This window comes from Streptomyces sp. NPDC030143, from assembly GCF_055573695.1.
In genome coordinates this window covers 112,248-227,590 of record NZ_JBVIAY010000008.1, presented here as the reverse complement: position 1 = coordinate 227,590, position 115,343 = coordinate 112,248, and the positions used below count along the sequence as shown (strand labels likewise).

Genomic DNA, 115,343 nt, shown 5'->3' with positions numbered 1-115,343 from the left:
GGGTCACGGCGCCGTTGCCGCTGCTGCCGGGCATGGTCGGGGCGTCTCCCTCGTCACGACGTGAAAGTGGCGTGCCCGCACGCGCTGCTCGCGCAGCCGCTCGTACGTCTCGCTCGTACCTATCTACGAGCACGCCACCTTACGCGTTCGAATCGGGGGAATCCTTACCCGAATCTCCTCGCCGCGCACCCGGTCACGGCCCTCATTCGACCGTGTGCTCGTCGGCGACCGACAGCGCCGCGTCCAGTGCCGCGAGGCCCTCCTTCAGCTCGGCCTCGCTCGCGTTGCACGGCGGTACGAAGTGGGTGCGGTTCATGTTCACGAACGGCCACACCCCGGCCCTCTTCGCGGCGGCGGCGAAGGCGGCCATCGGCGCGTTCGCCTCACCGGCCGCGTTGTACGGCACCAGCGGCTCGCGCGTCTCCCGGTTCCTGACCAGCTCGAGCGCCCAGAACATGCCGACGCCGCGCACCTCGCCGACGCTCGGGTGGCGCTCGGCCAGCTCCCGCAGCCCCGGGCCCACGACGGAGGCACCGAGACGCGCCGCGTTCTCGACGACGCCCTCCTGCGCCATGACGTCGATGGTCGCGACGGCGGCGGCGCAGGCCAGCGGGTGCCCGGAGTAGGTCAGACCACCGGGGTAGGGCCGCTTGCCGAACGTCTCCGCGACGGCGCCGGAGATCGCGACACCGCCGAGCGGTACGTATCCGCTGTTCACGCCCTTGGCGAAGGTCATCAGGTCGGGCGTGACGTCGAACAGGTCGGCCGCGAACCACTCACCGGTGCGCCCGAACCCGGCCATGACCTCGTCCAGGACGAAGACGATCCCGTACCTGTCGCAGATCTCGCGGACGCCGGCGAGGTAGCCGGGCGGCGGGACCATGATCCCGGCGGTCCCCGGAACCGTCTCCAGGATGATCGCGGCGATCGTCGACGGCCCCTCGAAGGAGATGGTCGTCTCCAGGTGCTCCAGGGCCCGCGCGCACTCCTGCTCCTCGGTCTCGGCGTAGAAGCGGGAGCGGTAGAGGAAGGGCGCCCAGAAGTGCACGACCCCGGCGGCCGCGGAGTCGGAGGCCCAGCGGCGCGGGTCGCCGGTGATGTTCACGGCCTGCTGGGTGCCGCCGTGGTAGGAGCGGTACGCCGAGAGCACCTTGGCCCGGCCGGTGTGCAGCCGCGCCATGCGCACCGCGTGCTCGACCGCGTCGGCCCCGCCGTTGGTGAAGAAGATCTTGTCCAGGTCGCCGGGGGTGCGCTCGGCGATCAGCCGGGCCGCCTCCGAACGGGCCTCGACGGCGAAGGCGGGCGCGAAGGTGGTCAGGCGTGCGGCCTGCTCCTGGATCGCGGCGACGACCTTCGGGTGCTGGTAGCCGATGTTGGTGTAGACGAGACCGCTGGTGAGGTCGAGGTAGCGCCTGCCGTCGTAGTCCCAGAAGTACGACCCCTCCGCGCCGGCCACGGCGAGCGGGTCGATGAGTTCCTGCGCGGACCAGGAGTGGAAGACGTGCGCGCGGTCCGTGGCCTTCACGGCGGCGCCGGCCTGGGGGTCGGTCTGAGGGGTCATGCGGGTGAGCGTAAATGTCCGCGATACGGAAGCGGTATCGGCGTCCTGTCTGCGGACGCGGGCTTTCCGCGACAGGTTGTCGGGCGTCGGGGAGAGCGCCCACGTGGTTGACAGCACTCTGTCGAGATGACAGGATTCTGTCGTAAGGGTTTCGGTGGACCGGAGGAGGAGTCATGAGCGGCAGGACCGTCCATCTCGGGGTGTACGACACGCTCGCGGACTGGGAGACCGGGCACACGACGGCGTACCTCGCCCGGGCCGGGTACGCGATCCGGACCGTCGGGGCGTCGACGCGCGAGGTCCGGTCGGTCGGCGGGCTGACCGTCCGCCCCGACCTGGCCTTGGACGACGTGCGGCCCGAGGACAGCTCGCTGCTGATCCTGCCGGGGGCCGACCAGTGGGACACGGGCGAGGAACTGGCGCCCTTCGCGCGCAAGGCACGGGAGTTCCTGGCGGCCGGAGTGCCCGTCGCGGCCATCTGCGGCGCCACCGCCGGCCTCGCCCGCGAGGGCCTGCTGGACGAGCGCGCACACACCGGCGCGGTCTCCTTCTACCTGGCCGCGACGGGGTACGGCGGCGGTGAGCGGTACGTGGAGGCCGACGCCGTCACCGACGGCAACCTGGTCACCGCCGGGCCCACCGAACCGGTCGCCTTCGCCCGGGAGGTCTTCCGGCTCCTCGGCGTGTACGAGGGGGAGGTGCTGGACGCCTGGTACCGGCTGTTCCACGACTCCGACCCGCAGGCCTACGCCGTCCTGGAGAAGGCGGCGGCCGAATGAGCCGGGAGCGGCAGGACCTGTTCAGCCGCGGCGCGCTCGGCGTGTTCCGGCTCAACGGGCAGTTCCTCGCGGTCGCCGAGGAGCTGGCCCGGCCGGCCGGGCTCACCGCGGCCTGGTGGCAGGTGCTGGGCGCGGTGCTGCGCGAGCCGCTGCCGGTCGCCGGGATCGCCCGGGCCATGGGCATCACCCGGCAGAGCGTGCAGCGGATCGCCGACCTGCTGGTGGACCGGGGCCTCGCCGAGTACCGGCCCAACCCCGCCCACCGGAGGGCCAAGCTCCTCGCGCCCACCGAGGAGGGGCGGACCGCGATCGCCCGCATCGACCCCGGTCACGCGGCCTTCGCGGACCGCCTGGCGCAGGCGTACGGCGAGGCGGAACTGGCGCAGGCGGTGGCCACGCTGGAACGGCTGTCGAAGGTCCTGGACACGCTGGACACCTCGGCCCTCCCGTCCGCACCGGGACCCTCCGCCGCGGACGGGCCGCACACCGCGACCCTCCCGTCCTAGCCGGGCGCCTCCGCCGCGGACGGCCGGGCACCTCGACCCTCCCGTCCTAGCCGAGCGCCTCCGCCGTGGACGGCCGGGCACCTCGGCTCTGCCGTCCTGGCCGGCGCCTCCGCCGCGGACGGCTGGACACCTCGGCCCTCCCGTCCTAGCCGAGCGCCTCCGCCGTGGACGGCCGGGCACCTCGGCCCTCCCGTCCTAGCCGAGCGCCTCCGCCGCGGACGGCTGGACACCTCGACCCTCCCGTCCTAGCCGGGCGCCTCCGCCGCGGACGGCCGGGCACTTCGGCTCTGCCGTCCTGGGCCGGGGCCTCCGCCGCGGACGGGCCCGGCACCTCGGCCGGCCAGGCCTGTCGCGCCTGGCCGGGCGCCTCGGTCCCCGTGCCCGGGTCGGGTGCCTCCGTCATGGGCGAGCCGGGCGCCTCCGTGCTCCGTCCCCAGCACGCATCGCCGGCCCTCAGTCCGCGCCGGGGGCCTCCACCGAGCCGGGGCCTCCGTCGTGGGCGAGCCCGGATCCGTCGTTCAGGGCGGCCCCGCCCGCGCCGGCCGGGCCGAGCCGCGGCACTCCCCGGCGGACGCGCCGGCGGCCTCCGTTACGGAACCGTAGACACCGCGCCGCCCAGCTCCGCGAACGCCGGGCTTATCCTCGCCCCGTTCACATGTGTGGGGGGAAGGTGGGGCGGCCATGGAGACGCTGGGCCCGGGGGATCCGCAGAGGATCGGCGCCTACCGCCTGCTGGCGCGGCTGGGCGCGGGCGGCATGGGGCAGGTCTACCTCGCCCGCTCGGACCGCGGGCGGACCGTCGCCGTCAAGCTGGTCCGCGAGGAGCTGGCCGCGCGGGAGGAGTTCCGGGCCCGGTTCCGGCAGGAGGTGCGCAGCGCGCAGCGGGTCGGCGGGTACTGGACCGCACCCGTGCTGGACGCGGACACCGAGGCCGCCGTGCCCTGGGTCGCCACCGGCTATGTCGCCGGGCCCAGCCTCCAGCAGGTCGTCGGCGAGGACTACGGCCCGCTGCCCGAACGCTCGGTGCGCATCCTCGCCGCCGGTCTCGCGCACGCCCTCGCCAACATCCACGCGGCCGGCATCGTCCACCGCGACCTCAAGCCGTCCAACGTGATGCTCACCATCGAGGGGCCGCGGGTCATCGACTTCGGCGTCGCGCGGGCGCTGGAGACGGTGGCCGACGGCGACCTCACCCGGACCGGCTCGGTGATCGGCTCGCCCGGCTTCATGGCGCCGGAGCAGGTGCGGGGCGGCACCGTCACGCCCGCCAGCGACATCTTCTGCCTCGGCTCGGTCCTCGCCTACGCCGCCACCGGCACCCTCCCCTTCGGCGGCACCGACGGCGGCCTGCACGCCCTGATGTTCCGCATCGCCGAGGAGGAGCCCGACCTCGCGGGCGTGCCCGAGGGCATCGCCGACCTGGTCCGCGCCTGTCTGCGCAAGGACCCGGCCGCCCGGCCCTCGCCCGCCTGGATCCTGGAGCGGACGGGCGCCCAGGACACCGTCTCCGACGGCCACTCCCGCGACCCCTGGCTGCCGGGCGCCCTGGTGGCGCAGCTGGGACGGCACGCCGTACGGCTGCTGGACACCGAGGACCCCGAGGCGTCCCCGGAACACGGCGGCCGCCAGGGCGACGGGGCGCGCGACGGCCGGCTCCCGACGCTGGTCGCGGGCCCCGGCGGCATCCCGCCCCAGCCGGCGCCCGCCCGCGCCGCCACCGTCCCCGCACCACCGGAGCACCCGGCCTACGGCGGCCCCCAGCAGCACCCGCAGCCCGCCTACGGCTACCCGCCGCCGCCCGATCCCCGGCAGGGCGCCGCCCCGCAGCACCCGTACGCCGACGCCCCGGCCGCGCCGCTGCCGCCGTACCCCCCGTACGGTGCCGGCGCCGGCCCGGGGGAGCCCGGGGCGCCGCGCCGCAGCGGCCGTACCACCGGGCTGCTCGTCGCGGTCGCCGCGGTCGTCGCGCTGGCCGCGGGCGGCTCGGTGTACGCGGTGATGAACGGCGGCGACGACGACACCGCCACCCCCCGCCCCACCCCGACCGCGGACACCGCGACCGGCACCTCCGCCCCGGCGACGCCCACCCCGAGCCCCGCCGCCTCGTCGGGGGCGCCGTCCCCGACCCCGTCGGCCGGTCCGATCCCGCAGGCGTACCTCGGCGCCTGGAGCACCACGATCGACAACACGAGCGGCACCGACACGCGCCGGCTGACCCTGACCCAGGGCGAGGTGGGCGACCCGGTCCTCACCCTCGTGGCCGACGGGGAGTCCTACCACTGCGAGTTCAGCGCCGACCTCGTCCGACCGCCGACCGCGGAGGGGCCGTTGGCCCTCGGACCCTCCACGGTCACGGCCGGCCGACCCCTCTCCTCCTGCACCCCGGGCGCCGCCACCGAGGTCACCCTGCTGTCCGACGGCAGACTGCAACGCGTCAACCCCGCCACCGGCGAGAAGCTCACCTACACCAGGCGGTGACGGCGGACTCCGGCCCGCGCGTCCGGGTCGTCCCCGCGCACAGACGTACGGTGACCCCACGATCCGGCCTGCGGGAGTGGGGTGGGGCGGGGCTCACAGGGCATCCACCGCGACGACTGCACGGGCCCCGAGGTCCACGGCCTCACCGCGGCCGCGGTGCCCGCCGCACCTCACCTCGGCTCGGGCGGCCGCTGCCGGGGCATGTTCGGGCGGGCCGAGGCGCCCGGCGGCAGGGAGAACCGCCCGCCGGAGGAGCCGGCCTCCCCGCGCCCCCCGCCGGCGGCGCCAGCCCCCTGGATCCCCATCGGCGCGGACCCGGTCCGGAACTCCACCATCCAGTCCGCCGTCTCCACCCGCACCAGCTCCGTCACGTCCTCGGAGAACCGCCGCAGCACCCCCAGGCAGCGCTCCGTCGCCTCGCTCGCCGTGCCCTCCGCCGGACCCAGCACCTCGCGCACGCTCTCCGACGCCCAGTCGAACTGGAGCACCTGCAACCGCCGCTGCACCGCCTGCGCGGTCGCCACGTCCCTTATCCAGCCGGACGTCACGCCGAAGAACCGGTCCACCGCCACACACGCCACCGCCAGCAGCAGCGCCAGGTACCCCCAGGGAGCGACCTCGCCGCCCACCACACCGGTCAGGTCCAGCAACGGCAGCGAGGCACCGACCGCCGCCCCCGCCGCCGCGCCGGCGCGCAGCACCCGGGCACTGCGCCGCTTCCACACCCGATCGGCGAGGTACCAGGCGGCCGTCTCCAGTGCCCCGCGCTCCACCCACCGGTACAGCTCGTGCAGCCGTTCCGCGGGCTCGCCCCAGTCGCCGAGCGGAAACGCCCGCCCGGTCAGGTCGCCCGGCCGCAGCCCGGCCGCGCCCTCGCCCCGCCCGTCCTGAGGCGGACCCTCGGGCTGCATCTCCGGCTGCTGACCCACCCGGCACTCCCTACTGATCCCGGCCGAACCGATGCCGGCGCCTGATGTTGTTGCTGGTGCTGATGCGCCGGACCTTTCCTACCTCCCAATGGGTGGCGAAGAGGCGGGTTTCGTCTCTTTTACGCCTGGAAGTGGGCCTTGATCAGGTATAGGCGGCGGTCGAGACTCACTCGAAAGAGTGCTGGAGCGACACCCGCACAGACCACGTAGGCTCGTGCCGAGCGGGAAAATCCCGTACCGACGTCAGGCCGTGAGGCCCGGAAGAGGAGCTGATCGTGATTCCCGGTGGTGGCCAGCCCAACATGCAGCAGCTGCTCCAGCAGGCCCAGAAGATGCAGCAGGACCTGGCCCGTGCCCAGGAGGAGCTGGCGAACACGGAGGTCGACGGGCAGGCGGGCGGTGGCCTGGTGAAGGCGACCGTGACCGGCTCCGGCGAGCTGCGCGCGCTGGCGATCGACCCCAAGGCGGTGGACCCGGAGGACACCGAGACCCTCGCCGACCTGATCGTCGCCGCCGTCCAGGCGGCCAACGAGAACGCGCAGACCCTCCAGCAGCAGAAGCTCGGCCCGCTCGCCCAGGGCCTCGGCGGCGGCAGCGGCATCCCCGGGCTGCCTTTCTAGGACGCACCCCGGCCCACTACCGTACGTACCAAGGAACCCAGGAAGGACGGCAGTCCGTTGTACGAAGGCGTGGTCCAGGACCTCATCGACGAGCTGGGGCGGCTGCCCGGCGTCGGTCCCAAGAGCGCGCAGCGGATCGCCTTCCACATCCTGCAGGCCGAACCGACGGACGTACGGCGTCTCGCGCAGGCCCTGATGGAGGTCAAGGCGAAGGTCCGCTTCTGCGCGACCTGCGGGAACGTGGCGCAGGAGGAGAACTGCGGCATCTGCCGCGACCCCCGCCGCGACCCCTCGGTCATCTGTGTCGTGGAGGAGCCGAAGGACGTCGTCGCGATCGAGCGCACCCGCGAGTTCCGCGGCCGTTACCACGTTCTCGGCGGCGCCATCAGCCCCATCGAGGGCGTCGGCCCCGACGATCTGCGGATCCGGGAACTCCTCGCGCGGTTGGCCGACGGGACCGTCACGGAGCTGATCCTGGCCACGGACCCGAATCTGGAAGGCGAGGCCACGGCGACGTACCTCGCCCGCATGATCAAGCCCATGGGCCTGAAGGTCACCCGCCTGGCCAGCGGCCTCCCGGTGGGTGGCGACCTGGAATACGCGGACGAGGTCACGCTCGGCCGCGCCTTCGAGGGGAGACGACTCCTAGATGTCTGACGCCACGCTGCACGCCGGCGACCGCAACCCCGACGACTTCGCGGTCCAGATCGCGGATCAGATCGAGAGCTTCCTGGTCGCCGTCGCCGAGGTCGCCAAGGGCGACGAGCCGGACTCGGCCGTGCCCTTCCTCCTGCTGGAGGTCTCCCAGCTGCTGCTGGCCGGCGGTCGTCTCGGCGCCCACGAGGACATCGTCCCCGACGAGCGCTACGAGCCCGACACGGGCCCGGACGCGGACGTCGACGAACTCCGCGAGAACCTCGCCCGCCTCCTCGACCCGGTGGACGTCTACTCGGAGGTCTTCGACCCCTACGAGCCGCGCAAGGCCCCGGTGCCGGCCCGTATCTCCGACGACCTCACCGACGTGATCACGGATCTGCGCCACGGCATGGCCCACTACCGGGCCGGCCGCGTCAGCGAGGCCCTGTGGTGGTGGCAGTTCTCCTACTTCTCCAACTGGGGCTCCACGGCCTCGGCGACCCTGCGGGCCCTGCACTCGGTCCTCGCCCACGTCCGCCTCGACCAGCCCCTCGAAGAACTCGACGGCCTCGACACCGACCAGGGCATGGGCGACGACACCCTGGAGTTCGAGGCGGGCCGTGTGATGGCCGAGGAGATCGGGGACGCGCTCGGGCTCCGCCCGGCCCAGAAGTAGCGCGGACGCGGACCGCGACGCACACGGCGCGGGCCCCGCAGCAGCGGTCACACGATCCGCCGGTCACGTGGGAGCGGCAACACCCCATCCAGCCGCGTCACCAACCGCGCCCGGAGCGGTCGCGCGAGCCCGTTGTCCGGAGCGGTGATGCGAGCCCGACCCGCCTTGCGACGGTGATGCGAGCCCGCCCCCGCGCCTTACGACGGTCACGCCCCCCCGCCCGCTGGGAACGGCCATGCGGCCCGGCCTGCCCGGGAGCCCTCACGCTCCCCACAGGCCTCTCGCCATCGCCGAACCCCGCCCGCCACTTCGTGCAGCTGCCGGCCGCGTCCCCGAGCCGCCCGCCGCGTCGGTGGCGCCCGCGCCCCCCGGGGCGTGCCGGGCCGGGCGTGCCGGGCCGGGACGCGGCGGACCTCGCACGTGATCGGCAGCTCGGGGCCGGGGCCGGGGTGGCCGTCACGGGGCAGGCGCCCACCACCGCACGGGCCCGCACGAGAATTGGAAGGGCCTTGGGCGTGCGCTGTACGACGGCTGCACGGGCCCTAACCGGCCGCACGCGAGTCTTGAGTCATCCCAACAGGCACCAGCCGCACAGGAGTTGCGATGACCCGCAAGACCCGCGTCCGCGCCGCCCTCGTCACCGCCACCGCCCTCGTCGCCGCCGCGGCGGTGACCGCCGGGGTCAGTGCGGCCGGTACCGAGAAGAACTCCCAGACCGCCAGGAAGCAGGTCACGTCCCTCTTCGACACGTGGAACGCGGCGCTGCAGACCGGGGACCCGCAGAAGGTCGCGGACCTGTACGCCCATGACGCCGTGCTGCTGCCGACCGTCTCCAACGAGGTCCGCAGCGACCGTGCGGGCATCGTCGACTACTTCGAGCACTTCCTGCAGAACAAGCCGGTGGGCAAGAAGGTCGAGACGATCGTCGAGGTGCTCGACAAGGACTCCGCGATAGACACCGGCGTCTACGAGTTCACGCTCACCGACCACGCCACCGGCGAGAAGCGCGTCGTCGAGGCCCGCTACACCTACGTCTACGAGAAGCAGGGCGACGCCTGGAAGATCGTCAACCACCACTCGTCGGCCATGCCGGAGGGCTGAGCCCCGAGGGCCTCAGCCGCCGCCCCGGTGTGCCGGCCGCAGGGCGATCCGCACGCACAGCCCGCCTCCGGGGGCGTCCGCCAGCGTCACGGTCCCGCCGTCGTCCGTCACCAGCTGTTTGACGACGGCGAGGCCGAGACCGGAACCGGAGCGCCCGGTGAGCCCCTGGCCGCGCCAGAAGCGGTCGAAGGCGCGGGACTTCTCCGGGTCGGACATGCCCGGACCCTCGTCGAGGACCTCCAGCAGCACCCGGCTGCCGCGGGACTCGAGCCGGACGGTGATCGTCCCCCCGTCCGGTGACACCTCCAGGGCGTTCGAGAGCACGTTGTCCAGCACCTGGTCCAGATGACCGGGGCCGGCCAACACGAGCGGCCGGCCGTCGACACCACTCCCCCTGAGCGCGATGGTGACTCCGCGCTCGTCGGCGGCCGGCCTCCACACCGACAGGCGCTCGGCGACGATGTCCCGCAGGGACAGCGGCTCCGCCGCCGACACCTTCGCCTCGGCCCGGGCCAGCACCAGCAGCCCGTTGACCAGCCGGCTCATCCGCACCACCTCGGCGGTCGCCTGCTCCACGTCCTCCCGGACGAAGTCGTCGTCCACGCCGTCCGCGATGTTGTCCAGCGACAGCCGCAGCGCGGTGAGCGGCGTGCGCAGCTGGTGGGAGGCGTCCGCGACGAAGATGCGCTGGGAGGCGATCAGCGTGTCGAGACGCTCGCCCGCCTGGTTCAGGGTGAGGGCCAGCGTCTGCGTCTCCTGGGGGCCGGTGACGGGCGCGCGGGCCGTCAGGTCGCCGTCGCTGAGCTTGCTCGCCATGTCGTTGAGCTGGCGCAGCGGGGCGGTGAGCCGCCGGGCCACCGCCGCGCCGATCACCGCGGCCACACCGAGCACGGCCACCGCGAGGCCCGCCCGGAAGCCCCAGATCGTCCACAGCCGCCGGGTGAGACCGGAGGTGGAGTACACGATCCGCACGGCGCCCACGACCTCGCCGCCGGTGCGGGCGGGGACGGTGATGACCAGCTCGCGGCCCCAGATGAAGTCCGAGCCCCAGTCGATCGTCGAACCCCTGCCCTTGAGGGCCCTGGTCAGGGCGGCGTCCGACCGCGGACGCGGCAGGTCGGTCGCGCACTGCTCGGTGGCCGTGACCTCCACCACGTCCTCGGTCTCCCGCGCGTACGCCTTGGCCATCTGCTCCAGGGCCTGGCAGGACGCGGTGTCGCCGTTGCCGAGCAGCAGCGCCATCGTGGTCGCCTCGCGCTCGATGGACACCTCGGTGTCGCCGCGCAGCTGTGCGGTGAGCGTGAACGCCACCGGCACGGTGAACAGTCCGATCGCGACGGCGACCAGCACCACGTAGCTGCGGATGAGCTGGCGGATCACGACGTGCCGCCGCCCGCGCCGCCCACGATCTCCAGGCGGAAGCCCACCCCGCGCACCGCCTCGATGGTGATGACCCCGGCGAACTTGCGCCGCAGCGCCGCCACGTGCACGTCCAGCGTCTTGGTCGGCCCGAACCAGTTGGCGTCCCAGACGGCCTCCATGATCTGCTCGCGCGACATCAGGGCGCCCGGCTCCTCGGTGAGGAACGCCAGCAGGTCGTACTCCTTCGGCGCGAGGCCGACCTCCTCGCCGTCGACGTGCACCCGGGCTGCCTTGCGGTCGATCGTCAGGCGGGCGCCGTACCGGTCGGGGCCGCCGGCGCCGCTCTCCCCGGAGGTGCGGGGCTGGGCGCGGCGCATCACGGCTCGTATGCGGGCGATGACCTCGCGGACGCCGAACGGCTTGGACACGTAGTCGTCGGCGCCCAGCTCCAGGCCCACCACCCGGTCGGTCTCGTCGCTGCGGGCGCTGATCACGATGATCGGGACGTCGCCGCGCTCGCGCAGGGCGCGGCAGACGTCGAGGCCGTCGGTGTCGGGCAGACCGAGGTCGAGGAGAACGACCTCGTAGGGGCCCGGGTGGGCGAGCGCGGCGGCGCCCGTGGTGACCCAGTCGACCTCGAAGCCGTAGCGCTGCAGGCCGCGCCGCAGCGACTGGGCGACCGGTTCGTCGTCTTCCACGAGGAGTACGTGCACAGCCGCACAATAGTGCTTGAAATTTAGATCACAGCTTTCACTCCGGCGGGAGTGGGCAGGGGGTGCTGGAACGGGTGACCCGGACATCTCACGATGCGATACCGCAGGGGCGGATCATGGGCGCTCGTTAGACTGAGCCGACCCGCAGTACGAGGGCGTATGTGCGGAAAGAGACAAACTGAGCGAGGAGCGCACGTGGGCCTTGTCGTGCAGAAGTACGGAGGCTCCTCCGTAGCCGATGCCGAAGGCATCAAGCGCGTCGCCAAGCGGATCGTGGAAGCGAAGAAGAACGGCCACCAGGTGGTGGCCGTCGTTTCCGCGATGGGCGACACGACGGACGAGCTGATCGATCTCGCCGAGCAGGTTTCCCCCATTCCTGCCGGGCGCGAGCTCGACATGCTGCTGACCGCCGGAGAGCGGATCTCCATGGCCCTGCTGGCCATGGCGATCAAGAACCTGGGCCACCGCGCCCAGTCGTTCACCGGCAGCCAGGCAGGTGTCATCACCGACTCGGTCCACAACAAAGCCCGGATCATCGACGTGACGCCGGGCCGGATCCGTGACTCGCTCGACGAGGGCAACATCGCCATCGTCGCCGGGTTCCAGGGCGTCAGCCAGGACACCAAGGACATCACCACGCTGGGCCGCGGCGGCTCCGACACGACCGCCGTCGCCCTGGCCGCCGCGCTCGACGCCGAGGTGTGCGAGATCTACACCGACGTCGACGGCGTGTTCACCGCCGACCCGCGCGTGGTCAAGAAGGCGAAGAAGATCGACTGGATCTCCTTCGAGGACATGCTGGAGCTCGCGGCCTCCGGCTCCAAGGTGCTGCTCCACCGCTGTGTGGAGTACGCCCGCCGCTACAACATCCCGATCCACGTCCGCTCGTCCTTCAGCGGTCTGCAGGGCACGTGGGTCAGCAGCGAGCCGATTCAGCGAGGGGACAAGCAGGTGGAGCAGGCCATCATCTCCGGTGTCGCGCACGACACCTCCGAGGCCAAGATCACGGTCGTCGGCGTGCCGGACAAGCCGGGCGAGGCAGCCGCGATCTTCCGCACGGTCTCCGACGCCGAGATCAACATCGACATGATCGTGCAGAACGTGTCCGCCGCGTCCACCGGTCTGACGGACATCTCCTTCACGCTGCCCAAGGCCGAGGGCCGCAAGGCCATCGACGCCCTGGAGAAGAACAAGGGCGGCATCGGCTTCGACTCGCTGCGCTACGACGACCAGATCGGCAAGATCTCCCTGGTCGGCGCCGGCATGAAGACCAACCCGGGCGTCACGGCCGACTTCTTCAAGGCCCTGTCCGACGCGGGCGTGAACATCGAGCTGATCTCGACCTCCGAGATCCGCATCTCGGTCGTCACCCGCGCCGACGACGTGCCGGAGGCCGTGCGCGCCGTGCACAGCGCCTTCGGACTCGACTCCGACAGCGACGAGGCCGTCGTCTACGGGGGCACCGGGCGATGACCCACCGACCGACGCTCGCGGTCGTGGGGGCGACCGGGGCCGTCGGCACGGTACTGCTCCGGATCCTGTCCCAGCGCGCGGACATCTGGGGCGAGATCCGTCTCCTCGCCTCGCCGCGTTCGGCCGGCCGCAAGCTGACCGTGCGCGGCGAGGAGGTCGAGGTACTGGCCCTGTCGGAGGAGGCCTTCGACGGGGTCGACATCGCGCTGTTCGACGTGCCGGACGAGATCGCCGCGCGATGGGTGCCGGTCGCGGCCGCCCGGGGCGCGGTCGTCGTCGACGACTCCGACGCCTTCCGGACGGACCCGGACGTGCCGCTGGTCGTCCCCGAGGTCAATCCGCACACCGTGCGGATGCGTCCGCGCGGGATCGTCGCCAGCCCCACCTGCACGACCCTGTCCATGATCGTCGCGCTGGGCGCGCTGCACGCCGAGTTCGGGCTGCGCGAGCTGGTGGTGTCGACGTACCAGGCCGTCAGCGGGGCGGGCCGGGCCGGGGTGCAGACGCTGCGGCAGCAGATGTCGCTGGTCGCCGGGACGGAGCTGGGGACCGGCCCCGGTGACGTACGGCGGGCCGTCGGCGACCGCACCGGGCCGTTCCCGGAGCCGGTCGCGCTGAACGTCGTGCCCTGGGCCGGGTCGCTGCGCGAGGACGGCTGGTCGTCGGAGGAGATGAAGGTGCGGGACGAGACCCGCAGGATCCTCGGGCTGCCGAAGCTGCCGGTCGCGGTGACCTGCGTCCAGGTGCCGGTGGTCACCGTGCACTCCCTGACCGTCCACGCCCGCTTCCAGGACGAGGTCACGGTCGGCAAGGCCCGGGAGATCCTCGCCACCGCCCCCGGGGTCGTGCTGTGCGACGACCCGGCCGCCGGGGAGTTCCCCACGCCCGCCGACGTCGTGGGCACCGATCCGACCTGGGTGGGACGGGTGCGCCGGGCGCTCGACGACCCCACCGCGCTCGAGCTCTTCGTGTGCGGGGACAACCTGCGCAAGGGCGCCGCCCTGAACACCGCCCAGATCGCGGAACTGGTGGCGGCGGAGTTCGGGTGAGCGGACGGGCCGGCCGGAGGATTCCCGGCCGGAACCCGGCGGGCGAGCAGGATCTGTGGAAAAGATGTGAGCCGGTCGACGGTCCGATCCACTTGTATCGGACACCTTTGACATTCGAAGATGATCCGAAGATTCCTCCCCGCTCTCCGCAACCGCGTGAGAGCGGGGAGCGTCTTTGCGGTCACCCTTCGGGGCGCGCAGCGTGTGGAGATCCCGGCGCACAGGGGACGCCGTGGTCCGGGCGTGGGGACGCCCGTTCATATGGGCTATAGGGGAAGAGCGGGACACATGAGGGCATGTGAGGCGCCGTCTGTGCTGCTGTCGGCCGGCATGGGACGGGCGTCCGGGGCAGCGGTGGACGCGCGTGTTTCGACGTGCGACGCAAAACGCGGCGGCGGCACGTACAACCCCGACGGGGGGAAGCGTGTCCAACTGGTGTGGCAGAGGTACTCGACTTCCCGGCGGCGACCCGCGCGACGGCCCTGCGGCCGCCCCGCGCCGGCCTCCGACCCCGCATGCCCGGTGTGCCCGGCGGCATGCCGGTGATCGCGCCCATGCCCGCAGCGCGGCCCACCCGCATCCCCAGCCAGCGTGACACCGCCGACACCGCCGAGCACGCGGAGGAGGCCGGGGCGGCGGGCACCACCGTCGACCACCTCACCGAGACCTACCGCACGCACTACCGCTCACTGCTCGGCCTCGCCGCCCTCCTCCTCGACGACACCGCCTCCTGCGAGGACGTCGTCCAGGAGGCCTTCATCCGCGTCCACTCCGCGCGCAAGCGCGTCCGCGACCCGGAGAAGACCCTCGCCTACCTCCGCCAGACGGTCGTCAACCTCTCCCGCTCCGCTCTGCGCCGCCGCATACTCGGCCTGAAGCTGCTGACCAAGCCGATGCCGGACATGGCCAGCGCGGAGGAGGGCGCCTACGACCAGCTCGAGCGCGACTCCCTCATCAAGGCGATGAAGGGCCTCCAGCGCCGCCAGCGCGAGGTGCTCGTGCTGCGCTACTTCGCCGATATGACCGAGGCCCAGGTCGCCGAGACCCTCGGCATCTCCCTCGGCTCGGTCAAGGCGTACGGCTCGCGCGGCATCGCCGCGCTGCGCGTCGCCATGGAGGCGCCGGCGTGAGGGGGAAGAGTGGAGCGGAGGACGCCCGGGCGGACGAGCGGCACGAGCCGTCCGCCCCCCGCGGCCCGGCGCCCGAGCCGGCGGGTCCGCCGCACAAGCAAGAGCCGAAGCCATCGCACGCTGGGAACGGAACCGTGAACCACCACCTCGACGACCAGGGCCCGGACGGGCTCGACTCGGACGAGCTGGCACTGCGCCGGATGCTCCACCAGGCCGTCCGGGAGGTGGAGCCGCGCGAGGGGGCGCTGGACCACCTCCGACGGGCCGTGCCCGCCCGGCGGGCCCGCAAGCGCCAGGCCGCCGTCGGCCTGGCGGCCGCGGCGCTCTTCGTCGGCACCGCCGTCCCGGCGCTGCTGCACGTCTCCCGGTCCGGCGCATCCGAGGCCAACCCCGCCATGGCCGGCCAGGCCTCACAGGCACAGGGCGGCGCCGGTGAGGGCAAGCAGCCCGACGGCGGCTCCTCCGGCAAGGTCGGCGGCTCCTCCGGCCAGAGCGGTGAGCAGGGCGAGGACGCCGACAAGGGCACCGGCCCGGGCACGGAGACCGGCAGCACGACCGGCGCCTCCGCCGGCGCCACCCCCCCTCCGTCCGCGGCGAGCGCATCCGCCTGTACGGCGTCCCAGCTCGGCGAGTCCACCGCGAACGTGGAGGTCGCCGACGCGGGCGCAGTCGTCTACGGCACCTTCCGGGTCGTCAACGTCTCCTCCGAGGACTGCACGGTCGGCGGGGGCGTGTCCGTCTCGCCCACCGCCCAGGGCGCCGCAGACCCCTCGAAGATCACGGTCGTGGAGCACACCGCGGGCGACGCGGCGGCCGGTCTGCCCGACCCCTCCCTCTACGTCTCCCAGCTGACCCTCGCCCCCGGCTCGGCGTACGACGTGAAGTTCGCCTGGGTGCCCTCCGAGACCTGCCCCACCACGGGCGGCGACAACGGAGGCGGCGAGACCGGCGGCGGCACGGCCTCCCCGAGCCCCTCGCCGAGCGAGCAGACCGGCACGACGGGCGGCACGACCACGGGCACGGACGGCGCCTCCACCCAGCTGTTCACCGAGGACGGCACGGCCGACGGCAGCGTCGTCGTGACCTACACCGCCGACGGCGGCTCGCCCTCCGTGTCGGCGACGGTGTCCGACGCGTGCGCGGGCACCATCTACCGCACGGGCGTGCTGGCGTCCTCCTGAGCGGCGCCGTCCGGCGCGGAGGAGGTGGACCCGGGGTCGTCTCCCTCGGAGTCCGGTGCGCCATCGGTGGCCGGTGTGCCGGTGGTCCTCGGTGCGCTTTCGGTGGCCGGTGTGCCGGTGTGCGTCGGTGCGCTTCCGGTGGCCGGTTCGCCGTCGGTCGGGGTGAGGCCGAGGGCGGCGTCGCGGACGAACTCCACCTCCCGGCGCAGCAGCCGGAACCACATGAACACCACGAACCCGGCGAAGACGAACCACTCGCCGGTGTAGCCGAGGTTCTGGAACGCCTTCAGGTCCAGCCCCGTGTCGGCCGGCGCGCTCGCGAGCACCGCCGTCATCCCCGAGTCGGCGGTGTCCAGCGTGACCCAGGCGTCGTACAGGTCGTAGGGGACCAGGTTCACCAGTGAGGCCGCGCTGATCGCGGCCGTCTGCCCGGCCGGCAGGCCGCCGCGCCCGCTCACCCCGTTGTCCCCGGGCGTCTCCGACGCCTGGAGCGCGCCGGTCACCGTGACCTCGCCGGACGGCGGTGCCGGGGCCTTCGCCGGGTCGGCGGCGCCGGGCAGCCAGCCGCGCACGACGGGCAGCGCCCTGCCGCCGTCGGTGCGCAGCAGGGTCAGGACGTAGAAGCCCCGCCTGCCGTCGAGCGTGCGGTCCGGGACCAGCAACTGCTCGCCGTACCGCCCCGACGCGGTGGCCCGCCGGCCGGACGTCGCCTTGTCCACCGGCAGCAGTTCGGCCAGCGGCCGCACCGGCTCCGTCCGGCCCCGCGAGGCCTGCTGCTGGGCGCTGCGGTGGTCGTCCACGCGCGCCTCGAACCGGCTCAGCTGCCAGGACCCCATGAAGACGCAGAAGGGGATGGCCAGCAGCACGAAGACGTTGATCCCCCACCATCGGGGCGTCAGCAGGAACCGGTACACGCCCACAACGGTACGGGGCGGGGCCCGGCGGCCGGCCCTCGGGGGTCGGCCGCCGGCCGTTCCGGGCAACGGGCGCGCCGCCGCGCGGGGCAGGCGAAAAGCAAGGAAATGGGAACCGGACCGGAAAGGGCTTGCCCGAAGTTGTCCACAGGCTGGGGGCCGTGGCAGCGAAGTGTCCGCCGGTGCGGGCACTATGGGGCCATGACTGAGAGCAACGGGTCCGCCGCGGCGGAGCGGACCGAGGAAATGCCGGACTGGGAGAAGCGCTTCCGGGCGCCCCGGGTGTCGCTGCCCGACTGGGCCGAGGACGCGCCGGACCGCTCCCTGTTCGTGTCCAACGCGACGGGGACGTACGAGCTGTACGCCTGGGACCGGTCCACCGGTGAGCAGCGCCAGGTGACGAACCGGGCGAACGGCACGACGGACGGCGTGCTCTCCCCGGACGGCGCCTGGATCTGGTGGTTCGACGACAAGGACGGCGACGAGTTCGGCGTCTGGCGCCGTCAGCCCTTCGAGGGCGGCGAGGACGAGCTGGCCACCCCGGGCCTGGACCCCTCCTACCCCGCCGGCCTGGCCCTCGGCCGCGACGGGCGTACGGCGGTGGTGGGCCGTTCCACGGACGAGGACGGCACGACCATCCACGTCGCCCGTGTGGGCGAGCCCCCCTACGAGCTGTACCGCCACCGCGAGTCGGCGGGCGTCGGCGACCTCTCCCACGACGGCCGGCTCATCGCCATCGAGCACACCGAGCACGGCGACGCGATGCACTCCGCGCTGCGCGTCCTGCGCCCCGACGGCACGAAGGTCGCCGAGCTGGACGACACCAGGGGCGGCACCGAGGAGCTCGGTCTGGAGGTGCTGGGCTTCGCGCCGGTCGACGGCGACACCCGGCTGCTCATCGGGCACCAGCGCCGCGGCCGCTGGGAACCCCTGGTGTGGGACGTGGTGACGGGCACGCAGACCGACCTGGCGCTGGACCTGCCGGGCGACGTCAGCGCCGAGTGGTACCCCGACGGCTCCGGTCTCCTGGTCGCCCACAGCTTCGAGGCCCGCAGCGAGCTGTTCCGCTACGACCTGACGAGCCGCGAGATGGTGAAGGTGCCGACCCCGCCGGGCACGGTCTCCGGCGCGACGGCCCGCCCCGACGGCAGCGTGGAGTACCTGTGGTCGTCAGCGGCCCGGCCGCCTGCGGTCCGCTCGACGACCGGCGGGGTGGTCCTGGACCCGCCCGGCATGAAGTCCCCGGGCTCGGTCCCGGTGGAGGACGTGTGGGTGGAGGGCCCCGGCGGCCGCATCCACGCGCTGGTGCAGAAGCCGGCGGGCGCCACCGGCCCCCTGCCCACGGTCTTCGACATCCACGGCGGCCCCACCTGGCACGACAGCGACTCCTTCGCCGCGGGACCGGCCGCGTGGGTCGACCACGGCTACGCGGTGATCCGGGTGAACTACCGCGGCTCCACCGGCTACGGCCGCGCGTGGACCGACGCCCTCAAGCACCGGGTGGGACTGATCGAGCTGGAGGACATCGAGGCGGTCCGCGCGTGGGCGGTCGACTCCGGCCTCGCCGACCCCGCCCGGCTGATCCTCACCGGCGGCTCCTGGGGCGGCTACCTCACCCTGCTCGGCCTCGGCACCCAGCCCGAGGCGTGGGCGGTGGGCATCGCGGCGGTGCCGGTCGCCGACTACGTCACGGCCTACCACGACGAGATGGAGGCCCTGAAGGCGATGGACCGCACCCTCCTCGGCGGCACCCCCGAGGAGGTCCCGGACCGCTTCGAGGCGTCGTCCCCGCTGACCTACGTCGACCGGGTCAGGGCCCCGGTGTACATCTCGGCCGGCGTCAACGACCCGCGCTGCCCCATCCGCCAGGTCGAGAACTACGTCAAGCGCCTCGAGGCCCGGGGCGCGGTCCACGAGGTGTACCGCTACGACGCGGGCCACGGCTCACTGGTGGTGGACGAGCGGATCAAGCAGGTGCGGCTGGAACTGGAGTTCGCGGAGCGGCACCTGGGATAGCCCGCGGGCGGGGGTTCGTCGGGGTGGGCCTGCGTACGAGGGTGGGCGTTCGTCGGGGGTGGGCCTGCGTACGGCGGCGGGCGTTCGTAGGGGGGTGGGGGCTACGCCCCCGGCCCTCCCCTCCGTCTCCGTCCCAGCAGTTCCGCCAGGCCCCTTCGGGTCGCCGCCAGCACCACCCGGTCCTCGTTGCGCAGGACGTAGCCGTCGGGCAGGTTCCAGACCAGCGCGGAGCCGGGTGCGTCGTCCGCCGGCGCGTCCGTGTCCAGGGCCAGCACCCGCCAGTACCCGGCCCGGAAGGCCTCGCCGACCGTCCTTCCGGCCAGCTGCGGATGCCCGCCCACCTCCAGCGCGGCGAACAGCAGCACCCGCCGCTCGACCGGTATCGCCCCCAGGATCTGACGGCCCATCATCGCCCCGGCGAAGGAGGGCGCCGCCAGATGCGTCACGCTGCGGCTGCGGGTGAGCGCCTGGGGGTGCGCGGCCCGCAGGGTGCGGTAGACGGCGGTCGCGAAGTCGTCGTCGTACAGCCGCAGCACGACGCGCAGGTCGGGGCGGAGCGAGCGGGCGTAGAGGGCGGCCTCGAGGTTCGTGGTGTCGGAGCTGGTCACCGCGAGCAGCGTGTGCGCGCGGTGGATCTTGGCGGCCTCCAGGACACCCTCCTGGGTGACGTCGCCGAGCACCACCGGCACCCGCAGCCGCCGCGCAACCGCGATCCCGCGCGCCTCCGGCCCGGCCTCGACGCACACCACGGGGATGTTCAGCTCGCGCAGCCGGGTCAGCACCCGCGTGCCGATCTTGCCCAGCCCGAGCAGCACGACGTGTCCGCCCAGCCCGCGCGGAGGCCTGCGCAGGGACCCGGCGCCCCGGAAGGTGCCGAGCGCCTCCAGCACGGCCGCCAGCAGCACCGGCAGCAACAGCAACCCGATCAGACCGGAGAGGAGTTGCAGGACCTGACGTTCGGTGGACGCGCCGACCGCCGGATCGTTGATGGCGAACAGGTCGAGCAGCGTCAGGTACACCGCGCCGAGCGGATGGATCCCGGTCGCCAGCCACAGCGCCACCGCCAGCGCGACCACGCACCCCACCAGACCGGCCAGCGACCACCGCAGCCGCCGCGAGAACAGCGACGCGAAGGGCGCGACGACCCCGACACCCCGCCCCGCCGGCAGCCCGGGCCCCGCCGCGTAGGACACCTGCTCCAGGACCACCCGGCCCCGCCCGGCCGCGGCCTCCACCGTCGCCGCGTCGGGCAGCAGCCGCGGCCCCTGCTCGCCGCTGGTCTCGGAACCGTCCGCGAACGCCGGGTCGTTGCCCGGCGCGGACAGCAGGGCGAGCGTGGCCAGGCCCGGATCGGCGCTCCGGCCGGGGCCGGGCGGCGGCCGCTCCACCGCGTGCAGCAGCAGCCCGTCCGTCTGGACGACCTTGCTGGTGCCGGCGACGGCGGTCGCGGCGAGCGCGGGCGCGGCGGTGTCGGCGTCGGAGAGCACGGTCGTGGAGGCGTCCCCCGTCGTGAGCGAGCCGTCCCCGACGGCCAACGCGGCCGCCTGGTCGAGCAGTTCCTCGATGTGCTGGCCCAACCGCCGGTTGTACAGCCTCAGGACGAGCCGCAGACGCGGGTTGAGGCGGCGGGCGGTGAGGGCGGCGCGGATGTTCGTCTCGTCGTCGTCGTACACCAGCGCCAGTGCGGCCGCCCGCTCCACCCCGGCCTCGGCGAGCACCGCCTCGGTCGGTTCGGCGGCCTCCAACACCCGTCCGCCTGCGCCCTGTTCACCGCCGACCTGGGGCGTGCCGCCGCCGCCCGCGGCCCGGCTGACGGCCGCGCTCACCACCCGGTCGAGCAGCGCCGCCGACACGGCGCGGGCCCGCCCGACGACCGGCGGTCGTACCGTACGCTCGGCCGGCGGGACGACGAGGGTGACCTGCTCCTCGTACACCCCGCGCAGTTCGGCGGCCAGCCGGTGCGCGAGTCCGTCGTCGCCGCAGACGACCATGTGCGCGCCGGCGTCGCCCGGCGGCGGACCCTGATTCGGAACGCTCCCCACGAGGGAGAAGACTGCCTCAGTGAGACGGGTGGTTCCAGCGCCGCGGTGAACGCGGGCCGCCGTGCGGCCGTACGAGAGGGGAGGGAGAGGGAGACCATGGACTCTGGAGGTGCCCCGCCCGTGGCCATCACCGAAGCGGCCCCGTCCGGGGAGGGCGCACAGGGCGGACGGGAACAGGGCGGTCCGGAGCGGTGTGGCCCGGAACAGGGCGGACCGGAGCAAGGCGGTCCGGAGCAGGACGGGCCGAAGACGGGCGGATTGACGCCGGGTGGTCCGGAGGAGGACGCGCGGGGCCGGGAACCCCGCCGTCTCACCTCACCCCTCGCCCTGACCCTCGTCCTGACCCTCATGGTGCTGTCGCAGGGACCGCTGCGGCGGGCGCTGTCGGCGCCGGTGATGGAGAGCTGGACGACGGTGTTCGTGGCGGTGGTCGTGCAGGCGTTGCCGTTCCTCGTCCTGGGCGTCCTGCTGTCGGCGGCGATCGCGGTCTACGTCCCCGCGTCCTTCTTCGCCCGCGCGCTGCCGGCCCGCCCCGCGCTGGCCGTCCCGGTGGCGGGGGTGGCGGGGGCGGTGCTGCCGGGCTGCGAGTGCGCCTCGGTGCCGGTGGCGGGTGCGCTGGTCCGGCGGGGCGTCACCCCCGCCGCCGCCCTCGCCTTCCTGCTGTCGGCCCCGGCGATCAACCCGATCGTGCTGACGGCGACGGCGGTCGCCTTCCCGGGAGAGCCCGGGATGGTGGTGGCCCGTTTCGCCGCCGGCCTGGTCGTGGCGTGCGCGATGGGCTGGCTGTGGCACCGGCTGGGCCGCACGGACTGGCTTCGCCCGCCCGCCCACGCCCCGCACGAGGGGCTCGGCCGGGGCGCGGCGTTCTGGGACTCCGTGCGGCACGACGTGATGCACGCGGGCGGCTTCCTGGTGGTGGGCGCGATGGCGGCGGCGACGCTGAAGGCCGTCATCCCGCAGAGCTGGCTGCGTACCGCCGCCGACAACCCGGTGGTCGCGGTCCTGGCGCTCGCGGTCCTCGCCGTGGTGCTGTCCATCTGTTCCGAGGCGGACGCGTTCGTCGCGGCCTCGCTCACCCAGTTCTCGCTGACGGCCCGGCTCACCTTCCTGGTGGTCGGTCCGATGATCGACCTGAAGCTGTTCGCGATGCAGGCGGGCACCTTCGGCCGCGCCTTCGCGCTGCGCTTCGCCCCCGCGACCTTCGTCCTCGCCGTGACGGTGTCGGTCCTGACCGGGGCGGTGCTCCTGTGAACCGCCAGGCGCAGGCGGCGGTCCTGTTCCTGCTCGGCGCGACCCTCCTGCACGCCGGCGCCACCGACCTCTACCTGCGGTACGTCAAGGCGGGCCTCCAGCCGCTGCTGCTCGCGGCGGGTGCGGTGCTGGTCCTGACGGCGGCGGCGACGGCCTGGTACGGACGCGGTACGGCGCGGCCGGTGGCGCACGCCCACCGCGAACCCCGCATCTCCTGGCTGCTGCTCCTGCCCCTGCTGGCCCTGATCCTCGTCGCCCCGCCGGCCCTCGGCTCCTACAGCGCGACCCGTACCGGCACGGCCCTGCAGGAGCCGCCCGGCTACCCGCAGCTGCCGGCCGCCGACCCGCTGCGGCTGGCCGTGGCCGACTACGCGGGCCGCGCGGCCTACGACCACGGCCGCACCCTCGCCGGCCGCCGCGTCGAACTCACCGGCTTCCTCGCCCTGGACGGCGACGGCACCCCCTACCTGGTCCGCATGACCCTCAGCTGCTGCGCGGCCGACGCCCTGCCGGTCAAGGTCGGCCTGACCGGCCGTATCCCCCCGGTCCTCCAGCCGGACACCTGGCTGCGCATCACCGGCACCTACACCCCCCACCGCACCACCGACCCGGTCAACGGCGGCCCGATCCCGTTCCTCGAGGTGGCCACGGTGACGCCGGTGGAGGAGCCGCGGGATCCCTATGACGAGACGGGCGGCTTCTGACGCGCAGGCAGCGGTCTGACTGCCCATGAGGTCGACTCTGAGCACCGAACGGTGCCCGGCCCGGTCGGGGTACCCTCGTCGAGTGCGCTATTTCATCCAGTACCCCGCCGGCACCGGCAAACTCGTCGCCGATGCCGTCTCGAATTTCGTCGATGATTTCAGCGTGCGCTACCAGGACGACAGCGCCATGCTGTTCGACTCGACGTCGGGCACTCAGCGGATCTCCCAGCTCCCCTTCGCCAAGAACGCCTTCGTGGTTCTCGCCGACGCCCCGCGCAAGGATGTCGACCAGAGCGCACTGCAGCTGGCCAGGGGACTGAACAGAAACGACTTCTCCGCGTTTCCGGGGCGCACCGACGGATTTCGCATCATGGCGCATATCGACGGTGAACTCTCCTCGGTCGCGCCGGGAGTCCGCAGCGGGCTGGAGCGGGCGGTGTCCGCCGGTACGGGCGGCTGGGTGGAGGCGCGCGGTTCCTGCCAGGAGTTCTGGCTCATCGGGCGGCTCGACATGCGCGACCTGATGTTCTGCGCGCGGCTCCCCAAGCAGAAGCGGGCGAAAAAGGCGCGGGGTGCCATCTCCCACGAATTGTCGTCGATGCTGGTCCTGGCCGCAGGCCCCGAGGACCGGGACGTATTCCTGGATCCTTTCGGCGGCAGCGGTTCGTTCGCGGTGGCCCGTGCGGAGATGCCGGCCCGGGAAATCATCTACTCCGACCTCGACCTCGCCACCCACCGCAAGGAATTTCCGGACGAGCTGACCGGGGACAAGCGGGTGCGGCTGCTGTCCGAGGACGCCCTGAAACTCCCCTCGGTCCCGGACGGATCCGTCGACACGGTCGTGACGGACCCGCCCTGGGGCGAATACGAGGAACTCCCGATCCCGTATCCGGAATTCACGCGGGCGGTATCGGCGTCGCTGGCCCGGGTCCTCACGCCGGCGACCGGACGCTTCGTGCTGCTGTGCGCCCGCCGAGGCGCCGACGACTACCGGCAGAGCCTTCAGGACGCGGGCTTCACCCTGGACGCGACGCACGACATCCTGGTGAACGGTCACCCGGCCACGGTCCTCGTCGGCAGCCGCAGCGGGACGGACGGCCCTGGCCCCGCTCCTTCCGCGGCGACGAAGGCAGACGCCCCCGACGCCGTGCGGCCCCGGCGACGCTCCCACGACCCGGAGAAGCCGTTGTTGCAGGGCATGAGCACCTACCGACGCTCCCTCGGCCGCTTCTCCCGCTGAGCCGCCCCCGACCAGGTCAGGCCCCGCCCTCCTCCCCGCCCGTGTTCCGGATCATCCGCTGGAGCACCCTCAGGGCGACGACGTAGTCGGCGTCGTCGACACCCTCGTGGATGCGCTCCCGGAGGGGCCGGGCGTGGGTCTTCAGATGGGCGCGGGCCTCTTCCCCGGCCGCAGTGATCCAGAGCCGCCCCTCCCCGTCCCGGGTGAGCCGGCCGTGCTCCAGCAGCCCCTGGGCCGCGGCTTCGAGATCGTCCTCGGGCCGGAGGTACGTCCGCATCGCCCGCCGCAGCTCGGGGACGGTCAGGCCCTGCCCGTCGGCCGACAGGTCGTTCGTCGACAGATGGCGCAGGATCCAGTACTGCGGCTGCGTGAACCCGAGTTCGGCCAGCCGTGTCCGGGTGAACGCGATGAGCGCCCGGTTGGCCACCCCGGTCCAGTAGGCGGCGGGCTGGGCGGCGAGTTCGGCGTCGGAGATCTGCTCGGTCGTCATGGGGCGACCGTAGAACCTGGAGTTCGGTTGAGGTAAAGGGCGGCGACCTGGCTCCACGCGGAGAAGTCCGGGAAGCGGGGGAGGGGGAGGGAGAAGCGCGGGAGCCGACCGCCCGGGTCCGCGCGGCGGCGGTCGCGGGCGGTCGGGTCCGCGCGGTGGTGGTACCGGGGGCGGCCGGGTCCGCGTGACCGCGGTTCCGGGCGGTCGGCGCGCGACGCGACGCGTCGCCCCACCGCGAGGACGCGGCGCGCCGGCGGGGCTCAGAGCCGGTCGAGCTTCACGTCCCGACCGGCTCAAGTCCCGACCGGCTCAAGTCCCGGCCGGCTCAGAGCCGGTCGGCGATGGCTCGCAGTTGCTTCACCTCGAGGGACTGGCCCTTGACGATCTCGCCGGCCATCTTCCTGGCGTCGGCGTTCTCGCCGTTCTTCTGCTCGTCCCGGGCCATGCTGATCGCGCCGTTGTGGTGCTCGATCATCATCTCGGCGAAGGCCTTGTCGAAGGCGGTGCCCTTCATGGCCTTGAGCTCCTCCATGTCCGCCTCGGACATCATGCCGTCACCGCCGTCACCGCCGTTTTCGCCGTGGCCTCCGTGGTCCATGCCGGGCATGGACGAGGAGGGCGCCGCGGTCGGCTGCTTCCAGGACGTCAGCCAGCCCTTCATGGTCGTGATCTCGGGGTCCTGGGCCTTCTCGATCTTTCCCGCGATGTCCTTGATCTCCGCGTCGGAGGCGCGGCCGTCGGCCAGGCGGGCCATCTCCAGGGCCTGCTCGTGGTGGGGGATCATCATCTGCGCGAACATCACGTCCGCGTCGTTGAAGCCGGCGGCGCTGCTTCCGGCGGTCCCGCTCGCGGCGGTCGCCGGGGCGGAAGCCGAGCCGCCGTGGTTCGTACCGCCGTGACCCTCACCGCCACCACCGCAGGCGGCGAGGAGCAGGGCACCCCCGGTGAGGGCGACCACGGCGGCGGTACGGCGAGTGGGGACGAAGGCGCGCGAGGTGCGCGTGCGGACAGTCATGGTTCAGTGACCTCGTGTCGGTTCTGCTGATGCTCGGACTGGGCCTGTTTCGGCGTACGCGAAGCACACGGGACCGCGCGGGTGCGCGCCCGTGTGTGCGGATCGGCCTACAGCCGCAGCACCGACAACCGGGTGAGGTCTGGCCCGGGAGGTGGGGGTTCGGGGCGCCCCACGACGACGCCCCGGTTGAGAAGGGCCGCCGCACGTTCCGGCCGGCGGGACAGTGCCGACCTCAGCAGCGCGGCGAGCGCCCACGCCCCGAACAGGACCGCGACGCAGAGGGAGGCCATGTCCATCGGCAGGCCGGGCTCGTGCGTGGACGACCCGTCCGCCGGGTGCGCCGGCACGGAGCCGGACAGGCCGTGGGGCTCGGCGGGAGCATCCGTGTGCGCGACCGAGGCGTGGTGCGCCGGGCTCGCGGCCGCGTCGGACGCGTGGTCGGGGTGCCCCATGCTGTGCATGACGAAGACACCGAGCGCGAGCACGACGACGAGCAGCAGGTGCCCGAGGGCGCCTCCCGCGCGTACGTACCCGCTGACTCGCATCCTGCAGACCGTACCGAACGTCCGCGCTAGGTGAATATACCCCCGCTGGGTATAGCCATAGCAGGCGGTGAACTGCCAGCGGGCTGGCTGTCTGCTCGATGGTCAACCTTGCGCCGGCCTGTTAGCCGACGAGGACGGTGAGCTGTTCGGTGTTGTCGGTGCGCAGCTCATCCTCCAGTGCCTCCAAGAGGATGCGTACGCTGCGTGGGGCCCTGAAGATACTCACCGAACGCGGGGCCGCTGACGCCGACACGGACGAGCCCGGCGGACATTCGCATCCGAGTGCGGTGACGATCTTGCTGCCGCACTGGTCGTAGCGCTCTACTTCCACTGGCCTCGCCCTCACGCGGCGCCGGAGTCGACCCGGTAGACGATCTTCCCGTCGAACTCGGCGAACCCGAGTGACTTGTAAAAGGCCCGTGCGCCCGGGTTGTCGCTGTCGGTCATCCATTCCACGCGGCTGCACCCGGGGCGCGTCGCGGCGATGGCACGGAGTTCGTCCATGAGGCGGGCACCGATGCCCTGCCGTCGGAGCGTGCCACGGACGTACAGCTCCTTGAGGAACAGGGAGTGCGAGGAGCCGGCGGCCGGCCAGAGGAACGAGTAGGCGGCGAGCCCGACGAGGTCCCCGGTCTCGTCCACGACGAGCAGCGCGGACGCCAACGGCGGCGAGCCGAACAGCGCCTCCTCGGCCTGGGCTTGGCGCTCCTCCAGCGGCTGGATACTGATATCGGTCGCGCCGTAGAACCGCTCGATCTCCTCGATGAGCTCGGCCACGGCCGGGACGTCCCGCTTCTCCGCAGGGCGAATCGTCACGGTCATCAGCGCCTCCTGTCGTTCCTCGGTAGCTTCGGTCGCTGCTGCACTCGTTCGTTCCAACTCGTGATCACCGTGGTGGTACGGCACAAGCGTCTACGGTGACGAGGCGGCCTGCGCGTAGGGGTTCCAGCCGTGCTGCCGCAGGGAGCCCTGGTGCTGCCGTGCAGCAGCTTCGGATGCGACAGTGCTTCGTCGAGGGAGTGGTCGAGCCCGAGCCAGGTGACACCTCCTCGACGGACCGCAGGGTGTCCACGGCCTCGATGGAGCCGTCGGACTCGATCACGACGCTGGTCGGCGAGGCCAAGCCGAGCGTCTCCGCGGAGTCGCGCACGCCAGAGCTGGGGGAATCTCATCCACAGCCCTACTCGGGCGCGCTCGCGTCGGCGTGGTGCGGCGGGTCGTCGTGGGTCGCGTGCGGCAGGCCGAAGTCGAGCGCGGCCGGTTCGAACGTCGACAGGTGGTCGTGAACCTGCACGTGGTCGTGGGCCTGGCCCACGACGGCGAGCAGCCTCGCGAAGAGGTGGGGCGCGACCGCAGCAGTTCGATGCCGCGCACGGCGGAGGGACGAGCGAATGGGCCACATCAACGGCTCGGTAGACCCATGTGACCCTGGCATGCGTGAGCGTCTCACGGCTGGCCTGACTGCCCCGCGCTCGCCGGTCGCCGAACTCGATCAGAATGACGCCGCCAGCGCGTTCGTTCCGCGTTTGACGATTCCGTGCCACGGGGTTGGACTGGATGTATCCGCGCTGCCGCAGAACTCCGCTTGAGGGAGAGCAGCGATGACAACCATGGAAGCCTTCGATCTTCTGCAGCCGCACAAGATCGCCGAGGAGACCTTCGTCATCCCGTGGGCCCTGGATGCTCCGCCGGTCGGCCACTTCCCCATGAACTCGATGGTGATCAGGGGAGCCGAGCCGGTGCTCGTGGACACCGGGGCACCGGCGGTGCGGTCGCAGTGGCTGGAGGCTGCGTGGTCCGTGGTGGATCCGTTGGATGTGCGGTGGATCTTCCTCACCCACGACGACCGCGATCACGCCGGAAACCTCCTGGCGGTTCTCGCTGCATGCCCGAACGCGACACTGCTGACGACCTGGTTCTCGCTCGGGCGCATGGCCGAGGAGTGGGAGACGCCGATCAGCCGGTGCCGCTTCATGATCGACGGCGATACGGTGGATGTGGGTGACCGAACACTGGTCGCCAAACGGCCGCCGGTGTTCGACAACCCCACAACCCGCGCTCTCTTCGACCCGAAGACCAGTGTCCTGTGGGCGGTGGACACCTTCGCGACGAACGTTCCTACTCCCATGCCCGACATCGCCGGCCTGTCTGCGGAGGAGTTTCGCGACGGGCAGTTCTTCGGCGGGCGCCTGGTCTCGCCCTGGGTCGCGTTGCTGGATGGCCAGAAGTTCCGGACAGTGGTGGACGACTTCCAGCGGCTGGACGCGGAGGTCATCGCCGGCTGCCACTCGCCGGTGCTTCGCCGGCCACGGATCACGGAGGCGTACGACTTTCTCCGCCAGCTTCCTGAGATTCCCCCATGGCCGGACTTCACGCAGGCCGACCTCGACCAGTGGATGGCGACCGCCGAGGGTTCGGTCCCACCGGAACAGCCGCGGCCGTCGGCCACGTGACGGGTGTTCCCGCGCCGTCGTCGAGCCGCCACCCGCCCACAAGAGATCTCCCGACTCGTCGGTCACGCCGGTACCGCGGCGACCGAGGAGGTCTACCGGAAGCAGGTCTACCGGAAGCAGCTCTGGCCCGCCCTCCAGACCGGCGCGGTGGTCATGGACGGGATCTTCGTTTCGCCACGCAGGAAGCGGCGGCCGTTAACTCGCGGAAAGCGATAGCACGCAGAAGACACGCAGAGAGAAAACAGGTGAGGCACCTAGACGAGTCATTCCGAATGCTGACGGGGTGTCCGGGAACGCAGACAGGGCGTCCAAGATCGTTCTGTGACGAATGAGCTGGACGCCCTGCTGACCGCACTGTACGTGAAGATCGATGACGAGATCGGAGGCACCCGATGGCTGGGCAGACCACCCCAGTTGACGGACTCCGAACTGGTCTGCCTCGCCGTCGCGCAGGCGCTGCTGGGGTACACGTCCGAGTCCCGCTGGCTGCGGTTCGTCCACTCCCGGCTGGGAGCGATGTTCCCGTACGTACCGAAGCAGCCGGGCTGGAACAAGCGTCTTCGGGCCGCGTTGCCGCTGGTCAAGCGCGTCATACGCATGGTGGCGGCAGAACGGACTTCTGGTTCGACAACCACTGGATCGTCGACTCCACGCCGGTGGAGTGCGGCCGCTCGCGTCCGACGGTGAAGCGGTCGGACATGGCCGGCTGGGCCGGATACGGGTACTGCGCCTCGCACTCACGGTTCTTCTGGGGCCTGCGCCTGTTCCTGGTCTGCACCCCGACCGGGATGCCCATCCTGTGGGCGCTGGCGAACCCGAAGATCGACGAGCGGGAAGTGCTGTCGGCGATGCTGGACCGCGAACCGCACCTGGCCACGGACCGGCCGAGCCTGCTGGTCATCGCGGACAAGGGCTTCGCCTCCAAGGAGTTCGAGGCCGATCTGGCCTTCCGGGGCGCGGAGCTGCTGCGGCCGTCGTTCAAGCGCGAGAAGAAACGCAAGGGCGAGAACCTCCTCAAGTCGGTGCGGCAGCTGATCGAGTCGGTCAACGACACCCTCAAAGGCCAGCTCGACCTGGAACAGCACGGCGGGCGGACCTTCGAAGGCGTCGCCGTTCGCGTCGCTCAACGCATCCTCGCGATGGCCGCCGCGATCTGGCACAACCACAAGACCCGCCAGCCGATCACGCGATCACTGATCGCCTACGACTACTGATCATTCGGAATGACTCGTCTAGGAACGTTCCTAGGTGCCTCACCTGCTGTTTCGGCTGTCGGGGTGGCGGGATTTGAACCCACGACCTCTTCGTCCCGAATGAGGTTCGGGCGCTGATCTTGTCTGGGAGGCTGGCGTTTTACAAGGTCAAGTGGTGGGCGTGGATCGTTCCGGCGTGGTCTCGCGGGCGTTCGGGGAGCGGATTGGCTCCCAAACGGCTCCCAGGGGGACTTCGGTGGGCGGCGGCGGTGCCATGTCGGCCGCCGCACGGCCGTACTCGGCCAGTCCTTCCGGACTACGCGCATCCGATCACGCCACTGATTCATGAGCTCGGAACAACACATCCGGGTGCCTGGCGGTGGATCCTCAACGTCCTGTACCTGAGACCGGAGCGGGCCGGTCACACCTTCTTGACGACGATCGTGTCCGGGACCAGCTTCTCCAGGTCGTCGACGTCCGAGGTGAAGACGGTGACCTGTCCCTTCTGCTGTCGCGCGATGACGGCGAGCACGGCGTCGATCGCGTACTTGTGGCCGTGCAACTTGGCGTCGGCCAGCAGCCGGCGTGCCTGGCGGGCCTCGTCCTTCCCGATATCGACGACCTGGAGCCGGGACAGTACCCAGTCCCAGCGCTGTTCGGTCGTTCTGCCGTCGTACGCCTCGACCAGTGTCATTGGGGATGTCACCACCTCGGCTTCCCCTCGTGCCGCGAGGTCGAGCCAGGCGATCATCTTCCGATCGCCGCGTACCGCGAGGGACAGAGCTTCGCAGTCCAGTACGAAGACACGGAGCGGCTGCTGTCGGTGCTCACCGGTTCGCTTCTTCACGCAGCCTCTCCGGCGTTGTGCTTTCCGGTGCTTCGACGCCGCTCGTGTTCGGTGTCGAGTTCCTCCAGCTCGTCGAGCGCTGCCGCATGCTCGTCATCAGTGACGGGGCCGTGTTCTTCCTGCAGCCAGTCGACTAGTTCGAGGAGTCGGTCCCGGTCGCGCTTGAAGCGCAGCGCGTCGGCGACATACGCCGACAGGCCCCGCTCTGCCGCGTCCGCGCGGATCTCGTCCAGGAGATCCTCGGGGATCGTCACGGTCACCTTCTTCGTCGCCATACAAGAGACCATACTCCCGGTATCCCACTCCTTACCAATGGGTCACGTGATCGACGCTCGGCGATCAGGCGGCCGAGGCGGGGCGTGGGCTGCCGTGGAAGACCTGGGTGGTGTGCCAGGAGCGGTAGATCGCCGCAATGGGGTGGGCGCCCGGTTGGGGTCCGATGAGCGGGCGGCCGGCGAGCACTATGACGTGCTCGCGGGCGGCGGGACTGTGTCCGACGAAGCGCTGCGAGACCAGGATGCGGTGACTGTCACCGATGCCGAGGACGCCTTTGTCGAAGAGCTTGTGGTGCAGCGAGCACAGGCACAGTCCGTTGTTGATGTCGTCAGGACCGTCGAACGCCCACCAGCGCACGTGCGCGGCCTCCAGTCCAACCGGCACCGTGCCGATCCTGCCGTCGTAGCCGCAGAAGGCGCACTGGTACTCGTAGGCCGTCAGGACCAGCTCTCGCATCCGTGGGTCCCGCTGCCTCCGCACGACCGAAAGCCGTTCGGTCTGAGTCGGCTCCAGCTCCAGGCCGACGGCTTCGCACAGTTCGCCGTGGAGCGAGGGCGGGAAGTGCAGGTCGAGGAGGACCCGTGCCATCCGGCCGAGTAGCGACGGCTCTCGCCGCAGCGCCGCCCGTAGCTCCGGCGCCAGCCGCCCCGTGGCCCCGGTGGCCCGCAGCTCCCGCACGCCGCTGCCGGGGCTGACCGGTCCGTGGTCGGTGCGCACTTCCCACACGCCGTCGCTCACCAGATGGTGGAACGGGTAGGCGGGCGTCGTCCTGTTGGGCGGTCCGTACTCGGTCAGCAGGCGCTGCAGATCCTCCTCCACCGCGCTGTACCGCAGTTCACCGTCGGCATCCTGCTGGAACCGGCCGAGCGCGTACAGGAACAACAGTGGCTTGTGCGGAGCGCGGCTCCCACTTCTGCTCCACTGCCTCAGTTTTGCGGTGCGCTCCAGCCAGTCCATGACCGGCGATCGTAGTCGTGCCTCGTCGAACAGCGATCTGCGCATGTGTGAAGGGGCGAGGTTGTGGGGGACATCCTGAGTAATGACCGGCCATGAGCCGTGGGTCCTAAGGTTCCTTGAGACGGAGCTTCCTGCTGTCAATCGCCGTCGCCCTGCGGCATCGGCCTTGGGCCGTCGGCGCCGTGGCGACGTTGCCCGATGCGAGAGCGCGGGAACGTCACACTCCACGACGCTGGCCGAAAACAGTGTCAGTGGTTGGCCACCTCAGTAGCCCACACGATGAGCCGACCAGGAGACGCGTTTCACATGATCTACGTGCGGTGTCAGCCGTCGATCGGGTCGGCTCTGCACTAGGGAACGATTGTCGAACTGCTCCTTCAGCTGGCCCGGGATCAGGAGGTCAAGCAGCCCGGCGTCGTCCGTCGGCTGCTGAGCTTCACCGGTCAGGGCGTTGTCCGCTCTGCTCCTGAGGTGCTGTTCGCGATCGTGCCCGGCCTGGGCGCCCTGTTACCTTGGCCAAGGAAGTGGCGGATGCGTCCCTCGTTTCTGGATCGATGCCGTTCGACAGCCTGCTGCCTTTCCAGCAGGGAGCAGCTGCACAGATCATGGACGCTCTGCTGGATCTCGCTCGGCAGGGTCCGCCCACCGTCGTGCCGCCTCCAGCGCGACCAAGCCCGTGGCCTCCAGGGTGGTGGCCGGCATGACCAGCACGTCGTGCTCGGTGAAGGCTTTCCATAGCTGTGGACGGTAGAACGAGCCGTCCGCTCCGAATGGCCGACGTGACGGGGGTACCGCCGCCGACGACCTGGTAGGTGGGGCAGGAGGTCATCGCCTCGAAGATCCGGCCCACGCTCCGGGAGAGCTTGCCCTCGGTGCCGCTGTACAACTCCTCGGTCAAGCTTGGAGTCGCTGCCGCCGGCGTAGGAGAAGGACGACTTGGCCTTGCGAGGGAAGACGAGGCTTGCGCCGGTCGCCGCCGAGCTTGGCCAGCGCCGGGCAGCCGATCACGGTCACATCGTCGGGCGCCGCGGTGCGCGGGTGTAGTCCCCGCCGAGATCGCTCTCGTCCAGGAGCCGCTTGGCCAGTGCGGTCTTCGCGCGGCGGGTCGGCCCGATGCTCGTCTCACCCGAGCAGCGCCGGCACATGGCACAGCAGGCCCGGTCATTGGGACGCCCGGATGCCGCCGACCGCCTCACTGACGTGCTGCTGGATGTCGCCACCAGTTAAGAGCGCGTCTCGGTCCCCGAGTGTGGGGCTCCGAACGCAGGCACCCCTCGCGTCGCAGTGCAGAGTTGACAGCAGGCTGCTCGGCACCGCGCAGTCGACTCTGCGCCACCCATGGTCTTCACGACTCAGAAGGTGCTCGTCGCCCGCCGGCCGGGCGACGAGCAGTGGAGCCAGCTGCTGACCTTCACCGCGGGCGGGCGCAGCAGCACCGTCAAGCAGACGGCCGTCCGTACCGGGACGGTCGTGGTCTCCGGTAGCCCCGGCCTTGTTGCCTCGCACGTCTGGCAGACGAACCGAGTCGGCCGGGGAGCGGGCGCCGGTTCCGCCGGCGCGCTGCGTGGAGGTCCTCTGGCAGCACTTCGAAGACCAGGGCTGGGAGCGGCTCGCTGCTGGCGATAAGTGGGAGGAACACGGCCTGGTCTTCTCGGCGGCTGTCGGTAAGCCGCTCGACGCGACCAACCTCCGGCGCGCCTTCCGCCAGGCCCTCAAGGATGCCGAAGGGATCAGTGCCGACGAGTGGACGCCGAGGGAGCTCCGCCACAGCTTCGTGTCCCTGCTGTCCGACCGGGCGTCCCGCTGGAGGAGATCTCCCGTTTCGTCGGTCACTCCGGCACGGCCGTGACCGAGGAGGTCTACCGGAAGCAGATTCGGCCCGTGATCCAGACCGGTGCCGTGGTCATGGACGGCATCTTCAAGCGGGATCCGGAGCGCTAGTCACGCAGATAGACACGCACAACGAGTCAGGGTCACCTCCGAAATTTCGGAAGTGACCCTGACCTCGTATTTCCCTGTCGGGGTGGCGGGATTTGAACCCACGACCTCTTCGTCCCGAACGAAGCGCGCTGCCAAGCTGCGCTACACCCCGATGTCGCTGCTTGTCCTGCTTGTCGCGGCGACGTCGTTTACTTTAGCCCACGGGTGGCCCCAGACGAAATCCGGTTCTGGTGCGGTGCCGGGTCGGGTTCGGGCGGGCGTGGTCGAGGACGACCAGGAGGACCGCCAGGGCGTAGAAGGAGAGGCCCAGGAGGAGGGCGTTGGCCAGGGTGTGCTTGTAACCGTGGGCCGCGGCGTCCAGGAACGGGTAGAGGGAGCGGCCCGGTGTGCCGGGTTCGATCAGTTCGGCGCGGGTCAGGACGAACGCCAGGTAGGCCAGCGGGTACAGCATCCACGGCGCGGCGCGGCGCAGCCGCAGGCGGCCGGGGGCGGTCAGCAGCAGCCAGTCCAGGACGGCGGCCGCCGGGGTCACCGTGTGGAGCAGGTGGTGGGCCACCGCGTGCCAGACCGTGGGGGCCTCGGTCGTGCCCGTCACGGAGAAGGGGGGTGACGCGTCCGCCAGGAGCAGGTGGTACACCAGGCCGCTGATCATGACGTAGAGCAGCGCCGCGCCGGTGAGGGCGGCGGGGAGGGGGCGGCGGGCCGTCCAGGCGCGGCGGGCCGACACCAGGGTGACCAGGGCGAGCAGGATGCTGCTCTGGACCGCGAAGTGACTCAGGACCGGTGCGGGGCTGCCGAGCAGTACCGCGAGCGCCACGCCCGCCGCCGCCGTGAGGGCGATCAGCAGGCGCAGGACGGCGACCAGGGGGCGTCGTACCGGTGCCACCACCGCCGAGGCGGGGACGGAGGAGGGCAGAAGCGCGTGGGTGCGCGGGATCGCCGGCAGGTCCGGGATGTCCCTGGGTATCGGGGCGGTCATGCCCTCACGCTAGGAAGGGCGGGCAGAAGGGGCGATTCGGGTGGGCCGTGCGGGTGACACGGCGCGGCGGGTCGGACACCACCCCGGCCTCGCGGCACCGGAACTCGCCCCGACCTCGCCCGCTTCGCGCCCGCCGCGCCCTACTCCTTTGCCGTCAGTGTCAGCAGGGTCGCCTCCGGGGGGCAGGCGAACCGTACCGGTGTGTAACGGCTCGTCCCGCATCCGGCCGATACGTGGAGGTAGGCCGTACGCCCCTCGGCCGTGTGCGTCGAGAGGCCCTTCACGCGGTCGGTGTCCAGGTCGCAGTTGGTGACGAGGGCGCCGTAGAAGGGGATGCAGAGCTGTCCGCCGTGGGTGTGACCGGCGAGGATCAGGGGGTAGTCGTCCGCGGTGAAAGCGTCCAGGCTTCGCAGGTACGGCGCGTGCACCACACCCATCGAGAAGTCGGCCGCGGCCGAGGGGCCGCCGGAGACCTGCGCGTAGCGGTCCCGCTTGATGTGCGGGTCGTCCAGACCCGTCAGCTCCACCGAGACGCCCTCGACCTTGAGCGTGCCCCGGGTGTTCGTGAGGTTGAGCCAACCCGCGCCGTCGAAGCCGTCACGCAGGTCCTCCCACGGGTTGTGGACGACGCCGACCGCGGGCGCGTTGCCGTTCAGACCGTGCCTGCCCTGGGTCCTCTCCAGCAGGTAACGGGCGGGGTTGCGCAGCGTGGGGCCGTAGTAGTCGTTGGAGCCGAAGACGTACGCGCCGGGGAACTCCATCAGCGGGCCGAGTGCGTCGAGGACCTCCGGGACGCCCTCCGGGTCGGAGAGGTTGTCGCCGGTGTTGATCACGAAGTCGGGGCGCAGGCCGGCCAGCGAGCGCAGCCAGCGCTGCTTCTTGCGCTGACCGCCGACCATGTGGATGTCGGAGACCTGCAACACGCGCAGGGGGCGCATGCCGGCGGGGAGGACGGGGACCGTCACCCGCCGCAGGCGGAAGGAGCGGGCTTCGAAGCCCGCCGAGTACAGCAGTCCGGCGGCGCCAACCGCCGCGATTCCAAGGGGAACTCCGTATCGCGCGCGCATGCGTCCATCGTGTCAGACCCAGAGCCCTGTAAATGAACGGGCGGGGGACGGACGGCACCTGCGACAATCACACGCATGACCACGCTCAAGTCGAAGCTGCACGCAGACCTCAACGCCGCGATCAGGGAGCGCGACGAGCTCCGCTCCTCGACGCTCCGGCTGACGCTCACCGCGATCACCAAGGAGGAGGTCGCGGGCAAGGAGAAGCGCGAGCTCTCCGACGACGAGGTGCAGAAGGTGATCACCCGTGAGGCGAAGAAGCGGCGCGAGGCGGCCGACGCCTTCGCGCAGGGTGGTCGCGCCGAGCAGGCCGAGCGGGAGAAGGCGGAGGGCGAGGTGCTCGCCGCGTACCTGCCCAAGCAGCTCAGCGACGAGGAGCTGAACGACATCGTCGCGCAGGCCGTCCAGGAGGCGAAGGCGGCCGGTGCCGAGGGGCCCCGGGCGATGGGCGCCGTCATGAAGATCGTGAACCCGAAGGTGGCCGGTCAGGCGGAGGGCGGACGCGTCGCCGCGGCGGTGAAGAAGCTCCTCGCCGGCTGACGATCCCGGCGACCCCTGCCCCTGCCCCGGCCCTGGCCCCGGCCTCGACCCCACCTCGGCGCCAGGCCTGACCTCGGCCCCGGCAGCGCTCGACCCTGTCCCGGGCGGGGCCCGACCCGTCGCCAGGTCCGCCCCCGCCCCGGGCAAGGCCCGGCACCGACCGCGGCGCCAGGTCCGAGGCCGGCCCCGGCGAGCCCCGGCCGGGCCCACCTCAGGGCCAGACGACACCGACGACACCGGCGCCCCCGGCTTGCCCAAGGCGCCACCGGCACCGCCCCCGCGGTACCACCGGCCCACAGCGGGACAGCGGTACGACCAGCCACAGCAGACGGCCCCTGCCGTCCCGTACGAGTCCTTCCGTACGGGACGGCAGGGGCCGTCCGCTGTCGTCGCCGTGCCCGCGGTCCTCAGTCCCGCCCGCCGGTGCCGTTCCTTCCGCCGTTGCTCTGGCCCTGGAAGAGGTTTTCCGGGAGCGTGAAGGAGGGCGTCGGGGAGGTTCCGCCGCCGGTGGTGCTGCCGCCGTTGCTCGTCGTGCCGATCAGACCGCCGAGGAAGCCGCCGTCGCCGTTGCCGTCGTCGTTCCCCCGGCCTCGGCCGCGTCCGCGGTCGTTGTCGTCGTCGTTCTCCTCACCGCCGCCCTGGGGGCCCTTGGGGATGTCGACGATGGTGAATTGCGGTGCTTCCTTGCCCTCGAGGGCGCCGGTCATGGCGTCCTTCCAGATCGGGCCCGGGGTGTCACCGCCGTAGACGAGCGAGTGGTACTGGCCGCCGATGTAGATGTTGGTCATCTTGACCTTCTGGGTGGCGCTACCGACCCAGACGGCGCCCGAGAGGTTCGGCGTGTAGCCGACGAACCAGGCGTTCTTGCGCTCGTCGGTGGTACCGGTCTTGCCGGCGTTGTCGCGGTCCTTCAGACCGGCCGACTTACCCGTACCGGAGTCGATCACACCGCTGAGCAGCGTGTTGATGCTGTCGGCGGTCTTCTCGCTCATGGCGCGCGAGCACGTCGACTTCGGCACCTCCAGCGACTTCTTGGTGCCGTCCACGGTCTGGTTGATCGACTCGATCGCGATCGGTGTGCAGTACATCCCGCGGCTGGCGAAGGCGGCGTACGCGGTGGCCATCGTCAGCGGCGAGAGGCCGGTGGAGCCGAGCGTCATCGACGACGGCACCTCGGGGACCTTGGTCCCGTTGCCCTGGACCACGCCGAGGGCGTCGGTCATCTTCACCACCGGGCACATGCCGATGTCGCCGAGCATCTGCACGAAGTAGGTGTTGACCGACTTGGCCATGGCGGTCCGCAGATCGTAGGGCCCAACCTCGGACTCGGTCTCGTTCTCGAGCTTCTCGTTCCGCGTGTTGACCCAGGGCTTGCCGCTGCACGTCTGGACCCGGTCCGGGTACGGCATCTGGTACGGCGCCGGGTAGGTCTGCGTCGCCGGACGGCCCTGTTCCAGCGCGGCCGCCGCCACGAACGGCTTGAACGTCGAACCGGTCGGGAAGCCGAAGTTCGAGCCGCCCATCGAGGCGTCGACCGAGTAGTTGTACTCGGTCTCGTTCTTGCCGTAGCCGTAGGGCTTCGACTGGCCCATGCCGAGGATCTTGCCGGTGCCGGGCTCGACGAGGGTGACGGCCGCGGCGACCTTGTCCGACTGGTAGACGTGTTCCTTCAGCGAGGACCGCACGGACTCCTGGGCCTGCGGCTGGAGCGTGGTCCGGATCGTCAGACCGCCCTGGTTCCAGATCTTGGCCCGCTCCTCCTTCGTCTTGCCGAAGACCGGGTCGCTCTTGAAGACGCGCTCGACGTACTTGCAGAAGAAGCCGGCGCCCTGGACGGCGGTGATGCAGCCGTTCTTCGGCTTGGTGATCTTCAGGCCCAGCGGGGCCTTCTGCGCCTGGGCGGCCTCCGCCGGGGAGATGTCGCCGACCTCGGCCATCCGCTGGAGCACTACGTTGCGGCGCCGAGTGGCCTCCTGCGCGTCGTTGACCGGGTCGTAGCGGCTCGGCGACTGGACGATGCCGGCCAGCAGGGCCGCCTCGGGGAGGGTCAGGTCCTTGGCGTGCTTGGAGAAGTACCGCTGGGAGGCGGCCTCGACGCCGTAGGCCTGCTGACCGAAGAAGGTGATGTTCAGGTAGTTCTCGAGGATCTTCTTCTTGCCCAGTTCCTCCTCGACCTGGATCGCGTACTTCAGTTCGCGGATCTTGCGGCCGATGGTCTGCTGGATGGCCTGGGCGACCTTCGTCGGGTCGTCGCCGGCCTCCTCGACGAAGACGTTCTTCACGTACTGCTGCGTGAGCGTCGAGGCGCCCTCGGCCACCCCGCCGCTCTGCGCGTTCTTGTTCAGCGCGCGCAGGACGCCCTTGAGGTCGACCGCGCCGTGCTCGTAGAAGCGCGAGTCCTCGATCGCGACGATCGCCTTCTGCATGTACGGCGAGACGTTCCTGAGGTCCACGACCGTGCGGTCACGGGAGTAGACCGTCGCGATCTGACCGCCCTCGGCGTCGAGGATGGTGGTGCGCTGACTCAGCGGAGGAGTCTTGAGGTTGGCGGGGAGCTCGTCGAAGCTCTCCACGGAACCCTTGGCCGCGAGACCGAGCGCGCCGAACGCGGGCAGCGCGATACCGGCCAGCACGGCTCCCGCGAGCACACTGACACCGAGGAACTTGGCGGCCTCCTGCGTTGGCGACAGACCACCGCCCGAGCGCTTCTTTGGCATGAGGGCAGCCTACGTTCTCATTCGCCGGACACGCGTATAGGCCTTGGCCTAAGCTGCTCTCAACTGTCACAGCAGCAGGGCTACGTATCAATACGTCCGGCGACCCCGAATCGTTCCGGAGGTTCCCCGACTTTTTCCCCGGGGGCGTGTCCGAAATCGCCTTCTGTGTCACGCGGCGTCCGTTGCGACCTAACAGAACTGTCCCTTTTTGCTGGGAATAGTCGCGCATGTCGCAGGCTCACTCCCCCGGGTGATCTGCCGCTTACCCATAGTCCGTTCGGGCCATTCAAGATTGGGCCCGAAGGGGGTGTTGCGCTGTGCCCACCTTCCGTAACGTCCTCAACTGGCGGCGGTGAATATGCCGCTGCCGCCGTGGGGGAGCCTCGATTCGGGAGAGGACGGCGCCGGTATGGGCTGGGTAACCGACTGGAGTGCGCAGGCCGCCTGCCGCACTACCGATCCGGATGAACTGTTCGTTCAAGGAGCAGCACAGAACAGGGCCAAGGCGGTGTGCACCGGGTGCCCGGTGCGGACCGAGTGCCTGGCGGACGCGCTCGACAACCGTGTCGAGTTCGGCGTCTGGGGAGGCATGACGGAGCGCGAGCGCCGCGCACTGCTGCGCAGGCGACCGACCGTCACCTCGTGGCGCCGGCTGCTGGAGACGGCGCGATCGGAGTACGAGCGCGGAGCGGGCATCGTGCCGCTCGACGACGACCAGGTGTACGAGAACTACGCGGCGGTGAGCTGAGGGGGTCCGTCCCCTCAGGCGTCCACCGCCTCGGGCAGCTCCGGCCGGTTGGCCGCGAGCCGGTTCCCGATGTCCCGCAGCCCCGCGAGGTCGTGCACATCGCCGGGCAGCGCGGCCACTTCGGCCACCGCCACCTCGGGGTGGCGGGCCGTGAAGCGGTCACGCGTGCGCTGCTCGCGGGAGAGCAGATGCATGCGTTCCGCGTGCAGCCTCAGCAGGCCGGCGGTGAGGTCGTCCACGGTCCGGTCCGGGTGGGTGGGGGAGTCGGGCGCGGACTCGGGTGACGCCGGGACGGATGCTGAACTTCCGTACGTGTCGGGAGAGTTACGAAGACCAGCTTTCCCGCCGTCCTGATCCACAATGCGGGGTTCTCCAAGATTTTCCCCGGCCGACGCGGCGGCCGCGGGGTCCGCTGAGACACCGGACGGGTCGGGCGAAGGGTCGGCGAGTTCCAGGTTCTCCGCGGCCGCGAGTGCCCGCTCGGCGGACAGCTGGGCGGCTCCGCTGCCGTGAACCCGGTTCAGGACCAGACCCGCCAGGGGCATGTCCTCGGCGGCCAGCCGCTCCACGAAGTACGCGGCCTCCCGCAGCGCGTCCCGCTCGGGGGCCGCCACCACCAGGAAGGCCGTCCCGGGCGCCTGGAGCAGCCGGTACGTCGCGTCCGCGCGGGTGCGGAAACCGCCGAACATCGAGTCCATCGCGGCCACGAACGTCTGCACGTCCTTCAGCAGCTGGCCGCCCAGCAGCTTGCCGAGCACCCCGGTCATCATCGACATGCCGACGTTGAGGAACTTCATGCCCGCGCGGCCGCCGACCTTGGCGGGCGCCAGCAGGACGCGGATCAGCTTGCCGTCGAGGAACGACCCGAGCCGCTTGGGCGCGTCCAGGAAGTCCAGCGCCGACCGCGACGGCGGTGTGTCCACGACGATGAGGTCCCACTCACCCTTGGCACGCAGCTGGCCCAGCTTCTCCATCGCCATGTACTCCTGCGTGCCCGCGAAGCCCGCCGAGAGCGACTGGTAGAAGGGGTTGCCCAGGATCGCGGCGGCCCGCTCGGGGTCCGCGTGCGCCTCGACGATCTCGTCGAAGGTGCGCTTCATGTCGAGCATCATCGCGTGCAGCTCGCCGTCCCCCTCGACGCCCTTCACCCGGCGCGGGGTGTTGTCGAGCGAGTCGATGCCCATGGACTGCGCGAGCCGGCGCGCCGGGTCGATGGTGAGGACGACCACCTTGCGGCCGCGCTCGGCCGCCCTGAGGCCCAGCGCCGCCGCGGTCGTCGTCTTGCCGACCCCGCCCGAGCCGCAGCACACCACGATGCGGGTCTTCGGGTCGTCGAGCAGGGGATCGACGTCCAGCACGCGCGCGGGGGAGAGGCGACGGGCGCCCTCCTGGGCGTGGGCCCGGGAGCTCTCCCCGGCCTGAGCGTGGTCCGCGCTCATGACATCCCCTGCTTCCGCAGCTCGGTGGCGAGTTCGTACAGGCCCGCGAGGTCCATGCCCTCGGCGAGCAGTGGCAGTTCGTGCGACGGCAGGCCCAGCTCGGCGAGGACCGCACGCTGCTCGTGCTCCAGCGCGTACCGCTCGGCGTACTCCTCGGCCTCCGCCAACAGGGGGTCCACCAACCGCTCGGCGTGCCCCCCGCGCCGCGCCCCGCCGAGTCCCGCGGCGGACAACGACCGGGCGACGGAGGAACGCGTCGCCGTCCGCGCGAGTTCCAGGTCCCCGGCGTCCAGCACCTCGGGGCGCACCATGTTGACGACGACCCGTCCCACCGGCAGGCGGGCCGCGCGCAGTTCCGCGATGCCGTCCGCGGTCTCCTGGACCGGCATCTCCTCCAGCAGCGTCACCAGGTGCACGGCCGTCTCCGACGACTTCAGCACCCGCATCACCGCCTGCGCCTGATTGTGTATCGGGCCGATCTTGGCGAGGCCGGCCACCTCGTCGTTGACGTTGAGGAAGCGGGTGACGCGGCCCGTGGGCGGGGCGTCCATGACGACGTAGTCGTAGACGAACCGCCCGCCCCGGTCCTTTCTGCGCACCGCCTCGCACGCCTTGCCCGTCAGGAGGACGTCCCTCAGGCCCGGCGCGACCGTGGTGGCGAAGTCGATGGCGCCGAGCTTCTTCAGGGCCCGCCCGGCGCTGCCCAGCTTGTAGAACATCTGGAGGTAGTCCAGAAGGGCCAGTTCGGGATCGATGGCGAGGGCGTACACCTCCCCGCCCCCGGGAGCGACGGCGATCTTCCGCTCCTCATAGGGGAGCGCCTCCGTCTCGAAGAGCTGGGCGATGCCCTGTCGGCCCTCGACCTCGACGAGAAGCGTCCGCTTCCCCTCGGTCGCGAGAGCCAACGCGAGTGCGGCGGCGACCGTGGTCTTTCCGGTCCCGCCCTTGCCGCTGACGACCTGGAGCCTGCTCACGTATTCGAGCGTAACCAGTCGGCGCCCGAGCCAATCGGGAGGCTGTGGATAAGGGGGCGGGAATCGTCCACCCGGCCTGTGGACGGGGGCCGTGCCCGGCAGCGGATACAGTCGGCTCCATGACCAAGTGGGAATACGCAACCGTGCCGCTGCTCGTCCACGCCACGAAGCAGATTCTGGACACCTGGGGCGAGGACGGCTGGGAGCTCGTCCAGGTCGTGCCCGGGCCGAACAACCCCGAGCAGCTCGTCGCCTACCTGAAGAGGGCCAAGGCGTGAGCGCGGTCGAGGCGAGGCTCGCCGAGCTGGGCCTGACCCTGCCGGCGGTCGTGCCGCCGCTCGCGGCCTACCAGCCGGCCGTGCAGTCGGGCCCGTACGTGTACACGGCCGGTCAGCTGCCCATGGTGGACGGCAAGCTGCCGGTCACCGGCAAGGTCGGCGCCGAGGTCACCGCGGAGGAGGCCAAGGAGCTGGCCCGCATCTGCGCGCTGAACGCCCTGGCCGCCGTGAAGTCCGTCGCGGGCGACCTGGACCGCGTCGCGCGCGTGGTGAAGGTCGTCGGCTTCGTCGCCTCGGCATCCGACTTCACCGGACAGCCCGCCGTCCTCAACGGCGCGAGCGAACTCCTGGGCGAGGTCCTCGGCGACAAGGGCGTCCACGCCCGCAGCGCGGTCGGCGTCGCGGTCCTGCCGCTGGACGCGCCGGTCGAGGTGGAGATCCAGGTGGAGCTGGCGGCGCCGTAGCACCGGTCCGCGGCGACGCCCGGGCGGCCCTGAGACCCTCGGGGCCACCGGCCCGCGACGCCCGGACCTCGGCCCGCTGGGGGCCGCCCTTGAACCGGTGGCTGTCGTCCTGCGGCCCTCGGACTGCGGGGCCAGGGCTGTGCGGGCTTCGGAGACTGCGGGTTCACGCCGTCCCGGGCTTCGGCCGTCCCGGGCCTCGGCCATGCGGGCTTCGGCCCTTCCGGGCCTCGGCCGTGCCGACCTCGGTCCCCGGGCCACGGTCCTGCACCCCTCGCCGCGCCCCCGGGGCCGTCCCCCGCGCACCAGCCCCTGTCGAACATTCGCGCACCACGGGATAGCCTCCGGCCATGGCGAATGGGCAGTGGTTTCCCCCCGACTGGCCGGACCGTATCCGCGCGCTGGCGGACGGCACCCTCACCCCGGTCGCCCCGAAACGCGCGGCCACCGTCATGCTGCTGAGGGACGCCGAGGGCGGGCCCGTCGTCCACATGGTGCGCAGACGCGCCTCCATGGCCTTCGCCGCGGGTGCCTACGCCTATCCCGGAGGGGGCGTCGACCCGCGTGACGACGACCGTCAGGTGCGCTGGGCGGGCCCCACGCGCGCGTGGTGGGCCAACCGGCTCGGCGTCGACGAGACGGCGGCACAGGCCGTCGTCTGCGCGGCCGTGCGGGAGACGTACGAGGAGGCAGGCGTCCTGCTCGCCGGGCCCACCCCCGACTCGGTCGTCGGCGACACCACCGGCGCCGACTGGGAGGCCGACCGAGCCGCCCTGGTCGCCCGGGAGACGTCCTTCGCGGAGTTCCTCGACCGCCGGGGCCTGGTGCTGCGCTCCGACCTGCTGGGCGCCTGGACGCGCTGGATCACCCCCGAGTTCGAGCCCCGCCGCTACGACACCTGGTTCTTCGTGGCCGCGCTCCCGGAAGGCCAGCGCACCCGCAACGCCTCCACGGAGGCCGACCACACCGTCTGGATCCGTCCGGCGCAGGCCGCTGACTCCTACGACCGGGGCGAGCTGCTGATGATGCCGCCCACCATCGCGACCCTGCGTCAGCTCGTCCCGTACGCCACGGCCGCCGAGGCGCTCGGCGCGGCTCCCGGCCGGGACCTGGCCCCCGTCCTGGCGCAGGCGCGCCTGGAGGACGGCGAGGTCGTGCTCTCCTGGCCGGGGCACGACGAGTTCACCAAGCACATCCCCACAGGTGGAGCCCCCGCATGACGGACGCAAGCACCCTTCCCGGCCAGCCGCGGGGCGGTGTCCTCTCCGGCCCCGCCACCGTGCGCGCGGTCAACGTCCTCGCGCCCAACGCCTCCGCGATGACGCTGGACGGCACGAACACCTGGATCGTCGCCGAGCCGGATTCCGACCTGGCGGTGGTGATCGACCCGGGCCCGCTCGACGACGGCCACCTGCGGACGGTCCTCGACACGGCCGGACAGGCCGGCCGGCGCATCGCCCTGACCCTGCTCACCCACGGCCACCCCGACCACGCCGAGGGCGCCGCCCGCTTCGCCGAGCTGACCGGCACCAAGGTGCGGGCGCTGGACCCGGCGCTGCGCCTGGGCGACGAGGGCCTGGGGGCCGGCGACGTCATCACCGTCGGCGGGCTGGAGCTGAGAGTCGTGCCGACGCCCGGCCACACCGCCGACTCCCTGTGCTTCCATCTCCCGGCCGACCGGGCCGTCCTGACCGGCGACACGATCCTCGGCCGCGGCACGACCGTCGTGGCGCATCCCGACGGCCGGCTCGGCGACTATCTGGACTCACTGCGCCGCCTGAGGTCCCTCACGGTCGACGACGGCGTCCACACGGTCCTGCCGGGCCACGGACCCGTCCTGGAGGACGCCCAGGGCGCCGTCGAGTTCTACCTCGCCCACCGCGCCCACCGCCTCGCCCAGGTCGAGACGGCCGTCGAGGACGGCCACCGCACCCCCGCCGAGGTCGTCGCCCACGTGTACGCCGACGTCGACCGCTCCCTGTGGCCGGCGGCGGAGCTGTCGGTCCGCGCGCAACTGGAGTACCTGGAGGAGCACGGGCTCATCCCGGGGCCGTCCGACCTGCTCTAGAAGTCTGATGGAGACTTCCAGCCGACCTCGGTCAATCGATCCCGGGCGGCCGGGGTGCCTTCACGCCGTGCACGCGCGCGTACTCGGCCGCGAGCCACGGACCGAGGCCGTCGACGTACGACCGCAGGACGTCGTCCCCGCCGCCGGGGGCGCCCGGCCCGCCGGCCGGGTCGTAGCCGCGCACGGCGGCCGCCCGGAGCTCCTCCGCGCGCGCGGGGTAGTACGCGGCGAAGGCCTCGGCCATCTCGTGCAGGTCGCTCGTCCAGCCGTTCCAGCGGGGCATGACGAGGGTGAACGCCGTGCGGACGAGATGCCGGGACATGAAGCGCACCAGGGACCGCCGGGCCGCCGTGGAGTCGCCGGCCGCGGCGATGCGGAGCCGCCATCGGGGGAGGAGCAGTGCGAGGTCGCCGTTGGTCTCGCGGGCGAGCATCGAGTCGGGGCGGTAGCGGGGCAGGTGCGCGGCGAGATCCTCGCCGATCAGCGGTGTGCACAGACAGGCGACGAACCAGCCCAGGTCGTGGGTCTCCAGGTCGCTCAGCAGCCGCGAGCGGGCGAACAGCAGCGCCCCGCCGCCGTCGATCTCCCCGAACTCCTCGTCGAGGGCCGCGACCAGGGCGCGGGCGGCCTCCCGGTCGGCGTCGGTGGGCTCCTCGCGCAGGGCCAGCAGCAGATCCAGGTCGCTGCGTCCCACGCGCGCGGTGCCGCGCGGAATCGACCCGTAGAGGTAGGCGCTGTCCAGCCGCGCCCCGAAGGCCTCCGTCACCCGCTCCCGCGCCGCCGCGACCACGGGCCGGAAAGCGGGCGGCACCCGCGCGAGGGAGCCCTCGCGGACGATGTGCCCGTCGGCGTCGAGCCCGGGACGGGGCGTGGGGCGGGCCGTGGGGCGGCTGGTGGGCTCACCGGTCATGAGCGGCCCTCCGGCCTCCGCGCGGCGGGACGACAGCGGGGACAGCGATGACATGCGGCGGTACGGCAGGGGGGACGAGACGCGGCGGTACGGGCGGCGGGGACGACAGGCGGGCCCGCCTCTCGAGAGACGGACCGGCCGCCGTGCGGTCGGCGTCAGCGCGAGCGCTTCGCCAGCCGCTCCACGTCGAGCAGGATGACCGCGCGGGCCTCCAATCGGAGCCAGCCGCGCTGCGCGAAGTCCGCCAGCGCCTTGTTCACGGTCTCGCGCGAGGCGCCGACCAGCTGGGCCAGCTCCTCCTGCGTGAGGTCGTGGACGACGTGGATGCCCTCCTCGGACTGCACGCCGAAGCGGCGGGAGAGGTCCAGCAGGGCACGGGCGACGCGGCCGGGGACGTCGGAGAAGACCAGGTCGGACATGGCGTCGTTGGTCTTGCGCAGGCGCCGGGCGACGGCGCGCAGCAGCGCGGTGGCCACCTCGGGCCGGGCGTTCAGCCAGGGCTGGAGGTCGCCGTGGCCCAGGCCCAGCAGCTTGACCTCGGTCAGCGCGGTGGCGGTGGCCGTCCGCGGGCCCGGGTCGAAGAGTGACAGCTCGCCGATGAGCTCACCGGGGCCCACCACGGCCAGCATGTTCTCGCGGCCGTCGGGGGAGGTGCGGTGAAGCTTCACCTTGCCCTCGGTGACGACGTAGAGCCGGTCTCCGGGGTCGCCCTCGTGGAACAAGGAGTCGCCGCGTGCGAGCGTCACCTCGCTCATGGAGGCGCGCAGCTCCGCGGCCTGCTCGTCGTCGAGAGCCGCGAAGAGCGGGTTGCGCCGCAGAACGTCGTCCACGAGTTCTCTCCTTGTCGACCTGCTCAGGGGGGTCTTATCCCCCGTCTGCCAGGGGACCGTGTTCCCCATTTTGCCGGACGGTCCAAACAGTGTGATCTGTCACAAGGATGCCGCACAGGTGTCCCGAGGTAAGCGGCAGGGGTCCAATTGGGCGCCGATCTTCCGGGTCCGGGGCGGATGTCGGTGGCGGGCTTTAGGCTGGCCGGGTGTCCAAATCGCCGGTGAGAGCACAGGCCAAGGGGGCTGCGCGAGTGGTGGTACGTCGCGATTCCGCTGTGGGCGAACAGGGCTCAGGTGCGAGTGAGAGGCCGACGAGAACGGCGAAGAAGACGCCCGTGAAGAAGACGTCGAAGAAGACACCGGAGAAGAAGGCCCCGTCAGCGGCCGCCGACGCCCCTGGCACGGCGCCGGCGAGGAAGACGGCCGGCTCCGCGCCCGCGAAGAAGACGGCCGGCTCCGCGCCCGCGAGGAAGACGGCCGGCTCCGCGCCCGCGAGGAAGACGGCCGCCGCCGTCCGCAAGCCGGAGTCCCGTGCCGGGCTGGTCCGCCGTGCCCGCCGGATCAACCGCGAGCTGGCCGAGGTGTACCCGTACGCCCATCCCGAGCTCGACTTCGAGAACCCCTTCCAGCTGCTGGTCGCGACCGTGCTGTCCGCGCAGACCACCGACCTGCGGGTGAACCAGACGACCCCGGCTCTCTTCGCGAAGTACCCCACCCCCGAGGACCTGGCCGCGGCCGATCCGGAGGAGGTGGAGGAGATCCTCCGGCCGACCGGCTTCTTCCGGGCGAAGACGAAGTCCGTCATAGGGCTGTCCAAGGCCCTGGCGGAGCAGTTCGACGGTGAGGTCCCCGGTCGCCTGGAGGACCTGGTGAAGCTGCCCGGCGTCGGCCGCAAGACCGCCTTCGTGGTGCTGGGCAACGCGTTCGGCCGGCCGGGCCTGACCGTGGACACGCACTTCCAGCGGCTGGTGCGGCGCTGGCAGTGGACCGAGGAGACCGACCCCGACCGGATCGAGGCCGCGGTCGCGGCCCTCTTCCCCAAGGGCGAGTGGACGATGCTCTCGCACCACGTGATCTTCCACGGCCGCCGCATCTGCCACGCCCGCAAGCCCGCCTGCGGCGCCTGCCCCATCGCCCCGCTCTGCCCGGCCTACGGCGAGGGTGAGACCGATCCCGAGAAGGCGAAGAAACTGCTGAAGTACGAGAAGGGCGGCTTCCCCGGCCAGCGCCTGAATCCGCCGCAGGCCTACCTGGACGCCGGCGGCAGGCCGGCCCCGCCGCTGGGGGCCGGATGACGGGACGGGCTGCGGGTCCGGTCCCCGGACCCTCCTCGGAACGATCTACCGCACCCCAGCCGTTGAACCCGACGGAACGGGGGACGGATCGGGGGGTGCTGCGCCGATGACACGGGCGAGTGACACACAGGGCGGTTCTGTGGTGCTCAGCCAGGAGGGCCTGCCCGCCTGGCTGGACCCGGTCGTGCACGCCGTGGAGACGGTGGAACCGCTCCAGCTGAGCCGTTTCCTGCCGCCGGAGGACGGCGCGGGGCGCCAGTCGGCCGTACTGATCCTCTTCGGCGAGGGTCGGCGCGGACCCGAGCTGCTGCTGATGGAGCGGGCGAGCTCCCTGCGCTCCCACGCAGGACAGCCCTCCTTCCCGGGCGGCGCGCTCGACCCGGAGGACGGCGACCCGCACGGCGACGGGCCGCTGAGAGCCGCCCTGCGCGAGGCCGAGGAGGAGACCGGCCTCGATCCGGCGGGCGTCCAGCTCTTCGGGGTGCTGCCCAAGCTGTACATCCCGGTCAGCGGCTTCGTCGTGACGCCCGTGCTGGGCTGGTGGCGCGAGCCCAGCCCGGTCGGCGTGGTCGACCCCAACGAGACCGCCCGTGTCTTCACGGTCCCCGTGGCGGATCTCACGGACCCCGCGCACCGTGCGACCGCCGTCCACCCCAGCGGTCACCGCGGTCCGGCCTTCCTGGTCGAATCCGCCCTCGTGTGGGGCTTCACCGCCGGGGTCATCGACCGCCTCCTGCACCACTCCGGCTGGGAGCGCCCCTGGGACCCGAAGAAGCAGGTCCCGCTCGACTGGCGGTCATGACAGGGTGTCCCCCGTGCTGTGTCTGTCCGGGGCGCGGCCCCCGGAGCCCCGGCCGGCCTGCCCGGCCGGGAAAGAAAGAGGCGAGGCCTGAAACGGTGAACGTGCTGGACATCCTGTTGCTGCTCGCGGCCGTCTGGTTCGCGGTCGTCGGCTACCGCCAGGGCTTCGTCGTCGGCATCCTGTCGGTGATCGGGTTCCTGGGCGGCGGCCTCGTCGCCGTGTACCTGCTGCCCGTGCTCTGGGACTGGCTCACCGACAACTCCGAGGTGAGCACGACCGCCGCCGTCGTCGCGGTCGTCATCGTGATCGTCTGCGCCTCCGTCGGCCAGGCCCTGACCACCCACCTCGGCAACAAGCTGCGCCGGTACATCACCTGGTCCCCGGCCCGCGCGCTGGACGCGACGGGCGGCGCCCTGGTCAACGTCGTCGCGATGCTGCTGGTCGCCTGGCTGATCGGCTCGGCCCTCGCCGGGACCACCCTGCCCACGCTGGGCAAGGAGGTCCGCAACTCGCAGGTGCTGCAAGGGGTGTCCCGGGCGCTGCCCGCCCAGGCCGACACGTGGTTCGCGGACTTCTCCTCCGTCCTCGCGCAGAACGGCTTCCCGCAGGTCTTCAGCCCCTTCGCCAACGAGCCGATCACCGACGTCAGACCGCCCGACCCGGCGCTGGCCGACAGCGCCGTCGCGGTCCGCGCGCAGCGTTCCATCGTCAAGGTGATGGGCACCGCGGAGAGCTGCGGCAAGGTCCTGGAGGGCACCGGTTTCGTCTTCGGCGAGCGTCGCGTCATGACCAACGCGCACGTCGTGGGCGGCGTCGACGAACCCACCGTCCAGATAGGCGGTGAGGGCCGCAAGTACGACGCCACCGTCGTGCTGTACGACTGGAAGCGCGACATCGCCGTCCTCGACGTGCCCGACCTCGACGCGCCCGTGCTGCAGTTCACCGACGGTGACGCGGCCAGCGGTGACAACGCGATCGTCGCCGGGTTCCCGGAGAACGGCGCGTACGACGTGCGGGCGGCGCGGGTGCGCGGGCGCATCACGGCCAACGGCCCGGACATCTACCACCGCGGCACGGTACGGCGCGATGTGTACTCGCTGTACGCGACCGTCCGCCAGGGCAACTCCGGCGGTCCGCTGCTCACGCCCGACGGCAGGGTCTACGGCGTGGTGTTCGCGAAGTCCCTGGACGACGCCGACACCGGGTACGCGCTCACCGCGGACGAGATCCAGCAGGACATCACCGCGGGGCGCACCGCGAACCAGCAGGTGGACAGCGACAACTGCGCGCTGTGAGCCGCGGTGGGAGTGGGAGGACGGGGCGTCAGCCGCGCGGGTGGCGCAGCCGTACCGAGACCCAGCGGGCCCGGCGGCGCAGGATGCGCGGAATGCCCACGCGGAGGTCGCCGCCCGGTTGCGGGGAGGCACCCTCTCGGTGGGGGCTCAGACCGGCGGCCGAGCGGCGGGTGCGTGCTGCGTCACTGTAGTCGTGCGTCCAGCCCATACCCCGACGTCTGCCCGGGCCCCAAGGTCCATAACCGCGCTCAGGGCCGCCAATTGGCCTATGCGCGGGGCAAGTGGCCGTTCGTAGGACAGACGTTCACGTTCGGATACCGGGCGCGATGCTCTGGTCACCGATCGGGTTCGGGGTCCTTCAGCCAATTGACCAGTTCTGTCGAGAAAGCGACCGGATCCTCCTCGTGGGGGAAGTGTCCGAGCCCGTCGAACAGCCGCCACCGGTACGGCGCCTCCACGTACTCACCGGAGCCGGCCGCGCTGCGCGTGCGCATCACCGGATCGAGGGAACCGTGCAGGTGCAGTGTGGGCACGCGCACGGGCCGCTTCATCCGCCGGTAGAACTGCACGCCGTCCGGCCGGGCCAGCGACCGCACCAGCCACCGGTACGGCTCGACCGAGCAGTGCGCGGTGGAGGGGATGCACATGGCGCGCCGGTACGTCTCCAGCGAGTCGTCCTCCGGCAGCCGCGGTCCGGACCACTCCTGGATCAGCCGGCCCACCAGCGCCCCGTCGTCCGCGGTCAGCTGGCGTTCGGGGATCCAGGGCCGCTGGAAGCCCCAGATGTGGGATCCGGCGGCGCTCTGCCGGACGTCGGTGAGCATCGCCGAGCGCCAGCGCCGGGGGTGCGGCATCGACGCGACCGCGAGCCGGCGCACGAGCTTGGGGCGCATCACGGCCGCCGTCCAGGCCAGATAGCCGCCCAGGTCATGGCCGACCAGCGCGGCGTCCGGCTCGCCGAGGGAGCGGATCACGCCGGTGATGTCGAGGGCGAGGTTGGCCGGGTCGTAGCCGCGGGGGGTGCGGTCGCTGCCGCCGACGCCGCGCAGGTCCATCGCGACGGCCCGGAATCCCGCGTCGGCCAGCGCGGTCATCTGGTGGCGCCAGGTCCACCAGAACTGCGGGAAGCCGTGCACGAGCATGACCAGGGGGCCGTCGCCCGCCTCGGCGATGTGGAAGCGGGCGCCGTTGGCGGCGACCTCCCGGTGGGTCACCTTCGTGTCGCCGACGACGTCCGGGCGTACGACCGAGGCGGGTTGCGCCGATGGGGTGGCGGGGTCCGTCATGAGGACGAGCGTGCCACAGCCTCGATGGCCTCCGGTGTCCGGTCCTGTGCGAGTTCCGGCCGCGGGTGCGGCTTGGCCTTCTGCAGGACGCCCGCCGACTCCTTCACCGAGGCGGCGACCTTCTGCGGCCCCTTGCCCTTCTTCGCCTTCTTCGCGAAGACGACGCCGATCAGCACCAGGACGAGCGCGACGAGGACGTTCGCCGCGAACGACAGCAGGAAGCAGATCGCGAGGTTCCACCCGCTCCAGGTGCGGATGCCGTACGCCAGGGCGAAGTTCAGCATCGGCAGCGAGAAGATGAGGACCGCGCCGGCCAGCGAGAAGGCGCCGCCGCTGGTGGCGCCGCGCTTGACGTCCTGCTTGAGCTGCGCCTTCGCCAGCGCGATCTCGTCGTGCACCAGCGCCGACATCTCGGTCGTCGCCGAGGCGAACAACTGACCGATGCTGCGTTCGGCGCCGACCGGGCTGCCGTCGGGTGCGCTCATCGCGGTCTCCCTCGTCTTGTACGGTTCCGCCGTCTTCTGCCTGACTGCGTACGGTCCCGTCTTTTGTACCGTCCCGTCAGATCATGCCGGACGGTCGTCCTCGTCGCCTGCCCCGCCCGTCACTTCGGCAAGCCCGCTGCGCTCGGCGTCCCTCTCCTCGGCGAGCCGACGCGCGGTCCTGCGGTGTTCCGCGGCCCTGGCCTCGTGGAGTGCCGCCATGCGCAGGTGGTACGCCGGGTCGTGCTGCTCGTAGACGTCGGGGATGCCGTCGAGGTCGTCGTCGCGCTCCTCGTCCTCGTAGAGCCGGCGGTACTCGGCGTTGCGCAGCTTCAGAAGTACGGTCGCGACCACGGCCGCGATCAGCGATCCGACGAGGACGGCGGCCTTCACCTCGCCGGTCAGGGCCGCGTCGCCCTCGAAGGCCAGCTCGCCGATCAGCAGCGAGACGGTGAAGCCGATGCCGGCCAGTGAGGCGACGGCGAAGACGTCCGCCCAGGCCAGGCCTTCGCCGAGGGAGGCCCGGGTGAAGCGGACCGTCAGCCAGGTGCCGCAGAAGATGCCGACCGTCTTGCCCACGACGAGTCCGAGGACGACCCCGAGCGTCTCCGGCTGGGTGAAGACGTCCCCGAGGGCCCGGCCGGAGACCGTCACCCCCGCGCTGAACAGGGCGAACAGGGGCACGGCGAGGCCTGCCGACAGGGGCCGGACGAGGTGTTCGATGTGTTCGCCGGGGGAGTGCTTCTCGTCGTCGCGGGTGGTGCAGCGCAGCATCAGGCCCATGGCGACGCCCGCGATGGTGGCGTGGACGCCGCTGTTGTACATCAGCGCCCAGACGACGAGCGCGAGCGGGACGTACACGTACCAGCCGCGGACGCCCTTGCGCAGCAGCAGCCAGAAGACCGCGAGCCCGAGGACGGCGCCGCCGAACGCGGCGAAGTCGATCGTCTCGGTGAAGAAGACGGCGATGATCAGGATCGCGAACAGGTCGTCCACGACGGCGAGGGTGAGCAGGAAGGCGCGCAGGGCGCTCGGCAATGAGGTGCCGATGACGGCGAGCACGGCGAGCGCGAAGGCGATGTCGGTGGCGGTGGGCACGGCCCAGCCGGCCGGGGAGCCGCCGCCGACGACGTTGGTGAGGGTGTAGACGAGCGCGGGGACGGCCATGCCGCACAGCGCCGCGACGACCGGCAGCACGGCCGCTCTGGGGTCGCGCAGATCACCGGCGACCAGCTCGCGCTTGAGTTCGATGCCGGCGACGAAGAAGAAGACGGCGAGAAGACCGTCGGCGGCCCAGTGGGCGACGGACAGATCCAGGCCGAGCGCCTCGGGACCGAAGTGGAAGTGGCTGACGCTCTCGTAACCGGCGCGCAGCGCCGGTACGTTCGCCCAGACCAGCGCGGTGACGGCGGCGACGAGCAGCAGCACACCGCCGACGGTCTCGGTGCGCAGCGCGTCCGCCACATAGGTCCGCTCGGGCAGGGAGAGGCGTCCGAGGGCCTTGCCGGGGGTGGGGGTGCGGGGCGCGGTCACGGGGAGACCTCCGGTCGGGGGGGCAGGACGGAGCAGTTGCCGACCAGACTTCCCGGCGCACCTCGTGTACAGCTGACTTTATTTAGCTTACCTAAGGGCGCGGGGAGGGATCCACTGATCTCCACCGCCGGCGCGGATCCACTGGTACCCGCCATGACACGGTCCTCGGATCCCCACCTCGGCGCGGATCCACTGACCCCTGCGCGGGGGCGAGCCACTGGCCCCAGCGCAGGTGCCGGCCACTGCTTTCCACCGTAGGTGCGCGAAGGGCACCCGGCGCGCTGGTCGCCGGGTGCCCCTTCGTGCCGTTCTCAGTCCTGTCGCCCTCGGTCTCGTCCTCCCGCTCTCGCCCTCAGTCCTCGCTGGGCGCGGCCGGGAGCTTGGCCTGGATGAGGTCCATGACCGTGGAGTCCGTGAGCGTGGTGACGTCTCCGAGCTGGCGGTTCTCGGCCACGTCGCGCAGCAGACGGCGCATGATCTTGCCGGAGCGCGTCTTCGGCAGCTCGGCCACCGGCAGGATCCGCTGGGGCTTGGCGATGGGGCCGAGGGTGGCGCCGACGTGGTTGCGGAGCTCGACGACCAGGTCCTCGGTCTCGGCGGCGGTACCGCGCAGGATCACGAAGGCGACGATGGCCTGGCCGGTCGTCTCGTCCGCCGCGCCGACCACGGCCGCCTCGGCGACGGACGGGTGGGAGACGAGCGCGGACTCGACCTCGGTGGTGGAGATGTTGTGGCCCGAGACGAGCATGACGTCGTCGACCCGGCCCAGCAGCCAGACGTCGCCGTCGTCGTCCTTCTTCGCGCCGTCGCCGGCGAAGTACCTGCCCTCGAAACGGGACCAGTAGGTGTCGATGAACCGCTGGTCGTCGCCCCAGATGGTGCGCAGCATCGACGGCCACGGCTCGGTGAGGACCAGGTAGCCGCCACCGCCGTTCGGGACCTCGTTCGCCTCGTCGTCGACGACGGTGGCGGAGATGCCGGGCAGCGGGGTCTGGGCGGAGCCCGGCTTGGTCTGCGTCACGCCCGGCAGCGGCGAGATCATCATCGCGCCGGTCTCGGTCTGCCACCAGGTGTCCACGACCGGCGTGCGGTCGGCGCCGATGTGCTTGCGGTACCAGATCCACGCCTCGGGGTTGATCGGTTCGCCGACCGAGCCCAGGATGCGCAGGCTGGACAGGTCGAACTTGGCGGGGATGTCGTCGCCCCACTTCATGAACGTGCGGATCGCGGTCGGCGCCGTGTAGAGGATCGTGACGCCGTACTTCTGCACGATCTCCCAGAACCGCCCCTGGTGCGGGGTGTCCGGAGTGCCCTCGTACATGACTTGGGTGGCGCCGTTGGCGAGCGGCCCGTAGACGATGTACGAGTGCCCGGTGACCCAGCCGACGTCGGCGGTGCACCAGTACACGTCCGTCTCGGGCTTGAGGTCGAAGACGGCGTGGTGGGTGTAGGCGGTCTGGGTGAGGTAGCCGCCGGAGGTGTGCAGGATGCCCTTCGGCTTCCCCGTGGTGCCCGAGGTGTAGAGGATGAACAGCGGGTGCTCGGCCCCGAACGCCTGCGGGGTGTGCTCGGCGCTCTGCCGCTCGACGAGGTCGTGCCACCACACGTCCCGGCCCTCGGTGAAGGCGACCTCCTGGCCGGTGCGGCGCACCACCAGGACGTGCTCGACGGTGCCGGCCTTCGCGACGGCCTCGTCGACGGCCGGCTTCAGCGCGGAGGGCTTGCCGCGCCGGTAGCCGCCGTCGGCGGTGATGACCACCTTCGCGTCGGCGTCCTGGATGCGGGTGGCGAGCGCGTCTGCGGAGAAGCCGCCGAAGACCACCGAGTGCGCGGCGCCGACACGGGCGCAGGCGAGCATCGCGATCGCCGTCTCGGGAATCATCGGCATGTAGACGGCGACCCGGTCGCCCGCCTGGACGCCCAGCTCCAGCAGGGCGTTGGCGGCCTTGGAGACCTCGTCCTTGAGCTGGGCGTAGGTGAGGGCACGGCTGTCGCCGGGCTCGCCCTCGAAGTGGATGGCGACGCGGTCGCCGTGCCCGGCCTCCACATGCCGGTCCACGCAGTTGTAGGCGACGTTGAGTTCGCCGTCCTCGAACCACTTCGCGAACGGCGGGTTCGACCAGTCCAGCGTCTTCGTCGGCTCCTTGGACCAGGTCAGCCGACGGGCCTGCTCGGCCCAGAAGCCGAGCCTGTCAGCCTTGGCCTGCTCGTACGCCTCCGCCGTGACATTGGCGTTCGCGGCCAGGTCGGCGGGCGGCGCGAACCTGCGTTCCTCGCGCAGCAGGTTGGAGAGGGAAGGATTCTCGCTCACTGTCCCATCTCCTCCCGCAGCAGGTTGGCCAGGCTCTCGTTGCTCACGACATCTCCCTCTCGAAGGGTGTCCGTTGTGTCCCAGGCCACAGCTCATCAGACCCGGGGGCCCGGTGACAAGGGCCGCCGGGCAATTGGTGTAGACCTTTGGACGGGGTGGACGGTTCGCGGGCGTGTCGGCGCCCGCCCCCGCCGACCTGGGTCATCGGTAGCCACGGATGGGGGGCGGGGGGAGTTCAATGCGGGGGCGGGAGAGGGGTGAGGGGAGGGTGGCGAGAGGGAGCTGGGGGCGGTGGGCGCCGGGAACCCGGAAGGCGGGGTGCCGGACGACGGGGGAGAGAGGGCTGCGGGCGGTGGGCGTCGGGCGCCGGGAACCCGGAAGGCGGGGTGCCGGTGCCGGTGCCGGTGCGGGGCGGGGTGGCGGATGGTGGCTCCGGGCTGTGCGGCCATGCCCTCGGCGCGCGGCCCCACCCCGAGGGAGGCCGCGCACCGGAGCCGTGACCGGCGACGGGTCAGGCCGACACGTCCGCCACTCCGACGTGGTCGAACACCTCGTCGTCGCCCTCGCCCGCCTCGGTGAGCAGGTACGCCTGTGCCTCACCCACGTGGAAGTACATCCCGTGCAGTTCCAGCATCCCGGACCCGAGCGCCCGGGCCACCGACTCGTGGGCACGCAGATGGTCCAACTGCTGGACCACGTTGGTCAGGCACAGCTGCTCCACCGCGTCGGCGGGCGCCCGTCCGGCGATCCGGGTCCAGGGGCGGCTGTCGTCGACCATCCGCTCCAGGCTCGGCAACCCGTGCCGCAGCCACCGCCGCAACGGGGTCTGCGCGGCGCCCGGTTCGGAGTTGAGCAGCGCCTGCATGGCCCCGCACCCGGAATGCCCGCACACCGTGATGGACCGCACCTTCAGCACGTCCACCGCGTACTCGATCGCGGCCGCCACCGAGTCGTCCCGGCTCTCCACCCCGTTCTCCTCGCCGGGCGGCGGCACGAGATTGCCGACGTTGCGCACCACGAACAGGTCTCCCGGACCACTGGAAGTGATCATCGAGGTGACCACCCGTGAGTCGGCACAGGTCAGGAAGAGCTGGGACGGCTGCTGCCCCTCCCGCGCCAACCGCGCCAGCTCCCCGCGCACCAACGGGGCGGTGTTGCGCTGGAACGCGCTGATGCCTCGGACCAGTTGACGGGCGCTGGGTCCGCTGGGTGGCGGGGTGGTGCGTTCGGCGGGGTCGGTCGTGTGGCCGTCGTCCGTCGGACCGGTGGCCGCGGCTTCGGCGTGACGCGCTGGGCCGGCCTTGTCGGGCGAGCGGGAGGGAGGGGAGGGGGCGGGGGCCGTGCCGGGCGCCTCCGGTGCGGTGGAGGAAACCGGCGGACCGGCAGCACCGGGCGTCCTGGCGTCGCCGTGTGTACCGGCGGCGCCCGTCGCACCGTGGTCGGCCGCCGCCCCGGCGTATGTGCTCGCACCGGTGTGGGCCGCCGCCCCGGCGTGAGTGTGCGCAACGGTAGGGGTGGATGCACCGGTGTGGGTCGCCGCCTCGGCGTGAGCCTGCGCACCGGCGTGACGGGGTGACTTCGCGTGGGTGGGGGCACCAGCGTGGGTGCGCGCGTCGGAATCGCCGGGGCCACCGGCACCGCCGGACCCCTCGGCATCGGCGGCCACACCGTCGTCCATCGCCGCGTCGACGGTGCCGTGGCCACCGCCCGACAGCAGCACGGACCGTGGGTCGTGGCACTGGTGGTTGCGCCAGGGGGTCCAGGGCCCGCAGCGACAGTCGGCGACGGGCGTGCCCGCTGCCGGAGCGGAGTCGAGGGGTGGGCCGACGATCGGCTCGGCGACCGGCTCGGGGTGTCTGAAGCCGGTGCCGATGCGGCGGCCGGTCAGTTCGACCAGTCCGCCCCGCGCGGTGTGTGTCTTCTGCCAGTCCTGAAGCGCCTCGAACGCCGCGTGGTCCATGAAGGAGCCGTCCAACTCGACGACGACATGGGTGCCGTGGGGCACGTGGTGCAGGGCGCGGGTGAGGCGCGGCACCGCGAGGAACGTCAACTGGCCTCGTACGTGTACGTGATGGACTCCTTCCCTCTCGTCGTGGGTGATGCGGGTGCGGGCGAGGCGGTGCAGGGAGACGGCGACGGCCACGGCGATCCCCAGCGCCACGCCCTCCAGGACGCCGAGGAACACCACGCCCAGGGTGGTGACGGCGTACACCAGCACCTCTCGGTGGCGGGTCACCGTGCGGATGTGGTGCAGGGACACCATCTGGATGCCGACGGCCATCACCAGGGCGGCGAGCGAGGCGAGCGGGATGAGCTCCAGGAGCGGCACCATCAGCAGCGCGGCGACCACTACGAGAACGCCATGCAGCATCGTGGAGTTCCGGCTGACGGCCCCGGCGTGGACGTTCGCCGAACTGCGCACGGCCACGCCCGCGACGGGCAGGCCGCCGAGCGAGCCGGAGACGATGTTGGCGGCGCCTTGTCCGAGCAGCTCGCGATCGAGGTCGGAGCGGCCGACACGGGCGGGCAGTCCGGGCCGGGAGGCGACCAGCTTGTCCACGGCGACCGCGCCGAGCAGCGACTGCACGCTGCACACCAGCGTGATGGTGAGCACCGCGGCGGCGAGCCCGAGCACGGGTCCCTCGGGCAGCCCGACCAGGGCATGGCTGCTCCAGGAGGGCAGGTCGACCCTGGGCTGGGTCAGTTCCGCGAGCGCGGCGACGGCGGTGGCGCCGGCGACGGCGACGAGTGCGGCGGGCACCATGCGCAACAGGCGGCCCACCCGGCCGGGCAGACGAGGCCAGAGCAGCAGCAGGACCAGCGTCAGCACGCTCACCGCCACCGCGGCGAGCCGCACGTCGGCCAACTGGGCGGGTAGCGCCCGGAGGTTGTCGAGGACGGAACTCTGCGGGCTGCCGCCCAGGACGATGTGGAGCTGCGCGACGGCGATGGTGACGCCGATGCCGGCGAGCATGCCGTGCACGATGGCGGGGCTGACGGCGAGCGCGCCGCGCGCCACACGCAGACAGCCCAGACCGAGTTGGGCGAGCCCGGCGAGGACGGTGATGGCACAGGTCGTCCGCCAGCCGTAGCGGTGGATGAGGTCGGCGGTGACGACCGTCAGTCCGGCGGCGGGGCCGCTGACCTGGAGGGGTGCGCCACCGAGCCGACCGGCGACGATCCCGCCCACGGCGGCGGCGACCAGGCCGGCTTGGAGCGGTGCGTCGGTGGCGAGGGCGATACCCAGCGACAGGGGCAGGGCGATCAGGAACACCGCGATCGACGCGGACAGGTCGGCGCCCGCGACGCGGAAGCGGCGGGGTCCGCTCGGCGGCGGGCTGTGAGGTGGATGGACGCGTTCGGTGAGCGTCGAGTCGGATGTGCGGGTCGGGACGCAGGCTGACATTTTTCCCGTCTCCTCCGGGGCAGCGCGGTCGCGGATCAGGTGGTCCCCCGCTCCGGGGCGGGGGTGGTCGCGGCCGTGGGTCACGGCATGCAGCGGCGGGATGAATCAACGTTCGGTAAACAGATCGTAATGCAGAGTAAAGGCCAAGCATGGATTTAACCGGCAAATGGGGCAATGAATCACCTGCAAGGGTGAAGCAAGCTTTTTATCGGCTTGTCGTACTAATTCCTTCTCGGGTCCGTGCGACCTTGGCGGCGCTGTCGCTCGACCCGCACGCCACCCCAGAACGCCCCAGTCGGCGTTGGCCTGAGAGAAGGAAGAAGGTGGGCGGAAGATGGCCGCCAACCCGAGGAACGCCGCCGCGCAGAAGGCCCCCACCCCGTCGAAGTCCCTCCCCCCGCCGAAGTCCGCCTCCGAGCCGAGAACCGGCCCCCCGCCGGAGTCCGCTCCGAGCCCGCAGCCTGGCCCCCGCCCGCGGTCTGGCTCAGGCCCGCAGCCTGGCTCAGGCCCGCAGGCCGGCCCACGGCCGAGCTCCGCCCCGCAGACGGGGCCCGCCCCCCGCCGGATGGCCGCAGGAGCCCTGGTCACCGTGACCGTCGCCGCGGCGCTCGCCGGTTGTGCGACCGGAACCGGGGGTTCGCAGGGAGGCGACGAGGGGGCGGCGGGACCGAGGAAGGCGAAGCCGGCCCCCGCTCCGAGGAACGTGCTCCGTCTGATCGGCGACGGCTCCACCGCCTATACCGGCGCCCAGCCGCACCAGCCCCGACCCGAGCGTCTGAAGCCCGGCCAGAAGCCGCCGCAGTTCGTGGTCTTCTCCTGGGACGGCGCCGGAGAGGACAGCCAGCGGCTGTTCTCCCACTTCCGCAAGGTCGCCAAGGACAACAACGCCACGATGACCTACTTCCTCAGTGGCGTGTACCTGCTGCCGGAGGACAAGCGCGACCTCTACAGGCCGCCCCAGCACTCGCCGGGCCGTTCGGACATCGGCTTCAACGACAGGCGGGGCATCGCCGCCACCGTCGAGCAACTGCGCCTGGCGTGGCTGGAGGGCAATGAGGTCGGCACCCACTTCAACGGCCACTTCTGCGGCAGGGGCGGCGGCGTCGGTGAGTGGTCCGTCGACGAGTGGAAGGACGAGATCGCCCAGGCCAAGCGGTTCGTGAAGACCTGGAGGACCAACGCCGGCATGCGGCACGCGGCCCCGCTGCCCTTCGACTACGACAAAGAGCTCGTCGGAGCCCGTACCCCCTGTCTCGAAGGCCAGAAGAACTTCATGAAGGCCGCCCGCGAGCTCGGCTTCCGCTACGACACCAGCGGCGTCAACAACCAGGTCTGGCCCGGCAAGAAGGAGGGCCTGTGGGACCTGTCGATGCAGCTCGTGCCCTTCCCCGGCCACTCCTACGAGCAGCTCACCATGGACTACAACTTCATGGTCAACCAGTCCGGCACCACCACCCAGGGCAACCCCGCCAAGCACCGGTACTGGGGCGACCAGATGCGTGACGGCCTGCTCATGGGCTTCCGGCGGGCCTACGACGGCAACCGGGCGCCGCTGATCATCGGCAACCACTTCGAGTCCTGGAACGGCGGCACGTACATGCGCGCTGTCGAGGAGGTCGTGGAGCACGTCTGCACCAAGGAGGAGGTGCGCTGCGTCTCCTTCCGGCAGCTCGCCGACTGGCTGGACGCCCAGGACCCGCAGACCCTGGCCAAGCTGCGCACCCTGGGGGTGGGCGAGGCCCCGCGGCAGGGTTGGGCGTCCTTCCTCTCCACCGACCCCGCCCCGGCCCCGAAGGGAGTACCCGGGGCACCGGCGGCCAGGCCCTAGGCGGGCTGTCCCCGACGCGGGCAGCCGGTCGCCCCGCACGGGCGGTGCGGCGGCCGACGCCTCGTCGCGGCCGAGTGCGGCCGGAGGTGCTGGTCGCTGTCCGCGTCGATCGGGACGACCGGCGCGCCCGCTGCCACCAGACGGCGGACCGACAGGGACGACAGGGTGGTCCTGCCGCTGCCACCAGACGGCGGACCGACAGGGACGACAGGGTGGTCCTGCCGCTGCCACCAGACGGCGGACCGACGGGGACGACAGGGTGGTCCTGCCGCTGCCGCCCTTCCCGACGAATGAAGTCTTCCCGGTCGCCGCGCGTAGTGACGCGATGGCCGTAGGTGGCAGGTGGACGTGAAGAAGACCACTCCTTCTCGGGGTGCGGGGTCCGGTTGCGTAGGGTCGTACGCATGAGTACGACAGGCGCGACCGCCGATCCGCTCGCGGTCCTGGGCTCGCTGCCCGGCGTGACCGAGTCCGTCGAGACCGTGCGCAAGGCCGTGGACCGGGTCTACGGACACCGCATCATGCGACGGCGCAGTACCGCGATCACCTCCGAGGCGGCCCTGCGCGGCTCCCGGGGCTCGGCGGCGCTGTCCGGGGCGGACTGGGCCCTGGAGGAGGTGCGCCGACGCAGCGACTTCGGCGTGGACGGCGAGGCGCGCGTCGTGGGCGCGGCCCTGCGGCTGACCGCCGAGGCGGGTCAGTTGCTGTCCATCTGGCGTCAGTCACCCCTGCGGGTGCTGGCGCGGCTGCACCTGGTGGCCGCGGCGAGCAACGCCGACGAGGTCGGGCGGCCCCGGCAGGCCGGTGAGCCGGTCGAGGAGCCGCTGATCGAGTTGCCGCTGCCGACCGCGGAGGAGGTCTCGGGCCGGCTGGAGGGGCTGTCCGGGCTGATCCTGGGCGGCAGCTCCGCCCCCGCCCTGGTGACGGCCGCCGTCGTCCACGGCGAGTTGCTCGCGCTGCGCCCCTTCGTCTCCCACAACGGCCTGGTCGCGCGCGCGGCCGAGCGCATCGTGCTGATCGGCAGCGGCCTCGACCCCAAGTCGGTCTGCCCGGCCGAGGTGGGCCACGCCGAGCTGGGTCGGGCCGCCTACCTCGCGGCCCTCGACGGCTACGTCTCGGGAACCCCGGAGGGCATGGCGGCCTGGATCGCGCACTGCGGCAGGGCCGTCGAGTTGGGCGCCCGCGAGTCGACCGCCGTCTGCGAGGCGCTTCAGCGCGGGGCGGCGTAAGAGCTCCGAACAAGAGGTGCGCGAAACGGCGCGTGCGGCGTAGGTCGCGCGCAGACGGCGCGGGAAACGAGAAAGGCTCCCCGTGGGGAGCCTGGACAAGGGTTGCGGCGGTACGAGTGCTCGTACCGCCGCTGGCACGTCCACCGGGTTACCAAGCGTCCTCGATATGTCGCCCATCAGGTCGGGATCTTCGCCCGTCACCTGGTGCGGCTGGCCCGTAATCGACGGGTCGACGTCGCGTGGGTGCTCGGTGTTCGTGCGCGGTCCGTGGGGCCAAACTGCGTTATTAAGGTGATCCTCTCGGATGTCCTTGGTCTCGCGGGCCGTTGAATCCTTTGTACTCCAGGGCCGGGGGAAGCGGAAGTCCTGGCCCCCACTTCTTTACTTGTACTCTCAACCAGGATGGAACCGGACACCTTGGCGGCGGATACCGGTTCGGCCGGATCAGACGGACGCCGCCCGGCGTCGGCTGGCGTACCAGACGAGGCCCGCGGTGGCGGCCGCCGCGCCTATGGCCGCGGCCGCGACGAGCGCCGGACGGGGCGGTACGGAGAATGCCGGGATGCGCTGCTTGAGCCGGACCGGGCGGTGGAAGTCGAGGATCGGCCACCCGCGCGCCACTGCCTCGCGGCGCAGGGCCCGGTCCGGATTCACGGCGTGCGGATGACCCACCGTCTCGAGCATCGGCAGATCGGTCGCCGAGTCGCTGTAGGCGTAGCAGCGCTCCAGGTCGTACCCCTCGGAGTCGGCCAGTTCCCTGAGCGCCTCCGCCTTGGTCGGGCCGTACGCGTAGTACTCCACCTCGCCGGTGAAACAGCCGTCCTCGCCCACCACCATCCGGGTGGCCACCACGCGGTCCGCGCCGAGCAGCTCGCCGATGGGTTCGACCACCTCGGCGCCCGACGTGGAGACGATCACCACGTCACGGCCGGCGAGGTGGTGCTCCTCGATCAGCGAGGCCGCCTCGTCGTAGATGAGGGGGTCGATCAGATCGTGAAGCGTCTCGGCCACGATCTCCTTCACCTGTTGGACGTTCCAACCGCGGACGAGTGCGGACAGGTACTCGCGTGTCCGTTCCATCTGGTCGTGGTCCATACCGCCCACGAGGAAGACGAACTGGGCGTATGCGGTACGCAAGGCCGCCCTGCGGTTGATCAGCCCCCCTTGGTAGAAGGACTTGCTGAAGGTGAGCGTGCTCGACTTCGCAATGACCGTCTTGTCCAGGTCAAAGAAGGCCGCTGTGCGGGGCAAGGAGTGGTTTTCCACAACCCAGAGCATAGGGGCAGCCCATTCGGCGTAAGGTGGGCGCGTGGGTTTGCCTGAGAGGGCTCTCGGGTACACCATGGAAGTCACGGATCGTTCGCGACCGTGCTAACCCGGTCCGGCTCCTCCCCCCCCGAGTCGGCCGTGGAGACGACCCCCGCTCTCCCCCCCGGCGGGGGTCGTCGCATGTCCGGGTGGGTTTTTCCGTTCTATAAGCGGTTGTGACGCAGTGGCGAGGCGGCTGAGGCCGCCTCTTTCGCATGCCCAAGATCTGTTACGGAGTGTAGTCGTCGGACTCCTCTGCGGAAGTCGCACAGCGGACGGCACCGTCGTCACCGGTATGGGTGATGGCGATATTCACAACCGGCCACTCGTCCACAGTTATCCACCAAGATCCACACGATTTCCGGGTTCGCTGCACCGTGATTCCCGACGCGTCCGCTCAGGCGGAGTTCGGGACAGGTTCCGTTTGCCGGACGCGCAGGCCGGTTTCCGTCGGCCGTTCAAAGGGAGACCGGCCCACCGGTTCTTCACACGTACGGGAATCGCGGGGCCGCACAGGCCGCGCGAGACACAGCGAAGGGGGAGGAAACCGTGAGCGGAGCCGTCACACACGACCCGCCGCCGCCCGCCGTCGGAGGACGGCAGGGCAGGCCGCTGATCGTCACCGAGGACGCGGAGCTCCTCGACGACCTGCTGCGGCTGTGCGCCGCGGCGGGCGCCACACCGGAGGTACACCACGGCCTCCCCGAGCCCCGGGGCAGCTGGGAGTCCGCACCCCTCGTCCTCGTGGGCGATGACGCCGCGCGCCGGGTGCGCGGAGCCGCCCGCAGACGTGGAGTGGTCCTCGTCGGCCGCGACCAGGACGACTCCGAGGTGTGGAAACGGGCCGTCCAGATCGGCGCCGACCACGTCCTGGTGCTGCCGGACGGCGAACAGTGGCTGGTCGACCGCATCGCCGACGTCACCGAGGGCGTGGGCCGACCGGCCCTGACCGTCGGCGTCGTCGGCGGACGCGGTGGGGCCGGCGCGTCCACGCTCGCGTGCGCCCTCGCCGTCACCTCGGCGCGGGAGGGCCTGCGCACGCTCCTCGTGGACGCCGATCCGCTGGGCGGCGGACTCGACGTCCTCCTCGGCGGCGAGACCGCCGAGGGCCTGCGCTGGCCGGCGTTCGCCGCTTCACGGGGTCGGGTCGGCGGCGGAGCCCTGGAGGAGTCGCTGCCCAAGCTGCACGAGCTGCGGGTGCTCAGCTGGGACCGCGGCGACTGCGTCGCCATCCCTCCGCAGGCGATCCGCGCGGTGCTCGCCGCGGCCCGCCGCCGGGGCGGCACGGTCGTCGTGGACCTGCCGCGCCGCGTCGACGACGGTGTCGCAGAAGTCCTCACCCAGCTCGACGTGGGTCTGCTGGTGGTCCCCGCCGAACTGCGCGCCGTCGCGGCGGCCGGACGGGTGGCCTCCGCGGTCGGCATGGTCGTGCGCGACCTGAGGGTGGCGGTACGCGGCCCGTACACCCCCGGCCTCGACGACCGCGAGGTGGCCAGGCTCCTCGGACTGCCCCTGGCCGGTGAGATCCCGACCGATCCCGGCCTGCTGCGCCCGGACGACGGCCGGACCCCGCCCGGCGGAGCGGCACGTGGCCCCCTTGCCCGCTTCTGCAAGCAGTTCTGGGAGCGGGCGCTGGCGGAAGCCGGGGGTGAGTGGCGCGGCGGAGGGTGAGGCGGGGGTGGCTGGGTGGGCTGGTGGCTGGCGAGGCGGCTGTCGCTTCCCCGCTTCGGGGAGGGGAGGGCAGCGGCGTTTGGCGGGTGGGTTCGGCCGTGCGGCGTGCAGTCGGCCGCACGGGTGGGATTCGGCCGGGCGGTGGGGCGGTCATGTGGGCGCGGTCCGGTCGCGAAGGCGGGGTTCGGTCGTCGGCGGTTCGGTCGTCGGCGCGGAGATCGCAGGGATGAGTGAAGAGGCCCTGTCGTGGGTCGAGAGGGGGGCGTATGAACGTCGGATTCGAACAGGCGTGGTCGCGAGGGAACGGGGCACTGCTGGACGGCGTTCGGCAGTGGCTGGCGGAGAGCGGTGCCGAACCGACACCCGCGCGCGTGGCGCAGGCGCTGCGGGAACAGGGGCGGGTCCTCGGGGACGCGGAGATCCTCGGCGCGGCCGAGCACCTGCGCTCCGAGCTGATCGGCAGCGGTCCCCTGGAGCCGTTGCTCACCGACCCCTCGGTGACCGACGTGCTGGTGTCGGCCCCGGACCGGGTCTGGGTCGACCGAGGCGGCGGCCTGGAACTGACCGCCGTGTCCTTCCCGGACGCGGCCGCCGTGCGGCGACTCGCCCAGCGGCTGGCCGCGGTGGCCGGTCGGCGCCTGGACGACGCCCGGCCCTGGGCGGACGCACGGCTGCCCGACGGGACCCGGTTGCACGCGGTGCTGCCCCCGGTCGCCGTGGGCTGCACCTGTCTGTCGCTGCGGGTCGTCCGGCCGCGGGCCTTCACCCTCGGCGAACTGGTCACCGCGGGCACGGTGCCGCCGGGCGGGGACCGGGTGCTGCGGGCCCTGCTGCGGGCCCGGTTGTCCTTCCTGGTCAGCGGGGGCACGGGCAGCGGCAAGACGACCCTGCTCAGTGCCCTGCTGGGGCTGGTCGGGCCGGGCGAGCGGATCGTGCTCGCCGAGGACTCGGCGGAGCTGCGCCCCGATCATCCGCACGTCGTCCGACTGGAGACCAGACCCGCCAACCAGGAGGGAGCCGGACTCGTCTCGCTCGAGGACCTGGTCCGGCAGGCCCTGCGGATGCGGCCTGACCGGCTGGTGGTGGGCGAGGTGCGCGGGCCGGAGGTCGTCCACCTGCTGGCCGCGCTCAACACCGGCCACGAGGGCGGCTGCGGGACGGTCCACGCGAACGCCGCCGCGGACGTTCCGGCCCGTCTCGAGGCGCTCGGCACGGCGGCCGGGCTCGACCGGGCCGCCCTGCACAGCCAGGTGGCGGCCGCGCTGTCGGTGGTCCTGCACCTGGTCCGTGACCCGGCCGGACGGCGCCGGATCGCCGAGGTGCACGTGCTGGAGCGCGATCACGCCGGGTTGGTGCGGACGGTGCCGGCGCTGCGATGGCGGCCCGACGCCTTCGCCCGCGAGCGGGGCTGGGAGCGGCTGAGGGAGTTGCTGCGGGGCGAGTGGAGTGAGGGGAGCGAGGAGGAGTGAGGGGCGCGTGGAGGAGTGAGCCGGACGGGACGGAGGCAGTGATGAGCGCATGGGGTGAGGTGCCGATGGGCGCGGCCGTGGCCTGCGTCGGCGCGGCGATCTGGCTGTGGGGCGGACCGTACTCGGCGGCCCGGCGAGCCCAGTTGCTGCTCGCGGGGGGCGGGGCGGTCGGCAGTGGGCCTCCGTCGTGGCAGGACCTCGCCGGTGAGCTGCGGCGGGTGCGCGGGCGCTGGCGACCGGAGTGGTGGCCGCTGGTCGTCGGAGTGGCCGTGGCGCTGGCGGGGGCCTCGGTGCTGCCGGTCGTCGCGGGGGCGGCCGGAGTGCCCCTGGTGCGCCGGATGCGGCGGGCTCGTGAGGCGCGCCGGGCGGAGGAGGGCCGCGGGGACGCCGTGATCGCGCTGTGCGCGGCACTCGCCGGGGAGGTGCGGGCGGGGTGCCAGCCGGGGGAGGCGTTGCAGCGGGCCGCGCGTGACCGCGGAGGGCTGGGCGGGGCGCAGTCCGCGGTTCTTGCGGCGGCACGGTTCGGCGGGGACGTGCCCGGTGCGCTCGCGGCTGCGGCCCGCCTGCCGGGGGCCGACGGGCTGCTGGGGCTCGCCGCCTGCTGGCGGGTGGCCGTCGACCAGGGTGCCGGTCTCGCCGACGGACTCGACCGCCTCGAAGGTGCGTTGCGCGCCGAGCGTGACCAGCGGGCCGACCTGAGGGCCCAGTTGGCGGGCGCTCGCTCCACGGCGGTGATGCTCGCCGGCCTGCCGGTCCTGGGGCTCCTCCTCGGAACGGCGCTCGGCGCGGATCCGCTGCACGTCCTGCTGCACACCGGTGCGGGGCTGGGGTGCCTGCTCGTCGGCGGCGCGCTGGAGGCCCTGGGGATGTGGTGGGCGGTGCGGATCGTGCGCGGCGCGGAGGGCGCGTGAGGCAGGGGAACGAGCTGCGGTGGTTCGAAGGGAGAGCAAGGCGGAATGAGTGCGGAACTTGTCCACAGGCTGGGGGCGGCGGTGGGGATCGCGTGCGCCCTGGGGTGGACGGCGCGGTGGCTCAGGGCCGCCCGGCGTGAACGCAGGACCCGGCAGCGGCTGGCCGACGCGCTGGCCGGCTCGGGGCCGGAGGAACCCACACGTCCCCGGGTGCGGGAGACCGTTCGGCGGTGGTTGCCCGAGGTGGCGGTGGTGGGCGCCGGATGGGCGGTGGGCGGTGGAGTCGTCGGCCTCGTCCTGGGACTGATCGGCGCGGTGGGCTTGTGGCGGTGGCGCCGCCGACGGCAGGCGGCCGACTCCGTGAGTGATGCCGACGCACGGGTCGCGGCCCGACAACTTCCCCTGGCGGCGGACTTGTTGGCTGCCTGCATCGCGGCGGGAGCCGGTCCGGTGACAGCGGCCCAGGCAGTCGGCGAGGCGCTGGGCGGCCCGGTCGGTGAAGGGCTGGCGCGGGGGGCCGCCGAGGTGCGGTTGGGCGGCGAACCGGCCACTGCCTGGCGGAGGTTGGCCTTGGCGCCGGGCGCGTCCGACCTGGCCCGACTGCTGGAGCGGGCCGACGTGTCCGGACTTCCGGCGGCCGGACCGGTCGCCCGACTCGCCGCCGACGCCCGCGCCGACCGGGCGCGAGCCGGGACGGCGCGTGCCCGCCGGGCCGCCGTCATGGTCACCGCCCCGGTCGGACTGTGCTTCCTGCCGGCCTTCATCGCGGTGGGCATCGCACCCGTCGTGATCGGACTGGCGGGCGGGGCGCTGGGAGGGGGTGGTCCGTGACGGACGGACGGCCCATGACAGAGGCGAGGACAGCTCGCGCCCCGCCCCATCAGGGGTCGGCAGCCCCACCGACCAGGGCCGACTGGCCGGGGCCGACCGGCCAGGACTGACCGGCCAGGGCCGACCGGCCAGGACGACCGTCAGGACCGAGCGAGCACAGCTGAGCCCGACCGACCAGATCCAGCCGGCCAAGACCGACCGGCCAAGCACACCGACACAACTGACACAACCGACACATGAAGACCGACGAATCTCGACCAACGGGACCAGACCCGACGGGGGTTGCAATGAACAAGGTGGTACGGGCGCGGGTGCGTGCCCTGGTGGGCAGGATGCGCAGGACGTTTCGGATGCGGACAGCCGCACGGCGGGACGCCGGAATGGTGACGTCCGAGTACGCGATGGGCATCGTCGCGGCCGTGGCGTTCGCGGTGCTCCTCTACAAGGTGCTGACGAGCGACGTGGTCACCGCGCAGTTGCACGACATCGTGAGGCGAGCGCTCAGTGCGGGCGCGTGAGCACGGAAGGACGCGTCGAGGGGACCGGGGGTTCGTGACGGCGGAGTCGGCCGTGGTGCTACCGGTGCTGGTGGCGTTCACGATGGCGTTGGTGTGGGGGCTGCTCGTGGTGGCCGCCCGGATCCAGTGCGTGGACGCGGCCAGGACCGGCGCCCGCGCGGCGGCCCGGCAGGACCCGGCCGGCGCGGTCGTCGCGCTGACCCGCGCCGCGGCGCCGAGCGGGGCGCGGGTGTCGGTCAGCCGGGAGGGCGATCAGGTGCGGGTGGTGGTCGTGGCGCAACCGCCGGTGCTGCGGGGCCTGCCGTTCGAGGTGCGGGAGGAGGCCGTGGCGGTGGCGGAGGGCACGGACGCGGGCGCGGGGGCCGGGTCATGAGGTGCGGTGGGGGCCGGAGTGCCGGTGGGAGGCGGTGTCGGGGCTCCGACCGGGGCTCGGCCACCGTGTGGAGTCTCGGCGCGCTCGCCGTGCTGTGCCTGGTGTTCGCCGTCCTGATCGCCCTCGGGCAAGCCGTCGTCGCCCGTCACCGGGCCGCCGGCGGCGCGGATCTCGCGGCCCTGGCGGCGGCCGACCACTGGGCGGACGGTTCAGCGGCGGCCTGCGCCCGGGCCGACCGGGTGGCCCGGGCCCAGGGCGCGCGGTTGGTGCGGTGCGTGGTGGTGGGACAGATCTCGGACGTGACGGCCGCCTCGGGACGGGGACCGTTCACCGCTGAGGCGAGGGCACGCGCGGGACCTGCGGTGGCTCGATCGCCCACGGTTGCCGATCCGGTGCCCCCGGAGCCCTGACCACCGGTCTACGCCCCCCGGCAGCAGCCTGCCCCCCGGCAGCAGCCTGCCCCTCGGCCCCTCGGCCCCTCGAGCAACCCTGCGCGTCGGCCCCGTCGGTCCCCTCGCCGCACCCCTGACAGCCGGCCTCCTCCTCGCCCCCCTCTCTCTGTTTCCCTGACCGCCCGCTGCACCCCGGCTCCTCTCAGCAGCACTCGGCCTTCCCCCTCCCGCTCGCTACTCGGCCACCCCGCCCCCCTTCGTCCCCTCGTCCTTCTGCTCCGGCGCCCCCCGCAGCAGTTCCGTCAGCAGCCGTACCGCCCCCCTCTTGTGCAGCGGCTCGTTGCCGTTGCCGCACTTGGGGGACTGGATGCAGGACGGGCAGCCGGCGTCGCACTCGCAGGAGGCGATGGCCTGGCGGGTGGCGGTCAGCCAGGCGCGGGCGGTGTGGAAGGCGCGCTCCGCGAAGCCCGCGCCGCCGGGGTGGCCGTCGTAGACGAACACGGTCGGCAGCAGGGTGTCGGGGTGCAGCGGGACGGAGACGCCGCCGATGTCCCAGCGGTCGCAGGTCGCGAAGAGGGGCAGCATGCCGATCGACGCGTGCTCGGCGGCGTGCAGGGCACCGCCGAGGATCTCCGGGTCGATGCGGGCGGCGTCCAGCTGGTCCTCGGTGACCGTCCACCACACGGCGCGGGTCCGCAGCGTACGAGGAGGGAGGTCGAGCTTCGACTCGCCCAGCACTTCGCCGGTGATGACACGCCGACGCAGGAAGGAGACCACCTGGTTGGTGACCTCGACGGAGCCGTAGCACAGGCGGCCGTCCCCCCAGGGGATCTCGATGTCCGTCTCCAGGACGGAGACCGACGTCGTGTCGCGGGCGACCGTCGCATACGGCGGGCTGGCCTCCTCGACCAGGGCGACCGAGTCCTCCAGGTCGAGTGACCGCACCAGGTACGTGCGGCCCTGGTGCAGATGGACGGCGCCCTCGTGGACGGTCGTGTGGGCGGCGCTCTCGTCGACCGTGCCGAGCAGCCGGCCCGTGCCCTCCTCGACGATCTGCACCGGCCGGCCGCCCTCGCCGCGGATGTCGGTGAGGTCGGCGGCCCTCTCCCGGCGCGTCCAGTGCCAGGCCTTCGTCCGGCGGCGCAGCAGCTTCGCGGCCTCCAACTGCGGCAGCAGTCCCTCGGTCTCGGGTCCGAACAGCGCCAGGTCGTCGTCCGTCAGCGGGAGTTCCGCCGCGGCCGCGCACAGGTGCGGGGCGAGGACGTAGGGGTTGTCGGGGTCCAGGACCGTCGACTCCACGGGGCGGTCGAACAGGGCTTCCGGGTGGTGGACGAGGAAGGTGTCCAGCGGGTCGTCGCGGGCGACGAGCACCGCCAGCGCCCCCTGTCCGGCGCGGCCCGCCCGGCCGGCCTGCTGCCACAGGGACGCGCGGGTGCCCGGGTAGCCGGCGATCAGGACGGCGTCCAGGCCGGAGACGTCGATGCCGAGCTCCAGGGCGGTGGTCGCGGCGAGACCGAGGAGTTCACCGGAGTGGAGGGCCTGTTCGAGGGCGCGGCGCTCCTCGGGCAGGTAGCCGCCCCGATAGGCCGCGACACGCCGGGCCAGTGAGCGGTCGACCTCCCTGAGGCGCTCCTGGGCGATCACGGAGATCAACTCGGCGCCGCGCCGGGAGCGGACGAAGGCGACCGTGCGCACGCCCTGCACGGCGAGGTCGGTGAGCAGGTCGGCCGTCTCGGCGGTCGCGGTGCGGCGGACGGGGGCGCCCTTCTCGCCCTGCATCTCGGTGAGCGGCGGCTCCCAGAGGGCGAACACCAGTTCACCGCGCGGGGAGGCGTCGTCGGCCACCTCGACGACCGGCAGACCGGTGAGGCGCCCGGCCGCCACAGCGGGCTCGGCCGCCGTCGCGGAGGTCAGCAGGAAGACGGGAGAGGAGCCGTAGCGGGCACACAGACGGCGCAGTCGGCGCAGCACCTGGGCGACATGGGAGCCGAAGACACCGCGATAGGTGTGGCATTCGTCGATGACGACGTAGCGCAGCGACTTCAGGAAGGAGGACCAGCGGGGGTGGGAGGGGAGGATGCCGCGGTGCAGCATGTCGGGGTTGGTCAGGACGTAGTTTGCGTACTGGCGGATCCACTCGCGTTCCTCGACCGGGGTGTCGCCGTCGTACACGGCTGGGCGTACGGCGGTGCCGAGAGGTTGTGAAAGTTTCTTCACGGACCGGCACTGGTCCGCCGCGAGGGCCTTGGTGGGGGCGAGGTAGAGCGCGGTGGCACCTCGGCCGTTCGGAGCCTCGGAACCGTCCAGGAGCGTCGAGAGGACCGGGACGAGGTACGCCAGCGACTTGCCCGACGCGGTGCCCGTGGCGACGACCACCGACTCGCCGTCGAGGGCGTGCTCGGCGGCGCGGGCCTGGTGCGCCCAGGGGTGCTCGATGCCGCACGCCTGTACGGCCGCGATCACTTCTGGGCGAATCCGGTCAGGCCAGACGGCATGGCGGCCCGCGCGCGGGGGCAAGTGCTCCGTATGAGTGATGCGCGAAGCCCGGCTCGGTCCCGGGGCGAGCCGGTCCAGGACCGCCGCCGGGGACAGGCGGGGCGCGGCCTCGGCCGGGGGTCGATCGGGTCGGTGATTCTTGGCCATCGGCACCGAGTGTGTCACTGGCGTGACGGACAATGGAGCCAAGGCGTCGTGCACGCCTGCCGGTAAGTGATTGAATGCCATCGCGGCTGGCGAACCGTCCCGGGGGCTCCTGCCGAGGTGTCCCGAGGGGCGACCGCTCGATAGCAAGGTGCTGGAGGATCCGTGGACCTGTCCCTGTCGACCCGTACCGTCGGCGATCGTACGGTCGTCGAGGTCGGTGGCGAAATCGACGTATATACCGCGCCCAAGCTGCGCGAGCAGCTGGTCGAGCTGGTGAACGACGGGAATTTCCACCTCGTCGTCGACATGGAGGGCGTGGACTTCCTCGACTCCACCGGACTCGGCGTGCTGGTCGGCGGCCTGAAGCGAGTGCGTGCCCACGAGGGCTCGCTGCGCCTGGTGTGCAACCAGGAGCGCATTCTGAAGATCTTCCGCATCACCGGTCTCACCAAGGTGTTCCCGATCCACACCTCGGTCGACGAAGCGGTGGCGGCCACCGACTGACCATCCGATCGACCACTGACTGATCCGCGCTCCGGGCACGAGAACAGCCGCGCCCGGGCCGGCAGCACAGTTGAACCCTGGGGGGCCGGGCTTCGGCGGCCCGGCCTCCCGACAGCACGCCCGTAGTTCGGAGGGGGATGCATGGCCACCGTTGAACTCCGCTTCAGCGCGCTGCCCGAGCACGTCAGGACCGCCCGGTTGGTGGCGGCAGCGGTGGCGCGCAGGGCCGGAGTGGACGAGGCCGTCCTCGACGAGGTCAGGCTCGCCGTCGGCGAGGCCTGCTCCCGTGCCGTCGGACTGCACCAGAACGGTGGCATCACCGCGCCGGTGAAGGTGTCGCTCATCGAGGAGGAGAAGCAGTTCTCCATCGAGGTCGGCGACGAGGCGCCGCACGCGGTCCCGGGTGATCCCGGTTCCGGCGCCGAGGCCGACGTGGAGGCCGAGGAGGACGAGATGGGCCTCGCGGTCATCAGCGGCCTCGTCGACGACGTCGAGGTCACCGCCGGGGAGCACGGGGGTCTGATCCGCATGACCTGGCCGACCACACCGGCCATCGTGCCGCCGGCCTGACCGCGGCACCGCACCCGGCGCCCGCCCCCGGTGGCGCTGCCGATCCCGGTGCGCCATCCCCTCGCTCCCACTTGTCTGAGAAGGGCCCCCACCCGTGGGGCCCTTCGTCATGTGCGGACCACGCGGACCCCGTTTACAGTGGTTGCCAGGAAGTGAATCTTGAAATGCCGCCGATGGCCGGCGCCCGAGTGAATCTTGGCGAGTGAATCTTGTCGTGAATTCGTGAATCAGTTCACGAGGCGGAATGCCTCCAAGGCATTAGCCACCGCTTCGCGCACGACGGCGAATTCCATTTACCGCGCACTGTTTTGATCAGGTTCCGGTACCTACAATCCGTCCACATCTTGAGCTCAGCCCAAGCGTCAAGGAGGACGAATGGCGGGGCTTTCTACCCCTCATCGGTTGGACCACCCCACAACCTTCGCAGCCGCCGTGCTGACCGACGGAAACCGCCTGCTCGTGGTGGTCATCGGGGTCGTCGCACTGGCTGCGCTCGTGGTCGCGGGCGTGCTTCTGCGCCAGGTGCTCGCGGCCGGCGAGGGCACCGACAGCATGAAGAAGATCGCGGCAGCGATCCAGGAAGGCGCCAACGCCTATCTGGCCCGGCAACTGCGCACCCTCGGCGTATTCGCCGTCGTGGTGTTCTTCCTGCTCATGCTGCTGCCCGCGGACGACTGGAATCAACGCGCCGGACGATCAGTGTTCTTCTTGATCGGTGCGGCGTTCTCGGCGGCCACCGGCTATATCGGCATGTGGCTCGCCGTGCGCAGCAATGTGCGCGTCGCCGCGGCGGCTCGGGAAGCGACTCCCGCGGAAGGTGAACCGGAAAAGGATCTCACCACCGTCTCGCACAAAGCGATGAAGATCGCATTTCGCACGGGTGGCGTCGTCGGCATGTTCACGGTGGGGCTCGGTCTGCTCGGAGCCTCCTGTGTGGTGCTGGTGTACGCGGCCGACGCGCCGAAGGTCCTGGAGGGCTTCGGTCTCGGCGCGGCGCTCATCGCGATGTTCATGCGGGTCGGCGGCGGCATCTTCACCAAGGCCGCCGACGTCGGCGCCGACCTGGTCGGCAAGGTCGAACAGGGCATTCCGGAGGACGATCCGCGCAATGCGGCGACCATCGCCGACAACGTGGGCGACAACGTCGGCGACTGCGCGGGCATGGCCGCCGACCTCTTCGAGTCCTACGCCGTCACCCTGGTGGCCGCACTGATCCTCGGCAAGGCGGCCTTCGGCGACGCCGGACTCGCCTTCCCCCTTCTGGTGCCCGCCATCGGCGTGCTCACGGCGATGATCGGCATCTTCGCGGTGGCGCCGCGCCGTACCGACCGCAGCGGCATGTCCGCGATCAACCGGGGCTTCTTCATCTCCGCGGTGATCTCGCTCGCGCTGGTCGCCGTGGCCGTGTTCGTCTACCTCCCGGGCAGCTACGCGGACCTCGACGGCGTCACCGACACGGCGATCCTGGGCAAGAACGGCGACCCACGGATCCTCGCCCTCGTCGCGGTGGCGATCGGCATCCTCCTGGCCGCCGTCATCCAGCAGCTGACGGGCTACTTCACCGAGACCACCCGCCGCCCGGTGCGCGACATCGGCAAGACGTCGCTGACCGGCCCGGCCACGGTCGTGCTCGCCGGCATCTCCGTCGGCCTCGAATCGGCCGTCTACACCGCCCTGTTGATCGGCCTGGGCGTGTACGGGGCGTTCCTGCTCGGCGGTACGTCGATCATGCTGGCGCTGTTCGCGGTGGCCCTGGCCGGCACCGGTCTGCTCACCACGGTCGGCGTGATCGTCGCGATGGACACCTTCGGGCCGGTCTCCGACAACGCTCAGGGCATCGCCGAGATGTCCGGCGACGTGCAGGGCGCGGGCGCGCAGGTGCTCACGAACCTCGACGCCGTCGGCAACACCACCAAGGCCATCACCAAGGGCATCGCCATCGCCACCGCCGTCCTCGCGGCGTCGGCGCTGTTCGGGTCGTACCGCGACGCGATCACCACCGGCGCGCAGGACGTGGGTGAGCGGCTCTCCGGCGAGGGCGCGCCGATGACCCTGATGATGGACATCTCCCAGCCCAACAACCTCGTCGGCCTGATCGCGGGCGCGGCGGTCGTCTTCCTCTTCTCCGGACTGGCGATCAACGCGGTGTCGCGGTCGGCCGGGTCCGTGGTGTTCGAGGTGCGGCGGCAGTTCCGCGAGCACCCCGGGATCATGGACTACAGCGAGAAGCCGGAGTACGGCAAGGTCGTCGACATCTGCACCCGCGACGCCCTGCGGGAGCTCGCCACGCCCGGGCTGCTCGCGGTGATGGCGCCGGTCTTCGTCGGGTTCACGCTCGGCGTCGGCGCCCTCGGCGCGTATCTGGCGGGCGCGATCGGGGCGGGCACGCTGATGGCGGTGTTCCTCGCCAACAGCGGTGGCGCCTGGGACAACGCCAAGAAACTCGTCGAGGACGGCCATCACGGCGGCAAGGGCAGCGAGGCGCACGCGGCCACGGTGATCGGCGACACGGTCGGTGACCCCTTCAAGGACACCGCCGGACCCGCGATCAACCCGCTGCTGAAGGTCATGAACCTGGTGGCGCTGCTCATCGCGCCCGCCGTGATCAAGTTCAGCTACGGCGACGACGCCAGCGTCGGCGCGCGGGTCGTGATCGCGGTCCTGTCGCTCGCCGTGATCGTCGGCGCGGTGTACGTGTCCAAGCGGCGCGGCATCGCCGTGAGTGACGAAGACAACGCCCGAGCCGCGTCCAAGTCGGGCGATCCGGCGGTGGTTTCGTAGGGCCTCCGGAGGCTCCCAGCTCAAAGGGCGGGCGGACGGCGCGTGTTGACGCGTCGGCCGCCCGTCTCGTTGCGCACCGGGCCGTGCCGTGAGCCTTCTCTCTCATCGTGCAAATGGACCCATGGGTCCTCATAACGGGCATTCGTCCTGGGGTTGTCGCCCGCTCTGCGTGTATGTTCCGGGGCCGAGAGCCATGGAAGGGACCAATCCGGTGAACAAGAAGCTCGCGGCCGCACTGTCCGGCGGTGCGGTACTGGTACTGGCGCTGTCGGGATGCAGCAGCGACGACGGCAACAAGGAGCTCGACGCCTGGGCCAAGCAGGTCTGCGACGCGCTGCCCGCCCAGGACGCCAAGGTCGACGCGGCCAACGACGCGATCAAGAAGGCCGCCACGGACAGCAACGCCCCCACGAACGTCCAGAAGACCGACTCGCAGGCCTTCCAGGACATGTCCGACGCCTACAAGGCGCTCGCGCAGACCGTCCAGCAGGCCGGGCCGCCCCCCGGCGTCGACGACGGCGAGAAGAAGCAGCAGGACGCCGTCACGGCCCTCAACGGCCTTTCCACCTCCTACGCCGGCCTGAAGAAGAAGGTCGACGCGCTCGACACCAAGGACCAGGGGAAGTTCGCCGACGGCCTCCAGGACATCGCCACCGAGCTGGGCAAGCTCAGCAAGAGCGGCAACACCGCCCTGAAGAACCTGGAACAGGGCGACGTCAAGAACGCCATGGCCCAGCAGGACAGCTGCAAGAGGGTCGCGGCACAGGCGTCCGCCCGCGCCACCACCGGCTGACGGCACACGGGCGGCGGGCGGGACACAATGGGTGGCGTGAGTAACGCCACCCTGTCCCCCCTGCCCTCCGCCGACCTCCCCGACGTCGCCGCCAGGCTGCGCGAGGCCCTGATCGCGGCCTCCTTCACCGCCGACGGCCTCCTCGAGCTGCTCGGCGCCCCCGCGTACGCGGCCCTCGCCCGCAGCGAGACCGTGCCCGCCCTGCGGGCGACCCGCGGGGACACGCCGCTGGAGACGCTCGTACGGCTGTTCCTGCTCCAGCAGCCGGTGCCACGCGCGCGCGTGGAGGGCGTTCTGCCCGTGCACGCGTGCGTGGAGAGCGGCTGGCTGCGGCCCGCGGGGACGGACGACCTCGCCGCGACCGTCGACGTACGGCCCTACGGCGGGCCGGGCGGCGAGGACTGGTTCATCGTGTCCGACCTGGGATGCGCGGTCGGCGGTGCCGGCGGCATCGGCAGCCGCGACGAAGGCGTCGTCCTGGGCGTCGGCGGCGCGTCCACGACCCTCGCCGGGATCACCGTCCGCACGCCCGTGGCCTGCGCCCTCGACCTCGGCACCGGCTCCGGGATCCAGGCGCTGCACGCCGCACGGCACGCCACGCGCGTGACGGCGACCGACCTCAACCCGCGCGCGCTGCACATCACCGCCCTCACGCTCGCCCTGTCCGGCATGCCGGCCGCCGACCTGCGCGAGGGCTCGTTGCTCGAGCCGGTCCGCGACGACGAGACGTTCGACCTGATCGTCTCCAACCCGCCGTTCGTCATCTCGCCGGGCGCCCGGCTGACCTACCGCGACGGCGGGATGGGCGGGGACGATCTGTGCCGGTCGCTCGTTCAACAGGCGGGGGAACGGCTGAACGTGGGCGGGTTCGCTCAGTTCCTCGCCAACTGGCAGCACGTCGAAGGGGAGGACTGGCAGGACAGGCTCAGGTCATGGGTGCCGCGCGGGTGCGACGCGTGGATCGTGCAGCGCGAGGCACAGGACATCACGCAGTACGCCGAGCTGTGGCTCAGGGACTCCGGCGACCACCGGGGCGACCCGGACGAGTACCGCGCGCTGTACGACGCGTGGCTGGACGAGTTCGAGGCGCGCAAGGTGAAGGCCGTCGGGTTCGGCTGGATCACCTTGCGCAGGACGGACTCCGACGAGCCCGTCATCACCGTGGAGGAGTGGCCGCACCCGGTCGAACAGCCGCTCGGCGACACCGTGCGGGCGCACTTCGAGCGCCTCGACCACCTGCGCGCGCACGACGACGCGGCGCTGCTCGCCGGACACTTCCGGCTCGCTCCCGAGGTCGTGCAGGAGCAGGTCGGCCTGCCCGGCGCCGAGGACCCGGAGCACGTCGTGCTGCGCCAGAACCGAGGCATGCGCCGGGCCACCAAGGTGGACACGGTCGGCGCGGGCTTCGCCGGGGTGTGCGACGGCTCGCTGAGCGCCGGCCGCATCCTGGACGCCATCGCCCAGCTCGTCGGCGAGGACCCGGTGCTGCTGCGCGACCGCACCCCGGCCCAGATCCGGCTGCTGGTGGAGCAGGGCTTCCTGGACCCGGCCTGAGCCGATCCGCGGGCGGCGCAACCCGGACCGCGCGCACCGCACCGGGTGATCGGAACTGCTCGAACGGCGGGCCGGGTGATCGGAAGTGCTCGAGCGATGGCCGAATTGGTCGGTGAGAAGGGTGCCGACAACGTGACGGAGTCGCGCGGCGACAAATTCCAGTCGTTCCGGGCGCCCGCTTACGAGCGCCTCACCAAGATCCAGTCCAAGGTGACCTGGGCGGACAAGGGAAAGACGACGGGAATGACACCCGCGCCCGATACGGTCCCGGAGCGGCCGTGACCACGGCCCGCCGGTCTGCGGTGACCCGCCGCCCCCACTCGTCGACCGGTCGTTCACCCGGGGTTCTCCCGGGCGCCGCCCGCGCGTGTCAGCCTCGCTGGGCCAGGACACGCGCGGGTGGGAGACAAGGGGCGCAGACGATCATGGAGAGTGCGTCGGCGGTCTTCGCCGGATTGGTGTTCGCGCTGTTCGGGGGCGGTTTGCTGGCCTGGACGGCGGTTCGTGTCCGGCAGCGCCGGCCCGTCGCCCATGGTGTGAGCCCCGTCGCATCGGCGACCCTCGCGACCTGTGCCGCGGTCGCCGCCCTGACCGCCGCGGCGTGGTGCCTCACCCGCCTGTGAAGAGTCGTCCGACAGCCACGGCAGATCTTGCAGAGGTCCGCGTGAGAACCGCGTAGGGGCGCTCGGGCGGATAATTGACAGGGTGGGCTCCGGACCGGCGGAAAAGAGTCGGTCGACACTCGGGGCGGCAGGAATGGCGGTAGTCGGGTTACCGTTCGAGTGGCCGTTGCGGGCTTTTCCCGTTTGACACGGGGGCGGGATGTACCGTCACACTCCGCAACGTCACCAGCGAGTGAACCGAAGGGACGCGGTGGTGCCGAGGGTGCGAACGCGCAAAGGCCCGAAGTGAGGGCCGAGCACGATCGCCGACTCGACACCGGATGTAGCGTCCTGGAGGCGAGCGAGCCATTGGAAAGGTGTCCCGACCCCGGGAGCAAGGCCTGGGGAGGCCCCAGCGTCGACCGGAGAGAAGAGCGAAGTTGTCCCCGACCAGCGAGACCGCGAAGGGCGGCCGCCGACTCGTCATCGTCGAGTCGCCTGCCAAGGCGAAGACGATCAAGGGGTATCTCGGCCCCGGATACGTTGTCGAGGCGAGCGTCGGGCACATCCGCGACCTCCCCAACGGCGCCGCGGAGGTGCCGGAGAAGTACACCGGTGAGGTACGCCGTCTCGGCGTGGACGTCGAGCACGACTTCGAGCCGATCTATGTCGTCAACGCCGACAAGAAGGCGCAGGTCAAGAAGCTCAAGGACCTGCTGAAGGAGTCTGACGAGCTCTACCTCGCCACCGATGAGGACCGCGAGGGCGAGGCCATCGCGTGGCACCTCCAGGAAGTGCTCAAGCCCAAGGTCCCGGTCAAGCGGATGGTCTTCCACGAGATCACCAAGGCCGCGATCCAGGCTGCCGTGGCCAACCCGCGCCAGCTCAACCAGAAGCTGGTCGACGCCCAGGAGACCCGCCGCATCCTCGACCGTCTCTACGGCTACGAGGTCTCGCCGGTCCTGTGGAAGAAGGTCATGCCGCGCCTGTCGGCCGGCCGTGTCCAGTCCGTCGCCACCCGGCTCGTGGTGGAGCGGGAACGCGAGCGCATCGCGTTTCGTTCTGCGGAGTACTGGGACCTGACGGGCACCTTCGCGACCGGCCGCGCGGGGGACCCCTCGGACCCGTCGTCGCTGGTCGCGCGCCTGCAGACCGTCGACGGCAGGCGGGTCGCGCAGGGCCGCGACTTCGACTCCCTCGGACAACTGAAGAGCGCGAACATCCTCCACCTCGACGAGGCGAACGCCCGCGCCCTGGTCGTCGCCCTGGAGAACACCCGGTTCTCCGTGCGGTCGGTCGAGTCGAAGCCGTACCGCCGCTCGCCGTACGCCCCGTTCCGGACGACGACGCTCCAGCAGGAGGCCAGCCGCAAGCTCGGCTTCGGCGCGAAGGCCACGATGCAGGTCGCGCAGAAGCTGTACGAGAACGGCTTCATCACGTACATGCGTACGGACTCCACGACGCTGAGCGACACCGCGGTCGCCGCCGCCCGCGCCCAGGTCACGCAGCTGTACGGCGCCGACTACCTGCCGGACCGGCCGCGCACCTACGCCGGCAAGGTCAAGAACGCGCAGGAGGCGCACGAGGCGATTCGCCCTTCGGGTGATCGTTTCCGCACCCCGGCCGAGACGGGCCTGACCGGCGACCAGTTCAGGCTCTACGAGCTGATCTGGAAGCGGACCGTCGCCTCCCAGATGAAGGACGCGACCGGCGACAGCGTCACCGTGAAGATCGGCGGCACCGCCGCCGACGGCCGCGACGTCGAGTTCAGCGCCTCCGGCAAGACGATCACCTTCCACGGCTTCCTGAAGGCCTACGTCGAAGGCGCCGACGACCCGAACGCCGAGCTGGACGACCGCGAGCGCCGCCTGCCCCAGGTCGGCGAGGGCGACGCCCTCACCGCCGAGGAGATCACGGCCGACGGGCACGCCACCAAGCCCCCGGCCCGCTACACCGAGGCCTCGCTGGTCAAGGAGCTGGAAGAGCGGGAGATCGGCCGCCCCTCGACGTACGCGTCGATCATCGGCACGATCCTCGACCGCGGCTACGTCTTCAAGAAGGGCACGGCACTGGTGCCGTCGTTCCTCTCCTTCGCCGTGGTCAACCTTCTGGAGAAGCACTTCGGGCGGCTCGTCGACTACGACTTCACCGCCAAGATGGAGGACGACCTCGACCGCATCGCGCGCGGTGAGGCGCAGGCCGTGCCGTGGCTGAAGCGGTTCTATTTCGGTGAGGGCACGGTCGAGGGCGTGGCCGCCGACGCCGGCAACGGCGACGGGGACCACCTCGGTGGCCTCAAGGAGCTGGTGACCGACCTGGGCGCGATCGACGCGCGCGAGGTGTCGTCGTTCCCGGTCGGCAACGAGATCGTGCTGCGCGTCGGCCGCTACGGCCCGTACATCGAGCGCGGTGAGAAGGACTCCGAGAACCACCAGCGGGCGGACATCCCGGAGGACCTCGCTCCCGACGAGCTGTCCGTGGAGCTGGCGGAGGAGCTGCTCGCCAAGCCGAGCGGCGACTTCGAACTGGGCACCGACCCGGCCACCGGCCACCAGATCATCGCCAGGGACGGCCGCTACGGCCCGTACGTCACCGAGGTGCTCCCCGAGGGCACCCCGAAGACCGGCAAGAACGCGGTCAAGCCGCGCACGGCGTCCCTGTTCAAGTCGATGGCGCTGGACACGGTGACGCTCGACGACGCACTGCGGCTCATGTCGCTGCCGCGGGTCGTCGGCACGGACGCCGAGGGTGTCGAGATCACCGCGCAGAACGGCCGCTACGGCCCGTACCTGAAGAAGGGCACGGACTCGCGGTCGCTGCAGGCGGAGGACCAGATCTTCACGATCACCCTCGACGAGGCGCTCCAGATCTACGCCCAGCCCAAGCAGCGCGGCCGGGCCGCCGCCAAGCCGCCGCTGAAGGAGCTGGGCGCCGACCCGGTCAGCGGCAAGCCGGTCGTCGTCAAGGACGGCCGCTTCGGGCCGTACGTCACCGACGGGGAGACCAACGCGACCCTGCGCTCCGGCGACAGCGTCGAGACGATCACTCCTGAGCGTGGTTTCGAGCTCCTCGCCGAGAAGCGGGCGAAGAGTCCCGCGAAGAAGACGGCGAAGAAGGCGCCCGCGAAGAAGACCGCGGCGAAGAAGGCCGCGCCGGCCAAGAAGACGGCCGCCAAGAAGACCGCGGCGAAGACGACGACCGCCGCGGCCAAGAAGACGACGACGCGCAAGGCGACGGCCTCGAAGGCGGCGTCGGAGGACTGAGCGCGGCGCGGGGCGGCCGGGGGGCCGGGCTTTCTCGCCCGGCTCCACCCGGCGGGCACGACGTTTCTGATCGGGCACAAGGGGCGTTCCCGCCCCGGTCGTGCCCGGACACCGCGGCTGAGCGTGTCCCCGGGTGGCCGGTTCTCTCCACGAAGGCTTCACCCCTGCTTCGCGACATGCGCGCCCCGGCATCACATCGGTGTCGGGGTGTGCGCACCTGTGGACGGGTCACCCGGGCCGTCAGCCGCTGCCGATAGGCTGAAAGCATGACGCGAGCCGAGCAGCCAACGGCCCATCACCCGGCACCGGACGACGCCCTGGTGGCGGACTCCCGCGAGCGCGCCGTCCGCGCCCTGCTGCGCCAGCCGCAGCTCAAGCGGTTGTGGAGCGCGCAGTTGGTGAGCGGCGTCGGAGACGCCCTCGCCCTCCTGGTGCTCGTCCTCCTCGTCCTCCAGGCGGCGGTCGCCGGAGGCTCCTTCGGAGGCGGCTACCGAGGAGTGGCGTTCGCGGTGGCGACCGTCTTCGGGGTGCGCATTCTCGCCACCCTGCTCTTCGGCGCCGTCCTCCTCGGACCACTCACCTCGCTCACCGCGCCGGAGGGTCCGCTCGACCGCCGCTGGACCATGGTCGCCGCGGACGGCGTGCGTGCCGCCCTGCTGATCGTCGCCCCGCTGTGGATCGACTGGACGCCCGACGACGCCCTGGTCCTGCTTCTGGTCACCGTGTTCGTGGCCGGGGTCGCCGAGCGGTTCTGGACCGTCGCCCGCGAGGGCGCCGCCCCCGCGCTGCTGCCCGAGCCGCCCCCGGAAGGCGCGACCGTGCGGCCGCTGCCGGACCACATGGACGCCCTGCGCCGGCTGTACCTGCGGACCGGATTCCTGGCGATCCCGGTCGGCGCGGCCACCCTGCTCGCCGCCGCATTGTTCAACAATCTGCTCGGTGCCGGAATCGACTGGTTCGCCCAGCACCAGGCGGCCCTCCCGTCGTACGTCGCCGGGGGACTGTTCGCCGGTTCGCTGTCCGTCGTGGTGTTCCTGGAACTGCCCGGCACGCGCACCCCCCGCGCGCGGTCCCCGCTCGAGGGACTGCGCCGGCCGAAGACGGCCACCGGTGTCGAGGCGGGCCGCACAGGTGCGATCCCGCTGCTGGTCCTCGCCTGCGCGGCTGTCGCCGGCGCGACCGCCGCGGCCGTGGCCGTGGCGGTGCTGCACGCCAAGGACCTCGGCGGCGGCCCGGTCCTGTACGGACTGTTCGTGCTCGCCCTGACCGGCGGAGTCGTCGTCGGCATCCGCACGGCGCCGAAGGTGCTGGTCTCGCTGTCGCGGCGCCGGCTGCTCGCGCTGGCGATCGCCTTCACCGGTGTCGCGCTGCTCGCGGCCGGGCTGGTCCCGGACGTCACCTCGGTGCTGCTGATCCTCGTCCTGGCCGGTGTCGGCGCCGGCGTGGCTGCCAACACCGGACACGCCCTGCTCGACCAGGAGACCGAGGACCACCGCCGCGCGCGCGTGACGGAACACCTGCACGCGGTCGTACGGGTCCTGGTCGCACTCGGCGCGCTGGCCGCCCCGCTGGTGGCCGGGCTGATCGGCCCGTACCGGCTGCAGAGCGGCAAGTTCGTCTTCGCCCACGGCGGCGCCGCGTTCACGCTGATGCTGGTCGGCGCGCTGCTGCTGCCCGTGGCCGCGCTGGTGCTGGCCAAGGTCGACGACCGCTCCGGCGTGCCCCTGCGGCACGACCTGCGGGACGCGCTCCTCGGGGGCGACGACCCGGAGCAGGGCCAGACGGCGAACGGCTTCTTCATCGCCCTGGAGGGCGGCGACGGCGCCGGCAAGTCCACCCAGGCCGAGGCGCTCGCCGAATGGATCAGGGCCAAGGGCCACGAGGTCGTCCTCACCCGCGAGCCGGGCGCCACACCCGTCGGCAAGCGGCTGCGGTCGATCCTGCTGGACGTCTCCAGCGCCGGACTCTCCCACCGCGCGGAGGCGCTGCTGTACGCGGCGGACCGCGCCGAGCACGTCGACACGGTCGTGCGGCCCGCCCTCGAGCGCGGCGCCGTGGTGATCACCGACCGATACATCGACTCGTCCGTCGCCTACCAGGGCGCCGGCCGTGACCTGTCGCCGACCGAGATCGCCCGGATCTCGCGCTGGGCGACGAACGGACTGGTGCCGCATCTGACGGTGCTGCTGGACGTCTCCCCGGAGACCGCCCGCGAGCGCTTCACGGAGGCGCCGGACCGGCTGGAGTCGGAGCCGGCAGAGTTCCACGCGCGCGTGCGCTCCGGTTTCCTCACCCTTGCCGCCGCCGACCCCGGGCGCTACCTGGTCGTCGACGCCGGCCAGGAGCCCGAGGCCGTCACCGCGACCGTCCGACACCGGCTCGACCAGCTGCTGCCGCTGTCCGAGGCCGAGATCAGGGCCCAGGAGGAGGCGCGGAAGAAGGCCGAGGAAGAGGCCCGCAAGAAGGCCGAGGAGGAGGCCCGGCGCAAGGCCGAGGAGGAGCGTCTGGAGCGCGAGCGCCAGGAGCAGCTCGCCCGGCTGCGCGCCGAGGAGGAGGAGCGCAAGCGACGCGAGCTGGAGGAGGCGCAGCGCCGCGAGGCCGAACGGCAGGCCGAGGAGGCCCGGCAGCGGGCCGAGGAGGCACGCCGGCGCGCGGAGGAGGAGCGTGCGCGCCTCCTCGCCGAGGAGAAGGCCCGCGCCGAGGAGGAAGTCCGCCGCAAGGCGGAGGAGGAGCGGCGCCGCAAGCAGGCCGCGGAGGAGGCCCGGCTGCGCGCCGAGGCCGAGGCCCTGCGCCTGGAGAAGCAGCGGAAGGCCGAGGAGGCGCTGCTGCGGGCCGAGCAGGCGCGGCGTGCGGCGGAACAGGCCGCCGCGGCGGCCCAGGCCGGCCCGAGGCCGACCCCGCCCCCAGCCCCGGGCATCGGGCCGGACGCGGCGACCGTGCCCACGCCGGTGGTGACGCCGACCAACGCCTCGGGCGGCCCGGTCGAGGAGACGGCGGTCCTGCCGCGCGTACGGATGGACAAGGAACCGGAACCCGGGACTCGGGGGAAGGCCGAACGCGCCGGTGCCTCCGCCGGGCCCGACGCCGATGTGACGGCCGAACTGCCGCAGCCGCTGACCCCTCCCGCGCCCGCCGGCGCGGCCGACGAGACGGCCGCGCTGCCGCCGGTGCCCCCCGTCGGGCCGGCCGACGAGACCGCGGTGCTGCCTCCGGTACGGGAGGGCGGCGGCGTCGACGAGACGGCCGTGCTGCCGCCGGTGAAGCCCTCCGGGCCCGCCGGCAGGGCGGCCGGACGGCCTCCCGTCTCCGGTGAGCGGCCGGTCGACCGGGTGCCGCCGGGGTACTTCCGCGACGAGCCGGTGGACGCCGGCCCGGACGGATCCGAGGACCGCACCCGCGAGCTGCCGCAGGTCGACGAGGAGGGCGCGCCGCGGCGACGCCCCCGGTCCGACTGGGCCGAGGAGACTCCCCTGGACGACCTGCCGTCGCTCGCGGACGAGCTGCTCGGCCCGCACCGCGACGACGACGGGTTCGACGAAGGGCAGGGCGGCGGCGGTCGCGGGCGGGGCCGGCGGCGCTGAAGCCCTGCCCCGGGGCGTTGTCAGTGGGTGCCCCCACAATGGAACCCGCAAGACGAACCGTGAGGAAAGGGCGGCGTGACCCATGACCGTGTGGGACGACCTCGTCGGGCAGGAGAAGGTGAGTGAGCAGCTCGCCGCCGCTGCCCGGGACGCCGACGCGCTCGTCACCGCGGCCGCCACCGGCACGCCGCCGCCCGAGGCGTCGAAGATGACGCACGCCTGGCTGTTCACCGGCCCGCCCGGCGCGGGCCGCACCCAGGTGGCGCGGGCCTTCGCGGCCGCACTGCAGTGCGTGAGCCCCGACCGGGCCCTCGGCGGGGCCCTCGGTTGCGGCTTCTGCGACGGCTGCCACACGGCCCTCATCGGCACGCACGCCGATGTCAGTACCGTCGCCGCCGTGGGCACGCAGATCCTCGCCGAGGACATGCGCGACACGGTCCGCAAGTCCTACACCTCGCCGGCCACCGGCCGCTGGCAGGTGATCCTCGTCGAGGACGCCGAGCGGCTGAACGAGAAGTCGGCCAATGCCGTCCTCAAAGCCGTGGAAGAGCCGGCCCCGCGTACGGTCTGGCTGCTGTGCGCGCCGTCCCTAGAGGACGTGCTGCCCACCATCCGTTCCCGCTGCCGGCACCTCAACCTGCGCACGCCCTCCGTCGAGGCCGTCGCCGACATGCTCGTACGGCGCGAGGGCATCGAGCCCGACGTCGCCGCGGCGGCCGCCCGCGCCACCCAAGGGCACGTCGACCGGGCCCGGCGCCTGGCCACCGACCCGGCCGCGCGCGAGCGCCGCGCCGCCGTGTTGAGACTTCCGCTGCGCGTCGAGGACATCGGCGGCTGCCTGAGGGCCGCCCAGGAGCTGGTCGACGCGGCGGCCGAGGACGCCAAGCAGCTCGCCGAGGAGAAGGACGCCAAGGAGACCGAGGAGCTGAAGGCCGCACTGGGCGCGGCCCAGGGCGGCCGGATGCCGCGCGGCACGGCGGGCGTCATGAAGGACCTGGAGGACAAGCAGAAGCGCCGCAGAACCCGCACCCAGCGCGACAGCCTCGACCTCGCCCTCACCGACCTCACGGCTTTCTACCGTGACGTCCTCGCCCTCCAGCTCGGCTCCCGCATCGCCCTCGCCAACACGGACGCCGAGGACGCCCTGGAGCGGCTCGCGCGCGGCAGCAGCCCCGAGTCGACACTCCGCCGGATCGAGGCCATCGGCGCGTGCAGAGACGCCCTCGACCGCAACGTGGCACCGCTGCTGGCGGTGGAGGCGATGACGATGGCGCTGAGATCGGGCTGATGGCGCTGAGATCGGGCTGATCGGGGCGGAGCCTGGCTGATCGCGGGCTGGGCCCGGGTGATCGGGACGCAGGCCTGCTGATGACCGGGACCCGGGGTTGGCTGATCGGTGCTGGTGGGACTCGCTGATCGGACCCCCAGCCCCGCCGATCGGGTGCTGCGAACCGCCGGGTTGACGGGGTCCCCCGTCCGTGGCGTCATGTGTACACTGCGCGATCGAACAGTGGCTCAGCGTTACGCTCGCGGAATGCACATCAGGCGCACCTCCCGCAGATCCCGGACCGGTGTCACCCTCCTCGCCCTCATGGCGCTGCTGGTGTCGGCCTGCTCCGCCACGGGCTCGACGAACAGCACCAGTCCGGCCGTGGCGGAGGCCGCACTGGCGGCGCTGCCGTCGGCCACGCCGTCGGCGCTCGCGCCGTACTACGGGCAGAAGCTGCGCTGGCGCGGCTGCGGTGCCCCCGGATTCGAGTGCGCCACCATGAGGGCGCCGCTCGACTACGCGCGCCCCGGCGCCGGGGACATCCGGCTCGCCGTGGCTCGGAAGAAGGCGACCGATCCGGGCGAGCGGATCGGTTCGCTGCTGGTCAACCCTGGCGGACCGGGTGGTTCCGCGGTCGGCTACCTCCAGCAGTACGCCGGCATCGGCTACCCGGCCGCGATCCGCGCCCGCTACGACATGGTCGCCGTAGACCCGCGGGGCGTGGCCCGCAGCGAGCCCGTGAAGTGCCTCGACGGGAGGGAGATGGATGCGTACACGCAGACCGACGTCACCCCCGACGACCAGCGGGAGACCGACCGCCTCGTCGCTGCCTACCAGCAGTTCGCGGAGGGCTGCGGCGCCCGGTCGGCGCGCCTGCTGCGCCATCTCTCCACCGTCGAGACGGCCCGTGACATGGACATCCTGCGCGCGGTGCTGGGGGACCGGCGGCTGACGTACGTGGGCGCGTCGTACGGGACCTTCCTCGGGGCGACGTACGCGGGGCTGTTCCCCGACCGGGTGGGACGGCTGGTGCTGGACGGTGCGATGGACCCGTCGTTGCCCGCGCGCAGGCTGAACCTGGACCAGACGGCGGGCTTCGAGACGGCGTTCCGGTCGTTCGCCAAGGACTGCGCGCGGCGGTCCGACTGCCCGCTGGGCACACGGGCGGGTGCCGTCGGCACGAACCTCAAGGCCTTCTTCGACAGGCTCGACGCGCGACCCCTGTCCACGGGCGACGCCGACGGCCGCAGGCTCACCGAATCCCTCGCGACCACCGGCGTGATCGCCGCGATGTACGACCAGAGCACCTGGGAGCAGCTGCGTGAGTCGCTGACCTCGGCGATCCGCGAGAACGACGGCGCCGGGCTGCTCGTCCTCTCCGACAGCTACTACGAGCGCGACGCCGGCGGCGGCTTCTCCAACCTGATGTTCGCCAACGCGGCCGTGAACTGCCTCGACCTGCCATCCGCCTTCGACGGCCCCGACGACGTGCGCAGGGCGCTGCCCGCCTTCGAGAAGGCGTCCCCCGTCTTCGGGAAGAGTCTCGCCTGGGCGGCCCTGAACTGCGCGTACTGGCCGGTCGCGCCCACCGGCGAGCCGCAGCGCATCGAGGCGCGGGGCGCCGCCCCGATCGTCGTGGTCGGAACCACCCGCGACCCGGCGACCCCCTACCCCTGGGCCCGTTCCCTGGCCGGCCAGCTCTCCTCCGGCCGCCTCCTCACCTACGAGGGCGACGGCCACACCGCCTACGGCCGCGGCAGCGCCTGCGTCGACGCGGCGATCAACGCGTACCTCCTCCGCGGCACCCCACCGACGAACGGAAAGCGCTGCTCCTAGGGGTGTTTCGAAAGTCCTGTGCGGTGCCCGCGGTGTCCGGTGCGTGCTCTCGGCGTGCCGGACGAAAGCGCTCGTACTGGATGCACTCGGGTTTTCGGCCGGTGCGGCGAGAGGGCGTGCCGGGCGCCGTGGGTGCTGTGCGGGACTTTCGAAATACCCCCTAGTCCGGCCCCCACCCCCGGACCGACACCTCCGGGGGTGGTACGGAGCACCCCCGGAAACTGTGTAGACTTACCGACGTTGCTGATCGCACCATGGTGTGGACAGCGCGCCGCCTTAGCTCAGATGGCCAGAGCAACGCACTCGTAATGCGTAGGTCTCGGGTTCGAATCCCGAAGGCGGCTCTTCCGAAGCCCAGCCCAGACATTGTCTGAGCTGGGCTTTTGCTTGAGCGCATGGGGCGGCGACCTCGAGCGGACCCTGCGCCAGTCTCAGTTTTGGCCTCAGGCGCGAGTTCCGGCGCTGGCATGAAGTGGCTCTCATGCGGCGCGTTGCATCCTCCGACAGGTGCGATAGTCCTCTGCGCTTATCGGCGAGTCTGACTGATCAGGGTGTGCCGCAGAACCTCTGATCGTCGGCATGTCCACCCCGAGTTCGTTCAGGTCGTGCTGGCGGCGTGGCGCATCCCGTCGTACAGGCGGCGGTCGTCGATCCTGGTCCCTCTGAGTTGCTCTTCGAACTCGGCCCGGTCCGTGCAGGTCGAGGGGACGACCATCCGGCCGGGTGAAGAGGGCCTTGCATGCGCCCGCCGCGCCGCGCAGGGCGAGCACGTGGGTGCGGTCGATGGCGCTGCGGCTGTGCCGCATACAGAGCGGGTGGTGGTACGGGGAGACGGCCTGCGCGCCGACTGCCATGCGTCCGTTACGGCGCGTTCTGCGAACTGTCGCCAAGTGCTGGACAGGTGGGTCATGCTGAGGTGCCTGGCCAGTTGCGGAAGCATCAGCAATGGCCTTGGCGGGCATCGGCATCGAAGACCCCAACGGTGGCCACGAACTCCGGTCGAGCAGGCTCAGGCGACAGAGGTCAGGAATTGCTGCTCTTGGCGTCAGTAACCGAGTGACTGACTCGGCGCGTGCAGGAAACACCGCCCACCCCGAACAAGACTCGTGTCCTGCGTCGGTCGGCATGGTGGTGTGCCGCTTCGCGGACTGACCAGCCAATTCTGTCGGGAGCTGTCAGAGCAAGGTCGCCAGGGAGATCGATGAGCGAGTAAACCACGCCTGCCAGGCATTTCGTACAATCTCTATGAATTTCCGGCGACAACCTAAAAATTACCTCGTATGTGGTCCTGTTGTTCGCGGCGGCCGGATCACGCCGGCATCTGAGATGCGGAACTGCGGAACCTGATCCGGACGACACGCCGCACAAGGTTTCCGATTTTGGAACCCACGGTATGATCTTGACTGGTTCGATCTCCGAACAGTGTGTACACAGGGCGGCCTTTCATCGCCCTTCACGTCAAAAGGGGGAATCCGGTCATGAGGCGTGCGGTTGTCGCCGGAGGAGCGGGTTTTGTCGGCTCTCATCTCTGCGAACGGCTTCTAATGGAAGGCTACGAGGTCGTCTGCCTGGATAATTTCGTCACCGGTTCGCCAGAGAATGTAGCGCACCTTTCCGAAATCGGTCCATTTCATGTCGTCAATAGCGACATAACGGAACCCATCCGAATATCAGGCGGCATCGACATCGTGCTGCACCTGGCTTCGCCGGCAAGTCCTGTCGACTACCTTCGACTGCCGGTCGAGACCCTGAAGGCAGGTTCCATCGGGACCCTGCACACTCTCGAGTTGGCCAAAGAACACGGTGCGAAGTACTTGCTGGCTTCCACGAGCGAGGTTTACGGAGACCCGCAGATCCATCCGCAACCAGAGACATACTGGGGTCACGTGAACCCGATCGGTCCGCGGTCGGTGTACGACGAGGGGAAACGGTTTTCCGAGGCTGCGGTCACAGCATATCGAAGGGCGTACGGACTCAACGCGTCCATCTTCCGCATCTTCAACACCTACGGCCCCCGCATGCGGTCGCACGATGGCCGGGCGATTCCTGCATTCATCAATCAAGCGTTGCGTTCCGAGCCGATAACGGTCGCCGGTTCCGGTGCGCAGACGCGGTCATTGTGCTACGTGTCGGACCTGATCGAGGGTATCATCCGGCTCATTGATACGGAGCATACGGGGCCGATAAACATCGGGAATCCGCAGGAAATAACCATCCTGGAACTGGCGACACTCATCAAGCAGGCTTGCGGATCAGATTCGCCTATCGAATTCATTCCTCGGCCGGAGGACGATCCGCAACAGAGGAGGCCGGACATCAGCTTGGCTGCCGAGGTTCTGGGCTGGTCACCGGAAGTCTCGTTGGCGGAGGGCGTGAAGCACACTATTTCTTGGTTCGCCAGCTCCGCACACTGACGACAAGACCGTGCAGTGAGGCCGTGCGGTGGCATGCGCCGACCGCGGCCTCACTGCATGGATGCCCAGGCATCGGCGATGATGTCCGCGAGCGCGGTACGTGTGGGCTGCCACCCCAAAGCCTCCCGGGCGAAGTCGGCGGCGGCGATGAGAACGGCCGGGTCGCCGCTGCGGCGAGGGGCTATGACCTCCGGGATCGGATGTCCCGTGACATGGCGGGCGGTCTCGATCACCTCACGCACGGAAAAACCGGTGCCATTACCCAAGTTGCATATGATGTGCCTGTTGGGACGCGCGGCGTCGAGAGCCAGCAGATGGGCTTGAGCCAGGTCGGCGACGTGTATGTAATCGCGGATGCACGTGCCGTCGGCGGTCGGGTAGTCGGTGCCGTAGATCGCGACCGACTTCCGGCGCCCCTGGGCGACCTGCAGGACGATCGGGATGAGGTGAGATTCCGGGGAGTGGCGTTCCCGGTGACGCCCATAGGCACCCGCGACGTTGAAATATCGGAGCGATACGGCTGCCAGACCGCGTGCCCGACACTCCCCGCTGATCATGTTGTCGACGGCCAGCTTGGAGGCGCCGTAGGGATTGATCGGGGCGGCCGGGGTGTCCTCGGTGATCGGCATGAATCGCGGTTCGCCGTAGACCGCGCAGGTGGAGGAGAAGACCAAGGTACCCACACCGGCCCCGCGCATCGCGTCCAGGAGGCTGAGTGATCCGACGGTGTTGTTCCACCAATACTTTTCCGGCATTCGTACGGATTCACCGACTTCGGCCACGGCGGCGAAGTGCAGGACCGCCGAGTACGAGGAGTCCAGCACCCTTGCCGCATCTTGGATGCGGCCTTCGATGAACCGGGCCCCGCTGGGCACGGAATCCCTGAAACCGGTCGACAGGTCATCCAGCACAGTGACTCCGTATCCCGCCTGGAGCAACTGCGTGGTTACCACCGACCCGATGTACCCGGCACCGCCGGTGACAAGAACCTTCAGACCCCCGTGAGTCACGCGCCCGTCCCTCCCACTCGCTGTTCAGGGTGATCATCATTGCGCAGGGGCAGGCTCCTGAGCTAGCGCGATCTGGGCCGGTTGCGTTGACCAGGCAAGGTGTAGGCTGAGGCCCTGGCAGCGCCATCATCGGCATGAAGGAGGAGCCAGGTTGCCTCGTCACCTGACGGCTGTTGGTGAGCGCGTTCACGGGCTGGGACTGGCAGCTTCGGCGTATGCATCATGAGTGTCAAATTGATCGCGCGTACGGTCCGAAGTACGGAGTGGATCGCGGCCGACGAGATCGCAGGACTGCCGGCGGCTTCGGGCATCGAACTGAGCGGTCGTGAGGTTCGCTTCGAGCTCCCTGAACTGCACAGTCGACTGTTGCAACTGCGCACAGTGGACGACGTGTTCCTTTTGGTCGGCGAAATCGACGGGGTCGGGCATACGAAGGACGTCGTTCTCTGGCTGGCCCAGCGACTCGCGACGCTGCCGTGGCGGCGAGCCGTGAAGAGTCTCAGGTCACTGCGAGCGGTCACGGCGGCACCTCGATTCGATGTGGTGGTGAGCCTCGTCGGACGGCGCAACTTCAGCCGCTACGTCCTGGAGGACGCTGTGGGTGCGGCGCTCACGGCGCCCTTGGGTGGTCGGTTCGCCTCCCGCAGTGCCGAGACCGGTCAGTCGGTACCCGTCGATATGACGGTTCGTCTCTTCGTGGAGGGAACCAGGGCAACCGCCACACTCAGGGTGGCGGCCGGGCCGCTGCATCGACGGTCCTACAAACAGCACGCCGAGCGTGGCACCCTCCACCCCCCGCTCGCCGCGGCTCTTGCCCGGCTGGCCGAGCCCGCCGCCAACGCAGTTGTCGTCGACCCCTTCTGTGGTGACGGCACCATCCCGATCGAGATGGCCGCGATCCAGCCGGCCGCCCGCTTGTTCGCTGCCGACCACGACATCACCCGGGTGCGCAACGCCCGTCGTAACGCCGAGCTGGCTGACACGCCCATCTTCTTCGGAACCGCAGACGCTGGTCTTCAGCCCTGGTCCTCCGGCAGCGCTGACCTGCTGGTGACCAACCCGCCATGGAACCTCGCCGTTGAGGCAGCGGGGTCGCTCACGCCCTCTCTGAACATGTTCTGGGACGAATGCGCCCGCGTGCTGTCACCCACTGGACGCGCCGTCCTCGTGACAGACAGCGAGATGGACGTCCCCACGGTGCTGCGTGCTCGAGGATTCCAGCTCTCCCTGGCCCACCACATCCGGTTGGCCGGTCGGCTTTCACACCTCCTGCTCTGCGCCCCGCCCGGACGGCCCCGACCGATTCTCCCCTCCGGCCTCGCCGGATGGCGGCAGCGGGCGCTCGCAGTCGGCGTGGTGACTGAGCACGGGTTCTGAAGAACCTCTTTTGTGAAGCAGTGAATGGGCTCGCCTGCGTGCCAGCATGCGAGGGATACGCCCGGCGAGCCAGGCCATCCCGCAAACGACGTCTCCGAACGCTGCCCTTCGCGTCGCTGCCGGGGCAGCGCCACGGCGACGCAGGTCACTGATGACCCAGCTTGCCGAAAGCCTCACGACATCCCTGACTCGCCAACTTGGGTCAGTGGCCAGGAAGTAGTACTTATTGCGCAGCATGTGTCGTCGTCGATACAGAGATGCGGCTGAGTCACCGCCCCCGTAGTGCTGAATGCCCAGGTTTAGCAGAAGGGCCACCCGCCAACCACCCCAGCGCGCCCGCCGACAGAGGTCGGTCTCCTCGTAGAACGAGTGATAGGCAGGGTCGAACATGCCGATACTGCGGAGTACGTCGGCGCGGCAGAAGAAAGCTGCACCCTGTACATACGCATGCTCCAGAGTCTCCGGGGCTCGCCCCTGGGCCGGACTGGCCTCCGACGGGTGATCCGGCCAGTCGAGGAAGAGCGCGTGTGCTTCACCGGCCTGCAGAGCGTCCACTGACCAAGCGTTCAACTCTGTACTGGACGAGCCGTCAGCGGTGTAGACAAACTGCATCGGGCCCACTACGCCGTAGCTCGGCTGATTTTCCATGAACTCAGTGAGCCCATAGACGAGATCTGGCGGGGTCCGTGTGTCAGGATTGACCAAAAAGACAAAGTCAGCGCCGCGCTCCAGCGCCATCCTCATGCCGATATTGTTAGCACCGGAAAACCCTAGGTTTTCCGGGCTGTGGACTACTTCAACCTCTGGATACTTTCCCCGCACAAGCTCGGCGCTGCCATCGGACGAGCTGTTGTCGACGAAAATTACATCTAGTGAATGCTCCTGCATTTCGGAGGCGAGCAATGAGGTGAAGCACTCCTCCAACCAGCGCCGGTTATTGTAGCCGACTGTTATCGCGACTATCTTAGCCATGCGCTATGTTGTCCTTTCGTCTCACTCCGTCAGGGTGGCATCACGGGATTGTTCGGAAGGCTGCTTCGACCACCCCTCGCCCTCACCAAATCGACGGAAAAGGCCATAAGTGGACAGAGCCACGTCCACCACGCCCATTGCGAGGGAGGGGACGGCGAGCAGCCACAGCCTTCCCGTTGCCTTGATGTGGAGGAGTGCGGCGATCAACTGCCCGGTGACCGCCGCGCCGAACGTGAACAGCGGAAATGCTACGAGCCATCCGCCGCGGCCCATGCCGAGGACGCAAGCACTGAGAATGGCCCACAGGATCAAGATGGGCCGCTCCGCGTACCCAAATGAGTTCACCGCGGAACCAAGCCGTGCGCTCCAACTGCGGTCTCTGGTTCGGAGCAGGTTACTGCTAACCGACCGACCTGTCGCGTACAGTCCGACAATCCACCGCAAATGCTGACGAACATAACCGTGCAGGGTGTCAGGCACCTCGTGCCGCGACGATATATCCGACGCAAAACCGATACGCCGACCGGCTGCGCGCAGGGCGGCAGAGAAAGTCGCGTCGTCCGCCAAGTTCCAGTCGCTCGGATAGAACTGCCGGAATGCCGTCCAGCGGCAACCGAATACACCGGCGAGTGCCGCGTCGCCCCAAAGCGCGGCACGGCCCCGGCTGTTCACTTCTTCGCTCACAGCTCCCTCGAGCTCGCAGAAGACGCTCACCAGAGAGCGATCGGGCTCTATGGCGCGGTGTCCGAATGCGACGGCGTCCACGTCCGGATCGCCGAACCACCTCGCGAGACGAAGCAGAGTGTCGGCGGGCAGAATGTGGTCGGCATCCGTGACGAGCACCAGATCGTCGTCCGATATCGGCAAGCTGGCCAGAGCCGCGTGAAGCGCACCGGCCTTGCCGCGCCGAGTTCCGTCCCGGCTGACCGCTATCCGCCATTCCGCGGGCGCCAACTCCTCGAGCCGTCCGACCGTGTCATCGTCGGACGCGTCATCGACCAGTACGACCTCAACGTTCGGGTAGTCCAGGGCGTTTATCACACGTACCAGTTCCGGTACGCGCGCGGATTCGTTCAGCAGAGCACTGACCACCCAGAACCGGGGGAGATCGACGGGAACAGGCCCTGGCTCGACTCGCCGAAAGGAGGCTGCGGTCAACAGCATCCGGCGCCCGGCGAGCAGAACCAGCACCAAGCCCACAAAGAGGTTTGCCGCTATCAGGGCTCCTGCAAAGAGACCCACCTCACACCACCGAAATCAAAGTGATCTCGGCCGGCGCGCCCAGCCGCAATGCGATTTCAACTGATCCGATGCCGCGGCTCACATACACGTCTGTGCCATTCAGCCGACTCCAACCGGCCAGATAGGTGTCGCCGTATGTTGAGTTGGAGAAGAGGGTGCGGCCGAACAAGCGGATCTGCCCGCCATGCGTATGCCCGCTGAGCATCAGGTCCACACCATGCTCGGCCGCCACAGGGGCGAAGTCCGGGTTGTGGCTCAGCAGGATGGCGATCTCGTCGTCTTCGCGCCCGTCGAGTGCCGCGACGATGTCGGGCTGTCCGGTCCAAAGGTCATCTACGCCGCACAACCACACACTGCCCTCATTGCCGTCGACCCTCACGCCGCGATTGGTCAACAGGGTTACCCCCGCAGACTCGAGGCACTCGGTGACGAGCGGAGCATTGAGCCAGTAGTCGTGGTTACCGAGCACGGCGAAGACTCCAAGCCGACAGTCAAGTTCCGCGATGGCCCGGGTGAATTCGTCGGTGTCGTCCAGACTGCGGAAGAAGTAGTCCCCGCCGAGCACGATGAGGTCAGGGTTGAGAGCGTTGACCTGGTGGACCGACTGGCGCAGATACGAGGGAGGAGTCGTCGGACCGAGATGTATGTCGGTGAGAAAGGCGACGGTGATCGGCCCCACTGCACGACGGGACGGAGCCGGACGCCATGTCACCTTCTCCAGACGGGCGCTTGGAAGCATCCGACGCAGCATGAGATTGACGGGACGGACGATCTGGCCCCCCACTCGGAGGAGCTTACGGGCAAGACTCGCTTTCACGGCGCCTCAGCTCGGTGCGGCGCGAACCCGCGGGTCAAGGTCTGCAGGAGTCTGGGGTCGACGCCGGCGGAGTACTCAGGGAGTCGTGAGAAACGGTCGGCTGGGTTGTCGTACAAGACGCCGAAGCCCATGTCGCGGTAGCTCCAGTAGGACCATCCGATGCCCAACTCGTCGAAGATGGACAGAACATCGGTCAACCATGCGTAGCGAGACTCGGCCGGCGCCAGGACGAAGGCTCCGAATTCACCGCAGTGTATGGGAACGCCCAGTTCGCGGGCGCGTTCTGCGGCGGGCATCAGGAGTTTGCGCAGCTCTTCCCGGTGCCACTCACGATCAAAGCAGTGCTGGAACTCCGAAGGCACCGGCGTCGCGCTCGGAACCATCCGACCCGGATACGTCTGGGAGTTGGAGGAGTAGGGCAGTACCTCCGACCAGAACGCCTGCTGGTGGGTGAAAGCGATCGGCTCGTAGAAGTGCACACCCAGCACGCACCTCGAGTCCGGCACGGTCATCTCACTCCACAGACCTGGCGCGCCCCGATCAGCCCCCTCGACCACGATCCATGCCTGCGGTGCATGCTCGCGGACTCGACCGACCATCTGTTCCACCATACCGGCCCAGAGGTGCACATCCCGTGTCGTCGGCTCGTTGAGCAGATCGATGGCGATGTCGGTCGTATCAGGAAGCGTTGGCAGGAGGAACTCCCAGAACGCCGCCAACTGGTTCACCGCCGACCCGTCCGCCCAGAGCGGATTGTCGCGGTTCTCGAAGGTGTGGCACGGCGCCTCGTGCAGGTCGAGGATGTAGCGGAGACCTGCTTGGGTGGCTCTGTCGTGAAAGGCACGCAGGGTTCGCACAGCTTCGGAGCGGGGCGGGCCGGGTTCGTCACCACCCATGACGAAGTGCCAGTCCAGCGGCAGACGGACGTGATCGAATCCCCATTCCGCGATCCGATGGAGATCCGTCTGACCGATGTAGCTCTCGACGTGCTCAGCGGTGAGCTTCGCCTGGGACAACCAACCGCCCAGATTCAGCCCATGGAGCAGTGGGAAGGGGACAGGAGCGGTCGCCGGCACTTAGTCTCCCTGACCGTCAGGGCCCGCCCCGAGCGGCCAGGCGTTGATGTTGAAGTTGATCACGACCCGCTCCTGCTTCCCGTAGAACGGCGCCACCTCATGGAGGATGTCAGCGGGCCAGAGCAGGAGCAGACCGGCCTTGGGGCGAATGTAGTAGTTGGTCTGACGAACCCGGAAACTGAACATGCCGGCGTACGGCATGGAGTCATCGGGTTCACCGTCCTGCAGGTAGTAGGCGCCCGACCAGCGGTGGTCCGGGTAGGGCGGTCCGTAACGCTCATGGTTGTGCAGGACCTTGTAGTCGCCGTCCTTGTAGAACTGGATCCAGCTCTCGCTGATCCAGGGTTCACTGGAGTCGACTTCTTCCGTAGCCCGAAGAGCGTATTGGTACCTTTCCGCGATAATTCCACGAAGACGCCCCACGGATTCCGACTTGATGTCCAGGAAAGAGTTGGTGGGTACTCCGTGCCACACTCCGATCGCCGGGATCTGTGTCTCCGACCAGGCGTCGTCGTCGAATTTGACCCCGATTCCTCTTTCGTCGATGTGACGAACGTCGGGGACCTCTATTTCCGGTTCGGTGAGCGACTCGCGAGCCACGCGCATGAGGTCCGCGTTGAATGCGTCGAGGTCAGCGAAATCGAGCTGCTTGTAGATAACCGGCACAGGCGCCAGGTGAAAGAGATCGTCCTGCACGGGGTGCAATATTCCGTGCGAGCGGCCGAAGTCCATGTATCGAGCCCTCCGTCTGTCGTCGACGCCATACCAAACAAGTCGACCGCGGGGCAAACGATTTAAGCAGCACCCCCCGTGGTGACCCCGTACAAGATAGCTAAGGTGGCCCGCGCAGGGAAGGGCTCCAGAGGATCTTGTCACGTTCATTACTTCTCGCTAGCCTCAGGACAGTATCTTGACAGTGCCACCGGGTTGTCTGCTGCCCGCGAAGGCGGTGTCATTTGCTAACCCTGAGGAATAAGGGGTGCTATGCCCAGCTCAATCACCAGTCCCGTCTCATCCGGTAATGACCGTATACAAATCGTTTCTGCCTGTAATGCCGGATATTTGCCCTATGTGGCTGCTTTGATCGCCTCGCTCTCGGCGAGTCGTAATCAAGCATCCGGTATCGACCTGACCATGCTCCATCAGGGTGTGAGCGCTGGCGCGCAGCGCCGGATCGAGGAATTCGCCGACGGAGTGGCGGTGCGTTGGGTCGAGGTGACCGAGGCCAGCTACGCTGCCGCCGGCCTGCCTACTGATGAGACAGTTGTGCGGCCACATTACTTCCGATGCCTCATGGGTTCTGTACTGCCGCCGTCGGTCCAGCGTGCTATCTATCTCGATGCCGACGCGATCGTCCTCGACGACCTCCAAGAACTGTGGTTGAGTGATTTGGACGGCAAAGTACTCGGAGCCGCGTCCGACTATTTCCTGCCGCGCTGCCGCGATGCTGTCGGACCCTGGCAGGAGCTTGGACTCGACCCTGAGGCGCCGTACTTCAACTCAGGGGTAATGGTGGTTGACCTGGGCCGTTGGCGCGGAGAAGAAGTGGCGGCGCGGGTGCTTCACCGTTGCTGTGACTCCCGCGAGCATCTGCTGGCACAGGGTAAGTGGCCGCAGTACGACCAGTTCGGCTTGAACGTGGTATTGCAAGGTCAATGGCACCTTCTTTCCCAGGACTGGAACTACCTCTCAGAGTTGCCGGAGAAACATCCCCATGTCGTCCATTTCTGCGGCGGCGGCAAGCCGGGATCACCGACCTGCGGACCGCTTTTCACAGAGCTCTTCGACTCCACTCTCGCCGGAACGCCATGGAGCGGATGGCGGCCGGGAGATCCGGCCATCAACGTTGCGTGAGACGCCACGACCACTTTAGGAGTATGGGTTGCCGCCTGAAGCGAACGGCAAGGAGATTGTCATCATCGGCGCGGGTCCAGCCGGCCTCAGCGCCGCGTATCAACTGGTCGGTCAAGGCCAGAAGCCCGTTATTCTTGAGGCGGACGATGTGGTTGGCGGGATCAGCCGTACCGTCGAACGAGAGGGCTGGCGTTTCGACATCGGCGGCCATCGTTTCTTCACTAAGGTGAACCGAGTAGAAAAACTCTGGTCGGAGATTCTTCCGGACGATGAATTCCTAGTGAGGTCACGCCAGAGCCGCATCTACTACGGCGGGCGGATGTTCGACTACCCGTTGAATCTTCCAAACGTACTGTCCGGCCTCGGACCACGCGAATCCTTCCTGTGTGCGGCCTCTTACATCGGTGCCCGATTGCGTCCGGCCACGGAGGTGTCAACCTTCGAAGGCTGGACCGCTTCGCGGTTCGGATGGCGGCTTTACCGGAAGTTCTTCAAGACGTACACGGAGAAGGTGTGGGGCGTTCCTGCCAACACCATCCAGGCGGACTGGGCGGCACAGCGAATAAAAAACCTCTCGTTCTACGAGGCGGTTCGCGACGCACTCATCCCCAGTAAAGGCAAGACGCGGGTCGTTTCCCTGATCGATAGGTTCCGGTACCCGCGGTTCGGCCCAGGACAGATGTGGGAGACCTGCCGGGATGTGGTGGTCGGTGCGGGCGCTACCTTGCGTATGGAGTCCAAGGTGACCCAGCTTTCCCACGCCGGTGGCAAGGTGCACACCGTGACTGTGCGCAGTGCCGAGGGAGAAAGCGACACCCTGGATACAGAGGCGGTCATCTCGTCCATGCCGTTGGGCGAGCTGGTGGCTGCAATGAATCCGGCGCCGCCGCAACGGGTACTGGACGCCGCGATGGCACTACGGCACCGGGACTTCCTCACTGTGGCACTGGTCGTGCCCGAGGAGGCAGCCTTCCCCGACAACTGGATCTACATTCACTCACCAGACGTGCGGGTGGGGCGGATACAGAACTTCGGTGCTTGGTCGCCGTATCTCGTCAACGACGGGGCCGCCTGCCTTGGTCTGGAATACTTCGTGAACCGTGGCGACGATCTCTGGTCTGCGACCGACGAGGACCTCGTGGCTCTCGGTGCCCGTGAACTCGAAGCACTCGGCTTGGTGCCCGCCGCCGACGTGCGCAAGGGGTATGTGGTGCGGATGCCGCAGGCATACCCGATGTACGACGGCCACTACAAGAGGAACATCGAGATTCTGCGCGACTGGCTCGCGGAACACGCGAGCAACGTCCACCCGGTCGGACGCAACGGCATGCACCGCTACAACAACCAGGATCACTCCATCCTGACGGCGATGCTGACGGTGGAGAACCTGTTGAACGGGGCGGATCACGACATCTGGTCGGTCAACGTCGAGGCGGAGTACCACGAGGAACAGCGCGCCTCGACACCGCAACTCGACGATGCAGGGGTTGGCTGACAGTCATTCACCGGGTGTCGTCGCTTCGGGGCCGCGCGATCGAGGATCGGGCGGCCCCTTTGCATGCACCCTTCGTACCCGGCAGCCCAGTGGCGAGCGCCATACCCAGCCCAAGGCCGCCGACCCAGTAGTGCGCGTACATGTACGGGATCACCATGGCCACAGTCAGCCGATCCACATGTCTGGCGGCATAGGCAAGAAGCTCGCGATGCAGTATCACCATCGCCAGTACGAGCAGTCCGACAGCGACACCCATCCAGGTCGTCACCGCGAGCAGCCCGATCGACAGCGGGGTCAGCAGCGCCAGGACCATACCGATCCTGCCCTCCCTCCCTGTGTTGAGTTGCCCGGCGATCGCTCTGCCCTGCAGCAGGAGCCTGCTCCACGGAATCGCCCGCTCAAAAAGATCGCTTCGGAACCATTTGCCCAGGGAGTACTCCTTGCAGTGGCTCCCCGACATACGTGGTTCCATCAGAATCCGCAATCCGGCACGGTGGAGTTTCACACCGAACGCGATGTCCTCGCAGTAGCGCAGGTCGTCGTCGAAGCCGCCGACCTTCTGCCACGCGGCACGGGATACGGCCGAGCAGCCGGTCCAGAACGTCGCTACAGGACCGGCGTGCCGGGTGTGGACGAAGGAGTGCTGCAGGTTCTTCAGCCGCGTGATCCTGTTGCCTTCAGACACGTTGGGCAAGTACGCCCCCACAACAGCGTCCCACCCCTCTGCGAGAGCGGCCCGGGCGACACCCACCGCTGAGGGCGTGATGCGCACATCCACGTCGACGAAGAGCAAGGCGTCGTTGGTCGCGGCCGCGGCGCCGGCGTTGCGAGCCACTGCTGGGCCGCGGTTCTCCGGCAGCGTGATGACCTCAGCTCCGCCCTCCGTCGCGGCGCTTAGTTCGTCTTCGGTCGGTGGCCCGTCGAAGACCACCAGGACGTTGTCATGAGAGCCTCGAGCGGCAGCGACAGCCGCAAGACAAGGTGCGATGTGCTTTCCGCCCCTATAGACGGGGATGATGAACGAGAAGGCATGAGGCTCTGACTGCTGAGAAGCCGGGCCGGGGGACGTGGCCGTCACGTCGTCTTCCACGGTTCCTCCAGGAGATCCACCAGGGCGGTGCTGAACTGCTCGGCGGCCGAGTCCCAGGTGAACTGTCTCGCGAAGGTGGCCGCCTCCGCGGTTTTCCATGACACCTGCGAGTTCTCGAGCAGTCGTTCGACGATGTGATCGGCGAGATGCGGGACATCGGGGAACAGGCTGCTCGGGGAAGCGACCACTTCTGGGTGGGCGCAGCGGTCGAGCGCCGCGACGGGCACCCCCATCCACTGCGCTTCCACCAACGGCAGGTTGAAGCCCTCGAAGGTGCTTGCAGACACATGCATGTCTGCCGCGGCGTAGGCGCTGGCGAGTCCTGACTCGTCGACCGGTCCCAGCGCTGTGACACCATGAGTCGCGAGCCAGTCCCGGTCGGCCGGCGTCGCCTGGCCCACCACGGCGAAAACGCCGCCGCGCTGTTGGAAGCCGCGCTGGGACAAGGCGTCGCCGAGCACGTGAAGCCCCTTGTACCGCGCCTCAGGCCCGCACCGCGCGACCGCGAGCACAAGAGGTGCCTCAGCCGGAAGCCCAAGAGCACGACGAGCGACGGACCGGTCGGGACGTACGTCGAGCAGACGGCGCGCGTGGTCAACGCCATTGGGCACTACACGGATCCGGGACTCGTCCATCCAACGTGCCATGCGCGTCGCCAGCCATTGCGAGATCGTCACCACACCCGTGGCTCGGCGTCTGGCAAGGATCGCGTAGCCGGCCACTGCCCAGATCGCCATCCGGAGGGCGGGCGACGCGTGACGGCTGGGAACCGCCCCGTGATCGTAAAGAACCACAGGTGCGTTGAGTCTTCCCCCGAGCGTGTCGAACGGAAAGCTGACCGGCACGTAGCAGTCGGTAGGTATCCGCTCGATGGACGGGATCAGGTGGCGGACGCCTTCCGCCCGCTGGCGGACGCCGCCTGGGACGGCCGGAAGTGGTACGCACTCGAACTCAGGCGGGCGCGCCAGGAGAAGTGCTGCGTCGTCGGTTTCCGCGCCTGCGACGACTACTTTCTCGCCACGCTTGGCGAGTGCTTCCGCGAGATGGACGGTGGCCACGTCGATTCCGCGGCCCACGTGCAGACCGTCGATAAGGAAGGTGATTCTCACTGTGCGCCGACCTCGGTGCTACGCGCGACCCTCCTGTAGATCGACTCGTAGGCGGCGTGAATCGCGGGTATGGCCAGAGCTGGGTCGCTGGCTCGGTTCCGCGCCTCCTCACCCCGCCGCTGCAGTCCTACCGGGTCGGAGAGAAGGGAGAGAATTGCATTCGCCAGCGGCTCCGGCGCGTTCGACGGCACGAGCCGGCCGACGGACTCGTCGACGAGATCGGCTACGCCGCCCACATCGGTGGCCACGACCGGACATCCTGCTTGGAAGGCCTCAACTATGACGATGGGTAGTGCTTCCCACCTGGAGGGCAGGACGAACAGGTCGGCCGCATGCAGCAAAGAGTTGAACGCTTGGCGCGTTGGCTGGGCGCCGAGCAGCCGGAACCTGGCTCCGATGCCTGCGTTGTCTATCTGCTTGCGTATCTCGCCCTCGAGCGGCCCTCCGCCGACCACCGCGAAGACGATTTCGCGATGGGGGCCTACGAGTTGGTCGACGCGATGGCACGCTTCGACCAACTTGTCGATCCCCTTCTGTCGGTCGAGGCGCGCGACGGTAAGCACCAGGTGTCCCTCAGGGGACACACCCAACCCCCGCCGCGCCTCGCGCACCTCGTCGGTTCCCACGTCCGGCAACCGGTCGACGGGGTACCGCACTGTGCTCAGCTCGTCGTCTTGAAAACCCTGTGCCAGGAAGGGCCTGCCGAGCCGTGTCGCCGGGACGACGACGTGTGCGGCGACACGGCGTGCTGCGCGGGCGTAGTGCTCCTCGCGTCCCAGCTCACACCCGTGGAACGAAAAGACCACGGGCGGTCCGGACGGCACCGCCGCCAGTCTGGCCACGTAAGCAGGGGCAACCTCGTGAGTGTGCACCACATCGACCGGATGGTCGCGGAGCCATCGACGAAGCCGGTAGGCAGAGGCGAGGAATGACCGGGCGCGGCGCTGTGGTGATCCGCCGTTGGCAGTCACGAGATCGACCGGCAGAGAGAGAAACCCGGATGCTCCGGGTGTGAGCCAAGTGCCAGGACTTCCCGCGAGCCACACGGTATGACCGTTCTGCTGCATTTTCTCGCGCAGATCGAGTATGTGCCTGGCCACTCCGCCGATCTCATACGAGGTGGTGAGTTGCAATATGCGCAGAGCTTTCGCTCCGGTCTCCGACTCGGCGGGTGGAGGGGACATCTGATGCCTCACAGTGACCTCGGTTCCCGTCTGTATCGCACCCTGCAGCCAAGACCATGATCGTGACACGGTCGCGTCAACAGACGCAAGGAAGTTCGGGACTGCGATGCGGCGCCGCAGACGTGGGCTCCGGCGGCGCTCCGGATCCCCGAGGTGCTGCGGTCTGGCGTTGGCCGGCAGACCCGCACGCGGAACCATGCTTCCCTGCCCGCCCGGCCGTTCCCGCGGTCGCCCCGGTCGCCCCGGTCGCCCCGGTCGCCCCGGTCGCCCCGGTCGGACCCGCCGCCGGCGTGAGGAGGCCCCGCGGCCCGGTCATGAACGCGGTGCGGGGCAGATCACCCGCGACACGGCATGAGCGGGACTGAATCTGAGAAGTATGGAGGACGGGGTGACTCAGGACATCATGTATTCAAGCTCAGTAACCATTCCAAACCCAACGGAAAGCCTTAATCGGGGCGTCACGCTCAGCATTCCATCGCCGCAGGGCGTGATCAGGTAGGGTCTCGGTGGAGCCACCGTGGCCTAATCGCAGCGGTGGCTCGACTGTGCGCGGAAATGCCCGTACTTCTTTCCTTGCTCAAGCGTGAAGGGTAAGGACTTGGCGACGGAACAGGACGGTGAGCACGGACATGAGTGAAAGTGTTGTACTCGGTGTGAACGCTGCGCACGACGCGGCGGCGTGTTTGCTCGTCGACGGTAGGCTCAAGGTAGCGATCAGCGAGGAGCGTATCAGTCGCGAGAAGTACCACGGGGGCTTCCCCTATCGGGCTGTTGAATACTGCCTGAGTGCTGCGGGAATCGACAACATCAATTCCGTGGACTGCGTGGTTGTCAATCAATACGCGAGTTCCGACTTCGATGTCGAGATCGTGAACAACGGTTTCTCTGGCACTCTGATCGTCAATCCTTCGCATCACCTGCTGCACGCCTATTACGCCTGGGTTGCCTCTGGATATCGTGATGCTGCCGTCATGATTCTCGACGGCAGTGGCTACAGCTTCGGCGAACATCAGCGCCGTGGCAGCCCCCATCTCGGTGACGCGCCAGAATTCTCGGAGATGGAGGAAGCGGAATCGCTGTTCAGCATAACGGATGGCGCGATCGAACTCATCTCGAAGCGCTGGGCTTTGTGGGAGGCCAGTCATCCCTACTATCGCTTCGCAAGCCTTGGCCATATGTACTCGGAGGCGTCGCAGTACATATTCGGCCATTGGAAGCACGCAGGTAAGACGATGGGTCTGGCGGCCTTCGGCGATCCCTCCGCCCTGTCCGAGCCGATCATCGACCTGACCGATGACGGAATGGAAATCGACACCCTGTGGGTGACCAGGCTCCCCCAGCGCTCCTCGTTGCCGCCGGAACAGGACCCGATCTGCCGGAATGTAGCTGCGAAGGTCCAGTCCGAGTTGGAGCGGGGAATTCTTCACCTTGCCGAAGTGCTTCACCGTCGTACCGGCCAGAGCAATTTGGCGATCAGCGGGGGAGTCGGCCTGAACAGCGTGACCAATGGGCGAATTCTGCGCGAGTCAAAATTCACCAGCCTCTTCGTGACGCCTGCCGCCGGAGACGCCGGGGTGGCGATCGGGGCTGCTCTCTACGGCCATCACCAGCTTGTCGGGTCCGTGCCCCAGTGGGCGTACCGCGATGATTATCACGGACGTGCCTACACCGCTTCCGAAATCGAATCGAGCCTCAAGCGGCATAGTGATCTCATCCAGTGGGAGAACGTGACTGACGACGTAGCCGAACGTGCCGCCGAGGACGTGGCTGCGGGACGGGTCGTCGGCTGGTTCGAGTTGGGCAGCGAATTCGGTCCTCGCTCTCTCGGCCATCGCAGCATTCTGAGCGACCCTCGGGACGCGGGCATGCGTGATCACCTCAACGACCGAGTCAAATTCCGCGAGCCGTTCCGTCCTTATGCTGCTTCCGTACTCGCCGAGCGCGCGAATGAGTACTTCGATCTGGCGGTCGACGATCCCTTCATGCTGATCGTTGCGCCGGTTCGCCCGGAGCACGCCGAGACCATTCCCAGCGTCACTCACGCGGACGGTACCTGTCGTGTTCAGAGCGTGAGGCCGGATCATCCCGGGCGGTTCCGATCGGTCATCGAGGAATTCCATCGCCGGACGGGCGTGCCGCTCGTACTCAACACGTCATTCAACATCCGCGGCGAACCGATCGTCGAGAGCCCGGACGACGCGCTCGAGTGCTTTCTTGCCACTAACTTCGATGTGCTCTACCTCGAGGGCCGGCGGGTGAGTAAAGTCCGCATGGACACGCATTCCGAGCAGGGTCGTCTGGTGCCGGTTCTGTCACCGGGACTTACGCTCGGGCTTCAGGTACCGACACGTGATGGGGCCGTGCAGCCCGCCACGCACATCGTGCGGACCCGTACAGGGCATCGTGCTCCGGTCTCGGGGGAGCACTTCGCCCTGCTGAACGCGGTGGACCGGCAGCGAGGGGTGGACGAGATCGCCGACTACGTGGGCATGTCCCCACAGAAGGCCAGAATTGGCTTCGTAGAGTTGCAAGGACGGGGATTCGTCGCCTTCCGATTGCCGCAAGAGCTGGAAGGGGACGAATCCGCCGATCGATGACATCGCGGTAGCCGGTTCATGGCTCCCCGGCCGGGAACCTTCACTCCCGGCCGGGGGGAGCGCGAGGAGAGGGACGACGGTCACGGGTGCGGGGTCAGAGGGCGACGCGCTCATGACCGGGAATCCGCTGTAGCGCCGGTCGTCCCACACGGATACCTCGCATCGCGCGGTGGAGGGGGCGTGTGGTGCCTCGGCGGCGGGGGGAGTTCCGACTCACCGGCCCGTGCGTCGGCGCCGCGCCCCACTGGCGTCCGCCGTGGAAGTCCGGACGTCTGTGCGCGCCAGGTCCAGCCGAACCGGATCCTTGACACATACCGAGACGCGTTCACGGTGACTCTGAGAATGGCTTAGGAAACCAGTTGCCGGTCCTATCGCGGACCAGGAGAACCGTTGACGGTTCTCGTTCCGAGCGCTCACCGCCCGGGTCTGTGCCCGCCCACACCAGATGCACTTCCACCGCGTCGGCGCGGTTCTCGTGCCGCTGGGCGATGCCTGCCCGGATCCGCACGTCAAGCCAGCGGTCGGTGGCCGGCTCGCCCTTGAAGTAGTCGGGAAACGCTTCCCGTCCTTGACCTGTGAGGTCCGCGCGCAGCACCTTTCCGCCGAGCTGCACGAGCCGGGTTTCGAGGCTTGGAGCTATGTCGGCCCGGCGAGTCTCCTCCAGCGCCTTCTGCAGTGCTGCGTCGCCGGGATCCCCGGCCAATGCATCTCCGGCGGGTGCGGCGCTGCCGGGGGGTGAGGAAGACGCCGTCGGTGGGGCAGGCGGAGTTGTTCCGGCCGACGGGGTCGCGGTTGCGGTACTCGCCGGCGGACCGGCTGAAGGAGACTGGCCGCCGTCCGTGCCGGAGGACCACACCAGCACGACCCCGGTCACCGCGAGGACGGCGGACGCCGCGAACATGACCAAGGTCGTGCGATCGACGCCGCCGCTCATGACAGGTGCCCGATGCTGTCCAGCCCGTTCACCCGAACGTCGGACTCCAAGACCACGGTCCCGGGCTTCTGCGCTTCGATCTGTCTGTTCTTTCCCAGATAGATGGACACATGGTAGATGCCTCTGCCGCTGCCCGGGTTGTCCGAGAAGAACAGCAGGTCCCCCGGCCGTGCACTGGCCAGATTTCTAGGACTGCGGGTGATGCGTATCTTGCCGCTGTCGTGCTGAGCCTGCGCGGTGGTGCCGATCTTCAGGCCGACCTGGGCGTACGCGTACTCCGACAAGCCCGAGCAGTCGAAGCCGTACACCTTCCGTCCGTCCTGCCCGCCCGCCGAACAACAGATGCCCGTCGAGGGGCCGTTTGCGTCTCCTCCGCCCCAGGAGTAGGGCATGCCCTTGTACTTTCGCGCGGCTGCGATCACCTTCTTCGCCCTGTCGGAAGCGTCGATGTCCGTGACATCACCGAGGGCGTCGTACTCCGCCTTCGCGGCCTGCACCTTGGAAACATAGTCCTCGGAGTGGTTGTACCGGAAGATCGCGTCGTGCTCCGCCTTCGGATCGGCGAGATCGACTTCCCCCGTGCCGCAGAGGTAGGCGGCCGTGGACAGCGCGGAGTCGAAGACGTTCTGCGGATCGGTGTCGCCGTCGTCGTCGCCGTCCTGCGCCACGCTCTCCCAGGTTTGGGGGATGAACTGAGTCGGGCCCACCGCACGGTCGTACTCGGTGTCCTTGTCGTACTTGCCATTGTCGGTGTCGTAGATGAGCTGAGTGCCCTCACGGCCGTTCAGCGGTATGCCGATGACCGGTGGTTCCACGTTGCCGTAGTCCTTGCCGTACTTGTCGACGACCTTGCGGCCACCGTAGGTGCCGTGGTGCGACTCGATCTTGCCGATGCCCGCCAACAGGGTCCAGGACAGGTTCCCGCACTTCGGCCGGACCGTTCTGATGTTGATCTCCGCCTGCATGTATGCCTCACAGGTCGGTTTGGGGATGCCCGCCACTTCGACGCAACTGACCTGGACCGACGGCTTGTTGTCGTTCTGCTCCTCCTCGCCGGCCATCAGGTTCGCCCCCATGACCACGAACAGCACGCACAACAGGAACATGACGAGGAAGAACAGCGCCAGCGTCTTCAGCAAGATGCTGACGCCGTTCCCCGACTTCTCAGCGGAGGCCGTGCTCACCTGCCGCTGCCTCCTCCGCTTCCTGTGCCCGGGTTGCGTCCGTTGCCGCCTCCGGAGGAACGGCGCCGGTTGGTCTGCTGGTTGCGCCGGTTGTTCACAGCCCGGTTGAGCCGCTGACCGCCGCTACTGTTGCCGCGTGCCCGGTTCCGCGCGGTGCGCATCTGCCTCGAGGCATCGCGCTGGGCGTCACGGGTGCGCTGCGATGCGCTGCGGGTGCGGCCCTGGGCGGTGCTCGCCCCGCCGCTCGCCGGGCGCCCGGAGTTCTCGAGGTTTCGGCGTTCCGCGGCCACCGCGTTCCTGAACCGGCTCCGGGTGACGGGCGCTTCCTTGGCTATGTAGCGGCCCGTGCGTGCGGTTGCCAGGGTGCCGCGTCCGGCGCGGCTCTTCTGAAGGCGGTTCTTCGCACCGCTCTTGAGCCGTTGCTTGAGAGCGGTCTTGGCAGCCGTCTTCGCTGCGGCGCTGCCGCCACCGGTGCCGGCTGCGACGGCTATCTCGGTGCCGAGCTTGACCGCGCCTTGGACGCGCTGCTTGAAGTTCTTCTTGGGCTTGCCGCCGCCGGCACCTCCGCCGCCTCCACCTCCGCCGCCTCCACCTCCGCCGCCTCCACCTCCGCCGCCTCCACCACCCCCACTGGGAGCTTTGCCCTTCCAAAGATGGCGGGCACCGGAGGTCATCTTGCTCAGGGTGCCCCTGTCTCCAGCGAGTTGCTCGAGTCCGGATTTGGAGTCCTTGGTGGGGCTCGAGAGGGAGGACGCCGGCGACTCCCACTCATGGATCGCACCGCCGGTCTTCCTGGACATCCGCTGACCGAAGTTCTGCGCGACGTTCTTTGCCGCCGCAGTGACCTTCCCGCGGAAGACGAGGAAGCCCCCGGCCAGTATGACGATGCCGACGAACTTGACCGTCATGACGTTTCCGGTGCCCGGAGCGCCCAGATACGCGATGATCATGACCAGGAAGAAAGCCAGGAACCAGATGGACAGCGCCAGGGCCAGTACGACCCGGATCACCCCTGACACCCAGCTCCACAGGATGTTCCTGCCACCGCCGGGCAAGATGCCCGCGATCATCGCCGGTTGCGCTCGGATGACTTCGATGGCCATCCACACCTGAGACATCAGGAACGTCGCCGAGATGGCCACCACCAGAACCACCGTGATGAGCGCAGCCAGCGCGACGAACCACACGCTGATCAGGTTGTCCATCGAGGCGGCGATCTCCTGCTTGTCCAGAGGAGAGTCGGCGTTGTTTTCGGAGCTCTTGACGTTGCACGCCTTGGCGAACTCCTTGTCGGCGGGGATGACGTACTGCTGCCAGGCCGGGGTCTCCTTCGCCTTCTTCTTGAGCTCCCCGAGCATCTGGTTCTGGATGTCGTTGACCGCGACGCTGACGGCCCAGGGATTTCCCGTGCTCAGGAGCAGGGCGTCCTTGATGCCGTCGAAGGAGAAGGCGAACTCGAAGGCGTCGCCCAGGTCCTCCCAGAAGCCCTGGTTGTCCTTGTCCGCGATCAGCTTCGGCAGGACCATCCGGTTCCAGTTGTAACGGACGAGGATGGACTTGCTGTACGCGGCGCTGCAGGCGTCGGTGACGGGCAGGCCGGTGTACATGACGAACGTCGGGCGGGTGACGAAGGCGTCGACGAGGCCGTCGGTGATGGGCCGGCTCACCGCAGTGGCCTCGTTGTCCCCCTTCTGCTGACCGGAGCACTCCGTCGTCTCGTTCGGATCGCCGCCCTGCTTGGTGCAGCGGTCCTCGAGTACGACGTCGGCGACACCCAGAGCGAACACCTTGGCAGTGCCGAGCACACCCGAGTCCTCGTTCTTGCCGTCGCCCATCAGCGTGCCGCCCGGGTTCGCCAGACTCACGGTCGCGAGAGAGGCGATCAAGAGGGACAGGCCCATCTCCGCCCAGCCCTTGGCCCGCTGCTTGAACAGGATGTGGTATCCAGCGAAGAGCCCGGCGAGCGTGAGGCAGAGGATTTTCAGCCCCAGGCTTTCGATCACCTTGTGATAGATCGTGGACGCGATGCTGGAGACCGGCTCCAGAAGTACCTTCGCGAGCCCGAAGTCCAGGGCCCACTCGACGAGCCAGCAGGCGAAGCCGATGAGGATCTTGAGCAGCTGGAAGCCGATGCCGATCAGGAACGCGATGATCTTGCTGATGATGTCGAGCGTGCCGCCCGTGTCCACGTTCAGGCTGTAAGCGCTGAGTGGCACGCCGTTCTTGTCGACGACGTCGAAGATGCCGAGGACCTTGCCCGAGTCACCGGCCTTCGGCGGCGTGCACAGAAGATTCGGCACGTCACTGTTCGGCATGCAGTCACCGGCCGCCCACGCGTGCTGTCCGAGGACGAGCACGAGCAGAGCCGGAACCGCCGCCAGGACCAGCAGGCGCAGCCAGAATCGCGACTGCCGGACCACCCCCGTGAGAACACTCATCGAGACACTGCCTCCGTTTCCGCCCGCTCGATCGCCTCGCCCGGCTCATCGAGGCTCACGCGGCCTGGCGTGGTGTGGATGGCTTCGGCCGCCAACTCGTCCGCGGGGATCAGGACCTTCATGCCGCCGATGCGCTTCTTCAGGTCGTAGTAGAGGCACTCGCCCGCCCTGAGGAGTCGTTCCTCCTCCGAGACATTGATCGGCGACAGGCCCTCGGTGACCAGCTTGACCAGCTCCGGGTCGTCGCCGTCGAGGCCGAGGAACTCAAGTCCGCGCGAGGCGAGTTGCTTGTTGCGGTGCCGGAAGAGGAACCGGTGCGAGACCAGACCGCGGATTTTCTCGCCGTATTCGGAATTGGCCGGCCCGACATCGTACGGGTCATGAGAGCCGGCGAAGGCGCCGCAACCGTGCTTGCGGCCGTCGTTGATGATCTCCAGCAGCAGTTCCGTACCCTCCGCTGAGGAGGTGAGCCACCAGCACTCGTCGAGGAAGACGCCGACGAACTCCTCCGGGTCGGAGAAGGCGATCTCGCGGCAGAGCGCGGCCACCAGGTACATCAGCCGCCAGCCGAACTTCTTCTCCACCTCGAGGCTGGAGAGCCGGTGCCCCTCGAGCTCCGTCTTTTTGGGCAGACCGATGTTGGCCGCCGAGAAGATGATCGTGTCCGCGTCCGAGATCTCCACGATCGGAAGATCCGGGTCGAAGACGACGCGGCCCAGGTCCTTCTTGGCCAACGAGCGCAGCTTTCGGGCGAGCTCGCTCGCCGCGGCCCGGACATTATGGTCATCGGGATCTTCCGGATCGGGGTTCTGAGCCCGTTCCGTGAGCGTCTCCATCAGCTTGCGCATGCTGGGCTGCGGCGATTTGTGGGTGGCGTCGATGGCGTCGGCGAGCGTCACGCCCTCCGTGCTCATCGAGGCGATGTCGAGCAGCGGGGTGAGGAAGGACTCCGTGTAACGCGCGGCACGCGGACCGCGGAAGACGCGCAGCGGGTCCAGGGACACCTCGGCTTCCTCGTCCACGGTGATGACTTGGGTCTCTCCAGGGCAGGCTCGCGCGAAGCGGGCCCACTCCTGCTGGGGCGTGCGGTCGATCGCCAGTGCCCGCCCGCGGCTGCGCGCCCGGCCGATGCGGCGGCCGGTGGTCAGGATGGAGTACATGGCCGTTTTCATGGCCACGGACTTGCCGGAACCCAACTCGCCGATGAACACGGCCGATGCCGAGGCGTTGAGCCGGGGGCCGAGGCTGAAGTCGACGAGCACCGGGCGCGCTCCGCCGCCGTTGAGCTGGAGACCGAACAACGAACCGCTGTCGTCACCCAGTTGCTGTCCGCAGAACGGCAGGGCCATCGCGAAGTCTTTCGCCAGCAGGAACTGCGCGTAGTCGTTCATGACACGAGGCGCTGTGGTACCGGGGAGCATGCTGTGGAACAACGGCGTCTGTTCCCCGATGGGCCGCACCAACGTGTAGTCATTACCGCCGAAGTGGTTGATGAGTGCGGAAGCCTTCTGCTCGGCCTCTTCCGGGGTCTCGCCCCACACACAGGTGACGATGCTCGCCCTGATCTCCACCTCAGTGGAGGATGAGGTCAGGCGCGAGCGGTACTCGTCCAGAGCGGCACTCGCCTTGTCCAGGCTGGCCGGGACGCCGGCCGTTTCTCCGTCGTACTCACTGCGTTGGTGGGCGAGTTCACGCGCCTGGCGCCGTGACTTCGGCTCGGCCTTGGAACCGGGCTCGATGTTCAGCCGGACCGCCCAGTCCACCGGGAATCCGAAGTCGTCCAGCGCGGCCAGGTATTCACTGCCGGGGAAGGCGAAAGATTCGGGCATCTCGGCCAGGATGGAGAAGGCCTGGTAGCTGTCACCGAACTCGGTCGAAGCCTTGACGTACCGGTGTTGGAACGGGTTGACGGGTACGCCTCGACGCTCCTCGATGCCGTCGGTGCGTCCTCCTTCGTCGAGGATCACCTCGGAGTACGCCGCCACGGCACGGCCGCGGCCCAAAACGCCACGGGGCTCGTCCATCTCGGGCAGCAGCGGCTCGGCCGTGCCCCGGCGGGCGCAGTGCCCGTAGATCCAGAGGATCTCGCCCTCGGTGGCCGGCCGCATCCGGATCGCGGTGGGCCATGTGGCGGCCAGGTTCGCGGCCTGCTCGAGCCTGCGCTGCTCCTCGGCCTTCCCGACCGGGGTGGTGGGCAGGCCGAAGGTGCTCATCACCTCGTAGTGGGCGGACGACAGGACGGCTTTGGCCGCCTGCTTGATGTCGTTGTGGCGCATGGGCACGGCGAGGAAGTCGACTCGCCCGGTGAGTTCCATCTCCTCCAGTTCGTCCAGGACGCGGAGCGAGAGGTCGACGTACTCCGGCGAGGCGTCGAGGTCGATGCCGGCCGTCATGCGGGTGACCACGCTCGCGGCATCCACCTGAGGGCAGAGGCTGAGCAGGAGGACTTCGCCCTTGATGGCCTTGAAGAGACCTTCCAGGGCGGCCAGGCGTTCCAGCTTGGCCGACCTGGAGGCGTGGCTGTAGTTGTCGGAGTCAACGCGCCACACGGCCCACACCGTCGCGTTGGTGGTCCAGATCAGATTGCCGCTGATGTGGCGCACGGGAAGCCGCATGGCAGTTGGTCCATCCTTCGGATCACTACTGGTTGGTACCGGTCAGTTCCGCTCTGCTTCGTCGAGCAGTTCCTGGAGGCGGGTGCGGGGTTTGGGTGCAGTCGTCGGCTGCTGCGGGTCCGTCCGCCCGGTGGTGCGGTCCACCACCCGGACCGGCCGCACGGGCCGGGGCTCGGCAGGTGTCTGCTGCGCGGGTGCTTGGACCGCAGGTCGGAGTCCGATCGTCACTCGGGTGGTGACCAGCTTGGACCTGAACGGCCGTTGCGGGCGGCCGGCCAACCGGCCGCCCGGCGGGGAGGTGCCGTAGACGATCAGGCCGAGCAACGCCCGCGCCGGGTCGCGTCCGTCCATTCGGGCGTACCGCATCAGCCACGCCACGCCCCAGGGGACGCCGATGATGATGAGGCCGTTGCCCAGCCCGAAGACCGCCCAGAGACCCCGGGTGGTCACGAGCAGGACGAACGCGCCGATCATCGTCATGATCTGGGTGATCGTGTACGGCCCTCCGG

94 protein-coding genes, 2 tRNA genes and 3 pseudogenes (2 of these 99 cut by a window edge) are annotated in these 115,343 nt (G+C 70.3%); 53 read left to right on the top strand and 46 right to left on the bottom strand.

Going from position 1 to position 115,343, the window contains the following annotated elements:
• Positions 1–34, bottom strand: the beginning of a protein-coding gene (locus ACZ4YY_RS16955) for a GntR family transcriptional regulator (RefSeq protein ID WP_468289997.1). The gene continues 668 nt to the left of window position 1, outside the view; the window shows 34 of its 702 coding nt (coding positions 1–34); it begins with the start codon at positions 32–34; its stop codon lies off the left edge, out of view.
• Between the two features lie 168 nt (positions 35–202).
• Positions 203–1,561 (bottom strand): aminotransferase class III-fold pyridoxal phosphate-dependent enzyme, encoded by a 1,359-nt coding sequence (locus tag ACZ4YY_RS16950; RefSeq protein ID WP_468289994.1) that lies wholly within the window; start codon positions 1,559–1,561, stop codon positions 203–205.
• A 173-nt stretch (positions 1,562–1,734) separates the two neighbouring features.
• Between ACZ4YY_RS16950 and ACZ4YY_RS16945 the strand changes: the two genes are divergently transcribed.
• The 3 genes from ACZ4YY_RS16945 (at position 1,735) to ACZ4YY_RS16935 (ending at position 5,324) form a co-directional block, all read left to right on the top strand.
• A complete protein-coding gene (locus ACZ4YY_RS16945; RefSeq protein ID WP_468289991.1) occupies positions 1,735–2,340 on the top strand; it encodes a type 1 glutamine amidotransferase family protein in 606 nt (201 codons plus the stop codon).
• Positions 2,337–2,846, top strand: coding sequence for a MarR family winged helix-turn-helix transcriptional regulator (locus ACZ4YY_RS16940; RefSeq protein ID WP_468289988.1), 510 nt, complete (start codon positions 2,337–2,339; stop codon positions 2,844–2,846). The genes ACZ4YY_RS16945 and ACZ4YY_RS16940 overlap by 4 nt, the downstream gene beginning before the upstream one ends.
• Positions 2,847–3,527: 681 nt before the next feature.
• A complete protein-coding gene (locus ACZ4YY_RS16935) occupies positions 3,528–5,324 on the top strand; it encodes a serine/threonine-protein kinase (RefSeq protein WP_468289985.1) in 1,797 nt (598 codons plus the stop codon).
• 170 nt (positions 5,325–5,494) lie between these two features.
• On the opposite strand, the gene ACZ4YY_RS16930 is transcribed toward ACZ4YY_RS16935, so the two are convergent.
• Positions 5,495–6,235: an SLATT domain-containing protein gene (locus ACZ4YY_RS16930; RefSeq protein WP_468290203.1), complete on the bottom strand. Its 741-nt coding sequence runs from the start codon at positions 6,233–6,235 to the stop codon at positions 5,495–5,497.
• A 293-nt stretch (positions 6,236–6,528) separates the two neighbouring features.
• Between ACZ4YY_RS16930 and ACZ4YY_RS16925 the strand changes: the two genes are divergently transcribed.
• The 4 genes from ACZ4YY_RS16925 to ACZ4YY_RS16910 all read left to right on the top strand — a co-directional run bounded on the left by ACZ4YY_RS16925 (position 6,529) and on the right by ACZ4YY_RS16910 (position 9,286).
• Positions 6,529–6,873: a YbaB/EbfC family nucleoid-associated protein gene (locus tag ACZ4YY_RS16925; protein WP_468289982.1), complete on the top strand. Its 345-nt coding sequence runs from the start codon at positions 6,529–6,531 to the stop codon at positions 6,871–6,873.
• 57 nt (positions 6,874–6,930) lie between these two features.
• Positions 6,931–7,530 (top strand): recombination mediator RecR, encoded by a 600-nt coding sequence (gene recR / locus ACZ4YY_RS16920; RefSeq protein ID WP_360332554.1) that lies wholly within the window; start codon positions 6,931–6,933, stop codon positions 7,528–7,530.
• The gene (locus tag ACZ4YY_RS16915; protein WP_468289978.1) at positions 7,523–8,185 is read left to right on the top strand and encodes a DUF5063 domain-containing protein; all 663 of its coding nucleotides are present in this window, start codon (positions 7,523–7,525) and stop codon (positions 8,183–8,185) included. The genes recR and ACZ4YY_RS16915 overlap by 8 nt, the downstream gene beginning before the upstream one ends.
• 603 nt (positions 8,186–8,788) lie before the next feature.
• On the top strand, positions 8,789–9,286 hold the full coding sequence (locus ACZ4YY_RS16910) for an SgcJ/EcaC family oxidoreductase (RefSeq protein ID WP_468289975.1): 498 nt from the start codon (positions 8,789–8,791) through the stop codon (positions 9,284–9,286).
• A 12-nt stretch (positions 9,287–9,298) separates the two neighbouring features.
• Here the strand turns inward: ACZ4YY_RS16910 and ACZ4YY_RS16905 are convergent, their stop codons facing one another.
• Both ACZ4YY_RS16905 and ACZ4YY_RS16900 read right to left on the bottom strand, forming a co-directional pair.
• Positions 9,299–10,666, bottom strand: coding sequence for a HAMP domain-containing sensor histidine kinase (locus ACZ4YY_RS16905; RefSeq protein WP_468289972.1), 1,368 nt, complete (start codon positions 10,664–10,666; stop codon positions 9,299–9,301).
• Positions 10,663–11,361 (bottom strand): response regulator transcription factor, encoded by a 699-nt coding sequence (locus tag ACZ4YY_RS16900; RefSeq protein WP_468289969.1) that lies wholly within the window; start codon positions 11,359–11,361, stop codon positions 10,663–10,665. The genes ACZ4YY_RS16905 and ACZ4YY_RS16900 overlap by 4 nt, the downstream gene beginning before the upstream one ends.
• A gap of 195 nt (positions 11,362–11,556) precedes the next feature.
• On the opposite strand from ACZ4YY_RS16900, the gene ACZ4YY_RS16895 reads away from it, so the two are divergent.
• The 4 genes from ACZ4YY_RS16895 (at position 11,557) to ACZ4YY_RS16880 (ending at position 16,194) form a co-directional block, all read left to right on the top strand.
• Positions 11,557–12,834, top strand: a complete 1,278-nt coding sequence (locus tag ACZ4YY_RS16895; RefSeq protein ID WP_468289966.1) for an aspartate kinase — start codon at positions 11,557–11,559, stop codon at positions 12,832–12,834.
• A complete protein-coding gene (locus ACZ4YY_RS16890; RefSeq protein ID WP_468289964.1) occupies positions 12,831–13,883 on the top strand; it encodes an aspartate-semialdehyde dehydrogenase in 1,053 nt (350 codons plus the stop codon). The genes ACZ4YY_RS16895 and ACZ4YY_RS16890 overlap by 4 nt, the downstream gene beginning before the upstream one ends.
• Before the next feature lie 437 nt (positions 13,884–14,320).
• Entirely contained in the window at positions 14,321–15,013 is a 693-nt protein-coding gene (locus tag ACZ4YY_RS16885; RefSeq protein ID WP_468289961.1) for a SigE family RNA polymerase sigma factor, read from the top strand.
• 134 nt (positions 15,014–15,147) lie between these two features.
• Positions 15,148–16,194, top strand: a complete 1,047-nt coding sequence (locus ACZ4YY_RS16880; protein WP_468289959.1) for a hypothetical protein — start codon at positions 15,148–15,150, stop codon at positions 16,192–16,194.
• Here ACZ4YY_RS16880 and ACZ4YY_RS16875 read toward each other — a convergent pair.
• Entirely contained in the window at positions 16,164–17,108 is a 945-nt protein-coding gene (locus tag ACZ4YY_RS16875; protein WP_468289956.1) for an SURF1 family protein, read from the bottom strand. The two genes, ACZ4YY_RS16880 and ACZ4YY_RS16875, sit on opposite strands and share 31 nt — an antisense overlap.
• Positions 17,109–17,309: 201 nt before the next feature.
• Here ACZ4YY_RS16875 and ACZ4YY_RS16870 point away from each other — a divergent pair, with 201 nt between their 5' ends.
• Positions 17,310–19,124: a S9 family peptidase gene (locus ACZ4YY_RS16870; RefSeq protein ID WP_468289953.1), complete on the top strand. Its 1,815-nt coding sequence runs from the start codon at positions 17,310–17,312 to the stop codon at positions 19,122–19,124.
• Between the two features lie 101 nt (positions 19,125–19,225).
• On the opposite strand, the gene ACZ4YY_RS16865 is transcribed toward ACZ4YY_RS16870, so the two are convergent.
• Complete coding sequence (locus tag ACZ4YY_RS16865) at positions 19,226–21,115, bottom strand: NAD-binding protein (protein WP_468290200.1); 1,890 nt, start codon at positions 21,113–21,115, stop codon at positions 19,226–19,228.
• Between the two features lie 147 nt (positions 21,116–21,262).
• Here ACZ4YY_RS16865 and ACZ4YY_RS16860 point away from each other — a divergent pair, with 147 nt between their 5' ends.
• From ACZ4YY_RS16860 to ACZ4YY_RS16850, 3 genes are all read left to right on the top strand, one after another.
• Complete coding sequence (locus ACZ4YY_RS16860; RefSeq protein WP_468289951.1) at positions 21,263–22,417, top strand: permease; 1,155 nt, start codon at positions 21,263–21,265, stop codon at positions 22,415–22,417.
• The gene (locus tag ACZ4YY_RS16855) at positions 22,414–23,121 is read left to right on the top strand and encodes a TIGR03943 family putative permease subunit (RefSeq protein WP_468289948.1); all 708 of its coding nucleotides are present in this window, start codon (positions 22,414–22,416) and stop codon (positions 23,119–23,121) included. The genes ACZ4YY_RS16860 and ACZ4YY_RS16855 overlap by 4 nt, the downstream gene beginning before the upstream one ends.
• An 82-nt stretch (positions 23,122–23,203) precedes the next feature.
• Positions 23,204–24,361, top strand: coding sequence for a TRM11 family SAM-dependent methyltransferase (locus tag ACZ4YY_RS16850; RefSeq protein ID WP_468289946.1), 1,158 nt, complete (start codon positions 23,204–23,206; stop codon positions 24,359–24,361).
• A gap of 16 nt (positions 24,362–24,377) precedes the next feature.
• Here the strand turns inward: ACZ4YY_RS16850 and ACZ4YY_RS16845 are convergent, their stop codons facing one another.
• The 5 genes from ACZ4YY_RS16845 to ACZ4YY_RS16825 all read right to left on the bottom strand — a co-directional run bounded on the left by ACZ4YY_RS16845 (position 24,378) and on the right by ACZ4YY_RS16825 (position 27,813).
• Positions 24,378–24,851, bottom strand: a complete 474-nt coding sequence (locus ACZ4YY_RS16845; protein ID WP_468289943.1) for a MarR family transcriptional regulator — start codon at positions 24,849–24,851, stop codon at positions 24,378–24,380.
• Between the two features lie 325 nt (positions 24,852–25,176).
• A complete protein-coding gene (locus ACZ4YY_RS16840; protein WP_468289940.1) occupies positions 25,177–25,866 on the bottom strand; it encodes a DUF305 domain-containing protein in 690 nt (229 codons plus the stop codon).
• A gap of 107 nt (positions 25,867–25,973) precedes the next feature.
• Complete coding sequence (locus ACZ4YY_RS16835) at positions 25,974–26,411, bottom strand: DUF6153 family protein (RefSeq protein WP_468289938.1); 438 nt, start codon at positions 26,409–26,411, stop codon at positions 25,974–25,976.
• Between the two features lie 342 nt (positions 26,412–26,753).
• Positions 26,754–27,233 (bottom strand): cyclophane-containing RiPP N-acetyltransferase HaaN, encoded by a 480-nt coding sequence (gene haaN / locus ACZ4YY_RS16830; RefSeq protein ID WP_468289935.1) that lies wholly within the window; start codon positions 27,231–27,233, stop codon positions 26,754–26,756.
• Positions 27,234–27,591: 358 nt separating this feature from the next.
• On the bottom strand, positions 27,592–27,813 hold the full coding sequence (locus tag ACZ4YY_RS16825) for a hypothetical protein (RefSeq protein ID WP_468289932.1): 222 nt from the start codon (positions 27,811–27,813) through the stop codon (positions 27,592–27,594).
• 199 nt (positions 27,814–28,012) lie between these two features.
• On the opposite strand from ACZ4YY_RS16825, the gene ACZ4YY_RS16820 reads away from it, so the two are divergent.
• The gene (locus tag ACZ4YY_RS16820; protein WP_468289929.1) at positions 28,013–28,864 is read left to right on the top strand and encodes an MBL fold metallo-hydrolase; all 852 of its coding nucleotides are present in this window, start codon (positions 28,013–28,015) and stop codon (positions 28,862–28,864) included.
• 321 nt (positions 28,865–29,185) lie between these two features.
• Positions 29,186–30,078: pseudogene (locus ACZ4YY_RS16815) on the top strand (IS982 family transposase).
• 400 nt (positions 30,079–30,478) lie between these two features.
• Here ACZ4YY_RS16815 and ACZ4YY_RS16810 read toward each other — a convergent pair.
• The 3 genes from ACZ4YY_RS16810 to ACZ4YY_RS16800 all read right to left on the bottom strand — a co-directional run bounded on the left by ACZ4YY_RS16810 (position 30,479) and on the right by ACZ4YY_RS16800 (position 32,137).
• Complete coding sequence (locus ACZ4YY_RS16810; protein WP_468289926.1) at positions 30,479–30,904, bottom strand: PIN domain-containing protein; 426 nt, start codon at positions 30,902–30,904, stop codon at positions 30,479–30,481.
• Positions 30,901–31,179 carry a ribbon-helix-helix domain-containing protein gene (locus ACZ4YY_RS16805; RefSeq protein ID WP_468289923.1) on the bottom strand — a complete coding sequence of 93 codons (279 nt, stop codon included), beginning with the start codon at positions 31,177–31,179 and terminating at the stop codon, positions 30,901–30,903. Before ACZ4YY_RS16805 ends, ACZ4YY_RS16810 begins: the two co-directional genes overlap by 4 nt.
• Before the next feature lie 64 nt (positions 31,180–31,243).
• Positions 31,244–32,137, bottom strand: a complete 894-nt coding sequence (locus ACZ4YY_RS16800) for a phosphorothioated DNA-binding restriction endonuclease (RefSeq protein ID WP_468290197.1) — start codon at positions 32,135–32,137, stop codon at positions 31,244–31,246.
• 1,546 nt (positions 32,138–33,683) lie between these two features.
• Here ACZ4YY_RS16800 and ACZ4YY_RS16795 point away from each other — a divergent pair.
• Positions 33,684–34,078 (top strand): annotated as a pseudogene (locus ACZ4YY_RS16795) (tyrosine-type recombinase/integrase); the annotation flags it as partial.
• A gap of 77 nt (positions 34,079–34,155) precedes the next feature.
• Here ACZ4YY_RS16795 and ACZ4YY_RS16790 read toward each other — a convergent pair.
• The 3 genes from ACZ4YY_RS16790 to ACZ4YY_RS16780 form a co-directional block, all read right to left on the bottom strand.
• Positions 34,156–34,229 (bottom strand) — tRNA-Pro (locus ACZ4YY_RS16790).
• A 42-nt stretch (positions 34,230–34,271) separates the two neighbouring features.
• On the bottom strand, positions 34,272–35,057 hold the full coding sequence (locus tag ACZ4YY_RS16785) for a Pr6Pr family membrane protein (protein ID WP_468289920.1): 786 nt from the start codon (positions 35,055–35,057) through the stop codon (positions 34,272–34,274).
• Between the two features lie 140 nt (positions 35,058–35,197).
• Positions 35,198–36,124, bottom strand: a complete 927-nt coding sequence (locus ACZ4YY_RS16780) for a metallophosphoesterase (protein WP_468289917.1) — start codon at positions 36,122–36,124, stop codon at positions 35,198–35,200.
• Positions 36,125–36,199: 75 nt separating this feature from the next.
• Between ACZ4YY_RS16780 and ACZ4YY_RS16775 the strand changes: the two genes are divergently transcribed.
• On the top strand, positions 36,200–36,664 hold the full coding sequence (locus ACZ4YY_RS16775) for a GatB/YqeY domain-containing protein (protein WP_468289914.1): 465 nt from the start codon (positions 36,200–36,202) through the stop codon (positions 36,662–36,664).
• Positions 36,665–37,071: 407 nt separating this feature from the next.
• On the opposite strand, the gene ACZ4YY_RS16770 is transcribed toward ACZ4YY_RS16775, so the two are convergent.
• A complete protein-coding gene (locus tag ACZ4YY_RS16770) occupies positions 37,072–39,381 on the bottom strand; it encodes a transglycosylase domain-containing protein (protein WP_468289911.1) in 2,310 nt (769 codons plus the stop codon).
• Positions 39,382–39,790: 409 nt separating this feature from the next.
• Here ACZ4YY_RS16770 and wblA point away from each other — a divergent pair, with 409 nt between their 5' ends.
• Entirely contained in the window at positions 39,791–40,129 is a 339-nt protein-coding gene (gene wblA / locus ACZ4YY_RS16765) for a transcriptional regulator WblA (RefSeq protein ID WP_190046553.1), read from the top strand.
• Between the two features lie 14 nt (positions 40,130–40,143).
• Here the strand turns inward: wblA and bagB are convergent, their stop codons facing one another.
• Entirely contained in the window at positions 40,144–41,568 is a 1,425-nt protein-coding gene (gene bagB / locus ACZ4YY_RS16760; protein ID WP_468289908.1) for an ATPase BagB, read from the bottom strand.
• A complete protein-coding gene (bagA, locus tag ACZ4YY_RS16755; RefSeq protein ID WP_468289905.1) occupies positions 41,565–42,542 on the bottom strand; it encodes an ATPase BagA in 978 nt (325 codons plus the stop codon). Before bagA ends, bagB begins: the two co-directional genes overlap by 4 nt.
• Positions 42,543–42,661: 119 nt before the next feature.
• Between bagA and ACZ4YY_RS16750 the strand changes: the two genes are divergently transcribed.
• From ACZ4YY_RS16750 to ACZ4YY_RS16735, 4 genes are all read left to right on the top strand, one after another.
• A complete protein-coding gene (locus ACZ4YY_RS16750) occupies positions 42,662–42,820 on the top strand; it encodes a DUF4177 domain-containing protein (protein ID WP_020129281.1) in 159 nt (52 codons plus the stop codon).
• Positions 42,817–43,284 carry a RidA family protein gene (locus ACZ4YY_RS16745; RefSeq protein WP_468289902.1) on the top strand — a complete coding sequence of 156 codons (468 nt, stop codon included), beginning with the start codon at positions 42,817–42,819 and terminating at the stop codon, positions 43,282–43,284. The genes ACZ4YY_RS16750 and ACZ4YY_RS16745 overlap by 4 nt, the downstream gene beginning before the upstream one ends.
• Positions 43,285–43,631: 347 nt before the next feature.
• Positions 43,632–44,501 (top strand): NUDIX hydrolase, encoded by an 870-nt coding sequence (locus ACZ4YY_RS16740; protein ID WP_468289899.1) that lies wholly within the window; start codon positions 43,632–43,634, stop codon positions 44,499–44,501.
• The gene (locus ACZ4YY_RS16735) at positions 44,498–45,349 is read left to right on the top strand and encodes an MBL fold metallo-hydrolase (protein ID WP_468289896.1); all 852 of its coding nucleotides are present in this window, start codon (positions 44,498–44,500) and stop codon (positions 45,347–45,349) included. The genes ACZ4YY_RS16740 and ACZ4YY_RS16735 overlap by 4 nt, the downstream gene beginning before the upstream one ends.
• A 31-nt stretch (positions 45,350–45,380) precedes the next feature.
• Here the strand turns inward: ACZ4YY_RS16735 and ACZ4YY_RS16730 are convergent, their stop codons facing one another.
• Positions 45,381–46,259, bottom strand: a complete 879-nt coding sequence (locus tag ACZ4YY_RS16730; protein ID WP_468290195.1) for a nucleotidyltransferase — start codon at positions 46,257–46,259, stop codon at positions 45,381–45,383.
• A gap of 155 nt (positions 46,260–46,414) precedes the next feature.
• Positions 46,415–47,089: a Crp/Fnr family transcriptional regulator gene (locus ACZ4YY_RS16725; RefSeq protein WP_010031945.1), complete on the bottom strand. Its 675-nt coding sequence runs from the start codon at positions 47,087–47,089 to the stop codon at positions 46,415–46,417.
• Positions 47,090–47,424: 335 nt separating this feature from the next.
• Here ACZ4YY_RS16725 and nth point away from each other — a divergent pair, with 335 nt between their 5' ends.
• The 3 genes from nth to ACZ4YY_RS16710 all read left to right on the top strand — a co-directional run bounded on the left by nth (position 47,425) and on the right by ACZ4YY_RS16710 (position 50,481).
• Positions 47,425–48,384, top strand: a complete 960-nt coding sequence (gene nth / locus ACZ4YY_RS16720; protein ID WP_468289893.1) for an endonuclease III — start codon at positions 47,425–47,427, stop codon at positions 48,382–48,384.
• 106 nt (positions 48,385–48,490) lie between these two features.
• On the top strand, positions 48,491–49,186 hold the full coding sequence (locus tag ACZ4YY_RS16715) for an NUDIX hydrolase (protein ID WP_468289891.1): 696 nt from the start codon (positions 48,491–48,493) through the stop codon (positions 49,184–49,186).
• A 95-nt stretch (positions 49,187–49,281) separates the two neighbouring features.
• Positions 49,282–50,481, top strand: a complete 1,200-nt coding sequence (locus ACZ4YY_RS16710; RefSeq protein WP_468289889.1) for a MarP family serine protease — start codon at positions 49,282–49,284, stop codon at positions 50,479–50,481.
• Positions 50,482–50,509: 28 nt separating this feature from the next.
• Here ACZ4YY_RS16710 and ACZ4YY_RS16705 read toward each other — a convergent pair whose 3' ends face one another.
• The 6 genes from ACZ4YY_RS16705 to ACZ4YY_RS16680 all read right to left on the bottom strand — a co-directional run bounded on the left by ACZ4YY_RS16705 (position 50,510) and on the right by ACZ4YY_RS16680 (position 59,499).
• The gene (locus ACZ4YY_RS16705) at positions 50,510–50,689 is read right to left on the bottom strand and encodes a hypothetical protein (RefSeq protein WP_468289886.1); all 180 of its coding nucleotides are present in this window, start codon (positions 50,687–50,689) and stop codon (positions 50,510–50,512) included.
• A 127-nt stretch (positions 50,690–50,816) separates the two neighbouring features.
• Complete coding sequence (locus ACZ4YY_RS16700; RefSeq protein WP_468289883.1) at positions 50,817–51,767, bottom strand: alpha/beta fold hydrolase; 951 nt, start codon at positions 51,765–51,767, stop codon at positions 50,817–50,819.
• Positions 51,764–52,252 carry a phage holin family protein gene (locus ACZ4YY_RS16695; RefSeq protein WP_468289880.1) on the bottom strand — a complete coding sequence of 163 codons (489 nt, stop codon included), beginning with the start codon at positions 52,250–52,252 and terminating at the stop codon, positions 51,764–51,766. The genes ACZ4YY_RS16700 and ACZ4YY_RS16695 overlap by 4 nt, the downstream gene beginning before the upstream one ends.
• Positions 52,253–52,333: 81 nt before the next feature.
• Positions 52,334–53,782 carry a Na+/H+ antiporter NhaA gene (gene nhaA / locus ACZ4YY_RS16690; RefSeq protein WP_468289878.1) on the bottom strand — a complete coding sequence of 483 codons (1,449 nt, stop codon included), beginning with the start codon at positions 53,780–53,782 and terminating at the stop codon, positions 52,334–52,336.
• Positions 53,783–54,134: 352 nt separating this feature from the next.
• The gene (acs, locus tag ACZ4YY_RS16685) at positions 54,135–56,093 is read right to left on the bottom strand and encodes an acetate--CoA ligase (RefSeq protein WP_468289875.1); all 1,959 of its coding nucleotides are present in this window, start codon (positions 56,091–56,093) and stop codon (positions 54,135–54,137) included.
• Between the two features lie 511 nt (positions 56,094–56,604).
• Positions 56,605–59,499, bottom strand: coding sequence for a SulP family inorganic anion transporter (locus tag ACZ4YY_RS16680; protein WP_468289873.1), 2,895 nt, complete (start codon positions 59,497–59,499; stop codon positions 56,605–56,607).
• Positions 59,500–60,064: 565 nt separating this feature from the next.
• Here ACZ4YY_RS16680 and ACZ4YY_RS16675 point away from each other — a divergent pair.
• A complete protein-coding gene (locus ACZ4YY_RS16675) occupies positions 60,065–61,327 on the top strand; it encodes a polysaccharide deacetylase family protein (RefSeq protein WP_468289870.1) in 1,263 nt (420 codons plus the stop codon).
• Between the two features lie 18 nt (positions 61,328–61,345).
• On the opposite strand, the pseudogene ACZ4YY_RS16670 reads toward ACZ4YY_RS16675, so the two are convergent.
• Positions 61,346–61,491, bottom strand: a pseudogene (locus tag ACZ4YY_RS16670) (ATP-binding protein); the annotation flags it as partial.
• Positions 61,492–61,731: 240 nt separating this feature from the next.
• On the opposite strand from ACZ4YY_RS16670, the gene ACZ4YY_RS16665 reads away from it, so the two are divergent.
• The gene (locus tag ACZ4YY_RS16665; protein ID WP_468289867.1) at positions 61,732–62,556 is read left to right on the top strand and encodes a Fic family protein; all 825 of its coding nucleotides are present in this window, start codon (positions 61,732–61,734) and stop codon (positions 62,554–62,556) included.
• Positions 62,557–63,000: 444 nt separating this feature from the next.
• Here the strand turns inward: ACZ4YY_RS16665 and ACZ4YY_RS16660 are convergent, their stop codons facing one another.
• A complete protein-coding gene (locus ACZ4YY_RS16660) occupies positions 63,001–63,834 on the bottom strand; it encodes an HAD family hydrolase (RefSeq protein ID WP_468289864.1) in 834 nt (277 codons plus the stop codon).
• Between the two features lie 579 nt (positions 63,835–64,413).
• On the opposite strand from ACZ4YY_RS16660, the gene ssd reads away from it, so the two are divergent.
• The 7 genes from ssd (at position 64,414) to ACZ4YY_RS16625 (ending at position 70,047) form a co-directional block, all read left to right on the top strand.
• A complete protein-coding gene (gene ssd, locus ACZ4YY_RS16655) occupies positions 64,414–65,535 on the top strand; it encodes a septum site-determining protein Ssd (protein WP_468289861.1) in 1,122 nt (373 codons plus the stop codon).
• Between the two features lie 266 nt (positions 65,536–65,801).
• Entirely contained in the window at positions 65,802–67,004 is a 1,203-nt protein-coding gene (locus tag ACZ4YY_RS16650) for a TadA family conjugal transfer-associated ATPase (RefSeq protein ID WP_468289858.1), read from the top strand.
• A 41-nt stretch (positions 67,005–67,045) separates the two neighbouring features.
• Positions 67,046–67,915: a type II secretion system F family protein gene (locus ACZ4YY_RS16645; protein ID WP_468289855.1), complete on the top strand. Its 870-nt coding sequence runs from the start codon at positions 67,046–67,048 to the stop codon at positions 67,913–67,915.
• A 45-nt stretch (positions 67,916–67,960) separates the two neighbouring features.
• Positions 67,961–68,746, top strand: a complete 786-nt coding sequence (locus tag ACZ4YY_RS16640) for a type II secretion system F family protein (protein ID WP_468289853.1) — start codon at positions 67,961–67,963, stop codon at positions 68,744–68,746.
• 287 nt (positions 68,747–69,033) lie between these two features.
• Positions 69,034–69,264 carry a DUF4244 domain-containing protein gene (locus ACZ4YY_RS16635; RefSeq protein ID WP_468289850.1) on the top strand — a complete coding sequence of 77 codons (231 nt, stop codon included), beginning with the start codon at positions 69,034–69,036 and terminating at the stop codon, positions 69,262–69,264.
• A 34-nt stretch (positions 69,265–69,298) separates the two neighbouring features.
• Positions 69,299–69,637, top strand: coding sequence for a TadE family type IV pilus minor pilin (locus ACZ4YY_RS16630; RefSeq protein WP_468289847.1), 339 nt, complete (start codon positions 69,299–69,301; stop codon positions 69,635–69,637).
• Entirely contained in the window at positions 69,634–70,047 is a 414-nt protein-coding gene (locus ACZ4YY_RS16625) for an Rv3654c family TadE-like protein (RefSeq protein WP_468289844.1), read from the top strand. Before ACZ4YY_RS16630 ends, ACZ4YY_RS16625 begins: the two co-directional genes overlap by 4 nt.
• A 216-nt stretch (positions 70,048–70,263) precedes the next feature.
• Here the strand turns inward: ACZ4YY_RS16625 and ACZ4YY_RS16620 are convergent, their stop codons facing one another.
• Positions 70,264–72,753: a DEAD/DEAH box helicase gene (locus tag ACZ4YY_RS16620; RefSeq protein WP_468289842.1), complete on the bottom strand. Its 2,490-nt coding sequence runs from the start codon at positions 72,751–72,753 to the stop codon at positions 70,264–70,266.
• Positions 72,754–72,834: 81 nt separating this feature from the next.
• Here ACZ4YY_RS16620 and bldG point away from each other — a divergent pair, with 81 nt between their 5' ends.
• From bldG to ACZ4YY_RS16555, 13 genes are all read left to right on the top strand, one after another.
• Entirely contained in the window at positions 72,835–73,176 is a 342-nt protein-coding gene (bldG, locus tag ACZ4YY_RS16615; protein ID WP_009189842.1) for an anti-sigma factor antagonist BldG, read from the top strand.
• Between the two features lie 141 nt (positions 73,177–73,317).
• The gene (locus ACZ4YY_RS16610; RefSeq protein WP_468289839.1) at positions 73,318–73,746 is read left to right on the top strand and encodes an ATP-binding protein; all 429 of its coding nucleotides are present in this window, start codon (positions 73,318–73,320) and stop codon (positions 73,744–73,746) included.
• A 375-nt stretch (positions 73,747–74,121) separates the two neighbouring features.
• Complete coding sequence (locus tag ACZ4YY_RS16605) at positions 74,122–76,527, top strand: sodium-translocating pyrophosphatase (RefSeq protein ID WP_468289837.1); 2,406 nt, start codon at positions 74,122–74,124, stop codon at positions 76,525–76,527.
• Positions 76,528–76,720: 193 nt separating this feature from the next.
• Positions 76,721–77,320 carry a small secreted protein gene (locus ACZ4YY_RS16600; RefSeq protein WP_468289834.1) on the top strand — a complete coding sequence of 200 codons (600 nt, stop codon included), beginning with the start codon at positions 76,721–76,723 and terminating at the stop codon, positions 77,318–77,320.
• Between the two features lie 27 nt (positions 77,321–77,347).
• Positions 77,348–78,874 carry a DUF7059 domain-containing protein gene (locus ACZ4YY_RS16595; RefSeq protein WP_468289831.1) on the top strand — a complete coding sequence of 509 codons (1,527 nt, stop codon included), beginning with the start codon at positions 77,348–77,350 and terminating at the stop codon, positions 78,872–78,874.
• A gap of 96 nt (positions 78,875–78,970) precedes the next feature.
• Positions 78,971–79,156, top strand: coding sequence for a hypothetical protein (locus ACZ4YY_RS16590; protein WP_468289828.1), 186 nt, complete (start codon positions 78,971–78,973; stop codon positions 79,154–79,156).
• Between the two features lie 143 nt (positions 79,157–79,299).
• A complete protein-coding gene (locus ACZ4YY_RS16585) occupies positions 79,300–79,497 on the top strand; it encodes a hypothetical protein (protein WP_468289825.1) in 198 nt (65 codons plus the stop codon).
• Between the two features lie 419 nt (positions 79,498–79,916).
• On the top strand, positions 79,917–82,739 hold the full coding sequence (gene topA, locus ACZ4YY_RS16580; RefSeq protein WP_468289823.1) for a type I DNA topoisomerase: 2,823 nt from the start codon (positions 79,917–79,919) through the stop codon (positions 82,737–82,739).
• A gap of 266 nt (positions 82,740–83,005) precedes the next feature.
• Positions 83,006–86,320: a dTMP kinase gene (gene tmk / locus ACZ4YY_RS16575; protein WP_468289820.1), complete on the top strand. Its 3,315-nt coding sequence runs from the start codon at positions 83,006–83,008 to the stop codon at positions 86,318–86,320.
• 82 nt (positions 86,321–86,402) lie between these two features.
• Positions 86,403–87,608, top strand: coding sequence for a DNA polymerase III subunit delta' (locus tag ACZ4YY_RS16570; protein ID WP_468289818.1), 1,206 nt, complete (start codon positions 86,403–86,405; stop codon positions 87,606–87,608).
• Between the two features lie 246 nt (positions 87,609–87,854).
• The gene (locus ACZ4YY_RS16565; RefSeq protein WP_468289815.1) at positions 87,855–89,426 is read left to right on the top strand and encodes an alpha/beta hydrolase; all 1,572 of its coding nucleotides are present in this window, start codon (positions 87,855–87,857) and stop codon (positions 89,424–89,426) included.
• 270 nt (positions 89,427–89,696) lie between these two features.
• Positions 89,697–89,770: transfer RNA gene (locus ACZ4YY_RS16560), tRNA-Thr, on the top strand.
• 1,134 nt (positions 89,771–90,904) lie between these two features.
• A complete protein-coding gene (locus ACZ4YY_RS16555) occupies positions 90,905–91,840 on the top strand; it encodes a UDP-glucuronic acid decarboxylase family protein (RefSeq protein WP_468289812.1) in 936 nt (311 codons plus the stop codon).
• A 50-nt stretch (positions 91,841–91,890) separates the two neighbouring features.
• On the opposite strand, the gene galE is transcribed toward ACZ4YY_RS16555, so the two are convergent.
• Positions 91,891–92,850: a UDP-glucose 4-epimerase GalE gene (gene galE / locus ACZ4YY_RS16550; RefSeq protein WP_468289809.1), complete on the bottom strand. Its 960-nt coding sequence runs from the start codon at positions 92,848–92,850 to the stop codon at positions 91,891–91,893.
• A 222-nt stretch (positions 92,851–93,072) separates the two neighbouring features.
• On the opposite strand from galE, the gene ACZ4YY_RS16545 reads away from it, so the two are divergent.
• On the top strand, positions 93,073–94,227 hold the full coding sequence (locus ACZ4YY_RS16545; RefSeq protein WP_468289807.1) for a methyltransferase: 1,155 nt from the start codon (positions 93,073–93,075) through the stop codon (positions 94,225–94,227).
• On the opposite strand, the gene ACZ4YY_RS16540 is transcribed toward ACZ4YY_RS16545, so the two are convergent.
• Genes ACZ4YY_RS16540 through ACZ4YY_RS16520 form a run of 5 tightly spaced genes read right to left on the bottom strand, consistent with a single transcriptional unit; the run spans position 94,111 to position 99,030 of the window.
• Positions 94,111–95,199 (bottom strand): glycosyltransferase family 2 protein, encoded by a 1,089-nt coding sequence (locus tag ACZ4YY_RS16540; RefSeq protein WP_468289804.1) that lies wholly within the window; start codon positions 95,197–95,199, stop codon positions 94,111–94,113. The two genes, ACZ4YY_RS16545 and ACZ4YY_RS16540, sit on opposite strands and share 117 nt — an antisense overlap.
• Before the next feature lie 21 nt (positions 95,200–95,220).
• Complete coding sequence (locus ACZ4YY_RS16535; protein ID WP_468289802.1) at positions 95,221–96,390, bottom strand: glycosyltransferase family 2 protein; 1,170 nt, start codon at positions 96,388–96,390, stop codon at positions 95,221–95,223.
• A gap of 52 nt (positions 96,391–96,442) precedes the next feature.
• Complete coding sequence (locus ACZ4YY_RS16530; RefSeq protein ID WP_468289799.1) at positions 96,443–97,225, bottom strand: metallophosphoesterase; 783 nt, start codon at positions 97,223–97,225, stop codon at positions 96,443–96,445.
• Between the two features lie 29 nt (positions 97,226–97,254).
• A complete protein-coding gene (locus tag ACZ4YY_RS16525; protein WP_468289796.1) occupies positions 97,255–98,334 on the bottom strand; it encodes a glycoside hydrolase family 5 protein in 1,080 nt (359 codons plus the stop codon).
• Positions 98,335–99,030 carry a putative 2OG-Fe(II) oxygenase gene (locus ACZ4YY_RS16520; RefSeq protein WP_468289793.1) on the bottom strand — a complete coding sequence of 232 codons (696 nt, stop codon included), beginning with the start codon at positions 99,028–99,030 and terminating at the stop codon, positions 98,335–98,337. It abuts the gene before it with no gap.
• A 288-nt stretch (positions 99,031–99,318) separates the two neighbouring features.
• Between ACZ4YY_RS16520 and ACZ4YY_RS16515 the strand changes: the two genes are divergently transcribed.
• Both ACZ4YY_RS16515 and ACZ4YY_RS16510 read left to right on the top strand, forming a co-directional pair.
• The gene (locus ACZ4YY_RS16515; RefSeq protein ID WP_468289791.1) at positions 99,319–100,188 is read left to right on the top strand and encodes a glycosyltransferase family 8 protein; all 870 of its coding nucleotides are present in this window, start codon (positions 99,319–99,321) and stop codon (positions 100,186–100,188) included.
• 28 nt (positions 100,189–100,216) lie between these two features.
• Positions 100,217–101,683: an NAD(P)/FAD-dependent oxidoreductase gene (locus ACZ4YY_RS16510; protein WP_468289789.1), complete on the top strand. Its 1,467-nt coding sequence runs from the start codon at positions 100,217–100,219 to the stop codon at positions 101,681–101,683.
• 7 nt (positions 101,684–101,690) lie between these two features.
• On the opposite strand, the gene ACZ4YY_RS16505 is transcribed toward ACZ4YY_RS16510, so the two are convergent.
• Genes ACZ4YY_RS16505 through ACZ4YY_RS16495 form a run of 3 tightly spaced genes read right to left on the bottom strand, consistent with a single transcriptional unit; the run spans position 101,691 to position 105,015 of the window.
• On the bottom strand, positions 101,691–102,773 hold the full coding sequence (locus ACZ4YY_RS16505) for a glycosyltransferase family 2 protein (protein WP_468289786.1): 1,083 nt from the start codon (positions 102,771–102,773) through the stop codon (positions 101,691–101,693).
• Complete coding sequence (locus ACZ4YY_RS16500; protein WP_468289783.1) at positions 102,758–103,882, bottom strand: glycosyltransferase family 4 protein; 1,125 nt, start codon at positions 103,880–103,882, stop codon at positions 102,758–102,760. The genes ACZ4YY_RS16505 and ACZ4YY_RS16500 overlap by 16 nt, the downstream gene beginning before the upstream one ends.
• Positions 103,879–105,015 carry a glycosyltransferase family 4 protein gene (locus ACZ4YY_RS16495; protein WP_468289780.1) on the bottom strand — a complete coding sequence of 379 codons (1,137 nt, stop codon included), beginning with the start codon at positions 105,013–105,015 and terminating at the stop codon, positions 103,879–103,881. Before ACZ4YY_RS16495 ends, ACZ4YY_RS16500 begins: the two co-directional genes overlap by 4 nt.
• Before the next feature lie 668 nt (positions 105,016–105,683).
• Between ACZ4YY_RS16495 and ACZ4YY_RS16490 the strand changes: the two genes are divergently transcribed.
• Positions 105,684–107,663, top strand: coding sequence for a carbamoyltransferase family protein (locus ACZ4YY_RS16490; RefSeq protein WP_468289777.1), 1,980 nt, complete (start codon positions 105,684–105,686; stop codon positions 107,661–107,663).
• Between the two features lie 325 nt (positions 107,664–107,988).
• Here ACZ4YY_RS16490 and ACZ4YY_RS16485 read toward each other — a convergent pair whose 3' ends face one another.
• From ACZ4YY_RS16485 to ACZ4YY_RS16465, 5 genes are all read right to left on the bottom strand, one after another.
• Positions 107,989–108,366: a hypothetical protein gene (locus tag ACZ4YY_RS16485; protein WP_468289774.1), complete on the bottom strand. Its 378-nt coding sequence runs from the start codon at positions 108,364–108,366 to the stop codon at positions 107,989–107,991.
• Positions 108,367–108,593: 227 nt separating this feature from the next.
• The gene (locus tag ACZ4YY_RS16480) at positions 108,594–109,781 is read right to left on the bottom strand and encodes a C40 family peptidase (RefSeq protein ID WP_468289771.1); all 1,188 of its coding nucleotides are present in this window, start codon (positions 109,779–109,781) and stop codon (positions 108,594–108,596) included.
• Positions 109,778–112,096, bottom strand: a complete 2,319-nt coding sequence (locus ACZ4YY_RS16475) for a hypothetical protein (protein WP_468289768.1) — start codon at positions 112,094–112,096, stop codon at positions 109,778–109,780. The genes ACZ4YY_RS16480 and ACZ4YY_RS16475 overlap by 4 nt, the downstream gene beginning before the upstream one ends.
• A gap of 119 nt (positions 112,097–112,215) precedes the next feature.
• Positions 112,216–114,834 carry an ATP-binding protein gene (locus ACZ4YY_RS16470; RefSeq protein WP_468289766.1) on the bottom strand — a complete coding sequence of 873 codons (2,619 nt, stop codon included), beginning with the start codon at positions 114,832–114,834 and terminating at the stop codon, positions 112,216–112,218.
• A 42-nt stretch (positions 114,835–114,876) separates the two neighbouring features.
• A protein-coding gene (locus ACZ4YY_RS16465) for a hypothetical protein (protein ID WP_468289763.1) crosses the window boundary here: on the bottom strand, positions 114,877–115,343 show its 3' portion. 106 nt of this gene lie beyond the right edge of the window; 467 of the gene's 573 nt are visible here — the last part of the coding sequence; its start codon lies off the right edge, out of view; the stop codon is at positions 114,877–114,879.

Coding starts and splice junctions, on each gene's coding strand:
- ACZ4YY_RS16515 (WP_468289791.1), top strand. CDS start 99,319: ATGCCCAGCTCAATCACCAGTCCCGTCTCATCCGGTAATGACCGTATA.
- ACZ4YY_RS16935 (WP_468289985.1), top strand. CDS start 3,528: ATGGAGACGCTGGGCCCGGGGGATCCGCAGAGGATCGGCGCCTACCGC.
- ACZ4YY_RS16605 (WP_468289837.1), top strand. CDS start 74,122: ATGGCGGGGCTTTCTACCCCTCATCGGTTGGACCACCCCACAACCTTC.
- ACZ4YY_RS16870 (WP_468289953.1), top strand. CDS start 17,310: ATGACTGAGAGCAACGGGTCCGCCGCGGCGGAGCGGACCGAGGAAATG.
- ACZ4YY_RS16590 (WP_468289828.1), top strand. CDS start 78,971: ATGGCCGAATTGGTCGGTGAGAAGGGTGCCGACAACGTGACGGAGTCG.
- ACZ4YY_RS16675 (WP_468289870.1), top strand. CDS start 60,065: ATGGCCGCAGGAGCCCTGGTCACCGTGACCGTCGCCGCGGCGCTCGCC.
- ACZ4YY_RS16915 (WP_468289978.1), top strand. CDS start 7,523: ATGTCTGACGCCACGCTGCACGCCGGCGACCGCAACCCCGACGACTTC.
- ACZ4YY_RS16695 (WP_468289880.1), bottom strand. CDS start 52,252: ATGAGCGCACCCGACGGCAGCCCGGTCGGCGCCGAACGCAGCATCGGT.
- ACZ4YY_RS16950 (WP_468289994.1), bottom strand. CDS start 1,561: ATGACCCCTCAGACCGACCCCCAGGCCGGCGCCGCCGTGAAGGCCACG.
- ACZ4YY_RS16910 (WP_468289975.1), top strand. CDS start 8,789: ATGACCCGCAAGACCCGCGTCCGCGCCGCCCTCGTCACCGCCACCGCC.
- ACZ4YY_RS16890 (WP_468289964.1), top strand. CDS start 12,831: ATGACCCACCGACCGACGCTCGCGGTCGTGGGGGCGACCGGGGCCGTC.
- ACZ4YY_RS16595 (WP_468289831.1), top strand. CDS start 77,348: ATGGGTGGCGTGAGTAACGCCACCCTGTCCCCCCTGCCCTCCGCCGAC.
- ACZ4YY_RS16805 (WP_468289923.1), bottom strand. CDS start 31,179: ATGGCGACGAAGAAGGTGACCGTGACGATCCCCGAGGATCTCCTGGAC.
- ACZ4YY_RS16665 (WP_468289867.1), top strand. CDS start 61,732: ATGAGTACGACAGGCGCGACCGCCGATCCGCTCGCGGTCCTGGGCTCG.
- ACZ4YY_RS16845 (WP_468289943.1), bottom strand. CDS start 24,851: ATGACGACCGAGCAGATCTCCGACGCCGAACTCGCCGCCCAGCCCGCC.
- ACZ4YY_RS16825 (WP_468289932.1), bottom strand. CDS start 27,813: ATGTGGCCCATTCGCTCGTCCCTCCGCCGTGCGCGGCATCGAACTGCT.
- ACZ4YY_RS16540 (WP_468289804.1), bottom strand. CDS start 95,199: ATGGCTAAGATAGTCGCGATAACAGTCGGCTACAATAACCGGCGCTGG.
- ACZ4YY_RS16770 (WP_468289911.1), bottom strand. CDS start 39,381: ATGCCAAAGAAGCGCTCGGGCGGTGGTCTGTCGCCAACGCAGGAGGCC.
- ACZ4YY_RS16470 (WP_468289766.1), bottom strand. CDS start 114,834: ATGCGGCTTCCCGTGCGCCACATCAGCGGCAATCTGATCTGGACCACC.
- ACZ4YY_RS16570 (WP_468289818.1), top strand. CDS start 86,403: ATGACCGTGTGGGACGACCTCGTCGGGCAGGAGAAGGTGAGTGAGCAG.
- ACZ4YY_RS16610 (WP_468289839.1), top strand. CDS start 73,318: ATGGCCACCGTTGAACTCCGCTTCAGCGCGCTGCCCGAGCACGTCAGG.
- ACZ4YY_RS16680 (WP_468289873.1), bottom strand. CDS start 59,499: ATGTCAGCCTGCGTCCCGACCCGCACATCCGACTCGACGCTCACCGAA.
- ACZ4YY_RS16545 (WP_468289807.1), top strand. CDS start 93,073: ATGAGTGTCAAATTGATCGCGCGTACGGTCCGAAGTACGGAGTGGATC.
- ACZ4YY_RS16820 (WP_468289929.1), top strand. CDS start 28,013: ATGACAACCATGGAAGCCTTCGATCTTCTGCAGCCGCACAAGATCGCC.
- ACZ4YY_RS16565 (WP_468289815.1), top strand. CDS start 87,855: ATGCACATCAGGCGCACCTCCCGCAGATCCCGGACCGGTGTCACCCTC.
- ACZ4YY_RS16625 (WP_468289844.1), top strand. CDS start 69,634: ATGAGGTGCGGTGGGGGCCGGAGTGCCGGTGGGAGGCGGTGTCGGGGC.
- ACZ4YY_RS16865 (WP_468290200.1), bottom strand. CDS start 21,115: ATGGTCGTCTGCGGCGACGACGGACTCGCGCACCGGCTGGCCGCCGAA.
- bagB (WP_468289908.1), bottom strand. CDS start 41,568: ATGAGCGCGGACCACGCTCAGGCCGGGGAGAGCTCCCGGGCCCACGCC.
- ACZ4YY_RS16640 (WP_468289853.1), top strand. CDS start 67,961: ATGAGTGCGGAACTTGTCCACAGGCTGGGGGCGGCGGTGGGGATCGCG.
- ACZ4YY_RS16740 (WP_468289899.1), top strand. CDS start 43,632: ATGGCGAATGGGCAGTGGTTTCCCCCCGACTGGCCGGACCGTATCCGC.
- ACZ4YY_RS16555 (WP_468289812.1), top strand. CDS start 90,905: ATGAGGCGTGCGGTTGTCGCCGGAGGAGCGGGTTTTGTCGGCTCTCAT.
- haaN (WP_468289935.1), bottom strand. CDS start 27,233: ATGACCGTGACGATTCGCCCTGCGGAGAAGCGGGACGTCCCGGCCGTG.
- ACZ4YY_RS16705 (WP_468289886.1), bottom strand. CDS start 50,689: ATGGGCTGGACGCACGACTACAGTGACGCAGCACGCACCCGCCGCTCG.
- ACZ4YY_RS16700 (WP_468289883.1), bottom strand. CDS start 51,767: ATGACGGACCCCGCCACCCCATCGGCGCAACCCGCCTCGGTCGTACGC.
- ACZ4YY_RS16715 (WP_468289891.1), top strand. CDS start 48,491: ATGACACGGGCGAGTGACACACAGGGCGGTTCTGTGGTGCTCAGCCAG.
- ACZ4YY_RS16775 (WP_468289914.1), top strand. CDS start 36,200: ATGACCACGCTCAAGTCGAAGCTGCACGCAGACCTCAACGCCGCGATC.
- ACZ4YY_RS16475 (WP_468289768.1), bottom strand. CDS start 112,096: ATGCCGAACAGTGACGTGCCGAATCTTCTGTGCACGCCGCCGAAGGCC.
- ACZ4YY_RS16945 (WP_468289991.1), top strand. CDS start 1,735: ATGAGCGGCAGGACCGTCCATCTCGGGGTGTACGACACGCTCGCGGAC.
- ACZ4YY_RS16620 (WP_468289842.1), bottom strand. CDS start 72,753: ATGGCATTCAATCACTTACCGGCAGGCGTGCACGACGCCTTGGCTCCA.
- ACZ4YY_RS16735 (WP_468289896.1), top strand. CDS start 44,498: ATGACGGACGCAAGCACCCTTCCCGGCCAGCCGCGGGGCGGTGTCCTC.
- ACZ4YY_RS16600 (WP_468289834.1), top strand. CDS start 76,721: ATGGAAGGGACCAATCCGGTGAACAAGAAGCTCGCGGCCGCACTGTCC.
- ACZ4YY_RS16780 (WP_468289917.1), bottom strand. CDS start 36,124: ATGCGCGCGCGATACGGAGTTCCCCTTGGAATCGCGGCGGTTGGCGCC.
- ACZ4YY_RS16860 (WP_468289951.1), top strand. CDS start 21,263: ATGGACTCTGGAGGTGCCCCGCCCGTGGCCATCACCGAAGCGGCCCCG.
- tmk (WP_468289820.1), top strand. CDS start 83,006: ATGACGCGAGCCGAGCAGCCAACGGCCCATCACCCGGCACCGGACGAC.
- ACZ4YY_RS16730 (WP_468290195.1), bottom strand. CDS start 46,259: ATGACCGGTGAGCCCACCAGCCGCCCCACGGCCCGCCCCACGCCCCGT.
- ACZ4YY_RS16940 (WP_468289988.1), top strand. CDS start 2,337: ATGAGCCGGGAGCGGCAGGACCTGTTCAGCCGCGGCGCGCTCGGCGTG.
- ACZ4YY_RS16930 (WP_468290203.1), bottom strand. CDS start 6,235: ATGCAGCCCGAGGGTCCGCCTCAGGACGGGCGGGGCGAGGGCGCGGCC.
- wblA (WP_190046553.1), top strand. CDS start 39,791: ATGGGCTGGGTAACCGACTGGAGTGCGCAGGCCGCCTGCCGCACTACC.
- ACZ4YY_RS16835 (WP_468289938.1), bottom strand. CDS start 26,411: ATGCGAGTCAGCGGGTACGTACGCGCGGGAGGCGCCCTCGGGCACCTG.
- ACZ4YY_RS16785 (WP_468289920.1), bottom strand. CDS start 35,057: ATGACCGCCCCGATACCCAGGGACATCCCGGACCTGCCGGCGATCCCG.
- ACZ4YY_RS16635 (WP_468289850.1), top strand. CDS start 69,034: ATGAACAAGGTGGTACGGGCGCGGGTGCGTGCCCTGGTGGGCAGGATG.
- ACZ4YY_RS16840 (WP_468289940.1), bottom strand. CDS start 25,866: ATGACTGTCCGCACGCGCACCTCGCGCGCCTTCGTCCCCACTCGCCGT.
- ACZ4YY_RS16645 (WP_468289855.1), top strand. CDS start 67,046: ATGAGCGCATGGGGTGAGGTGCCGATGGGCGCGGCCGTGGCCTGCGTC.
- ACZ4YY_RS16800 (WP_468290197.1), bottom strand. CDS start 32,137: ATGGACTGGCTGGAGCGCACCGCAAAACTGAGGCAGTGGAGCAGAAGT.
- ACZ4YY_RS16650 (WP_468289858.1), top strand. CDS start 65,802: ATGAACGTCGGATTCGAACAGGCGTGGTCGCGAGGGAACGGGGCACTG.
- ACZ4YY_RS16750 (WP_020129281.1), top strand. CDS start 42,662: ATGACCAAGTGGGAATACGCAACCGTGCCGCTGCTCGTCCACGCCACG.
- ACZ4YY_RS16660 (WP_468289864.1), bottom strand. CDS start 63,834: ATGCTCTGGGTTGTGGAAAACCACTCCTTGCCCCGCACAGCGGCCTTC.
- ACZ4YY_RS16585 (WP_468289825.1), top strand. CDS start 79,300: ATGGAGAGTGCGTCGGCGGTCTTCGCCGGATTGGTGTTCGCGCTGTTC.